86 protein-coding genes, 1 tRNA gene, 1 other RNA gene and 9 pseudogenes are annotated in these 105,453 nt (G+C 61.7%); 52 read left to right on the forward strand and 45 right to left on the reverse strand.

The annotated features are described in order from the left end of the window. Both EEB11_RS14605 and gmd read left to right on the forward strand, forming a co-directional pair. Positions 1-736: class I SAM-dependent methyltransferase (locus EEB11_RS14605; RefSeq protein ID WP_135432547.1), on the forward strand; the 736-nt coding region annotated here is incomplete at its 5' end. Between the two features lie 25 nt (positions 737-761). Next, positions 762-1,886, forward strand: a complete 1,125-nt coding sequence (gmd, locus tag EEB11_RS14610) for a GDP-mannose 4,6-dehydratase (protein WP_135432549.1) — start codon at positions 762-764, stop codon at positions 1,884-1,886. A gap of 24 nt (positions 1,887-1,910) precedes the next feature. On the opposite strand, the gene EEB11_RS14615 is transcribed toward gmd, so the two are convergent. From EEB11_RS14615 to EEB11_RS14665, 11 genes are all read right to left on the reverse strand, one after another. After that, positions 1,911-2,837: a sulfotransferase family protein gene (locus EEB11_RS14615; protein ID WP_135432551.1), complete on the reverse strand. Its 927-nt coding sequence runs from the start codon at positions 2,835-2,837 to the stop codon at positions 1,911-1,913. Continuing rightward, positions 2,834-3,958 carry a hypothetical protein gene (locus tag EEB11_RS14620; protein WP_135432553.1) on the reverse strand — a complete coding sequence of 375 codons (1,125 nt, stop codon included), beginning with the start codon at positions 3,956-3,958 and terminating at the stop codon, positions 2,834-2,836. Before EEB11_RS14620 ends, EEB11_RS14615 begins: the two co-directional genes overlap by 4 nt. 150 nt (positions 3,959-4,108) lie before the next feature. Continuing rightward, on the reverse strand, positions 4,109-5,242 hold the full coding sequence (locus EEB11_RS14625) for a polysaccharide biosynthesis/export family protein (RefSeq protein WP_135432555.1): 1,134 nt from the start codon (positions 5,240-5,242) through the stop codon (positions 4,109-4,111). 196 nt (positions 5,243-5,438) lie between these two features. After that, positions 5,439-6,317: a glucose-1-phosphate thymidylyltransferase RfbA gene (rfbA, locus tag EEB11_RS14630; RefSeq protein WP_135432557.1), complete on the reverse strand. Its 879-nt coding sequence runs from the start codon at positions 6,315-6,317 to the stop codon at positions 5,439-5,441. After that, positions 6,314-7,168, reverse strand: a complete 855-nt coding sequence (rfbD, locus tag EEB11_RS14635; protein ID WP_135432559.1) for a dTDP-4-dehydrorhamnose reductase — start codon at positions 7,166-7,168, stop codon at positions 6,314-6,316. Before rfbD ends, rfbA begins: the two co-directional genes overlap by 4 nt. Continuing rightward, on the reverse strand, positions 7,165-8,205 hold the full coding sequence (gene rfbB / locus EEB11_RS14640) for a dTDP-glucose 4,6-dehydratase (protein WP_135432561.1): 1,041 nt from the start codon (positions 8,203-8,205) through the stop codon (positions 7,165-7,167). Before rfbB ends, rfbD begins: the two co-directional genes overlap by 4 nt. After that, a complete protein-coding gene (gene rfbC, locus EEB11_RS14645; protein WP_135432563.1) occupies positions 8,202-8,768 on the reverse strand; it encodes a dTDP-4-dehydrorhamnose 3,5-epimerase in 567 nt (188 codons plus the stop codon). Before rfbC ends, rfbB begins: the two co-directional genes overlap by 4 nt. Positions 8,769-9,050: 282 nt before the next feature. Beyond that, positions 9,051-10,436 (reverse strand): 30S ribosomal protein S12 methylthiotransferase RimO, encoded by a 1,386-nt coding sequence (gene rimO, locus EEB11_RS14650; protein WP_135432565.1) that lies wholly within the window; start codon positions 10,434-10,436, stop codon positions 9,051-9,053. Between the two features lie 164 nt (positions 10,437-10,600). Then, a complete protein-coding gene (locus EEB11_RS14655) occupies positions 10,601-11,251 on the reverse strand; it encodes a DUF1194 domain-containing protein (protein WP_135432567.1) in 651 nt (216 codons plus the stop codon). 71 nt (positions 11,252-11,322) lie between these two features. After that, positions 11,323-11,678: a transfer-messenger RNA gene (ssrA, locus tag EEB11_RS14660) on the reverse strand. 140 nt (positions 11,679-11,818) lie between these two features. After that, a complete protein-coding gene (locus EEB11_RS14665; protein ID WP_135432569.1) occupies positions 11,819-12,871 on the reverse strand; it encodes an extracellular solute-binding protein in 1,053 nt (350 codons plus the stop codon). Positions 12,872-13,181: 310 nt separating this feature from the next. Here EEB11_RS14665 and EEB11_RS14670 point away from each other — a divergent pair, with 310 nt between their 5' ends. The 6 genes from EEB11_RS14670 (at position 13,182) to EEB11_RS14695 (ending at position 20,010) form a co-directional block, all read left to right on the forward strand. Continuing rightward, entirely contained in the window at positions 13,182-14,156 is a 975-nt protein-coding gene (locus EEB11_RS14670) for an MDR family oxidoreductase (RefSeq protein ID WP_435531113.1), read from the forward strand. Between the two features lie 173 nt (positions 14,157-14,329). Further along, positions 14,330-15,556, forward strand: a complete 1,227-nt coding sequence (locus tag EEB11_RS14675; RefSeq protein ID WP_135432573.1) for an aminotransferase class V-fold PLP-dependent enzyme — start codon at positions 14,330-14,332, stop codon at positions 15,554-15,556. 170 nt (positions 15,557-15,726) lie between these two features. Beyond that, positions 15,727-17,139 (forward strand): cryptochrome/photolyase family protein, encoded by a 1,413-nt coding sequence (locus EEB11_RS14680; RefSeq protein ID WP_135432575.1) that lies wholly within the window; start codon positions 15,727-15,729, stop codon positions 17,137-17,139. A gap of 58 nt (positions 17,140-17,197) precedes the next feature. Continuing rightward, on the forward strand, positions 17,198-18,412 hold the full coding sequence (locus EEB11_RS14685; RefSeq protein ID WP_135432577.1) for an SAM-dependent methyltransferase: 1,215 nt from the start codon (positions 17,198-17,200) through the stop codon (positions 18,410-18,412). A gap of 25 nt (positions 18,413-18,437) precedes the next feature. After that, positions 18,438-18,884: a TrgA family protein gene (locus tag EEB11_RS14690; RefSeq protein WP_135432579.1), complete on the forward strand. Its 447-nt coding sequence runs from the start codon at positions 18,438-18,440 to the stop codon at positions 18,882-18,884. A 22-nt stretch (positions 18,885-18,906) separates the two neighbouring features. Then, the gene (locus EEB11_RS14695) at positions 18,907-20,010 is read left to right on the forward strand and encodes an NUDIX domain-containing protein (RefSeq protein ID WP_135432581.1); all 1,104 of its coding nucleotides are present in this window, start codon (positions 18,907-18,909) and stop codon (positions 20,008-20,010) included. A 65-nt stretch (positions 20,011-20,075) separates the two neighbouring features. Here EEB11_RS14695 and EEB11_RS14700 read toward each other — a convergent pair whose 3' ends face one another. The 3 genes from EEB11_RS14700 to EEB11_RS14710 all read right to left on the reverse strand — a co-directional run bounded on the left by EEB11_RS14700 (position 20,076) and on the right by EEB11_RS14710 (position 23,449). Next, complete coding sequence (locus EEB11_RS14700; RefSeq protein ID WP_245298926.1) at positions 20,076-21,245, reverse strand: Gfo/Idh/MocA family protein; 1,170 nt, start codon at positions 21,243-21,245, stop codon at positions 20,076-20,078. A 78-nt stretch (positions 21,246-21,323) separates the two neighbouring features. Continuing rightward, positions 21,324-22,379, reverse strand: a complete 1,056-nt coding sequence (locus EEB11_RS14705; protein WP_135432583.1) for a sugar phosphate isomerase/epimerase family protein — start codon at positions 22,377-22,379, stop codon at positions 21,324-21,326. Then, positions 22,376-23,449: a LacI family transcriptional regulator gene (locus tag EEB11_RS14710; RefSeq protein ID WP_135432585.1), complete on the reverse strand. Its 1,074-nt coding sequence runs from the start codon at positions 23,447-23,449 to the stop codon at positions 22,376-22,378. The genes EEB11_RS14705 and EEB11_RS14710 overlap by 4 nt, the downstream gene beginning before the upstream one ends. A 309-nt stretch (positions 23,450-23,758) precedes the next feature. Here EEB11_RS14710 and EEB11_RS14715 point away from each other — a divergent pair, with 309 nt between their 5' ends. From EEB11_RS14715 to EEB11_RS14790, 17 genes are all read left to right on the forward strand, one after another. Next, positions 23,759-24,991: an ABC transporter substrate-binding protein gene (locus EEB11_RS14715; RefSeq protein ID WP_135432587.1), complete on the forward strand. Its 1,233-nt coding sequence runs from the start codon at positions 23,759-23,761 to the stop codon at positions 24,989-24,991. Positions 24,992-25,063: 72 nt separating this feature from the next. After that, a complete protein-coding gene (locus EEB11_RS14720) occupies positions 25,064-25,954 on the forward strand; it encodes a carbohydrate ABC transporter permease (RefSeq protein ID WP_135432589.1) in 891 nt (296 codons plus the stop codon). Continuing rightward, positions 25,947-26,864 (forward strand): carbohydrate ABC transporter permease, encoded by a 918-nt coding sequence (locus EEB11_RS14725; RefSeq protein ID WP_135432591.1) that lies wholly within the window; start codon positions 25,947-25,949, stop codon positions 26,862-26,864. The genes EEB11_RS14720 and EEB11_RS14725 overlap by 8 nt, the downstream gene beginning before the upstream one ends. A gap of 7 nt (positions 26,865-26,871) precedes the next feature. Beyond that, positions 26,872-27,951 (forward strand): ABC transporter ATP-binding protein, encoded by a 1,080-nt coding sequence (locus tag EEB11_RS14730; protein WP_135432593.1) that lies wholly within the window; start codon positions 26,872-26,874, stop codon positions 27,949-27,951. A gap of 84 nt (positions 27,952-28,035) precedes the next feature. Next, complete coding sequence (locus EEB11_RS14735) at positions 28,036-28,785, forward strand: sugar phosphate isomerase/epimerase family protein (protein WP_135432595.1); 750 nt, start codon at positions 28,036-28,038, stop codon at positions 28,783-28,785. A gap of 3 nt (positions 28,786-28,788) precedes the next feature. Continuing rightward, entirely contained in the window at positions 28,789-29,001 is a 213-nt protein-coding gene (locus tag EEB11_RS20020) for a hypothetical protein (protein ID WP_245298927.1), read from the forward strand. Next, positions 28,938-29,924 (forward strand): Gfo/Idh/MocA family protein, encoded by a 987-nt coding sequence (locus tag EEB11_RS14740; protein WP_245298928.1) that lies wholly within the window; start codon positions 28,938-28,940, stop codon positions 29,922-29,924. Before EEB11_RS20020 ends, EEB11_RS14740 begins: the two co-directional genes overlap by 64 nt. Before the next feature lie 153 nt (positions 29,925-30,077). Continuing rightward, the gene (locus EEB11_RS14745) at positions 30,078-30,737 is read left to right on the forward strand and encodes a GntR family transcriptional regulator (protein WP_135432597.1); all 660 of its coding nucleotides are present in this window, start codon (positions 30,078-30,080) and stop codon (positions 30,735-30,737) included. 128 nt (positions 30,738-30,865) lie between these two features. Further along, positions 30,866-32,257 carry an aspartate aminotransferase family protein gene (locus EEB11_RS14750; RefSeq protein ID WP_135432598.1) on the forward strand — a complete coding sequence of 464 codons (1,392 nt, stop codon included), beginning with the start codon at positions 30,866-30,868 and terminating at the stop codon, positions 32,255-32,257. Positions 32,258-32,446: 189 nt separating this feature from the next. After that, positions 32,447-33,481, forward strand: coding sequence for a cysteine synthase A (locus tag EEB11_RS14755; protein ID WP_135432600.1), 1,035 nt, complete (start codon positions 32,447-32,449; stop codon positions 33,479-33,481). Next, positions 33,478-36,039, forward strand: coding sequence for a DUF3772 domain-containing protein (locus EEB11_RS14760; protein WP_210134431.1), 2,562 nt, complete (start codon positions 33,478-33,480; stop codon positions 36,037-36,039). The genes EEB11_RS14755 and EEB11_RS14760 overlap by 4 nt, the downstream gene beginning before the upstream one ends. Next, positions 36,036-36,755 carry an alanyl-tRNA editing protein gene (locus tag EEB11_RS14765; protein ID WP_135432602.1) on the forward strand — a complete coding sequence of 240 codons (720 nt, stop codon included), beginning with the start codon at positions 36,036-36,038 and terminating at the stop codon, positions 36,753-36,755. Before EEB11_RS14760 ends, EEB11_RS14765 begins: the two co-directional genes overlap by 4 nt. Positions 36,756-37,076: 321 nt before the next feature. Continuing rightward, entirely contained in the window at positions 37,077-37,385 is a 309-nt protein-coding gene (locus EEB11_RS14770; RefSeq protein ID WP_135432604.1) for a hypothetical protein, read from the forward strand. An 11-nt stretch (positions 37,386-37,396) separates the two neighbouring features. Next, positions 37,397-37,486, forward strand: a tRNA-Ser gene (locus EEB11_RS14775). Positions 37,487-37,568: 82 nt separating this feature from the next. Continuing rightward, positions 37,569-38,966 carry a tyrosine-type recombinase/integrase gene (locus EEB11_RS14780; protein ID WP_135432606.1) on the forward strand — a complete coding sequence of 466 codons (1,398 nt, stop codon included), beginning with the start codon at positions 37,569-37,571 and terminating at the stop codon, positions 38,964-38,966. Between the two features lie 65 nt (positions 38,967-39,031). Further along, positions 39,032-40,408: a hypothetical protein gene (locus EEB11_RS14785; RefSeq protein ID WP_135432608.1), complete on the forward strand. Its 1,377-nt coding sequence runs from the start codon at positions 39,032-39,034 to the stop codon at positions 40,406-40,408. 701 nt (positions 40,409-41,109) lie between these two features. Continuing rightward, positions 41,110-41,679, forward strand: a complete 570-nt coding sequence (locus EEB11_RS14790; RefSeq protein ID WP_135432610.1) for a recombinase family protein — start codon at positions 41,110-41,112, stop codon at positions 41,677-41,679. Between the two features lie 294 nt (positions 41,680-41,973). Here EEB11_RS14790 and EEB11_RS14795 read toward each other — a convergent pair whose 3' ends face one another. Next, positions 41,974-44,892 (reverse strand): class I SAM-dependent DNA methyltransferase, encoded by a 2,919-nt coding sequence (locus EEB11_RS14795; RefSeq protein ID WP_210134432.1) that lies wholly within the window; start codon positions 44,890-44,892, stop codon positions 41,974-41,976. 906 nt (positions 44,893-45,798) lie between these two features. Here EEB11_RS14795 and EEB11_RS14800 point away from each other — a divergent pair. Further along, positions 45,799-46,074 carry a hypothetical protein gene (locus tag EEB11_RS14800; protein WP_135432614.1) on the forward strand — a complete coding sequence of 92 codons (276 nt, stop codon included), beginning with the start codon at positions 45,799-45,801 and terminating at the stop codon, positions 46,072-46,074. Positions 46,075-46,144: 70 nt separating this feature from the next. Here the strand turns inward: EEB11_RS14800 and EEB11_RS14805 are convergent, their stop codons facing one another. Then, on the reverse strand, positions 46,145-46,999 hold the full coding sequence (locus EEB11_RS14805; protein WP_245298929.1) for an SOS response-associated peptidase: 855 nt from the start codon (positions 46,997-46,999) through the stop codon (positions 46,145-46,147). Positions 47,000-47,274: 275 nt separating this feature from the next. Here EEB11_RS14805 and EEB11_RS14810 point away from each other — a divergent pair, with 275 nt between their 5' ends. Further along, positions 47,275-48,084, forward strand: a complete 810-nt coding sequence (locus EEB11_RS14810) for a tetratricopeptide repeat protein (RefSeq protein ID WP_135432616.1) — start codon at positions 47,275-47,277, stop codon at positions 48,082-48,084. A 36-nt stretch (positions 48,085-48,120) separates the two neighbouring features. On the opposite strand, the gene EEB11_RS20345 is transcribed toward EEB11_RS14810, so the two are convergent. The 3 genes from EEB11_RS20345 to EEB11_RS14825 all read right to left on the reverse strand — a co-directional run bounded on the left by EEB11_RS20345 (position 48,121) and on the right by EEB11_RS14825 (position 50,356). Continuing rightward, positions 48,121-48,645 carry a helix-turn-helix transcriptional regulator gene (locus EEB11_RS20345; protein WP_135432701.1) on the reverse strand — a complete coding sequence of 175 codons (525 nt, stop codon included), beginning with the start codon at positions 48,643-48,645 and terminating at the stop codon, positions 48,121-48,123. A gap of 351 nt (positions 48,646-48,996) precedes the next feature. Next, positions 48,997-49,329, reverse strand: coding sequence for a hypothetical protein (locus EEB11_RS14820; RefSeq protein WP_135432618.1), 333 nt, complete (start codon positions 49,327-49,329; stop codon positions 48,997-48,999). After that, the gene (locus EEB11_RS14825) at positions 49,319-50,356 is read right to left on the reverse strand and encodes a DUF3987 domain-containing protein (RefSeq protein WP_135432620.1); all 1,038 of its coding nucleotides are present in this window, start codon (positions 50,354-50,356) and stop codon (positions 49,319-49,321) included. Before EEB11_RS14825 ends, EEB11_RS14820 begins: the two co-directional genes overlap by 11 nt. Before the next feature lie 61 nt (positions 50,357-50,417). Here EEB11_RS14825 and EEB11_RS14830 point away from each other — a divergent pair, with 61 nt between their 5' ends. From EEB11_RS14830 to EEB11_RS14840, 3 genes and pseudogenes are all read left to right on the forward strand, one after another. After that, the gene (locus tag EEB11_RS14830; RefSeq protein WP_245298930.1) at positions 50,418-51,047 is read left to right on the forward strand and encodes an ABC transporter permease; all 630 of its coding nucleotides are present in this window, start codon (positions 50,418-50,420) and stop codon (positions 51,045-51,047) included. Positions 51,048-51,064: 17 nt separating this feature from the next. Beyond that, complete coding sequence (locus EEB11_RS14835) at positions 51,065-51,823, forward strand: SDR family NAD(P)-dependent oxidoreductase (protein WP_135432622.1); 759 nt, start codon at positions 51,065-51,067, stop codon at positions 51,821-51,823. Positions 51,824-51,936: 113 nt separating this feature from the next. Beyond that, positions 51,937-53,376, forward strand: a pseudogene (locus tag EEB11_RS14840) (IS1182 family transposase). 295 nt (positions 53,377-53,671) lie between these two features. Here EEB11_RS14840 and EEB11_RS14845 read toward each other — a convergent pair. Continuing rightward, positions 53,672-53,951 (reverse strand): annotated as a pseudogene (locus EEB11_RS14845) (hypothetical protein); the annotation flags it as partial. Positions 53,952-54,107: 156 nt separating this feature from the next. Between EEB11_RS14845 and EEB11_RS14850 the strand changes: the two are divergent. The 3 genes from EEB11_RS14850 (at position 54,108) to EEB11_RS14860 (ending at position 58,833) form a co-directional block, all read left to right on the forward strand. Continuing rightward, positions 54,108-55,073, forward strand: coding sequence for an efflux RND transporter periplasmic adaptor subunit (locus tag EEB11_RS14850; protein WP_135432624.1), 966 nt, complete (start codon positions 54,108-54,110; stop codon positions 55,071-55,073). Next, positions 55,070-58,258, forward strand: a complete 3,189-nt coding sequence (locus EEB11_RS14855) for an efflux RND transporter permease subunit (RefSeq protein WP_135432626.1) — start codon at positions 55,070-55,072, stop codon at positions 58,256-58,258. Before EEB11_RS14850 ends, EEB11_RS14855 begins: the two co-directional genes overlap by 4 nt. A 128-nt stretch (positions 58,259-58,386) precedes the next feature. Further along, positions 58,387-58,833: an FCD domain-containing protein gene (locus EEB11_RS14860; RefSeq protein ID WP_135432628.1), complete on the forward strand. Its 447-nt coding sequence runs from the start codon at positions 58,387-58,389 to the stop codon at positions 58,831-58,833. On the opposite strand, the gene EEB11_RS14865 is transcribed toward EEB11_RS14860, so the two are convergent. Beyond that, on the reverse strand, positions 58,808-59,245 hold the full coding sequence (locus EEB11_RS14865; protein WP_135432630.1) for a DUF302 domain-containing protein: 438 nt from the start codon (positions 59,243-59,245) through the stop codon (positions 58,808-58,810). The genes EEB11_RS14860 and EEB11_RS14865 overlap by 26 nt on opposite strands. Positions 59,246-59,666: 421 nt before the next feature. Between EEB11_RS14865 and EEB11_RS14870 the strand changes: the two genes are divergently transcribed. The 4 genes from EEB11_RS14870 to EEB11_RS14885 all read left to right on the forward strand — a co-directional run bounded on the left by EEB11_RS14870 (position 59,667) and on the right by EEB11_RS14885 (position 64,105). Beyond that, on the forward strand, positions 59,667-60,854 hold the full coding sequence (locus tag EEB11_RS14870; RefSeq protein WP_135432632.1) for a hydantoinase/carbamoylase family amidase: 1,188 nt from the start codon (positions 59,667-59,669) through the stop codon (positions 60,852-60,854). Between the two features lie 186 nt (positions 60,855-61,040). Further along, on the forward strand, positions 61,041-61,631 hold the full coding sequence (locus EEB11_RS14875; RefSeq protein ID WP_135432634.1) for a rhodanese-like domain-containing protein: 591 nt from the start codon (positions 61,041-61,043) through the stop codon (positions 61,629-61,631). 61 nt (positions 61,632-61,692) lie between these two features. Then, positions 61,693-62,802, forward strand: a complete 1,110-nt coding sequence (locus tag EEB11_RS14880) for a flavin monoamine oxidase family protein (protein ID WP_135432636.1) — start codon at positions 61,693-61,695, stop codon at positions 62,800-62,802. Between the two features lie 304 nt (positions 62,803-63,106). Continuing rightward, the gene (locus EEB11_RS14885) at positions 63,107-64,105 is read left to right on the forward strand and encodes a 2-hydroxyacid dehydrogenase (RefSeq protein WP_135432638.1); all 999 of its coding nucleotides are present in this window, start codon (positions 63,107-63,109) and stop codon (positions 64,103-64,105) included. Positions 64,106-64,250: 145 nt separating this feature from the next. Here EEB11_RS14885 and EEB11_RS14890 read toward each other — a convergent pair. The 15 genes and pseudogenes from EEB11_RS14890 to EEB11_RS14960 all read right to left on the reverse strand — a co-directional run. Next, positions 64,251-64,451, reverse strand: a pseudogene (locus EEB11_RS14890) (integrase core domain-containing protein); the annotation flags it as partial. 127 nt (positions 64,452-64,578) lie between these two features. Next, positions 64,579-65,607: pseudogene (locus tag EEB11_RS14895) on the reverse strand (IS110 family RNA-guided transposase). Positions 65,608-65,745: 138 nt separating this feature from the next. Further along, positions 65,746-67,170: a mechanosensitive ion channel family protein gene (locus tag EEB11_RS14900; protein ID WP_135432640.1), complete on the reverse strand. Its 1,425-nt coding sequence runs from the start codon at positions 67,168-67,170 to the stop codon at positions 65,746-65,748. A gap of 262 nt (positions 67,171-67,432) precedes the next feature. Further along, positions 67,433-67,552: a hypothetical protein gene (locus tag EEB11_RS20350; RefSeq protein ID WP_167852759.1), complete on the reverse strand. Its 120-nt coding sequence runs from the start codon at positions 67,550-67,552 to the stop codon at positions 67,433-67,435. A gap of 42 nt (positions 67,553-67,594) precedes the next feature. Next, positions 67,595-68,026, reverse strand: a complete 432-nt coding sequence (locus EEB11_RS20355; RefSeq protein ID WP_135432705.1) for a DUF4114 domain-containing protein — start codon at positions 68,024-68,026, stop codon at positions 67,595-67,597. Continuing rightward, the gene (locus tag EEB11_RS14915) at positions 68,027-68,374 is read right to left on the reverse strand and encodes a hypothetical protein (RefSeq protein WP_135432642.1); all 348 of its coding nucleotides are present in this window, start codon (positions 68,372-68,374) and stop codon (positions 68,027-68,029) included. It lies immediately after the preceding gene. Between the two features lie 103 nt (positions 68,375-68,477). Beyond that, positions 68,478-68,891, reverse strand: a complete 414-nt coding sequence (locus tag EEB11_RS14920) for a phosphomannose isomerase type II C-terminal cupin domain (protein WP_135432644.1) — start codon at positions 68,889-68,891, stop codon at positions 68,478-68,480. A 28-nt stretch (positions 68,892-68,919) separates the two neighbouring features. Then, positions 68,920-70,308, reverse strand: coding sequence for a nucleotide sugar dehydrogenase (locus EEB11_RS14925; RefSeq protein WP_135432646.1), 1,389 nt, complete (start codon positions 70,306-70,308; stop codon positions 68,920-68,922). Positions 70,309-70,475: 167 nt separating this feature from the next. Continuing rightward, positions 70,476-70,952: an NUDIX hydrolase gene (locus EEB11_RS14930; protein WP_135432648.1), complete on the reverse strand. Its 477-nt coding sequence runs from the start codon at positions 70,950-70,952 to the stop codon at positions 70,476-70,478. Positions 70,953-71,269: 317 nt separating this feature from the next. After that, a complete protein-coding gene (locus EEB11_RS14935; RefSeq protein ID WP_135432650.1) occupies positions 71,270-71,563 on the reverse strand; it encodes a hypothetical protein in 294 nt (97 codons plus the stop codon). 37 nt (positions 71,564-71,600) lie between these two features. Further along, positions 71,601-72,215 carry a response regulator transcription factor gene (locus tag EEB11_RS14940; RefSeq protein ID WP_135432652.1) on the reverse strand — a complete coding sequence of 205 codons (615 nt, stop codon included), beginning with the start codon at positions 72,213-72,215 and terminating at the stop codon, positions 71,601-71,603. A 4-nt stretch (positions 72,216-72,219) separates the two neighbouring features. Next, on the reverse strand, positions 72,220-76,179 hold the full coding sequence (locus EEB11_RS14945) for a PAS domain S-box protein (protein ID WP_135432654.1): 3,960 nt from the start codon (positions 76,177-76,179) through the stop codon (positions 72,220-72,222). Then, positions 76,176-76,727 carry a heme NO-binding domain-containing protein gene (locus tag EEB11_RS14950; RefSeq protein WP_135432656.1) on the reverse strand — a complete coding sequence of 184 codons (552 nt, stop codon included), beginning with the start codon at positions 76,725-76,727 and terminating at the stop codon, positions 76,176-76,178. Before EEB11_RS14950 ends, EEB11_RS14945 begins: the two co-directional genes overlap by 4 nt. Beyond that, complete coding sequence (locus EEB11_RS14955) at positions 76,724-77,914, reverse strand: FIST signal transduction protein (protein WP_135432658.1); 1,191 nt, start codon at positions 77,912-77,914, stop codon at positions 76,724-76,726. The genes EEB11_RS14950 and EEB11_RS14955 overlap by 4 nt, the downstream gene beginning before the upstream one ends. A gap of 121 nt (positions 77,915-78,035) precedes the next feature. Next, on the reverse strand, positions 78,036-79,184 hold the full coding sequence (locus EEB11_RS14960) for a mannose-1-phosphate guanylyltransferase (RefSeq protein WP_135432659.1): 1,149 nt from the start codon (positions 79,182-79,184) through the stop codon (positions 78,036-78,038). A gap of 235 nt (positions 79,185-79,419) precedes the next feature. On the opposite strand from EEB11_RS14960, the gene EEB11_RS14965 reads away from it, so the two are divergent. From EEB11_RS14965 to EEB11_RS14980, 4 genes are all read left to right on the forward strand, one after another. Continuing rightward, positions 79,420-80,823, forward strand: coding sequence for a phosphohexomutase domain-containing protein (locus EEB11_RS14965; RefSeq protein ID WP_135432661.1), 1,404 nt, complete (start codon positions 79,420-79,422; stop codon positions 80,821-80,823). After that, positions 80,823-81,746, forward strand: coding sequence for a tetratricopeptide repeat protein (locus tag EEB11_RS14970; protein WP_210134434.1), 924 nt, complete (start codon positions 80,823-80,825; stop codon positions 81,744-81,746). Before EEB11_RS14965 ends, EEB11_RS14970 begins: the two co-directional genes overlap by 1 nt. A gap of 230 nt (positions 81,747-81,976) precedes the next feature. Continuing rightward, complete coding sequence (locus EEB11_RS14975; RefSeq protein ID WP_135432665.1) at positions 81,977-83,260, forward strand: HlyD family secretion protein; 1,284 nt, start codon at positions 81,977-81,979, stop codon at positions 83,258-83,260. Position 83,261: 1 nt separating this feature from the next. After that, on the forward strand, positions 83,262-84,833 hold the full coding sequence (locus EEB11_RS14980) for a glycosyltransferase (protein WP_135432667.1): 1,572 nt from the start codon (positions 83,262-83,264) through the stop codon (positions 84,831-84,833). A 513-nt stretch (positions 84,834-85,346) separates the two neighbouring features. Here the strand turns inward: EEB11_RS14980 and EEB11_RS14990 are convergent. The 3 genes and pseudogenes from EEB11_RS14990 to EEB11_RS20475 form a co-directional block, all read right to left on the reverse strand. Further along, complete coding sequence (locus tag EEB11_RS14990) at positions 85,347-86,378, reverse strand: IS110 family RNA-guided transposase (RefSeq protein WP_135432669.1); 1,032 nt, start codon at positions 86,376-86,378, stop codon at positions 85,347-85,349. 112 nt (positions 86,379-86,490) lie between these two features. Then, positions 86,491-86,949, reverse strand: a pseudogene (locus EEB11_RS20470) (IS5 family transposase); the annotation flags it as partial. Beyond that, positions 86,936-87,284: pseudogene (locus tag EEB11_RS20475) on the reverse strand (transposase); the annotation flags it as partial. The pseudogenes EEB11_RS20475 and EEB11_RS20470, both read right to left, overlap by 14 nt. 168 nt (positions 87,285-87,452) lie before the next feature. On the opposite strand from EEB11_RS20475, the gene EEB11_RS15005 reads away from it, so the two are divergent. Beyond that, the gene (locus tag EEB11_RS15005) at positions 87,453-87,866 is read left to right on the forward strand and encodes a hypothetical protein (protein ID WP_135432671.1); all 414 of its coding nucleotides are present in this window, start codon (positions 87,453-87,455) and stop codon (positions 87,864-87,866) included. Positions 87,867-88,072: 206 nt separating this feature from the next. Here EEB11_RS15005 and EEB11_RS15010 read toward each other — a convergent pair. Beyond that, positions 88,073-89,102, reverse strand: a pseudogene (locus EEB11_RS15010) (IS110 family RNA-guided transposase). A 123-nt stretch (positions 89,103-89,225) separates the two neighbouring features. Further along, positions 89,226-89,576, reverse strand: a pseudogene (locus EEB11_RS19795) (IS66 family transposase). A 157-nt stretch (positions 89,577-89,733) separates the two neighbouring features. Here EEB11_RS19795 and EEB11_RS15020 point away from each other — a divergent pair. After that, complete coding sequence (locus EEB11_RS15020) at positions 89,734-90,723, forward strand: LacI family DNA-binding transcriptional regulator (RefSeq protein WP_135432673.1); 990 nt, start codon at positions 89,734-89,736, stop codon at positions 90,721-90,723. Here EEB11_RS15020 and EEB11_RS15025 read toward each other — a convergent pair. From EEB11_RS15025 to EEB11_RS15035, 3 genes are read right to left on the reverse strand one after another with little or no spacing between them, the layout of a single operon-like run. After that, positions 90,720-91,853: a Gfo/Idh/MocA family protein gene (locus EEB11_RS15025; protein ID WP_135432681.1), complete on the reverse strand. Its 1,134-nt coding sequence runs from the start codon at positions 91,851-91,853 to the stop codon at positions 90,720-90,722. The two genes, EEB11_RS15020 and EEB11_RS15025, sit on opposite strands and share 4 nt — an antisense overlap. Before the next feature lie 12 nt (positions 91,854-91,865). Beyond that, positions 91,866-92,759 (reverse strand): TIM barrel protein, encoded by an 894-nt coding sequence (locus EEB11_RS15030; protein WP_135432682.1) that lies wholly within the window; start codon positions 92,757-92,759, stop codon positions 91,866-91,868. Between the two features lie 9 nt (positions 92,760-92,768). Further along, positions 92,769-93,884, reverse strand: a complete 1,116-nt coding sequence (locus tag EEB11_RS15035; RefSeq protein ID WP_135432683.1) for a Gfo/Idh/MocA family protein — start codon at positions 93,882-93,884, stop codon at positions 92,769-92,771. Positions 93,885-93,993: 109 nt separating this feature from the next. On the opposite strand from EEB11_RS15035, the gene iolD reads away from it, so the two are divergent. The 4 genes from iolD to EEB11_RS15055 are packed head-to-tail and all read left to right on the forward strand — an operon-like array spanning position 93,994 to position 98,543. Continuing rightward, positions 93,994-95,865, forward strand: a complete 1,872-nt coding sequence (gene iolD, locus EEB11_RS15040; RefSeq protein ID WP_135432708.1) for a 3D-(3,5/4)-trihydroxycyclohexane-1,2-dione acylhydrolase (decyclizing) — start codon at positions 93,994-93,996, stop codon at positions 95,863-95,865. Beyond that, positions 95,865-96,857, forward strand: a complete 993-nt coding sequence (iolC, locus tag EEB11_RS15045) for a 5-dehydro-2-deoxygluconokinase (RefSeq protein ID WP_135432684.1) — start codon at positions 95,865-95,867, stop codon at positions 96,855-96,857. The genes iolD and iolC overlap by 1 nt, the downstream gene beginning before the upstream one ends. A 10-nt stretch (positions 96,858-96,867) precedes the next feature. Further along, positions 96,868-97,707 carry a 5-deoxy-glucuronate isomerase gene (locus EEB11_RS15050; protein WP_135432685.1) on the forward strand — a complete coding sequence of 280 codons (840 nt, stop codon included), beginning with the start codon at positions 96,868-96,870 and terminating at the stop codon, positions 97,705-97,707. After that, on the forward strand, positions 97,704-98,543 hold the full coding sequence (locus EEB11_RS15055) for a class II fructose-bisphosphate aldolase (RefSeq protein WP_135432687.1): 840 nt from the start codon (positions 97,704-97,706) through the stop codon (positions 98,541-98,543). The genes EEB11_RS15050 and EEB11_RS15055 overlap by 4 nt, the downstream gene beginning before the upstream one ends. 91 nt (positions 98,544-98,634) lie before the next feature. Here EEB11_RS15055 and EEB11_RS20040 read toward each other — a convergent pair whose 3' ends face one another. Beyond that, the gene (locus EEB11_RS20040; RefSeq protein ID WP_280950282.1) at positions 98,635-98,856 is read right to left on the reverse strand and encodes a heme-binding protein; all 222 of its coding nucleotides are present in this window, start codon (positions 98,854-98,856) and stop codon (positions 98,635-98,637) included. 8 nt (positions 98,857-98,864) lie between these two features. Between EEB11_RS20040 and EEB11_RS15065 the strand changes: the two are divergent. From EEB11_RS15065 to EEB11_RS15085, 5 genes and pseudogenes are all read left to right on the forward strand, one after another. Continuing rightward, a pseudogene (locus EEB11_RS15065) lies at positions 98,865-99,792 on the forward strand (IS3 family transposase); the annotation flags it as partial. Positions 99,793-100,296: 504 nt separating this feature from the next. Then, on the forward strand, positions 100,297-101,313 hold the full coding sequence (locus tag EEB11_RS15070; RefSeq protein ID WP_210134437.1) for an ABC transporter substrate-binding protein: 1,017 nt from the start codon (positions 100,297-100,299) through the stop codon (positions 101,311-101,313). An 11-nt stretch (positions 101,314-101,324) separates the two neighbouring features. Further along, the gene (locus EEB11_RS15075) at positions 101,325-103,475 is read left to right on the forward strand and encodes an ABC transporter permease (RefSeq protein ID WP_245298934.1); all 2,151 of its coding nucleotides are present in this window, start codon (positions 101,325-101,327) and stop codon (positions 103,473-103,475) included. A gap of 8 nt (positions 103,476-103,483) precedes the next feature. Then, positions 103,484-104,497, forward strand: a complete 1,014-nt coding sequence (locus EEB11_RS15080) for an ABC transporter ATP-binding protein (protein WP_135432693.1) — start codon at positions 103,484-103,486, stop codon at positions 104,495-104,497. A gap of 9 nt (positions 104,498-104,506) precedes the next feature. Then, positions 104,507-105,322, forward strand: coding sequence for an inositol monophosphatase family protein (locus EEB11_RS15085; RefSeq protein WP_135432695.1), 816 nt, complete (start codon positions 104,507-104,509; stop codon positions 105,320-105,322). The last annotated feature ends 131 nt before the right edge of the window (positions 105,323-105,453 follow it).

Genomic DNA, 105,453 nt, shown 5'->3' on the forward strand with positions numbered 1-105,453 from the left:
AATCACGCCGCAATCGCAAGATCAATGGGTCCTGACCCTAGACTCCTACGCAAATGACGGTTTCAAAAAGGTCGAAGGCTGGGTTGACGCCCGTCTTCTCCCGATCCTGAAACTGCTGCATCAAACGCAGACCGAAATGGCGGTGCAGGGTGGTGTGCTGGAAATTGGGGTGCATCACGGACGTTTCTTTCTGCCTTTGAATGCCATGGTGGAGCCGGCGGAGGGACCGTCCTTTGCGATCGATCTGTTTGAGGATCAGGCGCTGAACATCGACCGCAGCGGTCATGGCAGCAGCGGCAAGTTCGCGGAAAGCCTGCGCCTGTTTGACCGTCACGGTGGCGCGAATGTTCACACGATTGCCGGGGATTCCACCCGCCTGCGCCATGGCGACCCCACCCGGTTCCGCGCCACCCCGCCCAAGGTGATTTCGGTCGACGGCGGCCATACGGTGGAACACACCCTCAGCGACCTGCAGTTCGCCGAAGCCATCCTGCACGACAGGGGGGCGGTCTTTCTGGACGATATCCTGAACGCGCATTGGGTTGGCGTGTTCGAAGGTGCGGTGACCTATCTGCAGCGGCGGCCCACGCTCTGGCCCGTCTTCATTGGCTACAACAAACTGATCCTTGTGCCGATGTCGGTGCACGGCAGCTATCTGGCGTCGCTGCGCAAACACCTTCCCGGTGGCAAGCTGGTGGCCTTGTGCGGCTATTCCTTGCTGGCCCCTGCGGCCTGACCTGCAACCCAAGACGGGAAAGATCATGACCAAACGCGCGCTTATCACCGGTATCACGGGCCAGGACGGCTCGTATCTGGCCGAATTTCTGCTGGACAAAGGCTATGAGGTCCATGGCATCAAGCGGCGCGCGTCGCAGTTCAACACCCAGCGGATCGATCATATCTATCAGGACCCTCATCTCGATAACGCCCGGCTGCGCCTGCATTATGGCGATCTGTCAGACACGTCGAATCTGACCCGTATTCTGGCCGAGGTGCAGCCGGATGAGGTGTATAATCTGGGCGCGCAAAGCCATGTTGCCGTCAGCTTCGAGGCCCCGGAATACACCGCCGATGTCGATGCGACCGGCACCCTGCGTCTGCTGGAGGCGATCCGTTTTCTGGGCCTGGACCAGAAAACCCGGTTCTATCAGGCCTCGACCTCGGAGCTTTACGGGTTGGTGCAGGAAACCCCGCAGCGCGAAACGACGCCGTTCCACCCCCGCAGCCCCTATGCGGTGGCCAAGCTCTATGCCTACTGGATCACGGTGAATTACCGTGAGGCTTATGGCATGTTTGCCTGCAACGGCATTCTGTTCAACCACGAAAGCCCCCGCCGGGGAGAAACATTCGTGACCCGCAAGATCACCCGGGGGCTGGCCAACATCGCGCAGGGATTGGAGCACTGCCTGTTCATGGGCAACATCGACTCGCTGCGCGACTGGGGCCACGCCAAAGACTACGTCCGCATGCAGTGGATGATGCTGCAGCAAGACAGCGCCGAAGACTATGTGATTGCCACCGGCAAGCAATATTCCGTGCGCGATTTCATCACCTGGTCCGCCGCCGAACTTGGCCTGCGGCTCAGCTTTCAGGGTGAAGGTGTGGATGAAACCGCAACTGTGGTGGATGTTCAGGGCGACAAGGCCCCGGCGGTCCGCCCCGGCCATGTGGTGCTCCGCATCGACCCGCGCTACTTCCGCCCCGCCGAGGTTGAAACCCTGCTGGGTGATCCGACAAAGGCGCGGGAGAAGCTGGGCTGGACGCCCGAGATCACCGCGCAAGAGATGTGTGCTGAAATGGTCGCGCATGACCTGAACGCCGCCCGGCGTCACGCGCTGCTCAAGGCCCATGGCCACGACCTGCCGGTCAGCCGGGAAGACAGCTGAGCCAGAAATGAAAGCCTTTGTCGGCTAAGGATCGTAGCCAAGCTGCGCGCACAGCTGGGTATAGCGCGAGTCGCCGCGCTGCGCCTCGATCTGGGGGGGAACCGTACGCCGGGGGCGGGGGGCGATGCCGTTGCCTGACCGCCCGCTGTCGCCGCTGATTTGAATGGCGCCGTTCAGATCAATCGATAGGGGTTCAAAGGGCAGATCCAGATGATCACAGATCCGCGCCAACCCCGCCTGCGGATCAGCGACAAAATCTTCGTAGCGCAGCACCGGCAGGCTGGCATGCCGGGCCAGAAAGGTCAGATAGCGCAGGCTGTAGTTTTCCAGAGTGAAGGGCAAAAAATGCCGCCACCCCAGCGTGTCGAGCGAGACAAAACTGTCCAGCGGGTGGCGCACGGTAACCAAGGCCCTGAGCATGCCACACTGGGCCAGCATCTCCTGCACGGCGGGGCGCGAGGCCGGATCCACATCCGTGCAGAACTGCGAATGCGGATGGTCGCGCAGCACCACCCGCTGACCCCGCCGGGCCAGACCCGCAACGGTCGCCGCGATAGCCGCCTGAAACGCCGCAACAATCACGGCCTGGTCCACGCGGTGGTCAGCGCGCAGCAAGGGCAGCAGCACATCATTGGGCGCAAATTCGGTCTTTGAATACTTCGGACCCAGCTTGATCCGGCTGAGTGGGTCAATTTCGCTCATCAGCACCGTGTTGGGCAGCGCCGCCACGCAGCGTGACAGCAAGGTGCCCCCGGTGCAGGCAAAATGGTGGATGCTGCGGACGGATTCCGGGTCTGCAAATCCGTCACACATTGCCACGCATTGCGCCAGCAGGCTGGGCAGAGGCTCTGCCGCGTCACCGTGATCCCCGGGGCCGCGATACCCGGCCAGCAGGCCAAGCGCGTCGTCCAGATCGGCGGCAAGGCGGCGGGCGCTTGGGGGCGCGGTCATCGCTCCGGCCCCGGCTTGGTCTTGCGGCGCTTTTTGTCCTTTGGGGGACCGGGCAGCTTGGCGGGCTTTGCCTGCGCCACGTCCTTGCCGATTGGCTCCGCTGGCGCATCGTTCTCGCCAATGTGCAACGCGTGCAGATGCGCCGCCGCCTGTGCCAGTCTGGGGGTCAGCTTGCGTAACAGGTCTTCCTGCCGCTGACGCTCGCGCGTGCTGTGGTCCAGCTGCGTGCGCAGATCGCGCAGGTCAAGCGCTTGCATCGCCTGCATCCGCGCGGCAAGGGCCAGTTCCGCCAGAGACGCGTCGCGTTTGAGGATCGCGTCGGCTGCGGCGGTCTGCTGGGCGGCAAGGGACTGGCGTATCGCGTCGTGTTCGGCCCGAGTGGCGGCGAGCGACTGGTCAGCTGCATCCTTCGCCTCTTGGAGGGACCGGCTCTGGACCAGCAGCTCCGCCGCGCGCGCCTCTGCCCCGGCCTGCGCGGCCAGAGTGGTGGCGAGGGACGCTGACAGCTCATTCACCCGCGCCACCAGCGCAGTGATCTGTCTGGCCTTCAGATCGGGCTGAAAGCAGATCACGGGCCAATCCGGATCGGTTCTGTCATGTCCGGTCTGTTCATAGGATCGCGCCCGCAGCATCTGCTCGATCTCGGCCCGCCCCTTGGAACCTTTGAAAAATGCCGCCTCGCCGCAGTGCAGGGTGATCCGGGTGATCCGGTCCGGTCCAAGGCACTGCCAAAGCGCGTCCATAACCTCTGCCTCGGCACCCGGACAATTGACATGCACGGTGATATCGACACCGGTGGGCAGCAACGCGACCAGATCCTTTGGCCCCAGCCGCTGCACCGGCCTTCGCCCCGTCTCCTTCAGCCCCGGCAGCAGGTCAAGCAGGTCTGCCGTCGGGTCTGCAAGGCTTGCCAACCCAGGCATGTTGTACCGCAACACCTCACACTCCACTGTCACAGGGCCGGGAATCGCGGCGATATGGTGCAAACCGGGCGGCACCTGCGTCATGCTGTCAGATCCGGCCTCTGGCCCGTCCGGCGAAAACACCACGGTCTGCGGGCTAGGGTGCCCTGCCACCGGGCCCGTCGCAAGCGCGGCACCATCAAGGCAAATCATCAGCAAAGCAGGTTCTGGCAGCGGGGGCCCCTTGGCACAGCTTTGGCTTTCCGACATCGCACCCCCTACCATCACCTGCTGCTCACACCGCCAAACCGATGGTTGAACGCGGGGCAACCTTGGTGCGGCAATCCTTGCCCACGTGCGGGCCGCCGGTCAGTCCGAGGTCGCAACATTGCGCAACCCGAACGCACTGCCAAACAGCCCCATGATTGACGTCGCGGCCACCATCGGCGATTCCGTTACCAGAATTGTGTCCTTGGGGTTGATCTCGAACGCGCGTGCCGCGAACAGGCCCGCCGCGCTGGTTAGATCAATCGTGAACACCACCTGCGTCTTGCCCGGCCCAGACCCGTCCGCGCGCAGGTCTTTGGCCGCATAGTTGCGCAGAACCAGAATGCCCTTCGGGTCTGCCCGCGCATCTGCCAAACCGCCGACGCGCGACAAAGCTTCCATCGCGCTGACAGCCTCGCGGTCGAAATAGATGAGCTCTTCCCGCCCGGTTGCCCCCATGGCGGTGAAATAGCGGCGGTCTTCTTCGACAAACACCTTGTCGCCGCCCTTCAGCAGCACATTCTTTGACCCGTCCGAAAACAGGCTTTCCGCCCGGATCTCATAGGTCCGCCCGTCACGGATCAACCGCACCAGCGGATTGCGCAGGGTCGAGGCGATGCCCCCGGCCTGGGCGATCAGTGACAGGATCGTGGTGTTGCGGTCCATCAGCGGATAGGGCCCGGCACGGCCGACGCCGGTGACAATATCGACCGAGTTCAACCGACCCACATCCACCGTCAGTTGCACCTGCGCCGAGGGCACGGTGGGGGCCAGGGCGGTCTCAATCTCTTGCCGCACTTGCGACGGGGTTTTGCCGCGCACCATGATGTCGCCCACATAGGGCACGAACAGGGTTCCTTCGGGCGAGACCATCAGGTTGGGCAGCGCCACCGACCGCTCACCCGCGGTGGCGATCAGCGAATTGCTTTGCGGGTCCCAGATCACCAGCGAAATCCGGTCGCCAGGCGCGATCAGCGGGCTGTTCACGCCAGACGCGTTGGGCAGCCAGTGATACGATCCGGCCCAACCGGTCCGGGGCCACTGCGCCACCTGATCGACCGAAGCACGCGTGACCTCAACCACCTGAAATTCAGCGTTTTCGCTGGACTGGCCGCGCAACACCTTACTTTGCAGCGCGGCACCCCGGGGGGTGGAACAGCCTGCCAGAACGGACAGGAGCAGAAAGGCGACTGCCAGCCGAATAACGGGTCCGGCCAGTTTCTTTTGCTTGCCCATTCCTGTCACTTCTCAAGAACCATCTTCCTGTTGTCCTGACGGACGGAACAGCAAGATCCCCCCCTGTCCACCGGTGTTTCGTGATACGACAACCCACGCTGGCACATCCCCCACAAGGGACTGCGTGCAGCATAATGGTTAACAAATCGTTTCTAAGGCCCGCCAAACTTTAAGGAGCACGCGACCCGCCCAAGGCCTAGCCTTGCTGCGCAACCGTCAGCAAATACTTGCCGTAGTCGTTCTTGCGGAAGACTCCCGCCCGCCGCATCAGATCATCCGCCGTGATCCACCCCAGGACATAGGCAATTTCATCGGGGCAGCCAACCTGCAGCCCCTGTCGACCGGTCAGAGTGCGCACGAAATTGCCGGCATCCAGCAGGCTTTCATGCGTTCCGGTGTCCAGCCACGCATACCCGCGCCCCATCTGCTGCACCTGCAGACTGCCTTCGGTCAGGTAGACGGCCAACAGATCCACAATCTCCAGCTCTCCCCTTGGCGAAGGTTTGATCTGCCGGGCAAGTTCCGGCGCGCGGCCATCCAGGAAATACAGCCCCGTCACCGCGTAATTCGACGGCGGCACGGCAGGCTTTTCAATGATCTCCTTCACCGTTCCGTTGCTGTCAAAGGCCACCACGCCATAGCGTTCGGGGTCTGTGACGCGATAGCCGAAGACCGTGCCGCCGGTGTCGCAGCTGTCTGCAGCTTTCAACAGCTCCGGCAGACCATGACCAAAGAAGATGTTGTCACCCAGCACCATGGCCGAAGGCGCGCCGTCCAGAAACGCCTCGGCCAGCAGATAGGCCTGCGCCAGCCCGTCGGGCGTGGGCTGGACGATCCATTCAAACCGCAGGCCCCATTGCGACCCATCGCCCATCAGGCGTTTAAATTGCTCCTGATCTTCGGGGGTGGTGATAATCGCAATCTCGCGGATGCCGGCCAGCATAAGCGTCGACAGCGGATAATAGATCATCGGCTTGTCATAGACCGGCAACAGCTGCTTTGACACGCCCATGGTGATGGGCCACAGCCTTGTGCCCGATCCGCCTGCCAGAATGATCCCTTTGCGTTGTGTCATGCCAAAACCTTCAAATCTGTAAGAACATCACGCAGACCTGCCTGCCAGTCTGGCCGGGCAAGTCCGAAAGCGGTCAGGGTGGTGGTACAGTCCAGCCGTGAATTCAGCGGTCGCTGTGCCGGGGTGGGATAGTCGGCGGTGGGGATGTCCACCACATCGACCTTGCGCCCCGACAGGGCAAAGATGGCGCGGGCAAAATCGGCCCAGGTCGTGTCCTGCGCACCGGAAAAGTGGTAGCTGCCCGACAGCGCAGGATCAGTGCGCAGCCCATGCGCAATCGTCACGCAGGCCTGCGCAATCGCCGCTGCCGGGGTCGGGCCGCCCACCTGATCGCCCACCACCGTCAGCCGGTCGCGGGTATCAGGCAGGCGCAGCATGGTTTTCACGAAATTGGCCCCATCTGCCGAAAACACCCAACTGGTGCGCAGGATGCCATGCACCGCCCCGGTCGCGCGCAACAGCGCCTCGCCTTCGGCTTTGGTCCGGCCATAGGCCCCCAGTGGGGCGACCGGGTCGTCGGGCAGGAACGCGGCCGTGCCCGCACCGTCAAAGACATAATCGGTCGAGATCTGGACCAGCGGCACCTGCAGATCTGCACAGGCCCGGCCCATCGCCTCGGGGGCCAGCGCATTGACCGCCCGGGCCACCGATTCTTCGCTCTCGGCCTTGTCCACCGCCGTATAGGCAGCAGCATTGATCACCGCATCGGGGCGGGCTTGCGCAATCGCGCGGGCGCAGGTGGCAGGATCGGTCAGATCGGCGCGGTCGCGGCCCAGAAACGTGGCCTCCGGCACCAGCCGTGCCAACGCTTGCGCCACCTGTCCGGTTTGCCCGAAGACCAGCAGCTTCATGGCGCGGTCCCCAGTCGCTGCCCCACGCCCTGTCGGTCCAGCAGCGGCCGCCACCAGCTTTCGTTGTCCAGATACCACCGCACGGTGCGGCGCAAGCCTTCCTCGACCGTGACTGATGGTGACCATCCAAGCTCTTCGCGCATCCGGCTGGGGTCGATGGCATAGCGGGCGTCATGGCCGGGGCGGTCGGTCACAAAGCTGATCAGCCGGTCATGTGGCGCGCCAGCGGGGCGCATCTCATCGAGCAATTCGCAGATCGTGCGCACCAGTTCGATGTTGCGGCGCTCGTTTTCGCCGCCGATGGCATAGCTGCGCCCCGGCACGCCCTTTTCCAATGCGATCAGCAGGGCGGTCGCATGGTCTTCGACATAAAGCCAGTCGCGCACATTTTCGCCCTTGCCGTACACCGGGATCGGGCGGCCATGCAGCGCGTTCAGGATGACGACCGGGATCAGCTTTTCGGGAAAGTGGAAGGGCCCGTAATTGTTGGAACAATTGGTCAACACCACCGGCAGGCCATAGGTTTCGTGCCAGGCGCGCACCAGATGGTCGCTGGCCGCCTTGGACGCGGAATAGGGGCTGCGCGGGTCGTAGGGAGTGGACTCGTCGAACTGACCGGTGGGGCCAAGGCTGCCGAAGACCTCATCGGTTGAGATGTGGTGAAAGCGGAATGTGTCGGGACGACCCATGGCCTGCCAATGGGCGCGGGCGGCTTCCAGCATGTTGAAGGTGCCGGTGATATTGGTGTCGATGAAATCGCCCGGACCGTCGATTGACCGGTCGACATGGCTTTCGGCGGCCAGATGCATCACGGCATCGGGCGCATGGGTGCTGAAAATTCGGGTCAGCGCCGCCCGGTCGCGGATATCGGCCTGCTCAAACTGATACAGCGGCGAATTGCCAACCGATGCCACATTGTCCAGATTGGCCGCATAGGTCAGCGCATCCAGATTGACCACGTGATGCCCGCGCGCCACCGCCTGCCGCACCACGGCCGACCCGATGAACCCCGCGCCGCCGGTGATCAGAATTTTCATGCGTATGTTCCTGTAACAAAAGGAGAGTCGAACTCGGTAAAAGGCTGCGCCGCGCGGTCCTTGTCGGACAACACTGGCTGCGCGACCGGCAGGGGCCAGTCGATACCACAGCTGTCCCACAGCACCGCACCGTCGCAATCGGGCGCATAGCCGTCGGTGCATTTGTACTGCACCTCGGTATCGGCCACCAGCGTGACAAAGCCGTGCAGAAAGCCCCGTGGCACCAGAAGCTGGTGGCCGTTATCGGCGGTCAGTTCCGCCCCGGTCCACTGGCCATAGGTTGCTGATCCCTGCCGCACATCGACCGCCACATCAAAGATCGCGCCGCGCGTGCAGCGCACCAGCTTGTCCTGCGCCCGGGGCGGTTTTTGGTAATGCAGTCCGCGCAGGGTGCCCGGTTCGGCGGAAAACGAATGGTTGTCCTGCACAAAACCAAGGTCCAGCCCGGCTGCCGCCATCCGCTCGGCATTCCAGCTTTCGGTGAACCAGCCACGGGCATCGCCAAAGCGTCGGGGCGTCAGCAGCATGACCCCCGGCAATGAGGTGGGATTGACATCAAGCATGAAGAGTATTGCCTCGGTGGGTCATGGCCGCAGATCCCGGAATGCGGGCCGCTGCCTGGGTGCAGATTTGGCGGGGGCAAGGCCGCTTACGCCCGATATCAACATGGTCACTCATAGTGTGGGTCACTTTACCTGGTCAGACGTCGAAATCGTGAAGAATTGGCGAAAATATGCTGAAAATGCGGTGGATTGTGATTTTGGTGCCGGGAGTGATCAAAAAAGGGACAGGCGGTGGCGTCAAGACAGGCACAGCCGGACGCTTTGCCCGCTGCTGGCGGCGGGTCACCTCACCAACCGCCCCCAAAGATCATACTCCCCCGCCTCGTCAACCGTGACGGCGACAATGTCACCGGGGGCCAGACCTTCAAAGCCTTCGTCGATGAACAGGTTGCCGTCGATTTCCGGCGCATCGGCCATGGTGCGACACGTGGCACCGTCGGCGTCCACCTCATCGACGATCACCTGCAGGGTGCGACCCACCTTGGCGGCCAGTTTTGCTTCGGAAATGGCTTGCGCCTTTTCCATGAAGCGGTCCCAGCGATTCTGCTTTTCTTCGGCAGGCACGTGGTCCGGCAGGTCATTGCTACGGGCACCGGCGACGTTTTCGTATTGAAAACAACCCACACGGTCCAACTGCGCTTCGTCCAGCCAGTCCAGCAGGGTCTGGAATTCGGCTTCCGTCTCGCCAGGATAGCCGACGATGAAGGTGGACCGCAGGGTGATATCGGGGCAGGCGGCGCGCCAGGCTGCGATCTCGTCCAACGTTTTTGCCGCCGCCGCGGGCCGCGCCATGCGGCGCAGCACCTCCGGGTGGGCGTGCTGGAACGGGATGTCGAGATAAGGCAGGATCAACCCTTCGGCCATCAGCGGGATCAGGTCGCGCACATGCGGGTAGGGGTATACGTAATGCAGCCGCACCCAAGCCCCCAGCTTGCCCATCTCGCGCGCAAGGTCAGTGATATGCGCCCGCACCTCGCCACCCTTCCAGGGCGACAGATCATGCTTGCGGTCGACGCCATAGGCAGACGTGTCCTGGCTGATCACCAGCAGTTCGCGCACCCCGGCTTCGACCAGCTTTTCCGCCTCACGCAAAACCGCATGGGCCGGGCGGCTGACCAGACGGCCGCGCATGTCGGGGATGATGCAGAACTTGCACTTGTGGTTACAGCCCTCTGAAATCTTGAGATAACTGTAATGGCGTGGTGTCAGGCTGACACTGCGGGCGGGCAGCAGGTCGATGAACGGATCGGGGATCGGCGGCACCGCGCCGTGCACCGCGTCCAGCACCGCCTCATACTGATGAGGGCCGGTTACAGCCAGCACCTTCGGATGCGCGCCGGTGATGTATTCGGGTTCCGCGCCCAGACAGCCGGTAACGATCACCCGGCCGTTTTCGGCCAGCGCTTCGCCAATGGCATCAAGGCTTTCGGCCTTGGCACTGTCGAGAAACCCGCAGGTGTTGACGATCACCGCATCCGCGCCCTTGTAATCGGGGCTGATCGCGTAGCCTTCGGCGCGCAGCCGGGTCAGGATGCGTTCGGAATCGACCAGCGCCTTGGGGCAACCAAGGCTGACCATGCCGATGGTGGGCTGGCCGGGGCGGGGGGCCTCGGAGAACGTGGCGCGCGGGGCCAGATCGGGGCGAAGGTTGGGCGGGTTGTGCGACATAGCGCGGTCTATACCTTTGTTTTGCGCAGGCGGATAGGGGGGTAAGGCCCGCCTCAGGCGCCACCGCCCTCGGCGGGTCTTGGGGCATGGGTCTTTGGCCGGTGCGGCCTGTGGCAGGCTACAGAAGCGCTCCGCGCGGGGGACTTTGCGAAAGGTGCAAGGCTTTAGGATGCAGGCTTTTCCAATTCGCGCAGCAGCTTTTGCCGGATGGCCTGCGGATAGGCAGCCAGGCCGCGCGAGGTCAGCACAAAGCCGCCTTGGGTGATCACCCAGGTCTGGTAGAACCGGGTGATGGCGGTGGATTGGCCCACATCCTCGATCGCTATGGCATTGATCGCGACCCCGGCGGCACCGGCGCGGCTGCGGGCGGCGCGGGCGGTGTTGCCGCTGTTTTCCGGGCCGTCGCCCGAGATGTCGATGATTTTTCGTTTGCAATCTGGTACTTGCGTAAACAGCGACAGGCTTTCGTCAATCGCCTGACCCACCGCCGTATCGGATCCGGCGAAGGCGCGGGGGGTGGTGCGGATGTGGGTGGCGGCGTCGGCGATGTGCTGTGCCGACAGCATCCGTGTCCATGGCAGCACCACTGCCTGCTGGCCAAGGCCGGACCAGTGCAGAACGCTGAGCGCGACCTGTCCGGCCAGCAGCGCCTCGGCCACGGCGGGGTCTTGCAACGCGTCGGCGGTGCCGGTGGACTGGATGCGGTATTCGCCCGCGTCAATGGACCCGGAGACGTCGATGGCCAGCACCAGCGCCACGTCGCAGGCTGGGGCAGGGGCAGGCAGCAAAGAGAAGCAGAGGGCCAATGCACGCATCCGCAAAGCGTGGCGTGTGCCGCAGATTTGCGCAAGTCACGATGCGGCGACAGCGGGCAAGGCAATGAAAAGGTGCAGGTTTCTGTTGCCAGGTACCTGCGAACCCCGCCTTACGCGGCTAAGCGCAAGGGCTTAAGTTTCGATAGTTCCGACTGCTTACGCAGCCATCGCCATCGGAGCACGGTTGTCGTTTGCAACTGTACTTTTGGACCGATAACGGTGGTACCTCACCGAGTAAAAGCTGGCCTCTTTGAACGTTCGTCGATCCTATTTCGACCCCGAACCCCTGAAACGAACAGGTGGAATGGTGGAGTCGCCGGGTACCGCCCCCGGGTCCGAGCCGTCTATTACAGGTGCGTTTATCACCATAGTCCGGGTTGCCCCGCACAGGGCTAATATAGGCGGGGCGGGGGGCGGTCACAAGACGGTATCGGCAGGGTTTTCGGGTATGGCGCGCGTCTGATCGACGTATGGCTTACGTATGGCAAGCGTAGGGCCGCTTGTGCGCCCGGCAAAGCGACGCCCGGCCGGAGGGTCCGGCCGGGCGCGAAGGGCCAGAGGGCCGGATCAGAAGCCGGACTTGATCAGCTCGAACTCGTTGATCATCTTCTCACGGAAATCGGCCGACACCGGGGTTTGTGCCAGCAGGGTGGTGGTGACCGGATCGACGAAGGCCGCCTTCAGCGCGTCTTCGGGGATGGTCTTCATCGCTTCGGTGTTGGAATGGGCGTAGCCCAGTTCGTCCAGCAGGGCCTGCGCCGAGCCATGCGCCAGCAGCGAGTTGATGAAGTCATAGGCCTTGTCTTCCGAACCGGGCTGATTGGCCATGTTCACAAAACCGCAGAACCATGTCGCCACGCCCTCGGCGGGGCTGCGTTCGAACCCGATGGGGAAGCCTTCGGCCGACAGCAGGGCGACGCCGTCATTCCACGACCATGCCACCAGCACTTCGCCCGTCGCCATCAGCTGCGACATCTCGGACGGGTCGGACCAATAGGCGCGCACGTTCTTGTGCGCCTCGCGCAGCCAGTCGGCGGCGGCGGTGAACTGCTCGTCGGTCACATTGTCCCAGTCTGTCACGCCGGTCGCCAGAAAGGCCAGCGACCAGACATCATCCGAGCTGTCGGGCAGCGAGATGCGGCCAGCATATTTCGGATCGGTGAACACGTTCAGCGTGGCCACATCGGTGGCAGGCACTTGCTCGGTGTTGTAGGCGGTGGCGGTGTAGGCGTAATCGGTCGGGATGAACCAGACGCCTTCGGCATCCTGAATCAGCTCGGACTCGAGCAACTGAGGTGCCAGATTGGCGAATTCCGGAATTCGCGAGACATCCCATGGTTCGATCAGACCGGCATCGCGGTAGCGCGGCAAGGACGCGACGCAAGGGTGTGCCATATCGGCACGGAAGCCGGACGACACTTTCTGAAACGCCTCATCATCATCGCCGAAAAAGCTGTAGGTCGGTTTTTGCCCATGTTTGGCGACGTAATCGGTCAGCACACCGTCAATTTCCCAGCCGGCCCAGTCAAACACCAGCAGCTCCGGGTCGGCGGCACGGGCGGCGGAGGACAGGGCGAGGACGGAAGCGGCACAGGCGAGCAGAAGTTTCTTGTGGTTCATTGCAGTTCCTCTGTTTTGGATATGGCCCGCGCATCCCCGCGCCACGGACCTTGGGGTGAGAGTTAATAAACGTTTTCGCCACTCACAAGCGCAGATCGGGCACAAGCGCAGATCGGGCCCACGCGAAGCCCCGTGCGTCAACACAATGTGAGAGCGGCAGGGTCATGCGGCAAGGGACAGGCCGCCCCACCACCCGGGTGGGCTTGACCTTCGCCCGCGTCTGTTGCCTGCTTGAGGGCAGACCGGCGGCGCAGTGGCGCAGTCTTGGGCACGACAGAAAAGCAGGGAGAGAGTCATGCGGGCAGTTCTGATGGAAAAGGGCGAAGACGGGCAGGCAGTGGCACGGCTTGCCGAGCTGCCTGATGATGCGCTGCCTGCGGGCGATGTGACGGTGCGGGTGGAATATTCGACGCTGAACTACAAGGACGGGCTGTGCCTGTCTGCCACGGGCGGCGGTCTGGTGCGGACCTATCCGCATGTACCGGGAATCGACTTTGCCGGGGTGGTCGAGGCGTCGGATGATGCGCGCTATGCCCCCGGTGACAGGGTGGTGCTGACCGGCTGGCGCGTGGGCGAGGCGCATTGGGGCGGCTTTGCCACACGCGCCCGGGTCAAGGCCGACTGGCTGGTGCCCCTGCCCGAGGGGTTGAGCACCCGGCAGGCGATGGCGGTGGGCACGGCCGGTTTCACGGCCATGCTGGCCGTGATGGCGCTGGAGGAACACGGGCTGGTGCCTGAGGCTGGCGAGGTGCTGGTGACCGGGGCCGCCGGGGGGGTTGGGTCGGTCGCGGTGGCTGTGCTGGCGCGGCTGGGATATTCGGTGGCGGCCGTGACGGGGCGGCCCGAGACGGAGCCCTATTTGCGCGATCTGGGGGCCAGCCGCCTTGTGCCCCGCGCCGATCTGGCCGAGGCGATCAAGCGCCCGATGGAATCGGAGGTCTGGGCGGGGTGTGTCGATGCGGTGGGCGGGCAGATGCTTGCGCGCGTGCTGGGGCAGCTGAAGGCGGGCGGATCGGTGGCGGCGGTGGGCAATGCGGGTGGGTTGGTGGTGCCGGCCAATATCATCCCCTTCCTGCTGCGTGGGATCAACCTGTTGGGGATCAATTCGGTGACCGTGCCCTATGCCCGCCGGGTGCAGGCCTGGGACCGGATCGGCGCCGACCTGCCGATGGAAAAGCTCGACGCGATGATCCGGCCTGCCACGCTGGCGCAGGTGCCCGAACTGGGGGCGGCGATCCTGCGCGGCGAGGTGCAGGGGCGGGTTGTGGTGGATGTGCAGGGCTAGGGCGCCCGGCAGAGCACAGGCGGCGCCGTCGCAGGGGGGCCAGCCCCCCGTCGCTTCGCGCCTCCCCCCGGGATATTTGGGAACAGATGAAATCAGAGGCGGGACGGGCGGGGGCGGCTTGTCTTTCCGTCCTGACCCCGTCAACCATGGCGCAAGCTTAGCGGAGGGGCAGCATGGCGCTTGATCTTGAGTTTGTTCGGTCGCAGTTTCCGGCCTTTGACAGCCCGGTGCTGTCGACCCATGCGTTTTTTGAAAACGCCGGGGGCAGCTATCCGTGCCGTCAGGTCATCGACCGGCTGACGCGGTTCTACACCCATCGCAAGGTGCAGCCCTATGCGCCCTATCCGGCATCGGAGCTGGCGGGGGAGGAGATGGACGAGGCGCGCAGGCGTCTGGCCGCGATGATGAACGTGGCGGGGCCGGAGGTGTCGTTCGGGCCGTCGACCAGCGCCAATACCTATGTGCTGGCGCAGGCGGTGCGGGGCTGGCTGAAGGGCAAGACCGCGGCGATTGTGGTGACCAATCAGGACCATGAGGCCAATTCCGGCGTCTGGCGGCGGTTGGCCGACGACGGGATCGAGGTGCGCGAATGGCAGATCGACCCGCAGACCGGCAGCCTTGATCCGGCGGATCTGGCGCGGCTGCTGGACGATGGCCGGGTGCGGCTGGTGGCGTTTCCGCATTGTTCCAACGTGGTGGCCGAGATCAACGATGTGGCAATGATTGCCGCCATGGCGCGGGCGGCGGGGGCGCGCACGGTGGTGGACGGGGTCAGCTATGCGCCGCATGGCTTTCCTGATGTGGCGGCCCTGGGCTGCGACGCGTATCTCTTTTCCGCCTACAAGACCTTTGGCCCGCATCAGGGCATCATGGTCTTGCGGCAGGAGTTCGGGATGGAGTTGCCTGGGCAGGCGCATTTCTTCAACCAGGCGGTGCTGTACAAGCGCCACACCCCGGCGGGGCCCGACCATGCGCAGATCGCGGCCTGTGCCGGGATGGCGGATTATGTCGATGCCTTTGCCGCCGCGCATGGCATTTCCGGTGATGCGGCGGCGCGGGGCCGGGGGGTGCACGATATGATGCGCGCGGCCGAGGTGGCGGTGATTGCGCCCTTGCTGGACTATCTGGCCGGGCGCAATGATCTGCGGCTGATCGGGCCGCGCCACGCCGGCGCGCGTGCGCCCACCGTGGCGGTGGCGCTGGACCGGCCTGCGCTGCCGGTGGCCGAGGCGCTGGGCCGCGATGGGATCGCCTGCGGGGGTGGCGATTTCTATGCCGTCCGCCCCTTGGCCGCTTTGGGGGTGGACGGGGCGAAGGGGGTGTTGCGGATGAGTGCGGCGCATTACACCAGCGCAGACGAGGTGGCCCGGCTGATCGCGGCGCTGGACCGGGCGCTGTAGCCGCGCGCAGGACGCGCGCCCGGTTCCGGCACAATTATCCATTGCCGGAACCGGTTTGCCCGCTACCTTTTGCTAATCCGCCGCATTTTGTTAATATTCAGACAGGCGGATGATCCGAAAGCGGATCTTCGCCGTAGTCGTAAGACGGAACCAGAAAGCGCGCCCGAGTTATGACTGATGCCCCCCTGATCCTCTGGCTGCGCCGGGACTTGCGTCTGATGGATTCCCCCCTGCTGACCGAAGCGGTGCGGAGCGGTCGTCCGCTGATCCCGCTGGTCATTCTGGACCCGGAGACCGAGGCCTTGGGCGCGGCGCCGAAATGGCGGCTGGGGCTGGGGTTTGCCGAATTTGCCAAGGCGCTGGGCGATATCGGATCGCGCCTGACCTTCCGGCGCGGCCCGGCGCTGGAGGTGTTGCAGGGGCTGATCGCCGAGACCGGGGCGCAGGGGGTCTGGTGGCACCGGTTGTATGACCCGGCGTCCGTGGCACGCGATACCGGCGTCAAGGCAACCCTGAAGGGGCAGGGCATCGACGCGCGCAGCTTTGCCGGGCATCTGCTGTTCGAGCCCTGGGAGGTGGAGACCGGCACGGGTGGCTTTTACAAGGTCTACACCCCGTTCTGGAAAGCCGTGCGGAACCGGCCTGTGCCTGCGCCCTTGCCTGCACCACAGGCCTTGCCTGCGCCCGCAGACTGGCCTGACAGTGACGATCTGGACGCTTGGCAGATGGGGGCTGCGATGCGGCGCGGGGCCGGTGTGGTGGGCTATCACCTGCAGGTGGGCGAGGCGATGGCGCAGGAGCGGCTGGATTTCTTTGTCGCCAACCGGCTTGACACTTACGCCACCGACCGCGATCTGCCGGCGACCGACGGCACCTCGGGCCTGTCGGAAAACCTGACCTATGGCGAGATCAGCCCGGCCCGGATCTGGGCGGCCGGGTGGCGGGCGATGCAGGGCGGGGCGCGGGGGGCGGAGACGTTTCTGAAAGAACTGGTCTGGCGCGAATTCGCCTATCACCTGATGCACCACACCCCGCACATCACCCATGCCAACTGGAAGCCCGAATGGGATGCCTTCCCGTGGCGCGAGGACAACAAGGATGCCGAATATTGGCGGCGCGGCCTGACCGGCGAGCCGTTTGTCGATGCCGCGATGCGTGAGATGTATGTGACCGGCCGCATGCACAACCGCGCCCGGATGATTGTGGCAAGCTACCTGACCAAGCATCTGATGACGCATTGGAAAGTGGGGCTTGACTGGTTCGCCGACTGCCTGATCGACTGGGACCCGGCCTCGAACGCGATGGGGTGGCAATGGGCGTCCGGCTCGGGCCCGGATTCGGCGCCGTTCTTTCGCATCTTCAACCCGGCGACGCAGGTGGAAAAATTCGACCCCAAGGCCGATTACCGCCACCGGTTCATTGCCGAAATCGCGCGCGATCCAAGCCCGATGGCGCTGTCTTACTTTGACGCGGTGCCGCAGGCGTGGCGGCTTGACCCCAAACGCCCCTATCCTGAACCGCTGGTCGATCTGGGCGAAGGGCGCAAACGCGCCCTTGCGGCATATGGGGCGCGAAACTCTTGAGCGCCTGGCCCGTATCTGAAACTGTACACAAAAGAAGACAATTCCCCGGGGAGGGAAGATGGAATTTCTGACGACGACCAAAGGCCAGACCGGCCTGCCGCGCTATTTCACGCAGGCCTTTGCGGTGGCCAACCGCCTGGGCGAAGGCCGGCTGGATTTCGTGCTGCCCGACGGGCGCCGCTTCCGGCTGGAGGGCGCCAAGCCGGGGCCGGTGGCAGAAATTGTCATTCACAACAATGATCTGTTTGCCCGCATGATCCGCGAAGGCGATCTGGGGTTTTGCGATGCCTATCTGGATGGCTGGTGGTCCAGCCCCGATCTGCAGGCGTTTCTGGATCTGGTGCAGATGCAGACCAACAATCCGGTGCAGGACGGCTATCCCGGCATGGGGCTGCTCCGCGCCTTTGAAAAGATGCGCTTCTGGTTGCACTCGAACTCGCGCAAACAGGCGAAAAAGAACATCCACGCGCATTACGATCTGGGCAATGATTTTTACCGGCTGTGGCTGGATGACAGCATGACCTATTCCAGCGGGCTGTTCCAATCGGGGCAGGAGAGTCTGGAAAAGGCGCAGGAGCAGAAATACGCGTCGATGGTCGACCAGATGGGCGCGCAACCGGGCGAGCATGTGCTGGAAATCGGCTGCGGCTGGGGCGGCTTTGCCGAATATGCTGCGGCCAAACGCGGGTTGCGGGTGACGGCGCTGACCATTTCGCAGGCGCAATACGATTACGCGGTGGACCGCATGGCCCGTGCGGGCCTGTCGGACCGGGTGGAAATCAAGCTGCTGGATTACCGCGATGAGCGCGGCCATTACGACGGCATCGCCAGCATCGAGATGTTTGAGGCGGTGGGCGAGCGCTATTGGCCGACCTATTTCAACACCTTGCGCGACCGGCTGAAACCCGGGCGCCATGCCACGCTGCAGATCATCACCGTGCCCGATCACCGCTGGCCGGTCTACAAGCGCGGCGTTGATTTCATTCAGAAATACATCTTCCCGGGCGGTATGTTGCCCGCCCCCTTCCGCCTGAAGGAAGAGGTGGAAAAGGCGGGGCTCAGCCTGAAAGGGTCAATCGAGTTCGGCGAAAGCTACAGCCAGACCCTGCGGCGCTGGCACGAGGTGTTCAACGCCCGCTGGGACGACATCGCGCGGCAGGGCTTTGACGAGCGGTTCCGCCGGATGTGGAACTTCTACCTTGCCTCTTGCGCCGGAGCCTTCCGCGGCGGAAACTGCGATGTGACACAGATTACCGTGACACGCCCGGCCTGACGGTACGCGGCGGAAAGGGAGCAGGATGCCAACCGCCGCCAAACTGTTTGCCGCTATCGCCTTTGCCCTTGTCGCTGCCGTTGCCGCCCATTTCTATGCGCTGGATCTGCCCGAAGGCCGCAGCGCGGGGCTGCTGCGCGAGGTGAGCGCGCTGGTTGGCGCGGCCTGTGGCTGGGTGATCATGGGCAGGGCCGCGCACCGCAGCCGCAGCCGGGTTGATGCCATGGGCACCGGCATCCGCACCTCGCTGACCATTGTGGTGGTGGTGATGGTGATCTTTGCCATCGTCGATGTGCTGGGCCGCGCGATGAAGGGGCGGTACAAAACCCCGCTGGATGCCATTCTGGGGGTGTTTGAACAGGCGATGGTGCTGGCCCCGCCGCTGGCGCAGCCAGATGTCCTTGGGGTTCTGCTGCTGGGCGGGCTGATTGGCGGGGCGGTGGCACATTGGGCGGGCAAGCGGTGGAACTGACGCGCCAAGAAAGTTTTCACGGATGACCCTGATTTTTCTTTGCGGCCCGCTGTGCCACCGCCCGCTGCTGGATGTGATCCTTGGGGGCGATTTTGCGCTGTCGCCGGCCTTTGTTGGCGGTCGCGACGGCAGGCTGGTGGACGCGCCCGGCCATTTTGCGCTTGCGCCGCACCGGGGCGCCAAGGTGGAAGGCGCGGTGCTGGAGGCGCCAGCGCCACAGGCGGCGCGGCTGGCGTTTTATGCCAAGGCCACCGGGCTTGGGGCGCGGCAGGTGCGCCTGACCTCGGCCATGGGCACGGCACCGGCGATCACCTATGCGCTGACTGCCGGTCCGGCAGACATTGGCCCGTGGGACGCCGCGCTTTGGTTGGCCGATCACGCGGCGCTGGCGGTGGAAACCGCCGTGGAGGTGATGGCACGGTTCGGCCAGACCCCGCCCGCCCGCCTGCGTGCCCGGCTTGGGCCCATCAGGGTGCGCGCGGCCAGCCGGTTGCGGGCGCGGTCCGAACAGACCCCGAACGCGGTCCGCTCTGCGCCGGGGGACGTTGCGCTGCAGGCCGCGCGCCAGCCCTATGCCCATTTCTTCGCGGTCGAGGAATATGACCTGACCTTCCGCCGCTTTGACGGCACGACCAGCCCGCCGATCAACCGCGCGGTCTTTATCTCGGGCGATGCTGTCACCGTACTGCCCTATGATCCGGCCCGCGATCGGGTGCTGCTGGTGGAACAGGTGCGCGCGGGCCCTTTGGGGCGGGGCGACCCGAACCCCTGGCAGTTGGAGGCCATCGCGGGCCGCATCGACCCGGGGGAGACCCCGGAAGACGCCGCCCGGCGCGAAGCGGTGGAAGAGGCGGGCCTGACCCTTGGCCCCTTGCTGCCGGTGGCCAGCTATTACCCGTCACCGGGGGCCAAGACCGAGTTTCTTTATTCCTATGTCGCGATCACCCAACTGCCCGACGGGGCCGCAGGCGTCTTTGGCGTGGAGGATGAGGCTGAAGACATCCGCGGCCATCTGATCAGCTTTGATCAGGCCATGGCGCTGGTTGCGAGCGGAGAGGTGCAGAACGCGCCCTTGCTGCTGACGCTGCTGTGGTTGCAGCGCGAACGCGGGCGGTTGCGGGCCTGATACGGGATTGCCGGGGGCGCTGTCGGGCGCCTCCGGCGGGCGTATTTCAGCAAAGGTGCAATGCCTCAGAGGTTCAGCTTGACCCAGGCCGCGTTGCGGGCCGAGGACCGCACGCAGGCATCGACAAAGGCCACGCCCTCCAGCCCCTCTTTCAGGCCGGGGAAGGTGACGGCGGGGTCAAGCGTGCTGCCATCGCGCCGCGCGATGATGGCGCGGGCGGCTTCGGCGTAGATGTTGGCGAAGCCTTCCAGATAGCCTTCGGGGTGGCCAGAGGGGATGCGGGTCACGCGGCCGGCTTCGGGGCCGGACCCCGGCCCGCCCCGCGTCAGCCGGTATTTCGGCTGGCCCAGCGGGCCGACCCACAGGTAATTGGGGTTTTCCTGTTCCCATTCGATGCCTGCCTTGGTGCCATAGATCCGCAGCCGCAGCCCGTTTTCCTGCCCCGCCGCGACCTGGCTGCACCACAGCATCCCTCGCGCGCCGCCTGCATAGCGCAGCAGCACATGGGCGTTGTCATCCACCCGGCGGCCCGGCACGAAGGCCTGCAGATCGGCGGCCAGTTCTTCCACGCTCAGGCCAGAGACGAAATTCGCCAGATTGAACGCATGGGTGCCGATATCGCCGGTGCTGCCCCCGGCACCTGAGCGCGCAGGGTCGGTGCGCCAGCCGGCCTGTTTCTGGCCGGTCTCTTCCACCGGTTCGGCCAGCCAGTCCTGCGCATATTCCACCTGCACCAGCCGGATCTGCCCCAACGCGCCCGCCTTGACCATGGCGGCGGCCTGTCGGATCATCGGGTAGCCGGTGTAATTATGCGTCAGCGCAAAGACCACGCCCGAGGCCTCTGCCGCCTTTGCCAGTTTCTTCGCCTCTGCCAGAGTATGGGTCAGCGGCTTGTCGCAGATCACATGGATGCCGCGTTTGAGGAACTGCAGCGCCACCGGCGCGTGCATGTGGTTCGGCGTCACGATGGCCACCGCCTCGATCCCGTCGCGGCGCCGCGCCTCCTTTGAGGCCATTTCGGTAAAGTCGGCATAGGCCCGCGCCACGCCGAGATCGGCGGCAGAGGCGAGCGACTTTTCGGCATCTGATGAAAAGCACCCCGCCACCAGTTCGTACTGATCATCGATCCGCGCCGCAATCCGGTGCACCGCGCCGATAAAGGCATCGCGCCCGCCGCCGACCATTCCCAACCGGATGCGCGGTGCCCGCGCCACATGTGCCGCTGTGATGGCCATGTAAAAGCCCTCCTGATTTCATCTGTTCATAAATATCCCACGGGGGTGCGGGGGTGTGAAACCCCCGCGGCGCAACGGTCAGTCCAGCCCCAGCATCCGCCGGTTCGCGGCCCGGTCCGTCCCGGCCCCTGCGAAATCGTCAAACGCCTTTTCGGTCACCCGGATCATATGCGCACGCACGAAATCGGCCCCTTCGCGCGCACCGTCTTCGGGGTGTTTCAGGCAGCATTCCCATTCCACCACCGCCCAGCCGTCAAAGCCGTATTGCGTGAGTTTCGAGAAGATGCCGCCGAAATCGACCTGCCCGTCGCCAAGCGAGCGGAACCGCCCGGCCCGGTTTACCCAGGACTGGAAGCCGCCGTACACGCCCTGCCGCCCCGTCGGGTTCAGCTCGGCGTCCTTGACGTGGAACATGCGGATGCGGTCGTGGTAGATGTCGATATGGTCCAGATAATCTAGGTGTTGCAGCACATAATGGCTGGGGTCGTACAGCATGTTGGCGCGGGGGTGGTTGTTCACCCGGTCCAGAAACATCTCATAGCTGATGCCGTCATGCAGGTCTTCGCCGGGGTGGATTTCATAGCAGATGTCGACGCCACAGTCTTCGGCATGGTCCAGAATCGGCCGCCAACGGCGCGCCAGTTCATCAAAGGCTTCCTCGACCAGACCCGCCGGGCGCTGCGGCCACGGGTAGATGTAGGGCCATGCCAGCGCGCCGGAAAAGGTGGCATGCGCGGTCAGGCCAAGGTGTTTCGAGGCGGTCAGCGCCTTGCGGACCTGATCCACCGCCCATTCCTGCCGGGCCGCAGGCTTGCCGCGCACCGCCTCGGCCGCAAAGCCGTCAAAGGCAGAGTCATAGGCCGGATGCACCGCGACCAGCTGGCCCTGCAGATGGGTCGACAGTTCGGTGATGGCGATGCCATTGGCCGCGGCCACGCCCTTGATCTCGTCGCAATAGCCCTGTGACGCGGCGGCCTTGTCCAGATCGAACAGCCGCCCGTCCCAGCTGGGGATCTGCACGCCGATATAGCCGCAACCCGCCGCCCATTTGGTGATGCTGTCCCATGAGTTGAACGGGGCTTCGTCGCCCGCGAATTGCGCCAGAAACAGCGCCGGTCCCTTGATCGCCTTCATTGTCGTCCTCCCTTGTCATCGGTGCAGCGTTCCACCCGACCGGGCCGCTCCACTCCTTGTTTGGCCGGGGTGTCCCGGTGTTCGACGGCGGCGACCACGGCGCGCGCCAGAAACCCGCCCGCTTCGCGCACATCTTCATGCACGACCATGATCTCGCGGCGGAAGCGGTGCAGAAAGCGCAGCGCCTCTTTCGCCACCAGATCGAAGTCGCGGCCCAGCACCAGCCCCAGCGCTTCGGCCGCGTTCACCGCCGACATGGCGGCGGTGGTCGAGCCGCACAGCAACCCGTCGGGGCGCGGGGTGGCGCTGGCCAGATGCGCGCGCACCGCGTCTTCGATCACGGCGCTGCCGGAATCGGAATTGGCCGTCGTCAGCACCTCGAACGACAGCCCGTGCTGGCCTGCCGCCTGCACAAAGCCGGTGGTCATGTGGCGGGCATAGTTCTGGGTGCGCGGGGGGGGCACCAGCAGCAGGTGCTTGCGCCCGGCCTTTGCCAGTGCGGCAACCGCGATGGCGGCAAAGGTTTCGTTGTCGAAATCGTAATAGCTGTGCTCGATCTCCATCGTGGTGCGGCCATGGGTGGCAAAGGGAAAGTGACGCTCGGCCATATAGCGCACGCGCGGATCGTCGGGCTTGGTCTGGTTCAGGATGATGGCATCGGCACTTTCGGTTTCCACCAGATAGCGGATCGGGTCCATCGGGTCTTGATCGGCGAAATAGGGCGTGACGATCAGGTGATAGGCCGTGCCGCGCAGCGCGTTGGCGATGGAATAGATCAGCTGCGAGGTGTGGGTCATGCCATCGGATTCGGTGGACAGCACCAGCGCGATTACGTTGGTCTTTCCGGTGCGCAGGCGCACACCGGCGCGGTTGGGGCGGTAGCCCAGCCGCTTCGCCGCCTCGCGCACGCGGCGCTTGGTCGCCTCGCCGATGTCGGGGGCGTCCTTCAGCGCACGGCTGACCGTGGCCACCGCCAGCCCGGTTTCGGCGGCGATGGTTTTGAGCGTCGGGCGTTCATGCTCCGAATCAGGCAGGGCAGGGGGCAGGGGGGGGACGAGGCCGCCGGTCATGGGTTTGCTCCGCTGATGCGGCAGACAAGCTGGCCAGGCCGGAATGAGTCGGTGCAGTCCCCCCATGCTGCGCCTGCACGATGCTCCCCGGCACCGCAGGGCCTAAGCGCCTTGCGGTATGCGGAAAAACAGGGGGTGCGGCGCTGCGGCATGGGACAGTCTTTTCAGGTCAGGCGGGGCCGGGCAAGGCCGGAATTCCCCCTATTCAACGCCATGTAAGAACCGGTTCACAAGCGAAAAGAATGCTTGATCGGGAAAACTATAACGTTATAGAAATTACTATAACGATTTAGAAACCGGGAGGACTGCATGAAACCCTTTAAACTGGCGACGGCGCTGGTTGCGTCGGTGACGCTGCCTGCGGCGGCTTTCGCGACCGAACTTGATGTCACGCATTGGTGGACCAGCGGCGGGGAGGCCGCTGCTGTTGCCGAGATGGCCACGGCCTTTGATGCCAGCGGCAACAAATGGGTCGACGCGGCCATTGCCGGGGGCGGCAGCACCGCACGCCCGATCATTGTCAGCCGCATCCTCGGGGGGGACCCGATGGGGGCCTTCCAGTTCAATCACGGTCGTCAGGCCGAAGAACTGATCGAGGCGGGTCTGTTGCGTGACATCACCGCAGTGGCAGAGGCCGAAGGGTGGAAAGACCTGATCAACCCACCGTCGCTGCTGGATGCCTGCACCCTGGATGGCAAGATTTACTGTGCGCCAGTGAACATCCATTCCTGGCAGTGGCTGTGGCTGTCGAACGCGGCCTTTGAAAAGGCGGGCGTGCCTGTGCCGGCGAACTGGGAAGATTATGTCGCCTCGGCGCCAAAGCTGCGTGAAGCCGGTATCCTGCCACTCGCCCTTGGCGGCCAGGCCTGGCAAAGCGCCGGTCTTTTCAATGTGCTGATGGCCACGATCGCCGGACCGGACGTGCTGGCGAAGATCTATGGCGAAGGGGATGCCGAACTGGCCGCCGGAGAGGATATGGCGCGCGTCTTTGTCGCTGCCGCCAGTGCCCGCGACATGTCCAGGGGATCGAACATACAGGACTGGAACCTGGCCACCAACATGGTGATCACCGGTCAGGCCGGCGGGCAGATCATGGGCGACTGGGCGCAGGGCGAATTCGCGGTGGCCAATCTGGTGGCCGGAGAGGATTACACCTGCCTTCCCGGCCTTGGCGTGCGGTCGGTCATCTCGACCGGGGGTGACGCCTTCTACTTCCCGGTGATCGACGATCCGGCGATCACGGCGGCACAGGATGTGCTTGCGGCGACCCTTCTGAAGCCCGAAACGCAGGTGGCCTTCAACCTCAAGAAAGGCTCGCTGCCGGTGCGTGGCGACGTCAATCTGGAAGCGGCCAATGACTGCATGAAAAAGGGGCTCGAAATCCTTGCGGCAGGTGACACCATGCCTGATGTGAACATGCTCAACACCGAAGACACGAACAACCAGCTCAACGATCTGTTCGTGCAGTTCTTCCAGGATGGATCGATCACCCCCGAAGCCGCTCAGGCGAGCTTTGTGCGGATCGTCGAAACCAAGGACTGACATCGGGAACCGGCCCGCCCCCTTCGGCGGGCCGGTTCTTGCTTGTCACGATCCGCTGTCCGGAGAACGCCCATGGCTTTGCGCCGCCCCAATCCCTTGTTCCGAAATCTGGCCGCCAAGGCTGCCGCCGTTCCCATGATTCTGGCGACGCTTGTTGTCTTTCTGGGGGGCACAATCTGGACCGTGGTCCACAGCTTCACCAATTCCCGGCTGCTGCCCCGGTTCAACTGGGTCGGCTTTGACCAGTACGACCGGTTGTGGGAGTCGACGCGCTGGATCGTGTCGATCCAGAACCTGATGATCTACGGGTCGCTCAGCCTTGTGTTTTCCGTGGGCATCGGCCTGCTGCTGGCCATTCTGATGGATCAGAAGATCCGCTATGAAGATACCTTCCGCACCATCATGCTGTACCCGTTCGCGCTGTCGTTCATCGTGACGGGACTGGTCTGGCAATGGATTCTGAACCCCGATTTTGGCATCCAGTCCATTGTGCGCGGGCTGGGCTGGGAAAGCTTTACCTTCAATCCGCTGCACGATCCGCAACTGGTGCTGTACGGGTTGCTGATTGCCGGGCTGTGGCAGGGCACCGGGTTTGTGATGTGCCTGATGCTGGCGGGTCTGCGCGGCATTGACGAGGATATCTGGAAAGCCTCACGCGTGGACGGCATTCCGGCGTGGAAGACCTATCTGCTGATTGTGCTGCCGATGATGCGCCCGGTGTTCATCACCACGCTGGTCATCGTCGCCGCCGGGATCATCAAGCTGTATGATCTGGTCGTCGCCCAGACCTCTGGCGGGCCGGGAAATGCCAGTCAGGTGCCTGCGATGTATGTCTATGACTACATGTTTCAGGCGCAAAATCTGGGTCAGGGCTTTGCCGCCTCGACCATGATGCTGCTTTCTGTGCTGATCGTGCTGATCCCATGGGCTTACCTTGAATTCGGAGGCCGCAAACATGGCTGACGCCACCCTGAACACGCCCGCCCGCAGCATCACAGAGGCGCGCGGCACCAAGCCCAAGCGCGCGCTGTCGGGCCGCAACATCATGATCTATGGCACGCTGATCGTGTTCAGCCTGTATTACCTGTTGCCCCTGTGGGTGATGGTGATGACCAGCCTGAAGGGCATGCCCGAGATTCGCATGGGCAACATCTTTGCCCCGCCGGTGGAGATCACCTTTGAGCCTTGGGTGAAGGCATGGTCACAGGCCTGCACCGGGCTGAACTGCGATGGGTTGTCGCGCGGGTTCTGGAACTCGGTCCAGATTTTGATCCCGTCGGTGATCCTGTCGATCGTGGTGGCGAGCGTGAACGGCTACGCGCTGACCTTCTGGAAGTTCAAGGGATCGGACATCTTCTTTACCATCCTGATCTTCGGTGCCTTCATCCCCTATCAGGTGATGCTGTATCCCATCGTGATCCTGCTGCGTGAGATGGGGCTTTATGGTTCGCTTTGGGGTCTGGTGCTGGTGCACACGATCTTTGGCATGCCGATCCTGACCCTGCTGTTTCGCAACTACTTCTCCACCATCCCCGAGGAATTGTTCAAGGCCGCCCGTGTTGACGGGGCCGGGTTCTGGGCGATCTATGCCAAGATCCTGATGCCGATGAGCCTGCCGATCTTTGTCGTGGCCATCATCCTGCAAGTTACTGGTATCTGGAACGATTTTTTGTTCGGCGTGGTCTATACCCGGCCCGATCTGTACCCGATGACCGTGCAGTTGAACAACATCGTCAACTCGGTGCAGGGGGTCAAGGAATACAATGTCAACATGGCCGCCACCCTGCTGACCGGGCTGGTGCCGCTGTTCATCTACTTTGTCTCCGGCAAACTTTTCGTTCGCGGCATCGCCGCCGGTGCCGTGAAAGGCTGACCTGCACATGACCAATTCTATCGAAGTCAAAGACCTGACGCTGAACTTCGGCGCGGTGTCGGTGTTGAAAAACATGAACCTGAACGTCGCGGAAGGCGAATTCGTGGTGCTGCTGGGGCCATCGGGCTGTGGCAAATCCACGCTGCTGAACTGCCTTGCAGGGCTGTTGGAGATCACCGATGGCCAGATCTTCATCAAGGGCAAGAATGTGACATGGGCAGAACCAAGCGCGCGCGGCATCGGCATGGTGTTCCAGTCATACGCGCTTTATCCGCAGATGACCGTGCGCGGCAACCTGAGCTTCGGGCTGAAGAACGCGCGTGTGCCGCGCGACCAGATCGAGGCGAAGGTGGCCCGTGCCGCCGAGATCCTGCAGATCGGCCCGCTTCTTCACCGCAAGCCCGCCGCCCTGTCGGGCGGGCAGCGCCAGAGGGTGGCCATTGGCCGCGCTTTGGTGCGCGATGTCGATGTGTTCCTGTTTGATGAACCGCTGTCGAACCTTGATGCCAAGTTGCGATCCGAACTGCGGGTGGAGATCAAGCGCCTGCACGCGAAGCTGGGCAACACCATGGTCTATGTCACCCATGATCAGATCGAGGCGCTGACGCTGGCCGACCGCATCGCCGTGATGCGCGGCGGCATCATCCAGCAACTGGCCGCGCCGCAGGAAATCTACAACCGCCCCGCCAACCTGTTCGTGGCGGGGTTCATCGGCAGCCCGTCGATGAACTTTCTGCACGGGGCCACGGTGGATGGCGGGCAGGCGTTCCGTCTGGGCGATCTGCACCTGTCGCTGGCAGGGTATGAGGGCGGGATGATCGGCACCCGCGACAAGGTTATCCTTGGCCTGCGCCCTGAACATCTGGTGGTGCAGGATCAGGCCGAACCGGGGGTGACCATCCCGGCAGTGGTCGAACTCGATGAACCGATGGGCGCGGATTCGCTGGTCTGGCTGCAGGCCGCAGGCACGCAGATGTCGGTGCGCGTGCCGGTTGAGCGGCGCATGGCCCCGGGCACGCCGGTGCATCTGCGGGTCGATATGGCCAAGGCCAGCCTGTTTGACGCCGCCACCGAGGCCCGGGTCTGAACGCCATGATCCCGCCGCGCCCCCCGTGACCGCAGGCTCTGCCGTCGCCGTACACGCCAGAAATACCCCCCGAAAGGACACGATATGTTCTCCTACCAGCTCTACTCTTCCCGCAACTTCCCGCCGATGTCGGCCACGTTTCAGATGCTGGCCGAGGCGGGATATACCGCCGTCGAAGGCTATGGTGCGCTTTACGCCGATGACGCGGCGGTCGAGGCGACCAAGGCCGGGTTGGCCGCGACCGGCCTGACCATGCCGACCGGGCATTTCAGCCTGACCATGCTGGAGAACGAGGCGCCAAAGGTGTTGGCCATTGCCAAGTCGCTGAAGATGCAGAAACTCTATTGCCCCCATATCGGGCCGGATGACCGCCCGACCACCGGCAAGGGTTGGCATGATTTCGGTGCGCGGCTGGAAAAGGCGGCGCAGGTCTACCGGGCCGAAGGCTATGGTTTTGGCTGGCACAACCATGATTTCGAATTCCGCCCCACCGCCGATGGCGCGGTGCCGCAGGAAGAAATGTTCGATGGCGGCCCGCATCTGGAATGGGAGATCGACGTGGCATGGGTCATCCGGGGCGGGGCGGACCCGCTGGTATGGATCGACCGCTACAAGGACCGGATCACCGCCGCCCATGTCAAGGACATCGCCCCGCAGGGCGACAACGCGGATGAGGATGGCTGGGCCGATGTCGGCCATGGCACTGTGGATTGGCCCGCCATCATGGCCGCCCTGCGCGCGATCGGCGTGCGGCATTTCGTGATGGAACATGACAATCCATCCGACGCCACGCGCTTTGCCACCCGCGCCATCACCGCTGCCAAGGGGTTTTGAACCATGACGAATATGGGTCTGGGCATCATCGGATGCGGCAATATCTCAACCAGCTACCTGCGGCTGGCCCCCCTGTTCAAGGGGCTGGAGGTGCGGGCGGTGGCCGATGTGACTATGGATGCCGCGCGCGCGCGCGCGCGGGCGAATTCAACGTGGCGGCGCAGTCGGTGGATGCGTTGCTGGCAAACCCCGATGTCGATGTGGTCATCAACCTGACCGTGCCCGACGCGCATTTCAGCGTGACCAAACGGATACTGGAGGCGGGCAAGCACGCCTATTCCGAAAAACCGCTGGTGCTGACGCTGGCCGAAGGTGAGATTTTGCGCGCTCTGGCTGCCGAAAAGGGTCTGGCTGTGGGTTGCGCGCCCGACACCTTTCTGGGCGGCGCGCACCAACAGGCCCGCGCGCTGCTGGATGAGGGCAAAGTGGGTGAAATTACAGCCGGTTGCGCGGCGGTGTTGAACCATGGGATGGAACATTGGCACCCCAACCCCGATTTCTTCTTTTTGCCGGGGGCGGGGCCGATGCTGGACCTTGGCCCCTATTACATCGCCAACCTGATCAACCTGCTGGGCCCGGTGCAGCGGGTGGGTGCGCTGACCAGTTCGGCGCAAGGTGCGCGCACCATCGCCAACGGGCCGCGCATGGGGGAGTCTGTGCCGGTCAGGACGCCCACCAACATCCACGCGCTCTTGCAGTTTCACAACGGGGCGACGGTCAATCTGTCCACCAGCTGGGATGTCTGGCACCACAAACGCAACCATTTTGAACTCTATGGCACGGAAGGCACGCTCTATATCCCCGACCCGAATTTCTTTGGCGGCACGGTCGAGATCGGGCACAAGGATGGCACGCTGGAACAGGTGGTGCCGTGGGAGCATCCATTTGGCGTGCCCAATCAGGACCATCCGAAACAGGGCGCGCTGGCCAATTACCGCACCGCCGGGCTGGCCGATATGGTGCAGGCCCTGATGGCGGGCCGCGACGCGCGCTGTTCGCTGGACCGGACCCTGCACGGAGTCGAGGTGATGACCGCCTGCCTGCAATCGGGCGAGAGCGGCGGGTTTGTCACCCTGACCACCACCTGCACCCGGCCAGAGGCGCTGGGTATTGACGACGCCCGCGCGCTGCTGGTGTGATCTTGCGGGTCGGGGGCATTCACCGAATGCCCCCGGTTCTGCGACGGGTTGCGACACTGGGAGCGCCGCGCCCGATTATCGGGGCCGCATTTGATCACAACTTGATTGCTGCGCCGAACCCGTCATAACAGGACAAAATGCCGGGGGGGCCTGATGGACGCGGACAGCCGCAAGATACCGACGCACGAGGTCACCTACGCGCTGCTGCGTGACATGATCCTGTTCGGCCATCTGGAACCCGGTGCGGCGGTGACCATTCAGGGTCTGATCGCCGATCTTGGGGCCGGCATGACCCCGGTGCGTGAGGCCATCCGCCGCCTGACGGCCGAGGGCGCGCTGGAACCGCAGGGCAACCGCCGGGTGGCCGTGCCCGGCATGACCGGTGGCGTGCTCGATCAGGTCGCCTTCGCCCGGCTGACCATCGAACCCAAGCTGGCCGAGATGGCCGCATCCCACCTGACCCCCGCCCTGATCGGCCAGTTGCAGGCCATCGACAACACCGTCGACCGCGCGATCCGCATGGGCGACATTCCCGGCTATCTGCAATCCAACCACGCCTTCCATTTCTGCCTGTACGAGGCGTCGGATGCGCCGGTGCTGGTCGACATGGCCCGGTCGATGTGGCTGCGCTTTGGCCCGTCTTTGCGCGTCGTCTGCGCCCGCTTTGGCAGTGACGCCCTGCCGGACCGCCATTCAGAAGCTCTGGCTGCGATGCGGGCGGGCGACGCAACCGGCCTGCGCGACGCGATAGAGCGTGACATCGCCCAGGGCGTCGATCAGGTCCGGCTGGCGCTGTCGCAAGGCGGGATCTGACGACGACGCCCCCGCCCGCGCGTCCGGCCCCCATAATTTGATCAAATTTCTTGAACCGCGCCGCGTTTGTCCCTATCCTTGGGGCAAGCCGGGGCCCGTTGCCCTGCTGATTCCGAAGGGGCATGGCCATGAACATGATCACAAATCACCTGCCGACCGCCGAGCTTCAGGCTCTGGACGCCGCGCATCACATGCATCCGTTCACCGATGCGAATGGTCTGGCGGCCAAGGGCGCGCGGATCATTACGCGCGGCAAGGGCGTCTGGCTGACCGACAGCGAAGGCAACCGGATCATCGATGGCATGGCCGGTCTGTGGTGTGTGAACATCGGGTATGGCCGCAAGGAACTGGCCGAGGTGGCAGCGCGCCAGATGGAAGAGCTGGCCTATTACAACACGTTTTTCCAGACCACCCATGTGCCCGCAATCGCCTTGGCCGCCAAGATTGCAGAACTGGCGCCGGGCGATCTGAACCATGTGTTCTTTGCAGGATCGGGGTCCGAGGCGAATGACACCAATATCCGCCTTGTGCGGCGCTATTGGGATGTGAAGGGCCAGCCGGAGCGGCGCATCATCATCGGGCGCAAGAACGGCTATCATGGCTCGACCATGGGCGGCGGCAGCCTTGGCGGCATGGCCCCGATCCATTCGCATGGCGGCATGATCGACGGCATCGTGCACATCGACCAGCCCTATTGGTGGGGCGAAGGCGGCGATATGGACGAGGCGGCCTTTGGTCTGGAGCGCGCGCAGCAGCTTGAGGCCAAGATCCTGGAACTGGGGGCCGACAAGGTTGCGGCCTTCATCGGCGAGGCGGTGCAGGGTGCCGGCGGCGTGATCATCCCGCCCGCCACCTATTGGCCGGAAATCCAGCGGATCTGTGACAAATACGGCATCCTGCTGATTGTGGACGAGGTCATCACCGGCTTTGGCCGCACCGGCAACTGGTTCGGCAGCCAGACCTTCGGCATCAAGCCGCATATCATGACCATCGCCAAGGGTCTGTCCTCGGGCTATCAGCCGATTGGCGGGTCGATTGTCTGTGACGAGGTGGCGGCAACCATTGCCGAGGGCGGCGAGTTCTTCCACGGCTATACCTATAGCGGCCACCCGGTGGCGGCGGCGGTGGCGTTGGAAAACCTGCGCATCTTGCAGGATGAAAACATCGTCGACCATGTGCGCAACGTGGCGCACCCCTACCTGAAGGCGCGCTGGGATGCGCTGGCCGACCACCCGCTGGTGGGCGAGGCCAAGCTGGTCGGGCTGATGGGGTCCATCGCGCTGACGCCGGACAAGGCATCCCGTGCCAAGTTCCCCGGCGAGCAGGGCACCGTGGGCTTCCGCTGCCGCGAGCGGTGTTTTGCCAACAACCTGATCATGCGCCATGTCGGCGACCGGATGATCATCTCGCCGCCGCTGGTGATCACCACGGATGAGATCGACATTCTGATCGACCGCGCAACCACCAGTCTTGATGAATGCTATGCGGGTCTGAAGGCCGACGGACTGATGACGGCCTGACGGTCACAAGCCGCACGCTCTTTGCAGTGCACCTTTCTGAAATACTCCCGCCGGAGGTTCCCCGGCCTGCACAGCGCGCGTCCCTTACGGGTCGCGCGCTGTTCTCTTTCGCGTGCGCAGACGTGCGGCGCTGCTTGAGGTTGGTGCGCGCATTGCCTACACATAAGGCAATGGACAAGAGGGCCGCTCATGCGCATTCATTCCGATCTTGCTGACACCATCGGCAACACCCCGCTGCTCAAGCTGAAACGTGCGTCCGAGATGACGGGCTGCACCATCCTGGGCAAATGCGAGTTTCTGAACCCCGGTCAGTCGGTCAAGGACCGCGCCGCGCTGTATATCATCCGTGATGCGGTGGCGCGCGGCGATCTGAAGCCGGGCGGCACCATTGTCGAAGGCACAGCGGGCAACACCGGGATCGGGCTGGCGCTGGTGGGGGCCTCGATGGGGTTCAAGACGGTGATCGTCATTCCTGAAACGCAATCTCAGGAAAAGAAAGACATGCTGCGGCTGGCGGGGGCAGAACTGGTGCAGGTGCCGGCGGCCCCGTACCGCAACCCCAACAATTATGTGCGCTATTCGGGCCGTCTGGCCGAGGCGCTGGCACGGACCGAACCCAATGGCGCGATCTGGGCCAACCAGTTCGACAATGTGGCCAACCGTCTGGCGCATATTGAAACGACGGGGCCGGAGGTCTGGGAGCAGACCGGTGGCCGCGTCGATGGCTTCATCTGCGCGGTGGGGTCGGGGGGCACGCTGGCGGGTGTGGGTATGGCCTTGCAGCCGAAGGGTGTGAAGATCGGGCTGGCCGACCCCGAAGGGGCGGCGCTGCATGCGTTCTACACCACGGGCAAGCTGGAAAGCCCCGGATCGTCGATCACCGAAGGCATCGGGCAAGGGCGGATCACCGCCAACCTTGAAGGCTTCACCCCCGATTTCAGCTATCGCATTCCGGACGCCGAGGCGTTGCCGCTGGTGTTCGACATGCTGGTGGAGGAAGGGATCTGTCTGGGCGGGTCATCGGGCATCAACATCGCGGGCGCGATCCGCATGGCGCGCGAAATGGGGCCGGGCCACACCATCGTGACCATCCTGTGCGATTATGGCAACCGCTATCAGTCCAAGCTGTATAACCCTGCCTTCCTGAAGGAAAAAGGCCTGCCGGTTCCGGTCTGGCTGGATCAGGCCCCCAAGGCCTTGCCCAGCGTGTTTGAGGACGCATGACCCTGCCACGGTGTTCTGGTCTGGCACGGGCGCTTTTTCTGGCGCTTGTTCTGGCTGTTTTGCCTGTCGTCGGTCTGGCCCAGTCCACCGGGCAAACCGGGGTTCCGCCCCGGGGGCAATCCGGCGAGGTCCAGCCGCAGGCAGCGGCGGTTCCGGCAGAGCCGGAGCTGGACTATGCGGCCTGGGAGGCGGTTGCCGAACAGGCCGAAACCGCGTTGGAGGACAGTGCTTCCTCTGCCGCCGTTCTGGACGCGCTGCGCGTGCAACTTGTGGAGTGGCGGTCATCCCTTCTGGCCGCGCAGGGCACCAATTCGGCGCGGATTGCCATCCTGCGGCAGCAGATCACAGCCCTTGGGGCCCTGCCGGCAGAGGGCGAAACCGAAGCGGAAGAGATTGCCGCGCGGCGGGCCGAACTGAACGGGCAACTGGTCCGGCTGCAGGCACCGGGTCTTGCGGCGGAAGAGGCCTACCTTCGGGCTGACGGGTTGATTGCAGAAATCGACCGGACGCTGCGTGAGCGGCAGGCCGATGAACTGCTGCAACTGTTCCCCAGCCCGCTGAATCCGGCCAACTGGCCCGAGGCGGCCCGTGTGCTGACCAGAGAAGTAACAGGCATCTGGGCCGAGGCACGGCAGCGATGGGCAGCACCCGCGGCAAGTGAAACGCTGGTCAACAATCTGCCTGCCATCGTTCCGCTGCTGGTGTTCAGTCTTGTGATGATCTGGCGGGGCAGGCCACTGGTTGAACGGCTGGTGGCGCGGATCAACAAGCGCTGGTCGGCGCGGGGCGTGCGGGTTGCAACGCTGGTGTTGTCATTGGGGCAGATCGTGGCACCGAGCGCGGGCGTGATTGCGCTGTCGCATGCGCTGCGTCTGTCGGGGATGTTCGGGATCAGGGGCACCCTGTTGCTGGAAGCGCTGCCTGCCGCCGGGATCGTGCTGTTTACCGCCGTCTGGCTGGGGTCGCAGCTGTTTCCGCGTGACCATGATTTCCTGCCGATCCGTCTGAGCGATGAGGGCCGGACCGAGGGGCGGTTGATGACGGCGCTTTACGGCGTGTTGCTGGCGGTCAATGCCCTGCGTCTGGCGTTGATCGATCATCAGCCCCTGTCCGAAGCGGTGCGCGGCATTCTCGCTTTTCCGACCATTATCGTCGCGGCGGTTTTGCTGGTGCGGATCGGGCAACTGATCCGCCGGTCCGTTGGCCCGGACCATACCGGCGATGACGAGGTCGGGTTCCGCAACCGCATCGTGTCGCTTCTGGGGCGCGGCGCGGTGTTGATAGGGGGTGTCTCGCCGCTGCTGGCGGCAATTGGCTATATACCCGCGGCCGAGGCTTTGGTGTTTCCAGCGGCCACCTCGCTGGGGTTGCTGGGGCTGCTGTACATTCTGCAGATCCTGGCAAGCGATATCTATGCCGTGATCACCCGCAACGAAGACGGCGCGCGCAACGCGCTGGTGCCGGTGCTGGTGGGCTTCGGGCTGGTTCTGGCGGCCATGCCGGTGTTCGCGCTGATCTGGGGGGCGCGGCTGGCGGATCTGACCGAGATGTGGACGCGGCTGCGCGAGGGGTTCACGCTGGGCGAAACCCGGATTTCTCCCACGGATTTCCTGTTGTTTGCGGTGCTGTTCGGCATCGGCATCATGGTCACCCGGTTGTTTCAGGGGGCTTTGCGCGGGTCGATCCTGCCGCGCACCAGTCTGGATCAGGGCGCGCGCAACGCGCTGATTTCCGGCGTGGGCTATGTGGGCATCTTTCTGGCCGGGCTGATTGCGATCAATTCCGCCGGGATCGATCTTTCGGGGCTGGCCATCGTGGCCGGGGCCCTGTCGGTCGGCATCGGCTTTGGCTTGCAGAACATCGTGTCGAACTTCGTGTCGGGCATCATCCTGCTGATCGAACGCCCGGTCAGCGAGGGCGACTGGATCGAGGTTGGCGGAGTGCAGGGCAAGGTCAAGTCGATCTCGGTCCGCTCGACCCGGATCGAGACCTTTGACCGGACCGATGTGATTGTGCCCAATACCGATCTGGTGGCGGGGCAGGTCACGAACTGGACCCGGTTCAGCCTGTCGGGGCGGTTGATCGTGCCGGTGGGGGTGGCCTATGGGTCGGATACCCGCAAGGTGACACGGGTGTTGCAAGAGATTGCCGAAGCGCAGCCTCTGGCCATTCTGAACCCGCCGCCACTGGTCGTGTTCATGGCCTTCGGGGCGGATTCGATGGATTTCGAGATCCGGCTGATCCTGCGCGACGTGAACTTTTCCCTGTCCGTCCGCAGCGAGATCAACCACCAGATCGCACAGCGCTTTGCCGAAGAAGGTATCGAGATTCCCTTTGCGCAATCGGATGTCACCATCCGCAACGCCGCCGAGGTGGCCGAGCTGCTGCGCATGTTGCCGGGTCTGTCGGGGGCCGCCTTGCAAGTCCCAGCGGCAGAGGCCGCTGCGCCTGCGCCCAAAGAGGCCGCGCCTGAGGCCAAACCAGCAGGACCGCTGCCCCGCGACCAGTCACCGGGCGAGGGTCTTGGCGATGCTGACAGCGGAGGCGGAAGAGCATGACAGAATTGGTGTTCCGCGACGATGCCTATTGCCAGCAGATCATCTCGTGCGTGACCGGCCATACGCCCGAGGGCGGCATCCTGATCGACCGGTCGGTGTTCTACCCCACGGGGGGCGGGCAGCCCGGCGATTCCGGCTGGGTGGCTTGGCAGGGCGGGCGGCTGACCATTGCAACGGCCGTCAAGGTGGAAGGCGGGCAGGTCGCGCTGGTGCCCTCCGAGCCGCTGGCCCTGCCGCCGGTCGGCACGGTGCTGACCCAGCGGCTGGACTGGACCCGCAGGCACCGGCACATGCGAATGCACACCGCGCTGCACCTGCTGTCGGTGGTGATCCCCCTGCCGGTGACCGGGGGGCAGATCGGGGCAGAGCGCGGCCGGCTGGATTTCGACATGCCCGATCCGCCGGCGGATAGCGCCATGCTGACGGAGGCGCTGTCTGCTCTGGTCGACCGCGATCTGCCGGTCACCGATGAGTGGATCACGGATGAGGCCTTGCTGGCCAATCCGGGGCTGGTCAAGACCATGTCGGTGATGCCGCCGATGGGGCAGGGCCGGGTGCGGCTGGTGCGGATCGGGCAGGGGGCTGTGCCGGTGGACCTGCAGCCCTGCGGTGGCACGCATGTGGCCCGTACCGGTGAAGTTGGCCGCGTCGAGATCAGCAAGATCGAAAAGAAGGGGCGTCAGAACCGCCGCGTGACCCTGACGCTGGGGATATGAGAGCGGGGGGCAGCCTGTTGCGGTTGGCACGGCACGGCTAGGGCAGGGTGTTGCAAAAGCGTCAGGCAAGATCCGCGCCTTAGGGCATTGGGCTTTCTGGGGCGGGTTGCGCCAGCCCTTCTGGCTTGGGTTGCAGCGTCCCGATCAATCGGTGATGCATGGCTAAGCATCTGGGACATAACACCATCACCGGCCCATCTGGCTGATGCCGATCAGCATCAATGCGGACGCAGAACACGGAACCTTGACCATTTTTCCTTGCGCCCGGATTAGCGAGAGTCGACATCAAGGTGGCGCGCGCTTGGCCATGGAGACCGTTTGATGAGGATGCAAGGGGTGGTGATCTGGTATTGCCGCCGGGAGTTCCGCGCGATCATCTGGTGCGAGGATTCAAAGGAACTCGGCATTGCGACCGGGGCCACCGCCTGGGGCAATCCCATGCTCGACGTTCAGGTTGGTGACGTCGTGGCCTTCCGGGCAGAGCAGCGCGGCACCGACAGGCTGTGCCGCGATCTGCATGTGGTACAAAGACAGGCCGCACCGTCATTGCCGGCCACAATGATGGCGAATGCACAAACCCGACCGATTTCCGGAAATCCGCTCTTGCATCTTTGTTCCAGTCGCGATTAAGACACCGCCACGGACAGTTGGCCGAGTGGTCGAAGGCGCACGCCTGGAAAGTGTGTAGGCGGGGAACCGTCTCGAGGGTTCGAATCCCTCACTGTCCGCCACCACCCCCTGATTTAGTTATAAAGATCAGATACTTAGGCCGGAAATTGGGCTGCCTCAGGTTACACAAGAGGTAGCACAAGCGTGGTCGTCATCATCCGATCGGGGGCCTTCAAGGTCATGTGTCAGCACATCGAACTGAAGAAGAACACATACTACTATCGCCGACGCATACCCAACTTTGCTCAATCGCTTTACCGGAATGCCCTAACTGCGAAGATCTCTTCCCAGATCTACTTCAGTCTAAAGACCAGTGATATGGTGGTGGCTTGCAAGGCGGCAGATGCCGAGACACGCAGGTTAGACGTCCTGTGGAAGGCAATGCAGAGTCGACCGGAGGGGGCAAGCGCCTCGGTGTCCTTAGCAATCCTTGAGGCACACGGACTTAAACCGGGTGACGGCATTCATCATCCAGAAGTGCCTGCAATCTCGGAGTTTGTTGACAACCTGCTTGGGCGCTACGAGCCCTCGGAACTACCACCGAAGGCGTCACCTCAAAACAAGCTTACAGTCGGTATTCTGTTCGGAGCACCAATCCCCCGCACCCTTTCAGATGCTAAACAGAAGCACTTTGATTTGGGAAAGGGGCCAAAAGGCAAGATTGCTGAAGGTCAATTCAATCGTGCATGGCAATGCTTGATGGGCATCACAGCCGACATTCCACTTGATCAACTTCATCGAGAACACGCTAACAGCTTTGTATCTGAACTTCTTAAAACAGGGGTGTCGGGTGAGACAATTAGGAAGTATCTTGCACAGATTAGGCCTGTCATTGGGACGGCGATTCTGGAATTTGAACTTAATCTGACTAATCACTTCGAGCGCGTTACAATTCCTAATATGATGGATGGGCCTAGCAAGCCCCGGCATCCGTATTTGAACAGCGAGATTCGAGCAATACAAAAGAAATGCATTGAGGTTGATGATGAAAGGCGTTGGGCAATTTCGATGTTGTCCGATTCAATGTGCCGTTTGTCAGAAGTGATCGGACTTCGAAAGGATGAAGTATTCTTAGAAGCAGAAATTCCTTATATTCGTCTCAAGCCAAATGATGTAAGGCGACTGAAGACTCGGACTTCAGACCGCATTGTGCCTCTTGTTGGTGAAGCGTTATGGGGGGCAAAGCGAGCAATGCGGACAGAGGGAGAATATCTCTTTCCGATCTTTCTTATCAATTGGACCGGTAAAGACTTTTCCTCTGGCTCTGCATCGGCAGCCTTGGGTAAATGGCTCAAGGAAAACAAGTTGTCGAAAGATGGCCAAGGCCTGCACAGCTTCCGGCATACCATGAGAGACAGGCTGCGGAATGTGGAGACACCCGCTGACCTGATAGACCGTATTGGTGGGTGGAAGTCGCAAGGCATCGGCGAAACCTACGGCAAAGGACACAAGCCGCAGCTCATGCAAAGATTCATGCTAGCCGCGATGGAGGACCTTAAGTGTCATGAGGAGAGCCTGCTCGCCGATCCTGTTTTGGACTGATTCAATGTAGCGCTGCACCACCTTGCCCAACCGCGCTGGGCCACACTATGGGAGGCACTAGGCCAATGGATACCGACGATGCCGAAGCCGACCACACCGTCACCTCTGACGGCTATCGTAAAGCTTCCTTGGAGGCGGCGAGAATGGCGGAGTTCGTGTTTGCCACCAAGTCAGATGATGCCTGTGCCTTCGTAACGGCTTTGACCGACCTGACAAAGCAGCATGAGGCTGAGCGGTCGCCTAGGGACCGCGCACGGACTCAGAGAGCAGAAGGAACGTTCCGGGTCTCTCTCGGAGCTTTTGCGGCTGACCTCATATTCCATAGCAAGAATGCAGAGGCAGAAGGCTTCACGTATCGGTCAGTGGATAAGGAAGCCATGGGGCAAACCCTTGTAACGGTATGTTCGTTTGAAAAGGCGCGTCATCTATGGAAAAGCTTGGGTTTATTAGAGACTACAAGCTTTTTCCGGGCGAAGGACGCATGGGAGGACGGTGACCCACTCAGGGCATACTTTGGGCGTACTGGTCGATACAGGGCTACACCTGCCCTTCTGGCTCTTGCCGCACGCTTCCACATTGAGCCGAATAATCTGAAGGAACACTTTCAAAAAGAACTTGGTAGAATCGCATCAGTTCAAGTGAAGGGTGAGCAAACCTCCAAAAATGGTATGAAAGCACAGCCTATCACTATTAAGAAAAAGGGGCCTCGATTTGATCTAGAGATTAAAAGGGTCGACGAAATAAATCATTATCTCGCTGCAGGAGAGTTTGACCTATCCGATGTGCCAGTGGTGAATCGTTCCTTCAGTCGGGGAAATTTGTCCATATTCAACTTTGATCAAGGCGGAAGACTGTACTGTCGGTCGGACGACAATTGGCAGAGTATGCCCGGAGACCGTAGATCGAGAATACGATGTGGCGGTGAGCCAACTGTCGAGCTAGATGTTCGGGCAAGTCACATGTTCATCCTCTACGCACTTCACCCTAATTTTAATGTGCCATCCGGTGACCCATATTTCGTTGAAGGCATTGAACGAAATGTGGTGAAGGGGCTAGTTACAGCAGTATTCGGAATTGGGGGATTTCCAAAGACCTGGCCCAAGGGCTTCAACAGAAAGAACGAGCTTGGGGATAAAGGTCCGGTAGGCAAGGTTAAATTATCACGTGTCCTTGATCTGATATGTTCCAAGCACCCGGTCCTTCACAAAGTCAAAGTCGGAGTGATGGACTGGGGGCGATTGCAATATGAGGAATCCGAATGCTTCGTTGAAGCCAGCTTGGACCTAGGGCGCAACCATAAAATAGCGGCCCTCCCTGTACATGACAGCTTGATCGTGGCCGTCAGTCACACTGAGGCTACAAGAACTGCAATGCTTGCAGCTTACCAAGGGCGATTTGGTAGAACCCCTGAGATAAAGGTAAGCAAGGCTGTCATTTCTTAGGCCAATAGGTGATCACTGAAGTCTCCAAGTTGCCCTGTACTCTACTTCCTAAATAGTATGATCTATCTCAAAAATAGCTACTGATAGGTTACCCCCATCCTGCCCACAGTGGTAACTTTTACCTCCTATAGCATTACTTGGAAGCGTAAGCTCCAACTTGGATGTTACTGCTCTTATACATTCGTATAACAACAATAATAATGCCACTAAAGCCCCAGTTTTTGAAGTCGTCAAACTTTAGCCCCCACCCCCTTCGCTGGTGGCCTGAAGGCGCTTCCCAAGATAAGCCCGAAGGCTGCCAGCGAGCCACAGAGGCTACCTTATCGACCCTTGCACTGGGTGGCCCGTCATAAAGGTGTAAGCGCCCTGTTGGCGCACTCCTAGCCCGCTAGGGGGCATGGCCCGCAGATCGGCCCAGCCTTCGGCCTCAGGGGCGGTCACTATAGGCCACATTGGTCATCGAGCCCCTCAGGGCAGGAGTTTCAACCGATGCGCCTCTGGTGGCCCTCTCCGGGGCCGTGCGGGGCTACCCTGTGCCTCAGTTGCCTCAACTTGCCGGACAGGGGGTGTCTGCCAATAGGGCTTGGCCATGTGTCAGGGGCGGAGGGAAGCGCGATGGCCTGCCATTGGAGTGGGTATTCGCTTTTGGCAGACACCCTGCCGCCACTCCTAAGACCTCATTGGCAGACAGGAGAGCCACAATGCTGATTGGATATGCGAGAACGTCCACCCTTGACCAGAAGGCGGGGCTAGAGGCTCAGATAGAGGCGCTGAAGGCCCTCAGCTGCGAGCGCCTGTACTCTGAGCAAGTCAGCTCAGTTGCTGTCAGGGACGCCCTCAGGGAAGCCCTGGCCTTCTGTCGGGAGGGGGACACCCTTGTGGTCACCAAGCTTGACCGACTGGCCCGGTCAGTCCGACACCTTGGGGATATTGTTGAAGACCTTGAACGCAGAAAGGTCGGCCTGAGAGTGCTTGACCTCGGGTTGGACACAGGCAACGCCACAGGCAAGCTGATGTTGAACGTCTTGGGATCGGTGGCCCAGTTCGAGAGGGAGATGATGTTGGAAAGGCAGAAGGAAGGGATCGCCAAGGCCAAGCGGGAGGGCAAGTATCATGGCAGGAAACCGACTGCCCCTGACATGATTGCCCAAGTGAAGACCCTTCTGACCGAGGGGGTTCCCAAACGGAGAATATCGCAAATCACCGGGCTATCTGAACGCACTGTGTATCGCATGGTCAATGATGACACACCGTTGCAAAAGGTAAGCTAGGTTCAGCTAACCAAGGATGCCCCGGATTGACTGATACAGGACGGGTCATCCTTACCTTGCCATTTGACCAATCTCAGGGTCCAGTCAACAACGTTGTGGCAAGGCGTGTACTTCGGAAAAGTGCACCTAAGAACACCTCTTAGTTTCCTTCGGCATGGTATCCAAGACCATGCAATGTGACCAATCGTATGGCAAAGGCAGCGCTCCACCAGCACCCGATTCTTGCAAGTTGCCGTAATGATAGACACTGATGGGTTAGCCTTCCACGCCACCCCAAACCAAAATTTATCAGTGTTACACCTTTTGCGATTTCTTCTGCTTGGCAGATTTGGTGCTATCCAGCGGGGCGGCAACCTTCTCGAACAACTCAAATAAGTGCTCAACCCGTTCACGCTCAAATCTAAAGACCTCTTTGCGATACAATTTGTCGACCGCTTTATCCAAGGCCTGATGCGCCTTTCGTAGCACAACAGGCATAGCATCAGGATCATACAAATCTTCGAGGGTCTGACCCGCGACCAAGTGAGGTTGGCGGGAATCCAAGACCCCCTGCCCGAGCGCCTCAATCTTTGACTGCTGTGCTGCCGTTAGGTTTGGCCAAGGAAAGCTATTGTAAACCGCCGGAGCATAGCTAAACCGGCTTTCAAGTCGCCCTGCGACGGTCCTCATCCACGCCATATGCATGGATGAAGTTAGCACAGCGAAGTAGAGCAATGGCGCACCAACGATAATTTGTAGTTTATTAGACGCTATAACATCTGGGGGGAGGACGGCCATGGGAATGTACTCCCGATGTTCTGAAGAAACCTCAGGGATTCCTAGATATTCGCGGCTAGGTTGGCGATCTTGGGTAAACAGCCATGGGTACTTGGCAAATTCTCTGACGCTATCAGTGGGGCTTAGGTTCCGCCCTACTCTCACTCGATCAAGTCTTTCTTGGATCGCGGCAGAAGCACGGAGCTGAGAAGGGTTCACATCCTTCAGCCAAAGGCACCAGCGCCATTTTCCCGAGATCAGTTCATCACCGCCAACGTAAGGCCTAAGCCATTTTGCTGCTCCTGGTTCACGTGCCAGAAGTTCCGCACGCTGAGTATCATTTAGAATCAGATTACTCTTTGTGGTGTACCCTCCACCCGGCTTCTTTAGCCTTGCTCCATCTGTAGGCTGGCTTCCTTTGTTCATCTTTAGCCGTCCGGCAGGTGGTTTCGAGCGAGCAGGAACTGAGTACTGTGGTCCGTCAATAAGATAGCCATTGATCCTTTTGCACGACGATGCGTGCGGGTTTCCGCGTATGTGATCATATTCAAAGATGGTCGACTTCCTGCCCTCACGTTGCGTCATCCCAACGATGACACAATGTACGGCTGCCTTGCCTCTCGCTTCGCTGTTCCACTGAAATGACCGGTGAGCGAAATGGATATGGATTCCTTTGCTAAAAATCCAAGGCCAAAGAATACCGCACTGCTCCCCTTGCGTGATCGAATTGGTAGAAACCAAAGCGATGTCGATTTCTCTATTCGAAGCAGCATACTCCACTGCCTTGCGGAACCAACATGCAACATAGTCGAGCCGATTATACTGACCAGACGTGCCCCAAACTCTTGCCATATCTGCTTGCTGATCCAGTGAACGAAACTGGTGACCACGAAAGGGTGGATTGCCCAAAACATAACTGCACTTGGCCGGGGCTAGGAGCTTCGTCCAGTCTTCCGTCAGTGCGTTACCTTGGAGAATGTGTGGCGACTTTCGAAGTGGAATCCGGCTATAATATGGGCCAAACTCTAGGCTTAGACGGTTATTCATAATGTGGTCCATCATCCACATTGCTGTCTCGGCAATTCTAGCGGCAAACTCTACTAGCTCAATTCCGTAGAATTGATCCACATTAACAATTGAAAGACTGGATACGTCCAGCGGCGCAGAAAATTGGCCAAAGGAATCTCTGTCATAATTCACTAACTCTCGAACTACCTCAATCTCTAAGGTGCGAAGCTCACGATAAGAAATGACAAGAAAGTTCCCACAGCCACAAGCTGGATCAAGGAAATTCAGTTCTCCTAGGCGGACTTGGAATCGTTGAAGTTCTGCTTTACGCCCTCGCTTACTTCCCTTTATCCTCTCAAACTCAGCCCAGAGTTCATCCATAAAGAGCGGCCGGATGACTTTGACTATATTTGTTTCATTAGTGTAGTGAGCACCTTGATTACGGCGCTCCTCTCGGTTCATGACTGACTGGAAGAGTGATCCAAAAATTGCAGGGGAGATATTGGACCAATTGAATCTTGCTGCTGCGATCAATCTCTCTCTCATGGCCGAGTTAAATGCGGGCATTCGCAAGTTACTCTGAAATAGCGAGCCATTCACATATGGGAACTGTGCAAGGTCCTCATCTAGGGTCGAGGGGCGTTTTGTTGTTTCCGTGTCCAGCGTCTGGAATAGCATTGTGAGCCATCCGCCAAGGTCTGAGCCGTCGACGTTCGTTCGACGTTCTACAAGGTCTTCGAAGATGCCACGTGGTTCAAATATGCCAGTATCATCAGCGAACAGGCAAAAGACTATGCGCACTAGAAATCGTTCAAGGTCATGACCGTTGTAGCCTGAGTCCTCCAGCGCATCATGGAGCGCCCCAACAAGTTCCGACGCCTTTATATTTACCGGGTCTTGATCTTTAAATGTTTTCTTTTCACGCCCAGTGATGAAGCCAAACTTGTCGACATGTTTGGGTAGATCAGCGAGGGGAAACGCAACCTCTTCGTCATTCTCTAGATCATAGAGTTCGAACGACTGAAAATCGCTCAGCAGAACAAAGCGGGGTAGTTCATTGTCTTTAAGGCCAGGGAAATACTCTAATGCCTGCTTACGAGCCTTTACAAGATCAAGACCAATGCTTTTTTGCTCAACTAAGAGAACACCTTTCCAGAACAAGTCGATGAAGCCTCGCTTTTCACCGAGCCCTTTCACAGGTTGCTCAAATGTCGCAACTCTGCGCACTGGCACACCAAACACATCAAAGAACTCCCGGTAGAAGAGCTGTGTTTCGCCCTTTTCGTAGCCATGCCCAGCCCACTCCCGTGCAAAACCTGCAGCTCGTGAGCGGATTTCATTTTGTGACAGAGACATTTGCGTCCTTAATAGGTTATGCGGTGGGCTGGCCTCACCTAGTGCTCGGTGTTTCAGGCCTAGCAGCACTAGCTGATCGGTGCAAACATCCATTTAGGCAATCCTGTCCTAGTATTTTGCCCGCCCCCCCCCCCCAGCGCCGCCTGTCGAGAGTTTCAGCCTAATGTGGTCCCTTGCCTAACAAATTGGCTTAAGCCCGTTCCAGCCCCGCCCGGGTGTAGCTAGGTTCTAGCCAAGGGTTCACCTCAGTCTCCCCATCGCCACCAATGTCGACGTTCTCTGAGGATCCTTTAGGGCTTCCGCCTGGGCGGCTGACTTGGCTGGTTTGAAGGCTTGAGGTGAGCCAGTGCAAGGAGAGAGCCATCACCGGTGGAGACCTACCCCTCTCAGATGGTCGAGGTGGTAGTCAGTTCATCGAAGCTCAAGCTATGCTCAAGTTACCCGGAGGGAGGTTACACAAACTCAGCACGCGAGCTACACACACCAAATGGACGCATTGTAAGTTTCTGTTTTCATTGGTACATTTCAGGGTCAGAAACGTCCTGTCGCTCTCACTGTCCGCCAGATGCCCCCGGTAAGCTATTGATGCTAAATAGAAAATCGCGGAGCCTTTGTTTTTCATCCCCCACCATGTCCCCCACTTGGGTTTGGCATGGCGCGGAATGTGGTGGAACGCTTTGGATGCTTTTCTGCAAAGCCCTGATTTGTGGATGTGCGTTTTTTGCGTCCCATGCCGGTCCCATACGGGCCTAGGCCCACAGAAGCGACCCCCCCCCCCACGCTGTTCCCGCTGCCGGGGAAGGCTTGTCCAAACCTTTTTTGTGGCGGTTTATGATCGAACGGTAATCAGCGCCGGTCCTTGTCCGGGCAGGGCCAAAGATTAGGCCCCCCCCCCCCCGAGCGGGTCGCTGGTGGCTCAGTTTGAATTTTAGTGGGGTTGACGTGGGTATCGCTTGTCCGCACTTCCTGTAGGCTAAGTGGTGTGCATAGGAGGCTGATGTGTCCATAAATGACTATGTTGACGATCTGGAAGGCGCGGCACGTTTCGCCGCCGCAAAGGCGGGCGCTATTGAGATATGCGCCGCCCATAGTGACGTGACAATTCGAGTGGGAGACGCAGATGCAGAACGCCACGCCTACGCACTTGCCACCACAATTCTTAAAAGAGACGGCACAGCTTGGATGAGGGAAGATCTGATGCCTGCCATTGCCGACCTGTTGGATATGGCAGCAGATGGTGAGTGTCCGCAGTGTGCCTACATCCGGAGTGAGTGAGGCTTAAAGGCCTCAAAGGAGAAAAAAGCCCGCCGATGCGGGCCAAGACCCACGTGGCGCATTCTACACCTTAGATCGGCTCATCCAGCAACTGTAATGCACCATCGGGCAAGGGGCGCTGAAGTTTCGCGGCAATCTCAAAGGGTGCTGACAGCCATGTCTCCCATTCATCAGGCTCGGTCAGGATGGCGGGCATTGCCTTGGGATGCACCGCGCCCACCTCGGCATTTGGCGTGCAAGTCAGAAAGGCGAAAAGGTCATCTGTTGTAGGCCCGTCCTTCACCTTGCGCAGTGATTGCCAGCCGCGAACCTCGATACCCGCGAAGAACATGGGCTTGCCCGGTTCGGCAGGACCGAACCATTGATTGCCGCCCTTCTTTGGCTCGGCAAAAGAAGTCACTGGCACAAGGCAACGGTGTGCTGGGCCAAGCCAGCGCCGCCAGTGCGGGGATGCCAGATTGCGGACATTTGCCACGCCGGGGTCACGCTCAGTTTTGAGGACAGATGCCGGTGAGGGCATACCCCAGCGAGCGCGCACCAGTTCCAGCCCATTGCTAGAGTGGCGCACAATCGGCGCAAGCCGGTCTGGATAGATCGAGCCAGGTTCAAGGTTTCCTGCACCATCTGACCATTCCAGCCCGACGAAAAGGCGGCGCACCGCCTCTTGGGCGGTTGTCTGACTGTAAAGATTGCACATCGCTGCCTCATCATCGGTCACCACATTCCCATGCGGCGCATTGGGGGAATAGTATCCGGGCAAGATGGTTCCGTCCGCCACTTCCAGATTGGGGAAGGCATCGGCAAAGGCAGACGCATCATGCGGACAGCGAAAATAGAGGGCGATGCGGTCGCGCCCGCCATTTCCGCCGCCACCATGCAGCGCATAGCTCGCCTTCCCGATGTGGCGATCAAGCCACTTATACATTGGCATCATAGCGCGACCGAACCCGTTCGGGGGAACGTAGAACCAGATGCGCACCGGAAACGCACGTTCATCAGCCTTGGATTGTAGTTCGGTTCGTCTTGTCATCGGTAAGAACAAACACGGAGCAATCTTGGGTGCAAGGCTGACCTTCGTCGGGTTGGGGCGACGGGTTCCTGATCGAGAGCACCAGAGCTGTGGGCGCGCTAGATCAGGGAAGAGATTGACGCTTGTCGAAGGGTATTGTTTGTTTGAAATGCAGCATTGGAAGGGCTTTGATGACTGGATTCTTCAAGAGAATTGTTCTGGCGCTTGCGCTTGTAGCGCCACCGGCAGCCGCACAGAACTTTGATGCAGGGCTGGCTGCTGCGCAGGCCGGAGATTTTACCACAGCGATCCGAGAATGGACGCCTCTGGCCGAGATGGGCAACGCGATTGCGCAAGGCAACCTCGGTCTAATTTACGAAAACGGCCACGGTGTTCCGCAGGACTATGCACAAGCTGCGAAATGGTACCTATTGGCCGCAGAGCAAGGCAATGCATGGGGGCAAAACAAACTCGGTGACCTGTACGAAAACGGTCAAGGTGTTCCACAGGACTATGCCGAAGCTGCAAAATGGTACCGACTGGCCGCAGAGCAAGGTAATGCATGGGCGCAAACCAATCTCGGTAACCTGTACGGCAACGGCCACGGTGTTCCAAAAGACGATGCCGAAGCCGCAAAATGGTACCAACTGGCCGCAGAGCAAAACAGTGCTTACGCACAGGCTAACCTAGGGTACCTGTACATGAACGGCCAAGGTGTTTCACAAGACTATATCGAGGCCGCAAAATGGAACCGACTAGCCGCAAAGAAAGGCCATGCAGTGGCACAGCATAACCTTGCGCTAATGTTCGAACACGGCAATGGCGTGCCGCAAGACTTTGTGACAGCGCATATGTGGTACAATCTCGGCGCGGCGCAGAATGTCAATGACGCAGCACAGTTTCGAGACGAGCTCGCGAAGCGAATGAGCCCTGAAGATGTCTCGGAGGCACAGAAACGTGCGCGGGCTTGCCTCGCATCAAACTATCTGGACTGCGATTGAGCCTGCTGCATACCTACCCCTTGATCGGCTTTGCGTTCATTGGAGACCATTAGCGCGCCACGCCGCCCAGCGCCGCCGCTGGGCCCCAGCAATCCTCTCCTTGCCGTCGGGAGTCCGAGCCCCGGTTGACTTGCCACCATGAAACTTGCAACGCCTGCGGCCCGCCTCTGACTTATTTCGGCACTCGCCGCCCTTGCGCGTCTTTGCCCCGCACACCACGCGGCAGCGAGCCTTGCGCTGGGCTTCCCGTTCACGCCACAGCACCATCTGAGCCTCAACCCAAGCGTCGATTCGGGCGCGTTCATCCCTTTTCTGTGTATCACCCCATCCCCCCGCGCGCGCATTATGGGGGATTAAATCCGCCAAGGTGGGAAGTTCCAGCACCTTGGCAAAGGATCGAGGCGCGCCCCATTTAAGCGGGACGGTGTTCTTTGCCTCCCAATACTGGACGGCCTCCCGCGAGACGCCCGAAAGCTGCGCAAGGGCACGCTGGGTCAGGCCAGCGGCCTTTCGGCTGGCCTTCAGAGCCGCCCCAGTCGTGGCAATTCGTGCCGCACGCATGGTCACGTCTCAAAGGGGCGCTGTGCCCCCGTCGCGGCCCTTCTGGCGCGTGCAGCGCGCTTCCTGCACCCTTCGCGGCAGAAGGCCGCATCGGCACGGCGCGTGAAGGGCACGGGGTCGCCACATTCCCGGCACGACCATTCGCCGCCGCCCCGTCTAGCGTTTAGCATGATGCGCTGTGCGCGGGCTTTTCGGTGCCGTTTGTTCCCACATGGCCAAGTGTAGAACAGCACGTTTTGCGGCCAGCTTTCGCCGGGTTCGACGCCGCCTGGATCGGGTTCTGCCATGATGGTCCTTTGATTAAATCGGGGGCCAGAGACGGGTTAAGCCCTTGGGGTTGCACAATCGAATTCAACTAACTGGTGACGCCGAAATGCGGCCATCGCGCGCCACATGGATGCGGCCCTCCGCCTGCATCGTGTCCAGAAGCTGATAGGTTTGGGTCACCCCCAGCCGGGTTGCCGTAGCGATTGCGCCGGGTCGATGTCGCCCAGCGCGGATTGCGGCAAAGATTGCCCCTTCATCATCCAATTTCGGGGCAGGGGGTGCCGCTACTTCCGCTACTTCCGCTACTTCCGCTACTTCCGCTACTTCCGCTACTTTTGCCGGGGGTGCAGCAACGGGCGAGGGGTGAGCCTCGCCCGCCGTGACAGCTTGCAGCGCCGCCGCAACATCAAACCACATCGCGCGGCCTCACGATCCGATACGCCACTTTCCGCGATACGCCGCCGATGATTTCACCCTCTGGCAATGCCGCCAGCCATCCGCTATCGGCCAAGGTTGCCATCAGCTTTCGTGCGGTCTTTGCCTCGCGCAAAGCGTTCGGCCCGTATTGCATCGCATCCTTTGGGGTGATTGTCGCCGGGTCGCGGTCCAAGCGGTGCGCCTGTTCTGGCCAGCGGTCCAAGATCCACAGCCGCAAGCCTTCGGCCTGTGCCGTTTCCGCCGATACAAGCGCCGTGTCCGCCAGCCGCACCGCCTCTGACAGATAGAATTGCGCCAGAGCGATGCCCCAAGCCATTGCCTGCGCCGTGATAGCGGGGGCCATCAGATCGCCCCACAGCGCCAGCACAGCCGCAATGCGCACCGCCTGTTCTGCCGCCTTGGATGCAAAGCCCGTCACATGCGCAAGGCTTGCCCCGGTGCGCTGTTCCTGTTCGATGGTATCGGCAAAGGCCACCAGCAATGCCCGCGCATCTGGTGACAGGCAAAGGGCGCGCGGTTGCAGTTCGCGGGTTTCCGGGTCCATCGACATCGGCGTTTCAAGGATGGTGCGCAAGCGTTCGCTGAAACGGCCCAAGGCCCCATCATCGCGCCGGGTCAGCGATGACAGGCGGGTGCCGATGGTGCTTGGCGGTTCGGTGATAAGGAAGCGTGGCAGAAAGCCTGTGCCGGTCGCTGTGCCATCGGCCAGAAGGCCCCGCGCGACCTCGGGCTGTATCATCAGATGCACTGCCAGCCGCCGCCCAAACAAAGTATAGGCCCCATCCCCCGCACGAGTGCGCCTAATCGGGTTGCCCTGCCACAGATCGTTTAGGGCGGTCAGGGTCTTTAGGCGGTTTTCGCTGTTCATCGCATGGCCCCCGATGAATTGCCCGCCTTCATCGGCAAAGATGCCAAGTGACGGTTGCCCTTCCGCGAACAGTTTGGTCAGCCCTTCAAAGGTCGGTTCCGTAACCGTGCGGTCCGCAGACGGGGGCGCAATCGGTATGGCAAGGCGCTGTCAAATCCTTTCGTGATGGACGCCTTCAAGACAAGCCTGACGGTTGCGCTTGCCTCGGCGGTGCTGGCCACGCTGTTCGGCACCATGGGCGCTGGCCCTGCAATCGGTCAGGGGACGCCTGCGGCTGGCCTTCGATGCGTTGATCTACATAGCGGTGATGGTACCAGGCATTGTGATCGGCATTGCCACGCTGATTGCCCTTGTCACCCTGTTCGGCTGGCTAAACCCGCTTCTGGCCGCGATCTGGCCCTTTGCTGCCAAGGCACCGCAGCTTTCTCTCGGCTATGGCTCGCTGATCGCGGCGCATGGGTTGTTCACCATGGCATTGGTCATCATCATTGTCCGCGCCCGCATGGCCGGCATGGACCGCAGCCTGATCGATGCCTCGGCCGACCTTGGGGCAACGCCTTGGGGCACCTTCCGGCAGGTGACGTTGCCGCAAATCTTCCCTGGCATCCTTGCGGGGTTCCTGCTGGCCTTCACCTTCAGCTTTGATGACTTCATCATCGCCTTCTTCGTCGCTGGGTCGCAGACGACCCTGCCAGTCTACGTATTTTCCTCCATCCGCCGTGGCGTCACGCCCGAGATCAATGCCATCGGAACGATGGTGCTTGCCGTTTCGCTTGTGCTTTTGATCGCGGCGCAAGCCATTCTGCAGCGCGGACGCAAGGCGGGGTGATGCCAAGGGATTCTCAGATGTTGTTGAAAGCGCGTGTGGCCTTCGTGACCGGGGCAGGATCGGGCATTGGCCGGGCCGGAGCCCTTGCCATGGCCGCCGAGGGCGCGCTTGTGGTCGTAACCGACCGCGACGGCGACCGGGCGCAGGCCGTCTGCGACGAAATTGCGCAAACTGGTGCGAGGGCCGAAGCGCGCGGCCTTGACGTAAGCGACGACAGCGCCCTGACCGCCGAGATCAGCGCTGCCGCATCCCGGCACGGGCGGCTGGACATCCTGCACTCCCATGCCGGGATCCAGATACCCGGCAAACTGGAAGAGGTCTCGCCCGACCAGATGGACACGTCGTGGCGATTGAACGTCCGATCGCATTTCGTGGCGGCGCGGGCGGCGATGCCGGTGATGACGGCGCAAGGCAAGGGCTCGATCATCATCACTGCGTCAAACTCTGGCGTGCAGTATGACCGCGAGATGATCGCCTATGCCACGACCAAACACGCGGTCATCGCGATGACGCGGCAGATGGCGGTGGACTACGCGAGCCACAACGTGCGCTGCAACGCGCTTTGCCCGGGATTCGTGGACACGCCCTTCAACAACGGGTTCGAACGCCAGATGGGCGGCCGCCGCGCGCTGGAGGCGTATATCGCCCAAAGCATCCCGATGGGCCGCTGGGGCACACCTGAGGAAATCGCCCAAGGCATCGTCTTTCTGGCCTCTGACCAATCAGCCTTCATGACCGGTCATGCGCTGGTGATCGACGGAGCCGAGTGCATCTGAGGCGAAAGTGTCCTTTCCACCCCTCGCGCTGGGGGCGCTATATCGGCGGAATCGGCCGAGGCTGTGTGGAAACTGGCTTTTGTGGTAACTTCTGCAGGGCATCGGGGGTGCGCATGGCAGAATTTATCGAGGGTGTTGACCGAGGTCAGACGATGCTTTTCCGGACCGGTTGGAGGACTGGGGAGGCGAGGACAGTTTGGTCCGCGTCGTTGATCTTTTCTTCGCTGAACTGGATCTGCCGGGGCTTGGGTTCGTTCGGGCAGCGCCAGCGCGGACAGGGCGGCCCGGCTATCATCCGGCGGTGCTGCTTAAATTGTTTATCTATGGTATCTGAACCCTATCCCGTCCAATCGCAGGCTGGAGCGTGAAGCAGGACGCAACGTCGAGGTGATGTGGCTGACTGTAAGGCTGGTTCCGGATCACAAGACGATTGCCGACCTTCGACGCGATAGCGGCCCGGCCATCCGCAAGACCTGCGCACAATTTGTCGAACTGTGCCGCCGGATCGGCACGCTGAAGGGCAATTGCGTTGCCATTGACGGCGAGCCAAGTTCAAGGCGGTCAACAACCGCGACCGCAATTTCACCAAAGGCAAGATTGCCAGCCGACTGGCCCACCTGGAGGCCGATGTTGATCGCTACATCAACGAGATGGTGCGCATCGACCGGCAGGAAGAAGGCGAGGCACGGGCCGAGAAGGTGGCCCATCTTGCACGCCGCTATGGCCGCATCCGGCAAGAGATAGCACGGTTGAAGGCGATGGACGAAGCGTTGGCCGACGCACCTGATGGCCAGATTTCCCTGACCGATCCCGACGCCCGTGCGATGGCAACCAGCGCCCGGCACAGTGGGATGGTCGGCTACAACGTCCAAAGCGTCGTCGATACAGAGACGCACATCATCGTCACGCATGAGGTCACCAATCAGGGCTTCGACCGTGACCAGCTCAGCCCGATGTCAATCGCGGCTAAGGATGCTCTTGGCCGCAATGACCTGCATGCCATTGCCGACAAGGGCTATTTCAGCGGCCCCGAGATCCTGGCCTGCCATGAGGCGGGTATCACCACGACGGTGCCACGCCCGGCCACCTCGGGCAACGCGGCCAAGGGCATGTATTTAAAGGCCGACTTCACCTATGACGCCGGGCGCGATGTCTATGTTTGCCCGGCGGGCGAGGACTTGACCTACCGCTACACAACCGAGGAGCGCGGCGTTCAGCTCCGGCGTTACTGGATCAACGCTTGCCAGACTTGTCCGCTCCAGAGCAAATGCACCACCGGCACGGAACGGCGGATCACTCGATGGGAGCACGAACAACTGGTTGACGATATGGGCAACCGGCTGGGCCGTGACCCCGATGCAATGACCCTGCGTCGTTGCACGGTAGAACACCCGTTCGGCACGATCAAAGCCTGGATGGGCCACACCCATTTCCTGACCCGGAGGCTGAAGAATGTGCGCAGCGAGATGGCGCTAAACGTGCTAGCCTACAACATCAAGCGGATGGTCGCCCTGATCGGCATCCGTCGGCTCATGCAGGTGATCCCGGGCTAATATTTGGCGCTCAGTAGCCGAAAGCGTCGCCGGAAATAGACTTCGATGCCTCTCACCCTCGGTCACAGACCGAATGGTGCCGAACTGACGGCGTTGTCGACCACCACACCAAAATTACACAGCGACCTGCCAAGTCGCCGAGTTTCCACACAGCCTCGGCCGAGTGCTGCCGTTGACGTGCGGCGCGGTGGTTTCCCAGAATTGGACATTACGGACTCCCGATCCCGTCTCACGACGATTGCGCCAAACTGCTCCTTGCCATCTTTCGCTCCGACGTCCTCGCGACCCTGACGGCTTACGCCGCCATGGCCGAAGCCTTGTAGACCCGACCTCGGGCCATCAAAGCCCAGACGATCCGCGCCATTCACTGCCTGGCAGCACATGCCTGCATGTGCGAGAGGGTTGTTGGCCAGCGCCACCCGCAACAGCATCGGCGGCTTGCGTGTCAGCATCCCACCCAGCCAGGTGCCGGGCTTGGCCGCAGCATGGACATGCCGCTTGATGATGACGCTGTTGGCCCCAATGATGAGCAACTGCCTCAGGGATCGCTCGCCCATCCTGGTCGTGGCCCCGACCCACCTTGGCACACAGATGCTGTCGGGGGGCGGTTACACCATCAGAGCCTCCAAGATCAGTGATCGACCGGTGCCCATTGTCTTGTTCTGTGATATTCACCGTTTGGAATGTGAAGTTGACCCTGATCGGGCCGCGATTTTTGGATGGAGGCACAAATGAAAACGCAACTGGTAGGCCTGATCGGGCTTTTGGCCACAACACCCGTAGCTTCGGCCGATTCCCTGACCCTTGCATTGCAGCCCGTGACGGACTGGAAAGCAGTCTATGGCCAGATCGAGCCGCAGACCCGTTTGCCCGCCCGTGCGCGTCTGGGCGGCACCTTGGTCACTCTTGACGTGGCCGAAGGGGATCGGGTCGAGGCGGGGCAGGTTCTGGCCCGCGTGGTCGATGAAAAGCTGGATCTGCGCCTGCGCTCCATTGACGCACAGGAGCAATCGTTGCAATCGCAACTGGTCAATGCACAAAGCGAGCTGGAACGCGGCGAGGCGTTGCTGCAACGGGGTGTGACCACCGTGCAGCGTCTGGATGCGCTGCGGACGCAAGTGGATGTGCTTGGCGGGCAGATCGAGTCCAACCGGGCCGAGCGTTCGGTCGTAGAGCAACAGGCAAGCGAGGGCGATGTCCTGGCCCCGATCACAGGACTGGTGCTGACTGTCCCCGCCGCAGCCGGCGCAGTGGTGATGCCAGGCGAGTCGGTGGCAACGCTGGCCGGCGGTGGGTTCTTCCTGCGCCTTGCCATTCCGGAACGCCACGCCCGCGCATTGGCCGAGGGTGACGAGATCGCGATTGATGGCGCGGGCGACAGCGCGACAGGCCGCATCGCCCGCATCTATCCGCAGATCGAAAATGGCCGTGTCAGTGCCGATGTATCAGTCGAAGGCTTGAGCGATGCTTTCGTTGCCGCGCGTGTTCTGGTGCGCCTTGCCGTGGGCAGCCGTACCGCACTTCTTGTGCCGCAAAACGCCATCACCACTCGGGCCGGGCTGGACTTCGTGACCTTAAACGCTCCGCAACAAGGTGAACGCGTTGTGATGTTGGGGCAGCGGCACGAATTGGACGGCAACGTCCTGCGCGAGGTGCTGTCAGGTCTGAGCGATGGTGACACGGTAGTGCTGAAATGAGCGCCCACCCCCAATCGCTAGGCATTGCGGGAAACCTGACAAAAGGTTTCATCCGCTCGCCCCTGACACCTCTAATTATGCTGGCAGCCCTTGCGCTGGGAATCATCGCGTTGCTGGTCATTCCGCGTGAGGAAGAGCCGCAGATCTCGGTTCCGATGGTGAACATCCTAATGCAGGCACCCGGTCTGCGGGCCGAGGATGCCGTCAGGCTGGTGTCCGAACCGATGGAAACCATCATCCAGGCGATCAACGATGTCGAACATGTCTACTCCCAGACAATGGATGACGGCGCGATGATCACCGCGCGGTTCAAGGTGGGCACCTCATCCGATGCCGCTATTTTGCGGGTGCATGAAAAAATCCGTGCAAATATGGACCGCATTCCGGTGGGCATTCCGGAGCCGCTGATTATCGGGCGCGGGATTGACGATGTGGCCATCGTCACTTTGACCCTGACGGCTCTGGCCGGGGCCGAGGTCAGCGCCAATGACCTGACGCGACTGGCGCGCGAAATGCGCGCAGATCTGTCCAAGGTCGCAGATGTCGGCCTGAGCTACATCGTCGGCGAGGCGTCCGAGGCGATCCGCATCGCACCCGATCCCGAACGCATGGCGCTTTATGGCGTTACGCTGCAACAACTGGCGGGCAAGGTGCAATCGGCCAACCGCACCATGAATGCGGGCAGCCTGCGCGATGGCGGCCAACAGATAGGGCTTGTCGCGGGCCAAAGTCTTACGGCACCTGCCGAAATTGCAGGTCTGCTGCTGACCACCCGTGACAACCGCCCTGTCTATGTGGGCGATGTGGCGACAATCGCATTCGTGCCGGATATGTCCGACCGGATCGTGGCCCATGTGGGTCGCGCCGCAGATGGCACGGTGACACGCAGCCCTGCTGTTACGCTGGCCTTCGCCAAACGCGCAGGCGCGAATGCTGTCGTTGTGGCCGATCAGATCCTGTCCCGCACGGCCACTCTGCAGGACACACTCATCCCCGACAGCGTCTCGGTCGAGATCACTCGCAACTACGGCGAGACCGCGCAGGAGAAAGCCGACACGCTTCTGGTCAAACTGTTTCTGGCCACACTTTCGATCATCCTGTTGACGCTGGTGGCGATTGGCTGGCGCGAAAGCATCGTTGTGGCTGTGGTTATTCCGGTGACAATCCTGCTGACACTCTTTGGTGCGTGGATCATGGGTTACACGCTCAACCGTGTGTCGCTGTTCGCGCTGATCTTCTCTATCGGTATCCTTGTCGATGATGCCATCGTGGTGATCGAGAATATCGCCCGCCATTGGGGTATGAAGGACGGACGTGACCGCGTGACCCGCGCCATTGATGCCGTGGCCGAGGTGGGCAACCCCACCATTGTGGCGACGCTCACGGTCGTCGCGGCGCTGTTGCCGATGCTGTTCGTCTCCGGCCTGATGGGGCCGTATATGAGCCCGATCCCGGCTGTGGCCTCCGCGGCGATGATCATCTCGTTCTTTATCGCGGTGATGGTCACCCCTTGGCTGATGGTCAAGATCGCGGGCAGTGCGCTGATGCATGGCCATGACGCAAGCGATGGCGGCTTTCTCGGCCGAACCTTCACCCGAGTGGCGAGACCCATTCTGGCCACCAAAGCGCGCAGCTTGAGCTTTCTGCTGATTACTGCCGGGCTGTCATTCGGTTCGCTCGGGCTGCTCTATACCCAGCACGTGACGGTCAAACTGCTTCCTTTCGACAACAAGCAGGAACTGGCTGTTGTTATCGATATGCCCGAAGGCACCGCGGTTGAAACCACGGACGGCGTGGCGCAATCGGTGGCTGAAATCGCCATGGGTCTGCCTGAAGTGCTCAGCGTGCAGACCTATGCAGGCACCGCAGCACCTTTCAATTTCAATGGGCTGGTGCGCCATTATTTTCTGCGGGCTGACTCGCATATGGGCGATGTTCAGATCAACCTTTCCAAGGAGTCTGACCGCGCCAGCCATGACATCGCGCTGGACCTGCGCGCCAAGCTTGGCGCGCTGGACCTGCCCAACGGGGCCAGCCTAAAGACGGTCGAGCCGCCCCCCGGCCCCCCCGTGATGGCAACCCTGCTAGCCGAGGTCTACGGTCCCACACCCGAAGTGCGGCGCGATACGGCCCGCAAGCTGCGCGAGGCCTTCGAGAGCGTCGATTTCATCGTTGATGTGGATGACAGCTTCGGCACCCCGCCACGCCGCATGCGGGCGCTGATCTCGCCCGATGATCTGGAGTTTTTCTCGGTGCAGGAAACCGATGTGTTCGACACGATCGGTATCCTGAACGGCGAAACCGTGGTGGGCTATTCCCACCGCGAGGATGGCCGCCGTCCGACACCGATCACAGTGGCGCGCGCCCTTTCTGACAGGGTGTTGGACGAGCGGTTTCTCTCCACACCGATCCCTGCCAATGTCCTGCCCGGTGCGCGCGGCGTGGTAGAGCTGGGTGATGTGGTCCGCCTCGAGGAGGAGAACATGTCCTATCCGGTGTTCCGCCGCAACGGACGCCCTGCCGAAATGGTTATGGCCGAACTTGCTGGCCGCTTCGAGGCGCCCTTGTATGGTATCGTCGAAGTGGGCAAAGCACTGGATTCGATGGACTGGGCCGAGGGCGAGAAACCTCTGATCTTGCTGAACGGCCAACCCATTGACGACAGCCGCCCCACGATCCTGTGGGATGGTGAATGGGAGGTGACATGGGTCACATTCCGCGACATGGGGGCGGCCTTCGGCGTGGCGTTGCTGGGCATCTATGTGCTGGTCGTGGCGCAGTTCGGATCATTCCGGGTGCCGCTGGTGGTGCTGACACCTGTGCCGCTCACCTTTCTGGGGATCATGTTCGGCCATTGGCTTTGGGGCGCGCCGTTTTCGGCCACGTCGATGATCGGGTTCATCGCACTGGCGGGAATCATCGTGCGGAACTCGATCCTGCTGGTGGATTTCATCCGTCACACCGACCCTGCAGGTAGGGACCCGGTGGATATTCTACTGGAGGCGGGTGCGATCCGGTTCAAGCCGATCCTGCTTACGGCGCTGGCCGCGATGTTCGGGGCTACGGTAATCCTTGCCGATCCGATCTTTCAGGGCTTGGCTTTGTCCCTGCTGTTCGGCCTGCTCACCTCGACCCTGCTGACAGTGCTCGTGATCCCGGCTATCTACCGTGTGTTCAAGACGTAAAGGGCAGGCTGGGTGGCGCGCCCCCCAGCCCCCTATCAAGATCTGAGCGCCCAGTTCCATCGTTTGATATGGCATCAGAGCGGCAATGCAATCTTTACCGACTTGGTGAATATTGATGCGCGAAAGCGATGGTTAGTCCCACCTTCAACAATTGGACGCAAGAGGAACTTATTCGTAGCAATAGGCAACATGAGGATGTTGTGTCTGCATTTGAGGCCCAAGATAAGGAATGGGCGGAGGCCGCGATGCGCGCACATCTGGCCGGGCTAATCTGGGTCGGCGTCGGACGCGGGCTTTGGCCGTTGAACATGATGGCGCAGACGCTGACGGCGCGGCCTGCCACCGATCTCTGCCCGATGCTCGACGCGCGGGTGCCGCGTGAAATCCGCCCGATGTCGGTCGCCCTGAATGGCCTGTTTCGCCGCTTGTCAGACGCCCGCGCGCATGAGCGGGACTTTACCGCATTTGCGGCGCGTGCGCTGAAAACACCCTTGGCCGACCTGAAGACGCAGGCCCAGATCGCCGCCATGGAGGGGACTGGACGCAAGCCTATTCGCCGGCCAGTGCAGCCCTGACGATCCCCGTCAGCAGGTCGTTCACCGGGGCCATCGTGCCGTCATAGGCGCGGTGGCCGACGGTGATGGAGCCAGGCGCGTCGAGGGTTTCGTAGACAAAAATGCCGTAGGGGCAATGCTGAACATTGGAGATATCGGCTTCCATCACCTGACGGCTGACAGTCGCCGAGCAAAACGTAAATATGTTGGCTTCGGTAAAGAGCGGAATGTCCGATCCGATGTCGGCACGAGTTCGCTCAAGCATGGCACCGACGTGGCTGACATGATCGATCACCAGACCCGCGTCGACGATGGCAGATTCAACGGCGAAGGTGACGTTTTCGAACGAGTCGTCGACCACATATGTGAGCGGTGCCGTGTCGGCCGCAACTGGAAGGGCGAAAACAGCGGTGAGAGCAGCAATGCGTAGCATGATGTGTTCCTCCTGAAGGTGAGCATGACCCATAAACTTTCGCTTGTGAATTTCTGTTTGGGGCGACCGTCCCCTTTCATCAGTGATGGATTTGGGGAATGGCGCGATTATCTGGTGCGTGAATTGGTCGGACGGGATGCCACGGCCAGTATGGCTGAACCTTCAACAACGCATTGCCTTCCCCTGAGCCAGACATTCTGCAACACGCGGTGCAGTTGGCCGGCACCCCCAAGCTCGGCCCAGAATGCGCACTCTGGAGCCCATGGCCGCGCACCTGCTGTCAAGCGGCATCGACTAAGGGGTGGATCTTCAAGAGGCGATCGGCCAAGGTGTTTATAACTTGCACCAGGCAGGCAGTGGCACAGGGGCGGGCGGGCACTTCCGCGCACGCCGGTGCAGCTGTAAGCAATTTTAGGCTACCATGCTCAATACATCCCGCTTCCTGTCCGACCTCCACCACCTGCGCAGCTACGGCGCGCAGGGCAAGGGCGTGATCCGACCGGCGTATTCCGCGCCGGATATCGCTGCGAGAGACTGGCTGGCGGGGCGAATGGCCGAGGCTGGATTGGCCGTGCGATTTGACGCGATGGGCAATCTGTTTGGCCTCGCAGCGGGTCCGTCGCTGTTGTTGGGGTCGCATTCCGACACGCAGCCAACGGGCGGCTGGCTGGACGGCGCGCTGGGGGTGATTGCGGCGATTGAAGTGGCGCGGGCGTCGCGGGAGGTGGGCGGACCTGCGATTTCCGTGGTTTCGTTTCAGGATGAAGAGGGGCGGTTTGGCGGAACGACGGGCTCGGCGGTGTGGTCGGGTCTGCTTCCCTTGGCCGAGGCAGACGTCGTTATGGATACCGACGGCGTGGTGCTGGCCGAGGCACGGCGGGCGTTGGGGAACCGAGTGGGCAGCGATGTGGACCCTGCGCAGTTTACTGGGTTTATCGAGTTGCACATCGAACAGGGGCCGGCGCTGGACACGGCGGGTGAACAGATCGGCGTGGTCACCGACATTGTCGGCTACCGCGAGCTGATGGTGACACTGTCCGGGCAGCAGAACCACGCGGGCACCACGCCGATGGCGCTGCGGCGAGATGCGTTTCAAGGGTTGTCGGCGTTCAATGTCCGCCTGAACGACCGTTTGCGCAACGTGGTCACACCGCAGTCGGTGTGGACGATTGGCCATGTGGCGGTGACCCCCAACGCGTCGTCCATCGTGCCGGGCCTGGTAAGGTTTTCGATGCAGTGGCGCGACTGCGACGGGGACCGGCTGGCGCGGATACAGGCGGTGATCGAGGCAACGCTGGCCGAGGTGGCCTCTGAGATGGGTCTTGGCCTCGACATAGGGCCGCTGCTGGGTCTGGAACCGGTGGCGATGGATCCGGTCTTGCGCGCCCGACTGCAGTCTGCGGCCGAGGTGGTGGCACCGGGGCGTTGGCGGCAGATGCCGTCGGGCGCGCTGCATGACGCGACGAACGTGGCGCGCCTGATGCCGGTGGCGATGCTCTTTGTGCCTTCAATCGGCGGGATCAGCCATGCGTTCGAGGAGGACACGGCTGAGGCAGATCTGGTCGCTGGCCTGCGTGTTCTGGGCCGAGCCGCAGGCGTTCAGCCTTAGTCGGCTAGGGGATCTTGCGATGTGCGGCGTCCAGGATGCGGCGTGTCGGGCTGTGAAGTGCCCAAGCCAGCCGCAGCCCGGAACGCGGTGTGGACAGTCGTCGCGGAAAGTGCGTTGATCGCATCTTGGGAGTCGCAAAGCGTACGAGGCATGGAGCCATTCAGGCCGAATTGAGAGGACAGCGCCATGAAGACACTTGCTTTTGCAATCGTTCTTGCTTTTCTGGCGCACACGGCAATGGCGCAGACCGAGGTGGGTATCACCAAAGATCTGTCCTCAGTCACCTTGCAGACCGAGAACGGTCCCGTGACCATCGACAGGATTAAGAACACAAAGAATGAAATCACCGGTGAATGGGCGTTGACCTCCCGGCCTTGTCCAGATTTCTGCATCCAACCCCACACCGCTGCGGAAGATGTGACGACGATCGGAGAACTGGAACTGATCGAAATGCTACAGTCTCCGGATGCCGTGGTCGTGGACAGTCGCACTCGCGACTGGTTCGAGGGCGGAACGATCCCCGGCGCAATCAACATCCCCTACACCTACGTCGTGGACGAGTTGGGCCAACTGGGGTGTGAGCCGGATTTCGACGGCTGGGACTGCAAAACGGCAAAACCAGTAGCCTTGTTCTGCAACGGCGTCTGGTGCGGTCAGTCTCCGACGGCGATCCGCAACATGATCAAGGCCGGATACCCCGCGGACCGGATTTTCTATTACAGAGGTGGCATGCAGGTCTGGCGTCTTGTCGGACTGACTGTCACTGGGGAAGAATGACCTTGCCCGGATCAGCTGTGCGCTCCTGCCGGACTGATCCGTAGGGAAGCCGGGAAAAGCCGTGAAGACAACTAAAGTTGCCATTCTGGGCGGTGGACTCGCGGGAATGAACACAGCGCGCCTGCTGCATCGCGCCGGAATCCCGTTCCAGTTGTTCGAGGCGAGGGATCGCCTCGGCGGGCGCATCCTGACCGTGGACGGAACCGGAGAGCCTGACACCGACGGCTTTGACCTTGGCCCGTCGTGGTTCTGGCCCGGCCTGCAGCCACAACTGGCCGCCCTCGTTTCCGAACTGGGCCTGCCGGTTTACGCGCAGTACACGGCCGGGGATATGCTGTTCGAACGCAGTCTGCGCGCACCGCCGCAGAGGGTAGGGGGTGCCGGACCGGATCAGGGCTCAATGCGGCTGGCAGGCGGCATGGGCGCACTGGTGTGGGCGCTGGCGAAGGATCTGCCCGCAGATTGCATGCGTCTGAATGCGCCGGTCACTAATCTACGGCTGGTCGCAGATGGGATCTTGCTGACCATCGTCGGCGACGGCCAGTCTGTCGACACTCTGGTGGCGCGCCATGTGATCTCGACCCTGCCGCCACGTTTGATGGCCGAGGCTATTTGCCTCGACCCAGTGATGGATGCCGCAACAGTCAGCCACTGGCGAAAAACGCCGACATGGATGGCCCAGCAAGCAAAGTTCTTCGCCGTCTACGACTGTCCTTTCTGGCGGAAGGATGGTCTGTCCGGCACGGCACAAAGCCTCGCTGGCCCCTTGGCCGAAGTGCATGACGCCACCACGGCCTCTGGCGATGCAGCGCTGTTTGGCTTTGTCGGCCTGCCCGCTGCAGCCCGCGCGGACCTTTCGCGGGACGGCTTGATTTGCGCCGCGATCCATCAACTGACACGCCTGTTCGGCCATCAGGCCTCAGCGCGCCGTGCAACCTTTCTGAAAGACTGGGCGACGGACCCGTTCACGGCGACTAAAGCCGACCGCGCTGCATCCGGGCACCCGACCGCCATCCGCGCGCCCATGGTTACCGGAGCTTGGACGAACTTGCTGACCTTTGCTGGCAGCGAAACCAGCACGACCGAGCCCGGCTACCTCGCCGGAGCAGTCGAAGCCTCGAGCAGGATGACACTGGCATATCTCAAAAGCCGATCTATTTCAACGGGTTGAGGAAGCGGGGCGGCATAGAACCGATTGGCAAGTTTCTTCTCTCACGCATCTGAACTGTTCGCCACCACGGCCTGCTTCTCGTCCCGCGCTCCCAATAGTGCAGAGTATCATGTTCGGCCCATGGCCGCCGGTCGCCCCCCGGTGATCCGGTTCTTCAAAACAGTCACTTCAGGAGGACGCAGCAATAAGGGCGCACAGCCCTAACGTTGGCCGCTCTGCACATTAGGTTAACGCTCCGCGCGAAAAAGTCTGCTAAAGCATCCCGACAGAGTATCGAGATCTCTGAAACACACAGAGGTTACCCATGCGTGTCGATGTGTTCAGTGCCAAGCCCCATGACCGGTTGTTCCTGAGCCTCGCAGCCAAGGATCATGGGCTGGAGTTGCACTTTCATGAAGTGCGCCTGAGCGCCGGCACCACCCGGTTGGCAGAAGGTGCGCAGGTGATATGTGCCTTTGTCAATGACGATCTCGGGGCCGAGGTGATTGCCGACCTTGCAGCAAAGGGTGTGCGGATGATCGCGCTGCGATCGGCGGGGTTCAACCATGTCGATCTGACCGCCGCGCGCGCGGCCGGAATTGCTGTGGCTCGTGTGCCCGCCTATTCTCCACATGCCGTAGCCGAGCATACGGTCGCCCTGATCCTTGCGTTGAACCGCAAAACACATCGCGCCTACAACCGGGTGCGCGAGGGGAATTTCGCGCTCGACGGGCTGATGGGCTTTGACATGCACGGCAAAGTCGCCGGCATCGTGGGTACGGGGCTGATCGGTACGGTTCTGGCGAGGATCCTGTGCGGCTTTGGTTGCGAGGTTCTGGCCTTCGACCCCCTGCCCAGTGCTGAATGCGAGGCTATGGGTGTGGCCTACGTCCCGATGGACGAAATTCTGCAGCGGTCGGACATTGTCACCCTTCAATGCCCGCTTACCTCTGGAACACATCATCTGATCGATGACACGGCCATCGCCGCGATGAAGCCGGGGGTCATGCTGATCAACACCTCGCGCGGCGCGGTGATCGACACGCGCGCTGTGATCCGGGCGCTGAAATCGGGGCAGATCAGCGCCCTCGGGCTCGATGTGTATGAAGAGGAGGGGGATCTGTTCTTCGAGGATCTCTCCGAAAGCTACATTCCGGATGATGTGTTTGCGCGGCTCCTGACCTTTCCCAATGTGCTGATCACCGGGCATCAGGGCTTTTTCACACTGGAGGCAATCGAGGCGATCGCGTCAACGACCATCGCCAATGTGATCGCCTTCCGGCAGGACGGGGTGCCGCTGCATCCCGTTGCCCGGCCGGATTGAGATGCCGGCCGCGCTGGCCGCCCTGCCGATCCTTGTTGTGATGCTGGCGATGGCCAATCTGAGCTGGCGCGCTTGTCCATCGTCGAATGATTTGGAACAGGTAGCCTGATTTTGGAGCGGAAGGTTTTGGCTCATCGGGTTCAGATTATGCTGCTTGACCGTGGTGGTTCAAGCGGCGGTTTTGGATGGTCTGCTGTTTGATGCGCCTCCTTTCAGCCAGGATGGTTTCACCGCGACCGAAGGAGACGTCAGCCGGGGTGAGGTTGCCGATGCTTTCGTGGTAACGGCGGTTGTTGTAGTGGTCGATGAAGGCGGCGATGGCGGCCTCAAGTTCCCCCTCGAAGTGTCCGCTCTACGGGCTCGAGGCCCAGTGAGCCGGATGCGTTTCCAGAACCGTTGTTACCGATCTTTGTCCTTACTGTCCTGAGACCTCCTCACACGCCGACGCCCCGCCGCTGGCTGTCTGACAGTCTTCAGACGGTGGCCAGTTGCGGATCTCTGTAGATTTCTTTCCTCGTCTCTACGGCCCAAAGGATGCGGGCCATCTTGTTGGCGAGTGCAATGGCGACAACCATGCGGGGCTTGCGCAACAGCATGGCATGAAGCCAGGAGCCCGGGGCTGCGCCCTTTCGGCTGGCCTAACGAATGACCGACATTGCGCCTATAATCAAAAGCCGCCGGATATCACGCTGGCCCATTTTGGAGGTGCGCCCCAAAACCTGTTTCCCTCCGCTGGCATGTTGGCGCGGCACAAGCCCCAGCCAGGCGGCAAAATCCCGGCTTTTCCGGAACACCGTCAACGCGGGGGCAAAGGCTTCGATGGCCATGGCAGTGATTGGCCCAAGGCCAGGCATCGTCATCATCCGCGATGACGCATCAGACTGTGCGGCTTCTTTCTTCAAGACTGCCTCCAGTGAGGTGATCTGAGCCGACAAGGTCGTGATCTGCGCAAGATAGAGCCGCGACATCTCGATCACCAATGGCTCGATATCATCACCAGCCTCATTGATCAGCCGCTGAATGCCCGGAAGGTTCCAAACACCTTGTGGGACAACAATTCCATGCTCCGCGAGATGAGCGCGCAATGCGTTGATCGATTGCGTCCGCTGGCGCACAAACAAATCACGGGTGCGAAACACCATCGCGCGTGCCTGCTGCCTGGGTGTCTCTGGTTCAACAAACCGCATCGTCGGACAGCTGGCAGCCTCAGCTATGGCTTCGGCGTCGGCAGCGTCATTCTTTTGCCGCTTAACGAACGGCTTCACGTATGCGGGAGGCACCAAACGGACCTCGTGGCCAAGTACGCTGATCTCACGAGCCCAGAAATGGGCCGTCGCACAGGCTTCCATTGCGACCACACATGGGGGAAGTTGCTCAAAGAAAGCCCTGATCTGACCCCGGGACAGCTTCTTGCGACACACAACGCGCCCGTCCGAAGTCGCGCCATGAACCTGAAAAACCCGCTTTGCCAGATCCAGCCCGACGATGCTAACATCTTCCATGGATACTCCCTCCTTCCAGTGATGTTACCCAACATCACCTTGGCACATTGCGATGCCGTCGGGAGGGGGTATCCACCCCATCACTTCTGGGTGAAAATCAACAAAACGGGTGGCATTTTGTTGCAACGTTGATGTCTGTTACGACTGGGCTGATGCCCCGACCTCCGGGTTGAGAAGGTTGTCTTCGGCTTCTGGAAGGTCGCACGCCTTGGCTTGACGCTTCAACTCGGCTTGTTCCGACTTGAGGTTACCCTCGCCAGTGGAAACCGTCGCTGTTTCGGCAGCTCTGATAAGAGCAAGGGGGCGGGGCACCTCACCGGCGGGTTCCTGTACCACGGGATGTTGGTGAAATGACGTTCCTTCGGGGAAGACCACTTCTTGAGCGGGAGCGGGTGTCGAGATTCCTTCATCCTGAAGCGCACGCTTCACCTGACGCATCAGAGACGAACGCACCTTGAAGAGCGAATAGGATTTTCCATCAAACCAGAACTGCACCTTGATGTTTACGGTCGATGGGCCCAGCTCGTCTACAATGGCAGCCGGCTCGGGGTCATCGAGAACGGCAGGATGTGCCCGCAGTGCTTGGACGATCAGTTCCTGCGCCAAAGCAATCGAATTGGCGTATCCAATACCCACATGGAATTCTGCCCGCCGGTTGGGGTTGGCCGAGAAGTTTGTGATGACGCTTTTGAATACGAGCGAATTCGGGATCTGGACGTGGTTGCCATCCAGGGTCATCAGTATGGTGGTGCGCATGTTCAGATTCTGTACAATTCCCTGGTACTCGCCCAGTTGGATCCAGTCTCCGGTCCGAAACGGGTTGCGAACACTCAGTAGAATACTGGCCAGCGCGTTTTCTGCGATATCGCGAAAGGCGAGACCCAGCACAATTCCGACAAGGCCAGTACCACCCAAAACCGTGACCGCGAGACGCGTGAGGCCCGCAATTTGAAGCACGAGATAGATGCCGATGAGGATCACCGGCAAGGCCAATGCGCGCGCCGCAATATCCACCAGCAAGGGCGATGACAGCCGCTGCCGCAGCGAGACCCGCGCCAACTTGGTCACCCCGCGCGACACCAGCCAGAAAACCAGCAGGATGATCAGAGACACAACCGTCAGCGGAACGAACCACTGTGCGCGGTTCACCAGCCGTTCCATTTCCCTCCATGTCGGGGTCAGATCCCAGCTGATCGCGCGTTGTACCTCGATCCGGTTTACCACGGCGACGACATCCTGCGTGCGCAACGCCAGTTGTTGCGCCCAGTCACGCCGCTCGTCTGTCTCGGTTTGCCCATCAAGAAAAACGATACCTTCGCGCACGGATACTGAGAAAGGGGAGAACCAGTTGCTTGCGGTCAGAATGCGCCTGAGGCGGTCCGCTATCTGCGTGTCGCGTGCGCCAGGTGCGACCGCGATTTCAGTGGTAGAGCCGGGGGCTACTGTTTCCTCTACTACGGGAGAAGTCTGCGCTTGCACTGGTGCTGTCGCAACAGTGAACAAGAACGTGGTTAGGATTGCAAATCGTCCGAAGAGGGACTCAAGGCGTCTTAAAAAGATCATTCCCACTCCATTTCGGGCGCGCACAATTGCAGCGAAACGCTCGCTCCCCTTGCAAATTATCGCATCGGCCAATGAAGCGATACCCGGTCAGACGATCTGGAACAGTGAATTGACCTCGGGGATTCTTTAAAAGTGTTGTAACTGCGACGACGGCACTGAGAAGCACTCAGACTGAGAACCCCAAGCTATTGGGAATGGTTCCAAAATGCGGGCCAGTGTCACCTCGGAAGGCTTGCGACCGTCCATAATCGCCTCGACAATGTTAGGTGCGAGCAGCGTGAGGCGCATGACCCGTGTCATGTAGGAGGGCGCGATTGAACCCGCCATTGATGACATCATCCCCCGAGCCGCCAAAGATCGTGTCGTTCTCGGGTGCGATAATCCTGCCATCGAGAGTGGTGCGGTTGCCATTGCCGTCCCAAACTCAGGTATTACCTTCGCCGCCTTCGCCGTAGGCCAGGTTCGGGTACAGCACGCGGGCGTTCGATTGACCGACGTCGAACCGAAAGATTATATCGTCAAAGTCTCGGTCGCCGCCGTTCCAGAGATCCTCAAAACCCAGAACGATCGTCCCGGCCTCGGCCTCGATCCGGCCAACCGTATGGCCGAAGTTGTCCGCATTCAGCGCATAGGGGTTGTCCGGGTTGGCCGCCGAATGGAAGGTATTCGCGCCATACTGAGTCTGGATTGCGGTCGCGGTGCCGTTTTGCGCGACATGAAACAGGGTCAGGTTGCCGGTGTCGTTATTACTGGCAATCTCACCCGCTGCGTTTCGCAGCTCGAAAGTGGCGTTCGGATCGGTTAGCAGAGGTGCCGTAGGACGACCGGATGCGTTGGACGCGTTCAGGAAGCCGATCTAATCGGCTGCGTTCAATTCAACCTGGACCGAAGACTGCCCCGAAAACAGCGTGCCGTCCGACCCTTGGGCCGAAGCGTTGGCAAAGACCACCTCGACCTCGCCAATCGTGCCGTCTTCGGCCACTTTGTATATGACGAGCGCGTTCTTGAATCCTGCCCCTTCGCTTGTGAACGTGACAGTGCCGGTGTAATCCTCGGTCATCGTCAGTTGCGTCATGTCCAAGAGGGCCGGGCCGCCACCGCCGTGGGCAAGATCATTGCCGCCGTGGGCGTTGATCGTGTCATCGCCCTGGCGGCCCGAGATCGCGTCGGAGGTGGCCCGCCGTTCTACGTGTCGTTTGCGCACGTCCCGAGGACGGGGGTGATTGCATTGGTCATGATGATTCCTTGATGCCAGAAGAATGGGCCTTCGGGGGGCAGTCGGGGGCATTGCCTGCCCCCCTCCGGCCTCAGGCCCGGGCTTCGCGCTTGGGCCGGTTGTAGGCGTCATCGAGGCGGACGATGTCGTCTTCGCCCAGATAATCGCCCATCTGCACCTCGATGATTTCCACCGGGGTTTTCGTCAGGTTTTCCAGCCGGTGCACGGCCCCTTTCGGGATCATCACCACGCCTCCGGGCTGCACCTTCATCACGGCGTCATCGACGGTGATTGTCGCGGTGCCTTCGATCACGACCCAGCGCTCGGCCCGGTGGTAGTGGTATTGCAGCGACAGGCGGCCCTTTGGGTTCACGCGGATGCGCTTGACCTGATGGGCAGCGCCACGGTCCAGGCTCCAGAATGCGCCCCAGGGGCGTTCTTCGTACAGGGGCGCGTCAGCAGGAACAGCAGAGACGGCGGGCGTGATGGTCGAATGGATGGACATGATGATCTCCTAAAGGGTGTGAGGGGGGTTACCAGCCGATGCCGCATAGGGTGGCGGGTTGGTCGGCGCGGGATTTGTAAAGGCGGGCGACATCGATCACCGGCTTGGTTGATGCAGCGGCCAGAGCGCGATAGGTCGGGTGGGCATGGGTGACGATCACCGCATCGGCCTGCGCCACCGCCTCGGCTGCACTGGTCGCCAGCATGCCGCGCAGGCCGGTCGCCAGTTGACCAAGCCCTTTGGACGCATGAGCGACATAGGCCAGTTGCGACTCGATCCGGGTGTCGGCGTTGATTGCCGGGTCGTGGGCGACAATCTCGATCCCCTGATCCAGTAGATCCGCCATCACTTCGAGGATCGGGCTTTCGCGCAGATCATCGGTGCCGGGCTTGAAGGCAAGGCCAAGCACGGCCACCTTGCGCGCGCCGGTTGCCTTCACCATCCGCGCCGCTTCGGCAATATGGGTGGCGTTTGAGCGGTCGAGCGAGGCGATCAACGGCAAATCAAGGCCCAGTTTGCCCGCGATATGGGTAACGGCGCGGACTTCCTTGGGCAGGCACGATCCGCCATAGGCAAAGCCGGGCTTCAGGTAATAAGGCGACAGGTTCAGCTTGGTGTCGCGGACGAAGATGTCCATCACTTCGTGACTGTCCACGCCCAAAGGCTTGCACAGACGTCCGACCTCGTTGGCGAAGGTCACCTTGGTCGCGTGCCAGACGTTGTCGACGTACTTCACCATCTCGGCTACTTCGATCGACGTGATCAGTGGGTTCGCATCCACGTCGGCATAAAGCCGCGACATGAGGTCGGCGGTGGCCGCGTCGGTGACACCGATCACGGTTTTCGGGGGCGCGTGGAAATCGGCGACCGCCACACCTTCGCGCAGGAATTCCGGGTTGAAGCACACACCGAAATCGACACCTGCCTTCAGGCCCGAAGTCGCCTCAATTTCCGGCACCATCACTCCCAGCGTCGATCCCGGCGGGATCGAGCAGCGCATGACGACCACATGGAACGATCCCTTGAGGCGCAGCCCCTCGCCGATGGACCGGGCAGCCGCCACGATGTAGCGGTGATCGCAGCCACCATCGGCTGCGGTGGGTGTGCCGACCGAAACAAAGGTCACATCAGTACCAATAACCGCCTGCACAAGATCGTCGGTGGCCGTTATCAGACCAGCCGCAACGCCCTCGCTCAGCAAGCGACCAAGGTCCGCCTCGTGGATCGGCGAGCGGCCTTCGGCGATGGCCTGCACCTTGACAGCATCGACATCGACCCCGATGACGCGGTGGCCAAGACCCGCGAGGCAAGCGGTAGAAACGGCGCCGACATAGCCCAGACCCACGACCGAAACGGCAGGGCGTGGGGCGATTTTCAGGGCCGGGTGAAAAGCGTTTTCGGCGGGTTGGTGCAGCATGGCAGGTCTCCTTTGCGTTGAAGACCTTATTGCAAAGCATTTGAATCAAATCCCGCGCGCCCCGGGATGGGCCGCAGGCACAAGGGGTTGGCCCCTTTGCCCACCGGGCCATCTTGCGTCCCGGATGTGGGGGCAGGGCACCCCATACGGATAGGTGAACTAGCCTGTCACGCCTGCGCAAATGCGGGATGGCGGCGGGCAAGGCACCAGCCTGCGACCTGATGGATCACGCCGAACGCGCCCCGGTCCAATGCCGCAGCGATGTCCCGCATGCTCAGCGCGGCAAGCGCTGCTGTTTCTGCCGCATCGTCGAGACGGCCAGGTGACGGTTCGCAGCCTGCGGCAAGAAAGTAGTGCCCATGTCCGCCGCGCTGATTGCCATTGTCAACAAAATCCCTCAGCGCAATCAGGCGCGCAGGCACAAGCCCCGCTTCCTCGGCCAATTCCCGCAAAGCCGCCACCTTGGGCGTCTCACCGGTGTCCAGAAACCCGACGGGAAAGCCAAGGCAATCGCGGCGTGGTCCGTGGCGATAGCCGGTCATGGTCAGAACGCGGCCATCAGGAAGGACTGGCACGATCACGGCAAAGTCCCGCAGTTCGGGGATGACATGGCCGGGTGCGACCTCGACCTGTTCGCGGAACACGCGAAGGTAGGGAGCAGCATCGAAGGCAAGGGTTCAGGTGAGGGTTTTCCATGGGGGCATGGGGGAAGTGTACTTTAAAACGCGCGATTTATCGAGTCACGGTCATGGGTGGTCTGTACCTCGTCACAACAATCCCAGATTCGAATTCAGCGAGGATCATGTGGATGGCGGCAATGAATTTAATGGTGCTGAAACGCGCAGTTTCCAGTTCATGGATGTACCGCCATTGAACAAACGCATGCCTTGCACTGTCGAGAAGATCTTCAAATCTACACTGCATCATCAGCCCAGCTGGATTGGGATACGCACACTCCCGTTCATACCCCGCCCGCGATCAACCGCCGTTGCGTGGCTGTCGATGTCTTGCGGAACAGGGCCAGCAAATCATGCGACTTTGGAACGGACTTCATGGTCTGATCCCTTGTGATCCAAGCTTTCATTGCCAGTTCCATCGACAGCACCAAAAGCATCGGGGCAATACCCATCTTCCCCTTCATAAGGCTGTCGCCGCAAAATTCATCTAATCGCAAAGTGGTATCGAAGCCCACCGTACGGTCGACATGCAGAAGGATAGCTTTTGATTCCGCGGCGATCTCGATGGCCTTTGACAAGGGGCTCTTCGCTATCGATATTTCCGGAATTCCGCCCTCAGAATAACCCCGCCTCCTTAGCGGTCATGGCGGCCTGCGTGCGGTTGTGGGCGCCGATCTTGCGGTAGAGGGTCTTCATGTGCAGCTTGACCGTCGGTTCCTGAATGCCAAGGTCGCGGGCGATTTCCTTGTTGGCCTTGCCCTCGCACAGGCCCTGAAGCACCTGCAATTCGCGGGGTGAGAGTTTTTCGGCCAGCGCGTTGACGGGCGTTACCTCTGGCGCTGCGGTCATGAAGTCGATGGGGGCGTATTGTTCTCCCATCGCCATGAAGCGTACGGCGTTGACCAACGATTTTGCGGGCAATGTCTTGGGCAGAAAGCCTGCCGCCCCCATGTCCAACGCCTGCTCGGCGACTTCGCGTGGGGCTGTCCCCGACATCAGGGCTACGCGGGCACCCTTGCCGTCGGTCAGCGCGATCTTCAGGCCGTCAAGCCCGTTCATGCCCGGCATGCCGTAATCCAGCAGGATCAGATCGAACGGTTCGGCAGCGGCCACTGCCGTCATCGCCGAAGGGAGGTCACGCACAGGGGTAACGTCGATCTTTTCCTGCCGGAACCACAATTCGAGCGTGTCACGTAAAAGATCATGGTCGTCGGCAATCAATACGCGCATGGCACTACACCTTGTATTTTGAACGCAGTATGGCCGTTTCCGCCGCCATAACAAGCGCCGTGCGATCCACGGGTTTTGCCAGAACGGCATCGAACTGCGCACCGGCACGGCCAGCAACCCCTGCAAGGGCAGTCACAAGGATCACGGGCACATGGGGGGCAAGGGCGCGAACTCTGTCAGCAAGCGCGGCCCCGTTCATGCCCGGCATATCGAAATCGGTGATGACCAGGTCCCAAGCGGCGGGATCGCCTTCTATTGCCGCAAGGATGTCGCCTGGTTCGGTCGAGGGCGCGACCTCGGCACCTGCTGCTTCCAACAAGGCTGTCAGCACGTCCAGCAGGTCTTTCTGGTCGTCCACCACAAGGATCGTCCGCCCATCAAGTCTGCCGGTCAATCCTTCGACAGGCGCGCAGGCGGTCGCAGGCGCATCCTGACTAATCGGCCAAAGAACGACAAATCGTGTGCCATTGCCCGGCTTGGTTTCCAGACGAACCGCGCCACCATTCGTCGTGACCACCGACGAGACGATGGCAAGTCCCAGCCCGGTGCCCTTGTCGCCTTTGGTCGAGACATAGGGCTGGAACACACGGGCCGCGAGGTCGGGTTCCATTCCCGGGCCGGTATCTTCGATGCTGAGGCAGACATGGGGCCGCCCGGCATCAATCATCCCCACCGCAAACGGACCGACAAGATCAGGTGCCATGGCATTGTTCAGCGTGACCGCGATTTCGCCAGACCGGGTTCCCATGGCATCGCGGGCGTTGATCACAAGGTTCAGAACGACTTGCAGGATGTCTGTCGGGTCAACCGTGATTTCGATCGGCTCGGGCGGCAGTGACAGCGTCAGGCGGTGAGGCGCCTTCAGGCTGGCGCGTGCAAGATCGGCCGCCTCGCGAACGGGCTGGCGCAGGTCAAGCGCCTTGCGGTCGGCAGGGCGGGCACCCATCGCCAGCAGGCGTTTGACCAGACCGGCGGCCTGATTGGTAGCGGCCTCGATCCGGCCAGCACCTGCGGCCGCCAGACTGCCGGGTTCGGCGGCGGCCTCGATCAGCGACGCGCTGCCCGCAATGGTGGCAAGCAAGTTGTTGAAATCATGTGCGAGGCCCGCTGCCATCTGGCCCACGGCCTCGCGTCGCTGGGCAAGGTGCAGTTCATCGCGCAGCCGTTCGCGTTCGGAGTTTTCCCTGCGACGAGCACTGACGTCGCGGGAGATGCACAAAATGCCGCCGTCCTCTTTAAGGGTCAGCGACACATCCTGATCAACCGGCTGTCCATCTCTGGTCCGGCCCAGAATCTCGCCCGTCCATCGCCCTTCGGCAAACAGGCGCGGCATGGCGTTGGCCTGCATCCATGCCGCCTCGTCCGGCCCGTAGACCACCGACCACGGCTTGCCGATTACCTCTGCCTCGGTCGCGAACCCGAACATCGCCAGATGCGCGCGATTCATGTAAAGGTAGGTCCCTTGCGCGTCAGTGATGGCGATGCCGTCCTGACTGGCCTCCATCGCCGCCGAGCGGTCGCCCAGCGCGCGTTGTTCGGCCAGTTTCAGCGCTGTTATATCGACGCGCAGACCCACACGGCCGCCATCGGGTGTGGCCTTTTCGAAAAAGCGCAGCCAAGTACCATTGCTTAACTGCTGCTCGAATTCGCTATAGGGCGCGCGGTGGCGTTCGATGCGGTCGGAAAGCCAGGCCTCTTCTTGCCCAAGGGCATCAGAATATTCGCCGCCGGCCAAACCCGCACGCAGAATGTCCTCATAGGTTGCGCCGGGTGTGATGGCTGCGGCAGAGCGCGGATAAATCTCGCGATAGCGGTCGTTGCAGATGACCAGCCGGTCATCCGCGTCAAACAGGACAAAGCCGTCCTGCAAGGCACTCACGGCGGCTTCCAGCGTCGCGCGGGCAAGGGCTGCGGCGTTTGCCGACCGCTGCAAGGCTTCGGCCTGTATCCGCCGCTCGGTCACGTCGGTTTCCACCGCCATGAAACCCCGCAACTGGCCGGAAATGTCGTGCAGGGGCTGAACATCCAGCGCCACCCAGTACTGCTGCCCTGCGCGTGTCTGGTTCAGGATCTCGGTCTGTACGGCTTGTCCCTTGTCCAAAGCGGCGCGCAGGCGTGCAACGGTTTCGGGATCGGTCTGATCGCACTGCAGGAAGCTTCCTGCGTTCCGCCCCTCTATCTCATCCAGCCGCCATCCCGTGGTCCGCTCAAAGGCTTCATTCACCCATTCGATGCGCCGCGCGGCGTCAGTCACCACAACAAGGTTTGTGGTGCGTCGGGCAATCTCCGAAAGGCGCTCGATCTCGGCGGTTTGTTCGCGCGCAAGGGTGACGTCACGCAGAACGAAAAGGTAGCCTTGGTCCCCCATGGCCGCAGCGGACAGTTGCCACCAGCGTTCCAATTCCGCTGTCAGCGCGAAGGGGAAGCTGCGCGCCTCCGGCCTGCGACCTGCATCAATCTCGGAAATAACCTTTCGCGCCTCTGCGGCGAGGTCAGGCGGCAAAACTTCTTCGAGTGAGCACCCAGCAAAGGTTTCGCCAAGTGCGTCGGGCACAATGATGGCACCGGAATGCCAAGTGACAAACCGACCTGCGCAATCAAGTTCAACGACCAGATCGGGCATGGCCGAAAGCACTGACGACAGTTGCGCGCGCTGGGCGGCCGTTTCGGCATGGGCCGCGACCAGTGCCGCCTCGGCAGCGCGCCGTCCCAGAACCGATGCGATAACCTTGGCGACCGAACGGACAAGATGCACCTCTCCGGGCAGGAAGCTGCGCTTGGCGCGCACGGCATCATAACCGACAAAGCCGCGGAAGATGCCATCCTGCATCATGGGAACCGCCAGAAGCGAACGGATACCCTGCTCCAGCAGGATGGCTTTCTCGGGTGCCGTGTCGGGCAGCGCGAGCACATCGGGAATAAGCACCTCGCGGCCTGCATCGAACTCCGCGCGCCAGTGGTCGATCATCTCTGCGGGGATGTCCTGCAGCATCTCCCGTGCGGGCTCGATGCCCGGGGCGCACCATTCGTGGGTGTTGTCGATGAGCGCCTTTGCGGTGCGCAGGCGAAAGACATAAACTCGGTCGGTCCGGGTCAGCGTGCCCATCCTCGCCAGTGCTGCATCGATCGCAGTATCGGCGTCGGCCAAGGGTGCCCCAAGCAGGTTGTCAAGGATGCCGACAACCTCGCCCTGCATGTCGGTCAGTCGGGAAAACGCGCGGTGCACGGCCTCCAGCGGGGCATCAAGAACGCCGGTCTGGGCTTCGTCGACATTGCCCCCCTCGATCAACGAAACCAGAAGCGCATTGCGTCGCGCCTCACGCAAAGCGATCAGGCTTTGGACAGCAAAAGTTGCGACACGTTCGAGGAGACGAAGGTCAGCCGCCGAAAAGCGCCCAGCCTTCTGACACCCCAGCAGCAGCGCACTTGTGCCTTCGCCGGGCATCAGGAACGGCGCAAGAATGACAGAGGCATATTTGCCCGTCTGCCCAGGCAACGCCTTACCGTCTGCTAGAGATGCAAAGCCCGAAAGACGGCGCGGGCGGGCCAGCAGGCTTGCCTTAACCGGCAGCAAAAGATCAGCGTGTTCGGTCTTCGCCGCCGCAGCGATCCGGACCTCGCTGCCCGCGGCCTGGACAAAACAGGCGTCAAAGATCGCAAACTCGCGCTGCAGAACGTCCAGCAACGCCTGCATCGCCTCGGTTGCACCCGACTTGCCTGACAGTGCGGCCAGTGCCTCGGACAGAATGGATCGTTCGCGCAGGGCCGCAGCCTCGCGGACGCGCACGGCCTCGGTTTCAGACAACGCAGCGCGGACCGCTTCGGTTTCAAGGATCAGACGCTGGTTTGCTTCATAAAGTTCGCGGCTTTTGGTTTCCAGAAGGGCTTCGGCTTCGGTTCTGGCCAGCTTTTCTCGCTCATATCGCGCCCGGGCAACAGGCTTTTCGCCTTGCCCTTCCATCATGTCTTGGCGCCGATGCGGATGTTGAAATCGGCTTCGTTTCTTCCCCCGGTCACGCGGTCATTGCGTTCAATCACGGCGGTTTCGCCGAAATGGGTCACACATCCCTCGATCAGCCCGTGGCAGAAATCGGCCAGCGGGCGCGGAGAGCGATAGGTCATCTGCATCGTTTCGTCGTCCGCACGCACAACATCAAAGTGCGGCAGGTCGGCGTCGGGATAAAGCTTGCGGACCTCGACGTGTATTTCATTCTCGATCGCGGCCAGCATATCGAGGCTGCCACTCCGCCCGACAAAGAAATCCGGGTAATGCTTTACAAAGCTGTTCATCATCCAATGGCCAAACAGGCGCTGCAATGCAGGTCCGGGTATGCCGCTGTGCTGAGAAAAGCCGCAAACAAGGGTCATCAACTCGTCGCAGGGGTAATTGCCGACGGCAGTGTAGGCCCCGCCCGATGGGAGGTTGGCGCGATCAATGACCATATCGATGACGTCTTCGCCAAAGGCGTCCTCGGCCATGGCCACCAATTCGACAAAGACGAGGCCCTTCATGACCCAAGCCCGAATACAGTGCACGAAATCATGAGGTTTCCATGTTTTGCGACGCCTCCCGCAGGAATGCCTTGTTCTCCGAACGTGAATACCCCAAGCCACGGCGCATCGCCAAGTGCAGTGTTTATTCCTTGCTGTACCTCATCCATGCGATCACGCACTGCCAGCATGCAGCCCCCGCAATAGACGACCAACGCACCGGCAATGCCACCGGCGGCATCATCACGCGCCTGCCGTGCCACCCGTCCTGCCCGCGCGACCAGGCTGTCAGCAGACCCCTGCATTTGCCAAAGTCGATCCCCCAGCGCCACATCGGCGAAAAGATCGAGCGAGCCGTCGGGATTGGCTACGGCGGGATGTGCAAGCAGATGAAAGGGCACGCCAGCGATTTGCCGCTCTACCCGGCCAAGTGGCCACAGCGTTGCGGCGGCAAGGATCGACAGGGGCGCTTTGCCCGCTACCGGCACCGCATTGCCGGTCCAGCCGTGATAGACCGATGCTGCGGGTTCGCCGTCGATCTCGAACAGGCGGCGTCCGTCAACTCGCGTCACGACGCCGCTGTCGCCTGTCGGAGCATAGCCGCTTTGATAGGCCGACGCGATCCTCGTTGACGGAAAGAGGACGGACACAACGACCCCGTCGCTGTGGCACTGAATTGGCCCGAACTGCGCCCAGTTTCCGCTGACATCATTGTCAGCCGAACTGCCGCCGACGATTGGGGTCTCGTTGCCGATCACCGCGCGAATGCCATCGAGGACCTGTTCCTCGCGTCCGGGCGCGACTGTCAGCCAGATCAGATCAGGGATCTCTCCCTGGCGTCCGGCGCTGGCAAGGGCGGCCTGTGTTGCCCGCTGCGCCGCATCGCCCGCGTCAGTGCCAAGGTCGCAGGACCCGGTGCCGTAACTGCCCGCCGCATCCCAGATTGCCAAGGCCCCCAGCCCTGCGCCGCTGGCGATGTTCACGCCGTCTTGCGTCATGATGCCAAGACAGGAAGACCCGCCATGCAGGGCCACAGTTCCAAAACGCGCAACCGCCGCGGCGTGAAGTCCCGCGGGAGCCGTGCCGACACCGAAATGAAGCGCCACGAAGTCGGGCATTCCACGGGCGACGATTGCCAGTGATCCGGCCAGATCGTTAACCGCGCTGACAAGGTCGCTGGCGCGGGATTGTGCTGTTGCAATGAGCATTGATGCCTCCACATGGTTGAGACTAGCACAATGAAAAGACTGGCCACAGCGCGCAGCCGGAGTGTCCCCCTACCCGATTGGATAGGGGGAGCGGAAACTGCATCCGGGCCGTCCTTGCCGATCACTCGGCAGCGAAAAGATAGGGTCCGCGGTAAGCATCTTGTGCGGTTGCTATCGGGGCGAACCCTTCGGCCTGCACTGCGCTGCGGGCTTTCAGCCTCGCAACCGCCTCTTTCACCTCCTGCACCCGGCTTTTGTGCGCGACAAGGATCGCGTCGCCCATTGCTACCACGATCATGTCGGTCAATCCGATGCCGACCAGTTCCACGCCCGGGGTGTCGGACCTGAGCAGACTGTCCTCGCAGCCGATGGCGGTCACGTCCCCAGTCGTGATCATGCCATCCGCCTCTGTCGCGGTTTCGCGCCAGATTGCGTCCCAATCGCCCAGGTCCGACCAGCCAGCGGCGAAGGGGACGACACAAAGGTTCGTCGCCCGCTCCATCACCGCGAAGTCGACCGAGATGTCTTCGGCCCGGTTCCATGCCTCTGCCGCGAGATGCACGATATTCTGATCTTTCATTGCATCAAGAACCGCAGCCTGCACCGGGAGCAGCAGGTGGCCCGCATGGGCGCGGAACGCATCAACAAGCGTCCTTGCGGTGGCCAGAAAGATGCCCGCGTTCCACAGATAGGTTCCGGCAGCCAGCATTGCGTGAGCCTGCGCTGCCTTGGGCTTTTCGACAAAGCGCTTCAGGGCAAGCGGACGTGGCCGGAAATCGCCGGGAGCCTCGCCCAGTTCAAGCCAGCCATAGCCGGTTTCCGCGCGTGTCGGGTGAATCCCGAAGGTCACGATCCTGCCCTCAAGTGCTGCCGCCGTTCCCGCAGAAACTGCGGCGCGAAAGGCGTCGGCATCCGGGATGGCGTGATCGGACGGGGCGACCAGCATCAATGCCTGCGGATCCTTTTCGAGCAGATGCAGGGCGGCGGCCAGGATGGCGGGGGCGGTGTTCCGCGCCGAAGGCTCTACCATCAGGCAGGCAGGGGCCACACCCACAGACCGCGCCTGATCCCGCGCCATCTCCAGATAGGCATCGGCGGTCACGACGACCGGGGCAGCCCAGCCGAACCCCGACAGCCGCGTCAGGGCTGACTGGTACAGCGTTTCATCGCCAAGAAGGCGGCTGAATTGCTTTGGCATCGACTTGCGGGACATCGGCCACAGGCGGGTGCCGGAGCCGCCGCAGAGCAGAACGGGATTAATCGGGGTCATGGCGATGGTCCTTCCAGGCGGGTCAACTGTTGCCAGCCTTTTGCCATGCTGTGGTGCCTGTCGGCTACAACGCGGCGGGATGCCGGAACCGGACCTTTGCGCAAGAGGTCAATCCGAACGGATAGGAGGTATCTCCATCCGCGCAGCCGACGCTTCTGATGCTCGGCTGCAATCACTGAAGGGCTTTTGCTATTTCATGGTCCCAGACTCATGCCCACCGCAAAGGATAGTTGACATGACCACCCATCGCCCGCTGCCACATCCCTCAATGACCTGCTTCAAGGCCTACGACATCCGGGGCCTTCTTGGGGCCGAACTGAATGCCGACATCGCTTGCCGGATTGGCCGGGCTTTCGCTGAAACGCTGGGCGCACGCCGTGTGGTGGTGGGGCGCGACTGCCGCGCATCGTCGGAAACGCTGATGGCTGCGGTGATTGACGGGCTGCTGGGGGCGGGGGTTGAGGTCTGCGACCTTGGCCTTTGCGGCACTGAAGAGATGTATTTTGCCACCACGCATCTTGATGCCTGTGGTGGGATCGAGGTGACGGCATCGCACAACCCGATGGATTACAACGGGATGAAGATGGTTGGCCGTGGCTCGGCCCCGCTTGACCCGGCCACCGACATGGTGGCGGTCCGTGCTTTGGCTGAAAGCGGGGCTTTTGCCCCGCGCCGGGCGGGTGGTGTTGTGGTCGACGCAAGCCGCGCGCGCGCGGCTTATGTTGAACGTGTCGTGTCCTTCGTCGACGCTTCGACGCTGCGGCCGATGACGATCCTGGTCAACGCAGGCAATGGCGCGGCGGGGCCGACCTTTGACGCCATCGCCAAGGCGCTTGTCGCGCGCGGCGCACCCTTGCGGTTTGTCCGCATGCATCATGCGCCGGATGGCAGCTTTCCGAATGGTATCCCGAACCCGCTGCTACCCGAAAACCAACCGATGACCGCAGAAGCGGTCGTGGCCGCAGGTGCGGATCTGGGCGTGGCATGGGACGGCGACTTTGACCGCTGCTTTTTCTTTGACCACCTGGGCCAGTTTGTACCCGGTGAATATGTCGTGGGTCTCTTGGCACAGGTATTCCTCGCGAAAGAGCCTGGCGCGACCATTGTCCATGACCCGCGTGTGGTCTGGAATACCGAAGCCATCGTCGCAGCGGCAGGCGGGCGGGCGCAGCCTTCGCGTACCGGACATGCGTTCCTCAAGCAGGCGCTGCGCGACACCGGTGCCGTCTATGGCGGCGAGATGTCGGCCCATCACTATTTCCGCGACTTCATGGCCTGTGACAGCGGCATGATCCCTTGGCTCTTGATTGCCGAACTGATGGGCCGCAGCGGATTGCGCCTTGCTGAATTGGTTGCCGGTGCCCGCACGGCCTTCCCGTCCTCGGGCGAGATCAACTTTCGTGTGGCAGAGACCGATGCGGCCGTTGCCCGTGTCGAGGCCGCGTTTGGCCACCTCGCTTTGGATACGAACCGGCTCGACGGGTTGTCGATGCAATTTGCCGACTGGCGACTGAATCTACGGGCGTCCAACACTGAACCGCTTTTGCGGCTTAATGTGGAAACGCGTGGAAACCCCGACGCTTTGGCCGTGCACACGGCCCGCGTCGCCGCCGTGATCCAAAACAGGGAAGCGAAATGATGTTCCGGTCCAGCTCTTCCACTCTGGTTTTCTCCGTAATTCTTTCTGCAATTGCGGCAACTGCTCCGGCAATCGCTGAAACGCGTGCCGGTTCCGCCGTTGCGGTTGTGGCTGAGGCGGAGTCTGATCTGGCTCGCCGTGCCGACGCCAGTGATTTGCGCGCACAACTGTCGCTTGCGCGCATGCTGGCGCAAGACAACAGATTTGGACTGTCAGTGCAGCATTGGCAGCTGGCCGAGGCACAAGGCCATCCGCGCGCGCGCTATCAATTGGCGGGTGCCCTGATGCGCGTTGAAGGCGTGGCTGCCGATCCGGTCGAGGGCGTCCGGCTGTTGCGCCTCGGGGCCGAAGCCGGGCACATCTCGTCCATCGCATCTCTGGCCCGCGCGTTGGAAACAGGGCTTGGTGCTGAACCTGATTTGTCCGAAGCCGTGCGCCTGTACGAGATCGCTGCAGCCGATGGGCACGCATATGCCCGCTTTCGCCGGGCACTGGCATTGAGCGATAAACCGTCTCCAGCAACCGACCCGACAAGAGGCGCAACCCTCCTGTTCGACCTTGTGGAAGAGGGATACCGCCCGGCTTTCTTTGCGATGGCAGAGTCACTGATGATGGGGCGACCGCTTGATTCGCAGCGCGAACGCGCGCGGGACTTGAGGCGCGCCGAAGCGCTGGCCGGAAACGACCAGGCACTTGCCCGGTTGGCCTGGGCTTACCCTAATGATTACATCATGATAGTGCAGGCGGCATTGTGCGACACGGGTCATTCTGGCGGACAGATCAATGGCAGTCTGACTGCACGGACGATTGGCGCGATTACCCGGTTTTGCCTGGAGACCGGCATCAACGATGTTTGCCGCCATGGTCCCATGCGGTCAGACGCGGCTCGCAGTAACGGGCGCAACTTGTTCCTCACGACCTGAGCCCCCTATCCATCCGGGTAGGGGCGATCACCATCCGCACGTTAAGCCAATCCCCCTGCGGCCATGCTTTCGTAGCGGGTCACGGGTATTCAAGGAGCATCGGAAAAAGGGGCTTTGACGTGAAAAGAGAGACCACATCGACAGTCAGAACGCAGGCAGCTGGCGCTGTTCCGGGTTCGTCTGGTGTGCGGATCGACCACGAGCGCCCCGCCCCCGATACAGAAGCCCACGTGATTGCACCGCTCATCCTGACATTGCCTGACGGTCGACGGCTGACGGCACGCAAATGGTCGCTCTCTGGAATCCGCGACGCGATTCTGACCGGCGAAGACCTGACCGACGCCCGGCTGATGATCCCGTTCCAGGGGATCGAAGTCGGATTTCCCGTCCTGTTGAACCCATCTGCGGACGGCACGTTCTGGGCCTTTGAGGGCCTAACGGGCCGCCAGCGTGAAGCACTCGGCTTGTTCTACCGCAACCTGATGACCGGCAAGATGGCCGCGACGGATGAGGTGATCACAGCTCTTGATACGCCCGTGGATCTGGTCCCGATGGGCGAAACCGACGAGGAAAAGGCCGTCGGTATGGCAAAGGTCAAGCCGCGCGCGCTGCGGGTGGTCTGGAACCTTGTCTACTATACCCTGCTGCTGGCCGTAGTTGGTGGCTACCTTGGTTCTCTGGTCTGGAAACGGCTTGACCATGTACCTTTGTCAAACGCGCGATACGTCGCCCCCTATGTCGAATTGGCAGCCCCCAATGCAGGCTTTGTTGCCCAGATCGTGGCGGCCGATCAGACGGCAGTGACGGCAGGTGCGCTTTTGATCCTCATGACCGATCCCGAGGCGGATGCGGGACTGGCCGATGTCCGTGGTCTGATCACGCAGGCAGAACGGCGGCTTGCCGATGTCGAAGCCCGTCAGAACGCTCATCTGGCGGGGCGGGCAGCCGCCCGGGCCGCGGCGGCTGATCCGGATCAATTCGATGCAGGCGTCTCGGTTTTGCCTGGCGACTTTCACGACATTCGGCAGCGACTTGAACAGGACGCGCGCATGATCGCACTGGAACTGCGCGCCCTGCGTGCCGAGCGCGGGCGTCTGCGCGACAGGGCCCGTGCTCTTGAAGTGCTTGCCCCCGCATCGGGGCGCGTCGATCGGGTTCTGGTGGCACAAGCGGCATATCAGCGTGTTGGCACGCCGCTCTTGGTATTCGAGACGGATGCCCCGCGCCGTGTCCTCGGCTGGCTTGACGCGTCAGAGGCGGCCCATGTCTGGCAGGGCATGCGCGCAAGCGTCCGCTACTCGGTGTCGGGCGAGACACGCACTGCTGCTGCGACCGTGACCGCAATAGAGGCCGGGACCGACCCGATGCGCCCAGATGCTTACGGTCTGGTTGTTCATCTGGAGTTGGCGGGTCTGACCTTGGCCGACACCCGGGCGCTTTTGCCCCACAATGCCGCAGTCGAGGTCCGTCTGCACCGCGATCTTGCGCAGCGTTGGTTCGGGATCGGGGATTGAGATGGAGGCCCCGCATGGCGACTACGCCTTTTCAAAGCACCTGAATGCTTGGCTATCAGAACTGCGCCGCCCGGCCCCTCGCGGTCTGGCCAAATGGACGCCGCGCTTCCTTGTCCATTTTGCAGCACTTTGGGCTGTCATCGCGACCCTTGCGACCCTCACCCCGAACCGCTTCTTTGATCCCGACCTGCGCCATATCACGATTGCCCTTGGCGTTCTTGGCACCTGGCGCTTTGGCTGGTGGTTCACCCACGCGATGCGCGCAGAGTATTACCGCCGCCTTAAATGGCCGCCGATGCGGCGGGCAGCTTCTGCGCTTTGGGCAGCAGGCTGGCGTCCACGCCGTGTGCATATCCAGATGACCACCTACTACGAAGAACCGGCAATCACCCGCGCGGTCATCGGCTCGATTCTGCAACAGGTCCGGCGCGAGGGAATCCCGGTCTCGCTCTGGATCGGCACCGGTTCCTCCTATGACGAACTTATCATCCGCGAATATGTGGAAATGCACGGCGCCGACCTGCCCGCAGGCCTGATGGATCTGACCTTTGTCCGCCAGAACCAGCCCGGCAAGCGCATGGCCATTGGTTTGATTCTGCGCGGCATGGCGCGACGGGGCGTGGACCCTGACGATCTTGTGATCTTCATGGATGGGGACGCGGTCTATGGCGGCGACGTCATGGAAAAGACCCTGTCGATGTTTGGCGCGGACCCTGAGTTGCAGGCCCTGACCACGGATGAAGAGGTCATGTGCTATGGCCCGCGCTGGATCGGCGCATGGCTGGAGATGCGGTTTGCCCAGCGGAGGCTCGCCATGCAATCCCACGCAGTCTCAGATCGCGTGCTGACCCTAACCGGCCGCATGAGCATGTTTCGCGCCCGCTACATCGTGGACCCGAAGTTCATCCGCACCATTGAGGCCGACCACCTGGACCACTGGCTTTGGGGCCGGTTCCGGTTCCTGTCTGGCGATGACAAGTCGACCTGGTACCATCTGCTGTCGAAGAAGGCGAAGATGATCTATGTCCCGGATGCCACGGTTTACACGATCGAGGTCATCAAGGGTTCTGGCATGGACCGAATGGTGCAGAACTTTCGCCGCTGGTCGGGCAATATGCTGCGCAACGGTGCCCGAGCCATCGCCCTTGGTCCGCGCGCCATGCCGTTCTTCATCTGGTGGTGCATCGTGGACCAGCGCATTGCGATGTGGACGATGATGGTCAGCCCGGTCATGGCGATCTTTGCCACAATCATCGACCCGATCTACATCTGGAATGTGTTGATTTGGCTGGTGGCGTCGCGACTTGTCCTTTCGACCTTCCTGTTCACCTACGCCCGAAAGCCCGATCTGTCCTGGCCGTTTATCCTGTATTTCAACCAGTTCATCAACGCGGGCGTGAAGATCTACATGATCTTTCATTTGTCCAAACAGAAATGGTCGAACCGTGGCAATCAAAGTGCTGGCGAGGGCAAGGGAATGCGCGAGCGTATTGCCCTTGTGCAACTGGGCGCCACATTCATGGCATTCGTGACGGGCCTTGCCGTCTACGCGGGTGTACTGCCCTCACCGTGATCTGGATTGAGCTGCCTGCGACAATCGCGGCACGATGGCCTTGACGGTCAGTAGAAACCCACGTCCTGGACGTCGATCCGGGCGTCGTGGTCCCGGCCGTAGGCAACGACGGCGACCGAGGCCACGCTGCCCGGCCGGGGTACATTACGCAAGAGCGCGCCGGAGGCGGAGAAGGTGTCTAGGTTCCAGACTTCGGTAATGGGGCCGTACCAGTCAAGTGGTTTTGCGCACGCGAGATCGGCCGCAGGGGTGCGGTTTTGACATCGGATCGTTGTGGCCGCCCTGCCATCACTGCCGCCTTCGTGTGAGATCATCCCGGGTGCATGCTTCGGTCCGTGGTCGGCGCGATGGCCGCCAACATGATGCTGGTTCAATGCAATTCCGATGTGCCCATCTCATAGGCGTGCTCGAAGGTGATCGGCCACAGTCTGGACCACGGCATCATCGGAACCGCGTCCCTGGGGGACCTCGAAGGCCTGCGCTCAGACAGGCAGCGGTTGGGAACCTGGGTCGTCAGGCCGCATGAGGCACGACCAGGTCCGACCGGAACGCGGTATCATCCATCCACATCCGGTGAAGGATCACCCCGATGCGCCGCGCCAAGGCGACCATGGCGCGTTTCGCACCGCGACGGCGAGCGATCTGGGCTACCCATGTTCTCAGCCAAGTCGAACGTCCACGATGCATCATGACGGTCGCGGCCTGGCAGAGCGCACGGCGCAGGCTGACATCGCCCGCCTTGGTGATCCCGCCCGAGACGTCGCGCTCCCCAGACTGGTTTCGCGAGGGCGTCAGGCCAACCCATGGCCCCTCCTTCTTCGAGGACGTGAACCTGGAGGGATCGTCGACGGCTGATCGGTAGGTCAGAGCGACAACCGCGCCGACCCCCGGCATCGACATCAGCCGATGGCAAACGGGATCATCCTGGGCCAGTTGGCGAACACGGCGCTCCAGTCCCGCCAGTTCCTGCCGTAAAAAGGACCGCGCGCGGAGCAGCGGTCCCGTCGCTGCCAACAGCATGGGATTGCCTGCTACCAGTTCACGGATGCGCTGCTCGAACCGCCCCCGAGAGATGGCATCGACCTTGAGCCCAAAGTTTCGCAAGAGCCCGCGCAGAGACATTTCCAAGGCAATAAAGCCTTGTTGCACGGCCTTGCGGGCACCAAGCACGGCGCGAACTTCTTGCGCCGAGACGGACTTGCAGTGGACCGGCCGGAACCAGCCGAGGTGAAGCAGGCGCGCAATACCCTCGGCGTCCCGACGATCGGTCTTGATCGGCATGGCTTTCAGCGCCCCCTTCACCTGCCGGGTCTCCATCAGCACGACGTCCAGTCCCGCTTCGGTCAGCCCGCGGTGCAACCATTGCGACAGGGGGCCGGCTTCAAGACCGATAGCGGCGATGGTGCCGTCCAGCTCCCTCATCCACCGTGTCAGCGCTTCCGGCTCGCTGGCCGCCTGCGCCTCCCTCACGATCTTCCCATGCTCGTTGATCACGCAGATCGCGGTCTTCTCCAGCGACACGTCCAGTCCGACAAACAGTTTCATCCCGCAGTCCTCCCGATGGATCCAATACGGGAATGGCGCCAGCTTGCCGTCGGTTTGGCAACAGTAACGGACGAATCGCGACGCAGGCCCCGTTACAGCATCTCATTGATTGTCAAAGCCAGAACATGACGGTTGCGGCGAGTGCGACGGCGGAGAGGAAGGTCTTCGCACATCTGTCGTATCGTGTAGCGACGCGGCGTCAGTCCTTGAGCCTGCCGAACATGATCTCGAGGCGATTGCGCCGTTTGTAGCGGCGCTTGTCGTAACGGATAGCTTTGCTGCGCGACTTCCGGCCTGGGATGCATGGCTTTATCCCCTTGTCTTTCAACGCTTCCCGGAACCAGTCCGCGTCGTATCTCCGATCTGCGATCAGCCATTCGGCGGCGGGCAGGCTGCCCAGCAGAGCCGCCGCGCCGGTGTAGTCGCTGACCTGGCCCGCCGTAATGAAGAACCGCAGCGGACGACCCTTCGCGTCGGTGACGGCGTGCAGCTTGGTGTTCAACCCGCCTTTCGTGCGCCCGATCTGACGCCCGCGCTGATCGTCAGGCCCCCCTTTTTCGCCCGCAAGCGCGAGATGCCATGCCGCTGCAGGCAGCGGTGCAGCGCAGATCGCGTCAGGTGGGGGATGGACGGCTGCAGGGCGTAAAGGCAATCGTCCAATGGCAGCAGCGTATGGTGCCGGAATGCTACGACCATCGCCTCCTCCGCCTCGGTCAGAACGGTGGATCGTGGCTCCGAAGGACCAGTCTCCATATCCTCGACCGTCGCGCGCTTGCGCCACTTCGCCACGGTCTTGGGATTAATGCCCAACTCCCGGCTCAGTTGCGCGAGCGAAGCTTGCGATCGCTGTATTGCTGCTCTGACGGCGTGCGTGGTCGTGGCGCTGCCGTGACGAACTTGTCCCATAGGGCATCCTTCCATTCCAAAGAAAGGATCGCACCATTAAACCGTGGGATCAAACACCTAGCTACACGGCAAAGCTTTTCAATTGCGGTGCAGAGCCCATCGTAGCCGTTGCGCTTCGCCGATGCTGCTCCTTCCGGCAAGTGTCTTCGGCCCGGTGGGTGTACTGCCATGCAAGCGGCATTCAAGGGCTTGTCCGAACCGCAAAAGGCCAAAGTTGCCAAGGTGGCCGCGAAGTCGCGCGCGCGCGCGAATGGGCCGGAAATGGACGTTGAATTCAAAGATGGTGCGGTGGTTATCCGATACAGCCGCGAAGAACCGGACCTAGCTGCAATTCTCTTGATGGTCGATATGGCAACCTGTGACCCGCATTTTTTCGCCGGGGTGACGGGCCAGATTGCGACCATCGGGGCGCAGGGCCGCAAGACCGACCAAGGCGCAAGCAACTTCCTGCTGTCGGTTGTCCGGGCGGTGCAGCCCCGCGACGAACTGGAAAGCCTGTTGGCGGTGCAGATGGGGGCAATTCACAGCGAAACCATGATGATGGCGCGGCGGCTCAAGTGTAAAGTGCAGATGGGTTCGTAGTCGGATGCTGTCATCTGTCCGGCCTGTGATTGCGGCGTTATGGCCGCTGGCCTGCATGGGAGTTCGCGGATCGAAGCCAGATCAGGTTTTGCGTGCTCGTGGCACATTGCAAGATTCTGGTTTGTTCGACCCCGTCTCGCCGACTGTTGTGCCCCGCTTTCCTTCGACCTCCTACGTCCCCGACAGCCTCTGGCGCAGTTTTAGCGTTATGCCGCCGCTGCCACCGGAGCCCTAAGTCCTCCTTCTTCATCAACACCGCCCATACGATCCGAGCTGTCTTGTTGGCTTGCGCGACGATGACCAGCATGCGTGCCTTGCGCGCGAGCATGCGGTCCAACCAAGAGCTGGAGGCTGCACCTCGGCGGTTAGCACGCAGCACGACGGCGCTGCTGCCGATTATGAGCAGCCGTCGTAATGTCCGCTCGCCCATTTTGGAGATAGAGCCCAGTTTCTGCTTGCCACCAGTCGACATTTGCCGCGGTGTAAGCCCCAGCCAGGCCGCAAAATCCCGCGCGCGCTTGAAGTGCTCGGGCAGAGGCGCCAAGGCAGCGATGGCTGTCGCCGCAATCGGCCCGATGCCTGGGATCGTCATGAGCCGCCGCGCAACTTCGTCTTCACGTGCGCGCTTCTTGGTCTCGTGATCCAACGCGTCGATCTGCTGATCAAGATGACCAAGTGTCGTCAACATAACCTTGAACATCGCGAGTGCTTCCTCAGGCAGCGACCGCCCCATCTCGTCTTCGAAATGATCGGCAAGGATGGCGACATGCCCGCGGCCTTGTGGTGCCACCCAGCCATACTCAGTCAGGTGACCTTGCAGCGCGTTGATTAGCTGGCTGCGCTGGCGGACCAGTAGATCCCTGGTGCGGAAGATCATGGCTGAGGCCTGCTGTTGCTCGTCTTAACTGCTACAAAGCGCATACTAGGCCGTTGTGCTGCCTCACAAATCGCTTCGGCGTCAGCGGCATCGTGCTTCTGCCGCTTCACGAACGGCTTCACGTAAGCCGGCGGAATCAACCGAACGTCATGGCCCCGCTGCGTAAGCTGACGGGCCCAATGGTGCGCGCCGCCACAGCCTTCCAGTGCAACCATACATGGCGGCTGCGAGGCAAAGAACTCCAGCAGCTTCGCACGCCGGATCTTCCGACTGAAGACCATGCGGCCATCAGCGTCAGCTCCGTGCGCGTGGAAAACATGCTTCGCGATGTCCAGTCCAATTGTGATAATTTCCTTCACGGACGCCTCCCTTAGGTGATGTTCAACGACTCACTTTGGCACAAATATGCCGTTTGGGGGCGTCCACCCCATCGGGTCTGCAGGAGGGTGGCGAGCATGGCCCAGTTTTCGGCGCCAGTTTCGTTACCTGCAAAGAGCGTTTTTGTTTGTTAGGGCAACTGGACGGATCTGTTTCTCGACCGGGTTGGTGTCCAGTTCCAGCATGCCGTCATCGAGGAAGCGGGTCAGGCCTGGCCAGTGTGCCAGGGTGTTGCGGATATCCTCGGCGAGCAGGGATTTCTGCGGGATGCGCGAGAGCTGTGCTTCCAGCCACGGTTTGAGCGCGGCGATGATCTGGGCCGCATGTTCACGCCGGGCGGCAAGGCGCGAGACCGCCTCTTTGCCCCACACGGACTAGTCGATCTGGTAAAGGAATACGATCTGACGCAGCATCTCTTCGGCTCTTGGGGAGACATCGCTCTCGAAGCGTTTCATGAAGCGGCGGCGGACATGCGTCCAGCAATAGACCACCACGCCTTGTCAACGATAACGAAGCATAGCGCAACCAATGCAAATAGTTTCGTCCTCGGCTCTTTATTGCCGGATATTCTGTGTATAGTTCCGGGGGCGAAGGTAAATTGGCGAGCATTGCGTGGCAGTTACACTTAAAGATGTGGCCGTACTTGCGGGAGTGTCGACATCCGCGGTATCGCGCACGTTTACCGATGGCGCGTCAGTGTCGCCGAAGACCCGCATCAAGGTCGAAGCGGCGGCAAATACTCTCGGTTATGCACCTAATGCGCTGGCGTCCAGCCTTACCACCGGGCGCACCAAGTTGATCGGGTTGATCGTGAACAACTTTCAAAATCCGCTGATCCTTGAGGTCTTTGACCTTTTCACCCGTGGCCTGCAAGATCGAGGCTTGCGGCCGCTACTTGTAAATCTCAGCGATGCAACCTCTGCTGCCGCCTCCTTGCGGATGTTGCGGCAATATTCGGTCGATGGCGTGATCGTGGCCTCCTCCACCTTGCCATCCAGCTTTGCCGCATCTTTCAAGAGCGCCGGGCTACCGGTTGTGCATGCCTTCGGGCGCTGCTCGGCATCGCCCGATGTGAACGTGGTTGGCATTGACAACATAGCCTGTGGCCGGATGGCGGCAGAGGCGCTGATGCAGCGTGGTTACCATCATGTGGCATTTCTAGGCGGACCGGAAGCCGCTACCTCGACGCAAGACCGCGCCATGGGGTTTCTGGGCGCGTTGGCAGCGCATCCCGACGTCTCGGCAAGCACCAGCTATGCCAGCGCATACACGTTCGATGCAGGCCGTGCCGAGATGGAGCGTTTGCTGGCTTCTCCGCCTGCTGAGGCGTATTTTTGCGGAGATGATCTCTTGGCCGTCGGTGCGCTGAGCGCCTTGCAGGACGCGGGCCAGTCGGTGCCCGGCGATGTCGGCCTGATCGGACTGAACGATATGGAAATGGCGCGCTGGCAGAATATCGGGCTGACCACGATCCGCCAGCCAGTCGCGCAGATCATCGAAGCAGCCATTGATTTGGTGGTGATGACGATCGAGGAGCCCGACCGTCATCCCGAAAACCGTATTTTCCCCTGCCGCGTGATCGAGCGGCACACGCTTCGTTAGCGGAACATCGGCGGGCGGGCATCCATCCATGCGCCTCCCGCTTTGGCCGAGGCCACCGCAGTGTGCACCGCTGCCATAGACCGCACGCCACTGGATGCGCTCGGCAACCCATCGCGCTCCGTGCCGCGGATAACATCGGCAAGGTCACAGTAAATGTTGGCCACCGCGAGGGGGAAGCCTTCGGGGTGCGCAATCGCCACCCGTGACAAGCGCTTGGCGTCATCATAAAGCCCGCCTTCGCCCTTCTCGATGATCTGGGTGCGGCCTCCGACCGGCGTGTAGATCAACTGATTTGGTTGTTCCGATGCCCAGCGAAAACCGCCGGTTTCGCCAAACACCTGAATGTCAAAGCCATGTTGCCGCCCGATCGCGACCGACGACGTCCACAACCGTCCCACGGTGCCGCCCGCCATGCGAAAATTAACCATGGCGTCATCCTCGAGCACTCGGCCTGAGACAGTCGATGCGAAATCGGCTGACAGCTTTTCCACCTCGTCGTCACAGATAAAGCAAGCCATGTGCAGCGCATGGATGCCGCAATCGGCAAACTGGCCCGAAACACCCGCCATCGCCGGATCATAGCGCCAGCGCACCCGCGGATTGTCGGCATCCGCCGCGTCACCGTGATGGCCGTGGCTGAAGTTGGTCACGACCAGCCGGACCTTTCCGATATCGCCCGCCCGCACCATCGCCCGGGCCTGGCGCACCATCGGATAGGCGGAGTAACAATAGTTCACCGCGCAGATCTTGCCGGTTCTCGCCGCGATGCGGACAATCTCTTCGCCCTCTTCCACGGTCACCGTCATCGGCTTTTCGCACAGCACGTTGAACCCGGCCTCAAGGAACGCCTTGGTGATCTCGAAATGCGTCGAGTTGGGTGTGGCGACGGTGACAAGCTCCACTCGGTCGGCGCGGTTCCGTTCTCCGGCCAGCATCTCCTGCCAGTCGCCGTAGGCGCGGTCAGGCGCAACCCCCAGCCGCATCGCGTAGTCACGGCCTACCTCAGCCCGATGGTCCAGCGCTCCCGCAGCAAGGATGAAATGCCCGTCTGCCAGCGCGCCAAGGCGGTGGGCCGGGCCGATCTGGCTGCCCTCGCCGCCGCCGATCATGCCCCAGTTCAATTTTGCCATGATTTTGGTTCCTCAGTTGAAGCCGATGGATTCAAGATATTCCCGGTTCACCCGGGCATCGTCGATAGGCCTGACATCCAGCGTGGGGTCGCAATCCTGCTCCACCGTGCACCAGCCCTGATAGCCCGCATCCAGCAAAATCTGGCGAACCGACGGAAAATCCACGTCGCCCTTGCCAAGGTTGCAAAAAATGCCCTGCCCGCAGGCGTCATAGAACCCGGTGCTTTTGGTGATGGCGGCGGCCTTCACCACCGGATCGATGTCCTTGAAATGCATATAGGAAATGCGACCGATGTGGCGGCGCATGAAGCTAACGGGATCATAGCCCGCATAGGAATGGTGGCCTGTGTCGAAGCAGATCTTCAGAATGCTTTCGTCGACCTCGTCCAGCAGACGCTCCAGTTCCGGCTCAAAGTCGATGAAGCCTGCAGCATGGGCGTGGATGCCGACGGTCAGGCCATAGTCCTCGGCCCCCAGTCTGGCCACGGCGGCAATGCGGTCTCTAAAGGCGGCCCATTCGGCGGCGTCCATCTGCTCGGCCGCATTCGCGCGGCCTGCAGTGGGCGCACGGCGTGGCGATATGCTGTCGATCAGCACAAGATGCCTTGCACCATGTGCCGTCAGCGCCTTGCAGGTGCGGATCGAGGCATCCCACACCTCTTCCCACTTAGCCGGATCATGGAACGGGCGGAACACCACGCCGCCGATCAACTCCAGCCCGTTGGTCTCCAGCGCTTCGCCAAGGATAGCAGGATTTTCGGGCATGAAGCCGATGGGGCCGAGTTCGATCCCTGTGTAGCCAGCGGTTGCACAATCGGCCAGCACCTGACGCCAGGCCGGATTGCGGGGGTCATCTGCAAACTCCACCCCCCAGGAACAGGGGGCATTGCCGATACGGATGGTCATGGGTTGTCCTTATGTTTTGGGAACGGCGTGCCAGCGCCCGTCGGCGGCTGACCGGAAGGCGGTTTCGATGATCTGTGCCACGGCAAGTCCGTCGCGGAAGGTGGGCCAGACTGGTTTTCCGGTTGCGATTGCTGTCAGAAAATCGCGCGCCTCGATGATGATCTGATCCTGATATCCAGTGCCATGCCCCGGCCCCTGACAGAATGCGCCGTAGTCCGGATGCTCTGGACCCGTCAAAATGCGGGTAAAGCCGCGTGTGGCCTGCGGTCCCTCCGCCCGATACAGATGGATAGCGTTCTGATCTTCCTGATCAAAGCGGATCGCGCCCCTTGTGCCGTGTATTTCGTAGGCATAGCCCATCTTGCGGCCCGTTGCGGTGCGGCTGGCATACAGATGCCCCATAACGCCAGAGGCAAAGCGCAGCATCATCTGGGCGTGGTCGTCATTGGTAACGCTCACCGGGCCATCGGGGCCGGGCCGGGTAGCATGCACCGTTTCGATCCGCGCAGAAAGCTCTGCCACATCGCCCATCAGCGCCAGCGTCAGGTTGATCGGGTGCGGCGACAGATCGCCCATGGTGCCATTGGCCCGACCGGAGGTGCGCCATGTGGCGGGCTGGTCTGGGTCCGCCAGAAAATCCTCGGTATGTTCGGCGCGAAACCATGTGACGGTGCCGATGGCCCCTGTCGCCAGCAACTGGCGCACGAAGCGGGTGGCGGGCGTGCGCACATAGTTGAAACCGATCATGTTGGGCAGGCCCGACGCGTCGGCCGCCGCTGTCATGGCGATGGCATCCTCCAGCGAGGCCCCCAGCGGTTTTTCGCAAAACACAGGCTTTCCGGCCGCAAAGGCCGCGAGCGCAATCTCGCGATGGGTGGACTGGGGCGAGGCGATAACCACCGCCTGCACCTTCGGATCGGCGACAAGATCCTCCCAGCTGGTCGCTGCGCGGGCAAAGCCATAGGAGGCCCGGTAGTTTTCGGCGCTTTGCGGGTTGCTTGCAGCGATGACTTCCAGACTTGGCCTCAGCGCCGTGTCAAATACGCTGGCCACGGCAGAAAGGGCCACCGCATGCGCCTTGCCCATATAGCCGCCGCCGATCAACCCGATCCCGATTCCTGCCATTTTTGCCCTCCCAGACACGGTCACCGTTGCAACCGGTTGCAAAATATCTATCCTGAGATTATTGGCAACGCAAGCCCGGCTGGGGCGTAGCGGAACGGCAGGGGGAATGATGACACAAACCGGCAGCAGCGTCAGGCTCACCGTGGCGCAGGCCATCGTGCGGTATCTGAAGAACCAGTTCATCGAGATCGACGGTGTCGAGACCCGGATCTGCGGGGGCGGCTTTGGCATCTTTGGTCATGGCAATGTGCCCTGTCTGGGCGAAGCTCTGTATCCGGTGCAAAAGGACTTGCCGCTGTATCGCGGCCAGAACGAGCAGAGCATGGGCTTTGCCGCCGCGGCTTATGCAAAATACCAATTGCGCCGCCGCTTCATGTTCTGCACGGCCAGCGCGGGGCCCGGCACGGCCAACCTGCTTACGGCGGCGGCCCTTGCCCATGCCAACCGTCTGCCGATGCTGATGCTATGCGGCGATACCTTCCTGACCCGCCTGCCAGACCCGGTACTTCAACAACTGGAGCATTTCGGCAATCCGACCCTTGGAGTAAACGATGCATTCAAGGCCGTCAGTCGCTACTGGGATCGCATCACCCACCCGGCACAGATCCTGCAATCGCTACCTGCTGCGCTGGCGACAATGCTTGACCCTGCCGACTGTGGCCCGGCCTTCATCGGACTGCCGCAAGACGTGCAGGGCTGGGCCTGGGACTATCCGGCGGCGTTCTTTGCCAAGCGTGTCCACCGAATCCGCCGCCAGTCGCCCGACAGTCTGGAAATTGCCGAGGCCGCAAATCTGCTGCGCGGGGCCAAGCGCCCGGTCATCGTCGCGGGGGGCGGTGTGCAGTATTCAGGTGCAGCGGGCGAATTGACCGCCTTTGCCGAAACGCATGGCATTCCCGTTGTCGAAACCATCGCCGGGAGAGCCAATTTGTTGGCGACGCATCCGCTCAACATCGGCCCGATCGGCGTGACCGGATCGGACAGCGCCAACGCGATTGCGGGGGAGGCAGATGTGGTGCTGGCGGTGGGTACGCGGTTGCAGGATTTTACTACTGGATCGTGGACGGTCTTTGCGCCAGACGCCCGGCTGATTGGGCTGAACGCGGGGCGGCACGATGCCGCCAAACATCTGTCGCTGACGATTGTCGGTGATGCCAGGTCAGGCCTTTTGGCTCTGGATGCGGCTCTTGGCGATTGCGGCACAGACGAAAGTTGGACCGCACACGCACAGGCTGAACGCCGGATATGGGATGCCTACGTTGCCGACAATGTCGCGCATGGAAACCGACCAAACTCCTACGCGCAGGCTATCGGCGTTGTGAACGCGCTTTGCAGTCCGCGCGACAGGGTGGTGACGGCGGCAGGCGGCCTGCCTGCTGAGGTTACGGCCAACTGGCGCACCCTTGGTATCGGCACCGTGGATGTGGAATTCGGCTTTTCCTGCATGGGCTATGAGATTGCTGGTGGTTGGGGTGCCCGCATAGCACAGATGGAAGCCGAACCCGACCACGACACCATCGTTTTTGTCGGCGACGGCAGCTATCTGCTGATGAACTCCGACATCTATTCTTCGGTTTTGACAGACAAAAAGCTGATTGTGCTTGTGCTCGACAATGGTGGCTTTGCCGTTATCAACAAGTTGCAGAACAACACCGGGCAGGACAGCTTCAACAATCTGATCGCAGATTGCCCGACTATCGCTGCCCCTTTCACCGTTGATTTCGAGGCACATGCCCGCGCCATGGGGGCGATAGCGGAAACCGTCACCAACCCCGCCGCACTGGGCGAGGCGTTTTTGCGCGCCAAGGCCGCCCACAAGACGTCGGTGATCGTCATGCAAGTCGACCCTTACGACGGCTGGACCACCCAAGGCCATGCCTGGTGGGAAATCGGCACCGCAACCGTAACCGACTCGCCGGACGTGCGCGCCAGACATGCCGAAGTCGAGGCCGGACGTGCCCGGCAAAGGCAGGGCGTGTGATGGCTGACCTTTCCCGAGTGTCTGGCGGGCGCTTTCTGGTGATTGGCCGGGCGGGCATGGATCTTTACGCCGATCCCCCCGGCACCAGAACAGAAGAGGCCACCCGCTTTAGCGCCGCCTTGGGCGGGTCCTCCGCCAATATTGCTGTGGCATTGACCCGGCAGGGGTGTCGTGCGGCGCTGCTGACATGCGTGTCAGACGATGCTGTCGGACGCTTTTGCCTGAACCAGCTTGATTACTACGGCGTTGATCGCCGCCATGTACGCAGCACGGGGGGCGAGGCGCGCAATTCTCTGGCCGTTGTGGAAACACGGATCGAGAACTGCCAGTCCGTCATCTACCGCAATGGTGCCGCCGATTTTGAGATGACGGTCGCGGATGTCGAGGCAGTGGATTACACAGCCTACTCCGCCCTGATCACCACCGGCACCGTGCTGGCATCCGAGCCGTCGCGCAGCGCGGCATTTCGCGCCTTTGATCTTGCCCGCGCTGCGAGTCTTCCCCTGATCTTTGATATAGATTACCGCCCCTATTCCTGGCCATCGGCAGGGGTCGCGTCAGAGGTCTATTCTCGCGCAGGGGCGATGTGCGATGTGATTGTGGGCAATGATGTGGAATTCGGCTTCATGGCGGGCGACTATTCCCACGGGCTGGACTGCGCGCGCAATCTGGCAAAATCGGCGCAGATCGTGGTTTACAAACGCGGCGAACATGGGGCGATCACCCTGACCGCCGATGGCGAATTCGCCTCTGGCATCTATCCGACACATGCCCTGAAACCCACCGGCGCGGGCGACAGCTTCCTCGGGGCATTTGTCGCGGCGTTGTCTGCGCGCAGGCCCTTGCTGGATTGCATCCAGCGAGGTTCGGCGGCCGCCGCCATGGTGGTGTCCCGGGTCGGATGCGCCTCGGCTATGCCGACCATCGCAGAACTGGACACGTTCATTGCCACCCACCCCGGTCCCACCCTTACTTCCGATTCCTCTCTCTGAAAGACCTGCCATGCATATAGCGCCCCATGACAACCAGAACCGCGCCATCGTCGACATGGAAGACGCTCAGGTCCCGCTGGTGTATTTCAACATCATCCGCCTGAAGGCGGGCGAAACCTTTGATTACCGCACCCCCGGCTATGAAACATGCGTGGTGCCCGCAACCGGCACTGTCACAGTTGAAACACACGGAGAAACCTTTGCTTCCATCGGCAACCGGGGCGTGGATGTCTGGGATGGCGAGCCCGAGGGTGTCTATGTACCCAGCGACGTGGGCGCGCGCATCACCGCGCTGACAGATACAGAAACCTTTGTCGCCGGCGCGAGATTTGGCGAGACGCTGCGTCCGTTCGCGATTCGGGCGGCTGATATCGACAAGATTCAGTACGGGTCCGATGACACCAAGACCCATCGCAAGATCAAGCATATCCTAGGCGCGGGCTATCACGACCGGGTCGGCCGCCTGCTCGTGTCAGAGCTCTACACCGTGGGCGCAGGCGGCTGGTCGGGATTTCCCAGCCACAAGCACGACACCGACCGATTGCCGGACGAGACGCGGCATGATGAGTGCTACAATTTCCGCTTCCGGCCCGACTACGGCTCGGGTCTGCAAATGTTGCAACGGGTCGATAACGAGCCGGGAGACGCCTATCACATCATGAACCGGTCCACCGTGCTGATTGACAAGGGCTACCACCCCTGCTGTGTGCTGCCGGGGTATGAGATGTATTACTTCACCATTCTGGGCGGTCAAAGCCAGCGCAGCCTGAAGCAGTATTTCCAACCCACCCACGCCGCGCAACTGCACACAATTCCCGGCATCATGGACATGGTGGCTAAGTTCAAATGACGATCGCAACGCTGGCCGATGTGATGCAACCGGCGCTTCGGGGTGGATACGCGGTACCCGGCCTTGTGTGTCTGGGATGGGAAGACACCCGCGCCTATGTGATGGCCGCACAGGCCGAATGCGCGCCGGTGATCCTTCAGGCCGGGCCAGGGTGTCGCGCCCACACGCCTTTACCGGTATTGGCTGCAATGTTCCGGCATCTTGCCGCCAGCGTCGATGTGCCGGTGGTTGTGCATCTTGACCATGGCTACACTCTGGATGAGTGCAAGGCGGCGCTCGATGCGGGGTTTACGTCAGTGATGTTCGACGGGTCAAAATTGCCGCTGGATGAGAACATCGCGCAGACGGCCGCAGTGGTGGCCCTCGCCGATGCGGCGGGTGCATCTTGCGAGGGCGAGATCGGCTATGTCGGTTATGCTGGCGGCGCTGGGTCTGCCGGGACGGACCCCGGGCAGGCGGCGCGATTTGCGCAAGAAACCGGGGTCGATGCGATGGCGATTTCCGTGGGCAACGTGCATTTGCAGCAGGGGCCCGGCACCGGGCTCGACCTGGCCCGCATCCGAGCGATCGAGGCGCTAACAGATGCTCCTTTGGTCATTCACGGCGGCTCGGGGGTGCCCCGTGGACAGCGCGCCGAGCTGGCGGTGCATACGCGAATCTGCAAATTCAACATCGGAACCGAGCTGCGCATGGTCTTTGGAACAGCCCTGCGCTTTGCCGTCAATATAGACCCCAGCCGCTTCGACCGACTGGCGATCCTGCAGGATACCCATGAACCTGTCTTTGAGGCCGCCAGGACAATATTTTTGGGTCTTGGTGCGTCAGGCCGATCATAGCTCGGATTGATCGCAGCACCCCAGGATTACAAACAACTGACGAACAGCGGCTCTCCAGCGGCCCGCCGGACTGGCTGCCGGGACGTTTGCGTTACTCTGCCCCGATCCGGTCCAATTCCGCCGTGAGTGCGGCGACAACCATCGCGTGATCATCGGCCTGGGGCAGGCCGGACACCGTGACGGCCGCCACCACACGCCCGCCGCGTAGCCGCACCGGAACGCTGCCGCCATGGGTCGCAAAATCGGTCACCGGCAGGCCTTGTTCTGCGCCGGGTGTCGTTATATTTTTGGCCTTGAACTTCAGCCCTACCACATCCCACAAAAAGCCACCCAGTTCTTCGCGAGCCAAAAGCCGTGAGGTTTCGGTTTGTCGAGGAACAGCGCGGGGCTTTCCCGGTTGATCGGCTGTGCCGGGTGATGAATGTCAGCCCGCGTGGCCTGCGGGCCTTCCGAAGCCGTCCGGCCAGCCGCAGGCAGCACATGGACATGGTCGTTCTGGCGCACAACAAGCAGATGGCGCGCCTGAGCCTGGGCAGTTATGGCCGCCCGAGGATGACCGAAGAGTTAAAGGAAGTCGGCGTCGATGTCAGGCATCGCAGGGTCAGGCGGCTCAAACGCGAGAACGGGATTGTGGTTGAAAGAACACGCAGATTCAAAGCAACAACCGACAGCGACCACACGTTCAACATCGCCCCGAACCTGCTGGATCGCGACTTCAGTGCGGCCGGGCCGAACCAAAAATGGGCGGGCGATATCAGCTACATCTGGACCCGCGAAGGCTGGCTGTGTCTGGCGGTGATCCTGGGCCTGCACTCCCGGCGCGTGATCGGTTGGGCCGTGAGCAACCGTGTGAAACGCGATCTGGCGATCCGGGCCTTGAAGACGGCCATCGCCCTGCGATCCCCGCCTCGGGGCTGCATCTTCCACAGCGACCGCCCCTCTCACGGTTTGCAAGCAAACCGTTGCCGGGCAACGGGCAGCCAATACTGTTCGCATGACTACCAGAAGATCCTGCACGAGCAGGGGTTCAGGGAGTCGATGAGCGGCAAGGGCAATTGCTACGATAACGCTGCCGTCGAGACCTTCTTCCAGACCATCAAGGTAGAGTTGATCTGGCGGCGCACCTGGGAAACCCGCCGACAGGCTGAGACAGCCATCTTCCAATACATCAACGGCTTCTATAACCCACGCCGTCGGCACTCAGCATTGGGGAAAAAGCCCCTTGGCCTTCGAACGCCAAGTGGCCTAAATGAGCACTGGGGGCGGCGCAAATACGCGACAGGTCCAGATGGCCGTTCNGCAAATACGCGACAGGTCCAGATGGCCGTTCCGGTAGGTCTGGCGGTCCTCGCCGCGTTCTTAGCGGCCAGTGTCGATCATCCCTTCAACGTCATGCTCCATCAAAGTCTGAAGCACGGCCTTCGGTCACGGCGCGCAGAAAATCGCCCTGATCATGCTTTCGCAAAAGCTCGATCAGGGGCATGTTGGTCTCGATAATTGGTGTTCTCCTCGGTCCGTGCAGGCACAATACGTTGGTCGGCCCGTTCGTTGTGCGACTGTCACATTTTGCCGTTACTCGACATTTGTGTAGACTGAAAGACCAACATGCTTAGGAGTGTTAACACAGCTCATCTCCGGTCATCCTGTCACAGTTGTGACCGAAGGATTGTCGCGATGAGCTTTGGCCATAGTCCTTAGCGCGTAAGCTAATAATGTTGCCCTGCCGATGTGGGGCCCAAACGGGAGATTGACCATGATTAGACGCTTTACCCTCATCGGTGCCACGGCGCTTTCCTTGCAGCCGGCAAGCGCCTTTGCGCAGGCCAACGAGCTCGTGCTTTACTGTTCAGTCGGCGAAGAATGGTGCCGCGCGCAATCCGAAGCCTTTACCCGTGAAACCGGCATCAACGTCCTGATGACCCGCAAGTCCAGTGGCGAGACCTTTGCCCAGATCAAGGCCGAGGAAGGCCAGCCGCGCGGCGACGTGTGGTGGGGCGGCACCGGCGACCCGCACCTGCAGGCCGCTCAGGAGGGCCTGACCGAGGAATACCGCTCGCCCCTGCTGGCTGATCTGCAGCCTTGGGCCGTAGCGCAGGCCGAAACCTCGGGGTACAAGACCGTTGGCATCTATGCCGGCGCGCTCGGCTATGGCTACAACTCGACCATGGTTACCGAAAACCCGCCTGCCTGCTGGAGCGATCTGCTTGACGCGCGGTTTGTCGACGATATTCAGGTGGCCAATCCGAACTCGTCGGGCACGTCTTACACCATGCTGGCCACGATGGTGCAGCTGATGGGCGAGGATGAGGCCTTTGCCTATCTGGCCCAACTGCACGCCAACATCAGCCAGTACACCCAGTCGGGTGCCGCCCCGATCCGGGCCGCGGCGACCGGTGAAACCGCCGTGGGCATCGTGTTCATGCACGACGCCGTCGCCGAAGCCGTTGGCGGCGCGCCGATCGTGACCGTCGCCCCTTGCGAGGGCACGGGGTATGAGGTTGGATCGATGTCGCTGATCCTGGGCGGACCGAACCCCGATGCCGCCAAGATCTGGTACGACTGGGCGCTGTCGCCCGCAGCACAAGAGATTGGCGCAACCGCGAAGAGCTTCCAGGTGCCGTCGAACAGCAACGCGGCAACCCCGCCCGAAGCCCCGAAGCTGATCGATATCAAGTTGATCGACTACGATTTTGCCCGGTTCGGCTCGTCTGAAGTGCGCTCGGCGCTGCTGGCGCGTTGGGATGCAGAAATCGGCATTCTGCCCAAGTGATGACGGCAAGGATGGGTCGGGTTGGTCTTTTCTGGTCCGCCCTGTTGCTGGCCACTGTTCTGGCCCTGCCCTGGTTCAAGGGTGGGGCCATATTTTCATCGGCGCTGACTGAAGGTCTTGCGGGTCGGGTCTGGCTGTTGCCACTGGTGGCGGTGGCGCTGGGGCTGGCGGCCCTTGCGTTTGGAACGCGCGACTGGCGCGTGCATCCCGCCGGGGCGGTGCTGGTCGGGGTCGGGTTGGTTTGGTTGATCCTGCAGGGGTTTGGCATCGGGCTGCGCGGGCCTGCAATGCCCGGCATCGCAGTGTTGTTTCCGGCGGCGGCGAACGGGCAGCCGGGGTTCGGCTGGGGGGCGTGGGTGGCAGGCATCGCACTTGTCGGGGTGCTGGCCGAGGTGCTTGCCGCGCGTGGGTTCTGCCGGGGTGAACGGTTTGCCGCGTTCTCTATCGTCGGCATCGTGGCGGCGCTGACTCTTTTTGTGTTCTTTCCGATCCTTACGTTGATGTCTGCGGCGTTCATCGCACCAGACGGCACGCTGTCGGCGCTGCCTTTCCTGATTCGGATCACCGCGCCTGACCTCTGGTCGATCGGCTGTCTGACGGGCGGCGGGCGCTGCGGCGTGGTGGTCAATACAGTGGTTCTGGGCGTGCTGTCGGCCGCCTTTGCCGCAACACTGGGGCTGGCGCTGGCACTGCTGGTGGCGCGCACCGATTTCCGGATGAGGCGGTTCCTGCGGGCGATTGCCATTCTGCCGATCATCACGCCGCCTTTTGTGGTTGGCGTGGCGATCATCGTGCTGTTCGGGCGCACCGGGGTCGTGACGGTAGAGGTGGCGGAATGGTTCGGTATGCGCCCGTCGCGTTGGGTCTATGGGTTGCCCGGAATCCTGCTTGCGCAGGTTCTGGCCTTTACGCCGGTGACCTTTCTGGTGATCCTGTCGGCGCTGGAGGCGATCAACCCGACGCTGGAGGAAGCCTCGACCACACTCGGCGCCCGGCCCGTGACCACATTCCGCACGGTGACCTGGCCGCTTCTGCGCCCGGCGCTGGCGGCTGCGTTTCTGCTCGCGTTCATCGAAAGCCTTTCGGATTTTGGCAATCCCATCGTGCTGGGCGGCAGCTATGATGTGCTTTCGACCAAGATTTTCTTCGCGGTCGTCGGGGCGCAATACGACCTCAGCCAAGCCGCGACATTGTCGGTTTTGTTGCTGGGCCTGACGGTTGCCGCGTTCTGGCTACAGACGCGCTGGCTGGGCCGGTCCAGCTATGTCACCGTCACCGGCAAGTCGGACGCAGGCCTTGTGGCTCCGGTGCCGCCCTTGATCAAATGGGCAGCGGTGGCGGCGGTGCTGCCCTTTGTCCTCGTGACGGTCGGGGTCTATGTGATCATCCTGATCGGCGGCTTTGTCACCGACATCGCCCGGATGGAGATGTCTCCAACCTTCAGCCATCTCTGGACGGCATTTTCGTTCGAGCTGGGCGAGCGGGGTCTGCAACTGTTTGGATCAGCTTGGAATAGCATGATCACGACGCTTTGGGTATCAACCCTGTCGGCCCCGCTGACCATGGGCATCGGCATTTTGACTGCATGGCTGATTGCGCGGCAGGACTTTGTTGGCAAGCGGGCGTTCGAGTTCGGAACGCTTCTGTCCTTTGCCATTCCCGGCACGGTTGTCGGTGTCAGTTACATCGCCGCCTTTAACGTGCCGCCGATCGACATGACGGGCACGCTGTGGATTCTGGTGATCTGTTTCGTGTTCCGCAACCTGCCGGTCGGCATGCGGGCAGGCATCGCCGCACTGGCGCAGATCGACCGCAGCATGGAGGAGGCCAGCCAGACCATGGGCGCAGGCGGGGGCCGCGTGCTGCGCGACGTTGTTTTGCCGTTGATCCGACCTGCAATCTTTACTGCGCTGGTCTATTCCTTTGTTACCGCCATGACGGCGGTTTCGGCAGTGATCTTTCTTGTCTCTGCTCGGCACAATATGGCGACAGCCTACATTATGGGTCGTGTCGGAAACGGCGAATATGCGCTTGCCATGGCCTACTCAACCGTTCTGATGCTGGTGATGGTGGCCTGTGTCGCGCTGATGAACCTTGTCGTGGGGCGCGCCCGGCTGGGACGACGCAGCGCGGTCACCAGCAGCGCGCCGCCGACGGAATGAGGGATGACATGACCGAGATAGCCATTGATTTCAGGGGCGTGGTGAAACGCTATGGCGACGCCGTTGCCGTGGCGGGGATCGACCTGTCAATCGCCAAGGGCGAACTGGTGACATTCCTCGGTCCCTCGGGCTGCGGGAAGACAACGTCTTTGCGCCTGATTGCGGGACTGGAACTGCCGACCGAGGGGCAGGTTTTCATCGCCGGGCGCGATGTCAGCCGCGACCCTGCCTCGGCCCGCAATGTGGGCATGGTGTTTCAATCCTACGCGCTGTTTCCGCACATGACCGTGCTCGACAACGTGGCCTATGGCCCCTCGATCCGGGGCACGCCAAAGGCGCAAGCGCAGGCCCGAGCCCGCGAAATCCTCGATCAGGTCGGGCTGGTGGGGCTGGAGGCGCGGCTTCCGGCGGAACTCTCGGGCGGTCAGCAGCAGCGGGTGGCCGTCGCCCGCGCCATCGTGCAGCAACCCGATGTGATCCTGTTCGACGAGCCTCTGTCCAACGTCGATGCGAAACTGCGCCGCAAGGTGCGCGAGGAGATCCGCAGCCTGCAGCGCCGCTTTGGCCTGACGGCGGTCTATGTGACCCATGATCAGGAAGAGGCGCTGGCGGTATCCGACCGGATCGTGGTGATGGACCGGGGCCGCATCGCGCAGATCGGCACACCGTCCGATCTCTATGAACGCCCGGCGACCCCCTTCATCGCCGATTTCATCGGGGACGCCAACCTGATCCGGGGCACGGTGGCGCAGGGCCATTTCACCGCCCCCGGCCTGTCCCTGCCCGTGATCGGCCCCGATGGCCCGGCCACCCTGTCGATCCGCCCGGAACGCATCACCCTGGCCCCCGGCGGGCCTGACCGCGTGGTGACGGCCACCTATCTGGGCAGCCGGATGGAATATGCCGTGGCCGCCGGGGTCGGCGAGATGCTGGTCTCGCGCCCGATCTTCGAGCCGCGACTGGAAGCAGGGCAGGCCGTGTCGCTGCACATCACCCATACCGACGTTTTCCGCGTTGCCTGAGGACACACCATGACCGATGCAATCCATGCCCGATTTGACCTTGCGCAGCGCCTTGCCACGGCGGGCGGGGCGCTTGCGCTCAGCCATTTCCAGAACCGCGACCGGCTGGTGATCGAGGCCAAGGCCAGCCCGCAGGACATCGTCAGCCGGGCCGACCGCGAGGTGGAAGACCTGATCTGCGAAGGGCTGCTGGCGGCCTTTCCGCAGGATGCCATTCTGGGCGAAGAAGGCGGCGCGCAGGCGGGAAGCAGCGGCTTTATGTGGGTGATTGATCCGATTGACGGCACCTCGCCGTTTCTTGCAGGGCTGCCGCATTGGTGTGTGGTGATCGCGCTGGTGAAGGGCGGCGACACCGTGGCCGCTGTCACAGCACATCCGTTGTCGGGCGAGGTCTTCACGGCTGTCCGGGGAGGTGGGGCCCATCTGAACGCGGCACCGCTGCGTTGTGACCCGGCACATCGCATTGACAATAGTCTGGTCGCCATAGGCGCGAGCCACCGGACCGATCCCGACCATGTGGCGGGCGTGATCGGCGGGCTGATGCGGGCAGGGGGCATTTTCTACCGCAACGGATCAGGTGCCCTGATGTTGGCGCAGGTTGCGGCAGGACGGTTGGGTGGATATTATGAGCCGCATATGAACCCGTGGGATTGTCTGGCAGGTGTGCTCATGATCACCGAGGCTGGCGGTCAAGCGCGCCCCGTCAGTTCCGACGCGCAGGGCGGGGTGGTCCTTGCCGCGGCCACTCAAGTCTATCAGACCTTGTGCGACATCGTGAGCGCGGCCCCCCCGGACCGAGGTTGCCTTGGGAAGGTCTCTGGCTGACTTTATTTGTCGAAGCGCTGTCACTCTGCGATTTCGGTCGCAACCGCCGCTTTGCACCAGTCCGAGACCGTGACCGCATCGGCAGGCAGAGGAACCGCATCCCCGAGGCGGTGCGCGATCAGATCATGACC

Source organism: Pseudotabrizicola sediminis, from assembly GCF_004745575.1.
GTDB lineage: Bacteria > Pseudomonadota > Alphaproteobacteria > Rhodobacterales > Rhodobacteraceae > Pseudotabrizicola > Pseudotabrizicola sediminis.

Bases quoted from the DNA above. Each gene is read 5' to 3' on its own strand.
- gmd (WP_135432549.1), top strand. From the start codon at position 762: ATGACCAAACGCGCGCTTATCACCGGTATCACGGGCCAGGACGGCTCG.
- EEB11_RS14615 (WP_135432551.1), bottom strand. From the start codon at position 2,837: ATGACCGCGCCCCCAAGCGCCCGCCGCCTTGCCGCCGATCTGGACGAC.
- EEB11_RS14625 (WP_135432555.1), bottom strand. From the start codon at position 5,242: ATGGGCAAGCAAAAGAAACTGGCCGGACCCGTTATTCGGCTGGCAGTC.
- rfbA (WP_135432557.1), bottom strand. From the start codon at position 6,317: ATGACACAACGCAAAGGGATCATTCTGGCAGGCGGATCGGGCACAAGG.
- rfbD (WP_135432559.1), bottom strand. From the start codon at position 7,168: ATGAAGCTGCTGGTCTTCGGGCAAACCGGACAGGTGGCGCAAGCGTTG.
- rfbB (WP_135432561.1), bottom strand. From the start codon at position 8,205: ATGAAAATTCTGATCACCGGCGGCGCGGGGTTCATCGGGTCGGCCGTG.
- rfbC (WP_135432563.1), bottom strand. From the start codon at position 8,768: ATGCTTGATGTCAATCCCACCTCATTGCCGGGGGTCATGCTGCTGACG.
- rimO (WP_135432565.1), bottom strand. From the start codon at position 10,436: ATGTCGCACAACCCGCCCAACCTTCGCCCCGATCTGGCCCCGCGCGCC.
- EEB11_RS14655 (WP_135432567.1), bottom strand. From the start codon at position 11,251: ATGCGTGCATTGGCCCTCTGCTTCTCTTTGCTGCCTGCCCCTGCCCCA.
- EEB11_RS14665 (WP_135432569.1), bottom strand. From the start codon at position 12,871: ATGAACCACAAGAAACTTCTGCTCGCCTGTGCCGCTTCCGTCCTCGCC.
- EEB11_RS14670 (WP_435531113.1), top strand. From the start codon at position 13,182: ATGGAAAAGGGCGAAGACGGGCAGGCAGTGGCACGGCTTGCCGAGCTG.
- EEB11_RS14675 (WP_135432573.1), top strand. From the start codon at position 14,330: ATGGCGCTTGATCTTGAGTTTGTTCGGTCGCAGTTTCCGGCCTTTGAC.
- EEB11_RS14680 (WP_135432575.1), top strand. From the start codon at position 15,727: ATGACTGATGCCCCCCTGATCCTCTGGCTGCGCCGGGACTTGCGTCTG.
- EEB11_RS14685 (WP_135432577.1), top strand. From the start codon at position 17,198: ATGGAATTTCTGACGACGACCAAAGGCCAGACCGGCCTGCCGCGCTAT.
- EEB11_RS14690 (WP_135432579.1), top strand. From the start codon at position 18,438: ATGCCAACCGCCGCCAAACTGTTTGCCGCTATCGCCTTTGCCCTTGTC.
- EEB11_RS14695 (WP_135432581.1), top strand. From the start codon at position 18,907: ATGACCCTGATTTTTCTTTGCGGCCCGCTGTGCCACCGCCCGCTGCTG.
- EEB11_RS14700 (WP_245298926.1), bottom strand. From the start codon at position 21,245: ATGGCCATCACAGCGGCACATGTGGCGCGGGCACCGCGCATCCGGTTG.
- EEB11_RS14705 (WP_135432583.1), bottom strand. From the start codon at position 22,379: ATGAAGGCGATCAAGGGACCGGCGCTGTTTCTGGCGCAATTCGCGGGC.
- EEB11_RS14710 (WP_135432585.1), bottom strand. From the start codon at position 23,449: ATGACCGGCGGCCTCGTCCCCCCCCTGCCCCCTGCCCTGCCTGATTCG.
- EEB11_RS14715 (WP_135432587.1), top strand. From the start codon at position 23,759: ATGAAACCCTTTAAACTGGCGACGGCGCTGGTTGCGTCGGTGACGCTG.
- EEB11_RS14720 (WP_135432589.1), top strand. From the start codon at position 25,064: ATGGCTTTGCGCCGCCCCAATCCCTTGTTCCGAAATCTGGCCGCCAAG.
- EEB11_RS14725 (WP_135432591.1), top strand. From the start codon at position 25,947: ATGGCTGACGCCACCCTGAACACGCCCGCCCGCAGCATCACAGAGGCG.
- EEB11_RS14730 (WP_135432593.1), top strand. From the start codon at position 26,872: ATGACCAATTCTATCGAAGTCAAAGACCTGACGCTGAACTTCGGCGCG.
- EEB11_RS14735 (WP_135432595.1), top strand. From the start codon at position 28,036: ATGTTCTCCTACCAGCTCTACTCTTCCCGCAACTTCCCGCCGATGTCG.
- EEB11_RS20020 (WP_245298927.1), top strand. From the start codon at position 28,789: ATGACGAATATGGGTCTGGGCATCATCGGATGCGGCAATATCTCAACC.
- EEB11_RS14745 (WP_135432597.1), top strand. From the start codon at position 30,078: ATGGACGCGGACAGCCGCAAGATACCGACGCACGAGGTCACCTACGCG.
- EEB11_RS14750 (WP_135432598.1), top strand. From the start codon at position 30,866: ATGAACATGATCACAAATCACCTGCCGACCGCCGAGCTTCAGGCTCTG.
- EEB11_RS14755 (WP_135432600.1), top strand. From the start codon at position 32,447: ATGCGCATTCATTCCGATCTTGCTGACACCATCGGCAACACCCCGCTG.
- EEB11_RS14760 (WP_210134431.1), top strand. From the start codon at position 33,478: ATGACCCTGCCACGGTGTTCTGGTCTGGCACGGGCGCTTTTTCTGGCG.
- EEB11_RS14765 (WP_135432602.1), top strand. From the start codon at position 36,036: ATGACAGAATTGGTGTTCCGCGACGATGCCTATTGCCAGCAGATCATC.
- EEB11_RS14770 (WP_135432604.1), top strand. From the start codon at position 37,077: ATGAGGATGCAAGGGGTGGTGATCTGGTATTGCCGCCGGGAGTTCCGC.
- EEB11_RS14785 (WP_135432608.1), top strand. From the start codon at position 39,032: ATGGATACCGACGATGCCGAAGCCGACCACACCGTCACCTCTGACGGC.
- EEB11_RS14790 (WP_135432610.1), top strand. From the start codon at position 41,110: ATGCTGATTGGATATGCGAGAACGTCCACCCTTGACCAGAAGGCGGGG.
- EEB11_RS14795 (WP_210134432.1), bottom strand. From the start codon at position 44,892: ATGGATGTTTGCACCGATCAGCTAGTGCTGCTAGGCCTGAAACACCGA.
- EEB11_RS14805 (WP_245298929.1), bottom strand. From the start codon at position 46,999: ATGTATAAGTGGCTTGATCGCCACATCGGGAAGGCGAGCTATGCGCTG.
- EEB11_RS14810 (WP_135432616.1), top strand. From the start codon at position 47,275: ATGACTGGATTCTTCAAGAGAATTGTTCTGGCGCTTGCGCTTGTAGCG.
- EEB11_RS20345 (WP_135432701.1), bottom strand. From the start codon at position 48,645: ATGCGTGCGGCACGAATTGCCACGACTGGGGCGGCTCTGAAGGCCAGC.
- EEB11_RS14820 (WP_135432618.1), bottom strand. From the start codon at position 49,329: ATGTGGTTTGATGTTGCGGCGGCGCTGCAAGCTGTCACGGCGGGCGAG.
- EEB11_RS14835 (WP_135432622.1), top strand. From the start codon at position 51,065: ATGTTGTTGAAAGCGCGTGTGGCCTTCGTGACCGGGGCAGGATCGGGC.
- EEB11_RS14850 (WP_135432624.1), top strand. From the start codon at position 54,108: ATGAAAACGCAACTGGTAGGCCTGATCGGGCTTTTGGCCACAACACCC.
- EEB11_RS14855 (WP_135432626.1), top strand. From the start codon at position 55,070: ATGAGCGCCCACCCCCAATCGCTAGGCATTGCGGGAAACCTGACAAAA.
- EEB11_RS14860 (WP_135432628.1), top strand. From the start codon at position 58,387: ATGGTTAGTCCCACCTTCAACAATTGGACGCAAGAGGAACTTATTCGT.
- EEB11_RS14865 (WP_135432630.1), bottom strand. From the start codon at position 59,245: ATGCTACGCATTGCTGCTCTCACCGCTGTTTTCGCCCTTCCAGTTGCG.
- EEB11_RS14870 (WP_135432632.1), top strand. From the start codon at position 59,667: ATGCTCAATACATCCCGCTTCCTGTCCGACCTCCACCACCTGCGCAGC.
- EEB11_RS14875 (WP_135432634.1), top strand. From the start codon at position 61,041: ATGAAGACACTTGCTTTTGCAATCGTTCTTGCTTTTCTGGCGCACACG.
- EEB11_RS14885 (WP_135432638.1), top strand. From the start codon at position 63,107: ATGCGTGTCGATGTGTTCAGTGCCAAGCCCCATGACCGGTTGTTCCTG.
- EEB11_RS14900 (WP_135432640.1), bottom strand. From the start codon at position 67,170: ATGATCTTTTTAAGACGCCTTGAGTCCCTCTTCGGACGATTTGCAATC.
- EEB11_RS14920 (WP_135432644.1), bottom strand. From the start codon at position 68,891: ATGTCCATCCATTCGACCATCACGCCCGCCGTCTCTGCTGTTCCTGCT.
- EEB11_RS14925 (WP_135432646.1), bottom strand. From the start codon at position 70,308: ATGCTGCACCAACCCGCCGAAAACGCTTTTCACCCGGCCCTGAAAATC.
- EEB11_RS14940 (WP_135432652.1), bottom strand. From the start codon at position 72,215: ATGCGCGTATTGATTGCCGACGACCATGATCTTTTACGTGACACGCTC.
- EEB11_RS14945 (WP_135432654.1), bottom strand. From the start codon at position 76,179: ATGATGGAAGGGCAAGGCGAAAAGCCTGTTGCCCGGGCGCGATATGAG.
- EEB11_RS14950 (WP_135432656.1), bottom strand. From the start codon at position 76,727: ATGAAGGGCCTCGTCTTTGTCGAATTGGTGGCCATGGCCGAGGACGCC.
- EEB11_RS14955 (WP_135432658.1), bottom strand. From the start codon at position 77,914: ATGCTCATTGCAACAGCACAATCCCGCGCCAGCGACCTTGTCAGCGCG.
- EEB11_RS14960 (WP_135432659.1), bottom strand. From the start codon at position 79,184: ATGACCCCGATTAATCCCGTTCTGCTCTGCGGCGGCTCCGGCACCCGC.
- EEB11_RS14965 (WP_135432661.1), top strand. From the start codon at position 79,420: ATGACCACCCATCGCCCGCTGCCACATCCCTCAATGACCTGCTTCAAG.
- EEB11_RS14970 (WP_210134434.1), top strand. From the start codon at position 80,823: ATGTTCCGGTCCAGCTCTTCCACTCTGGTTTTCTCCGTAATTCTTTCT.
- EEB11_RS14980 (WP_135432667.1), top strand. From the start codon at position 83,262: ATGGAGGCCCCGCATGGCGACTACGCCTTTTCAAAGCACCTGAATGCT.
- EEB11_RS14990 (WP_135432669.1), bottom strand. From the start codon at position 86,378: ATGAAACTGTTTGTCGGACTGGACGTGTCGCTGGAGAAGACCGCGATC.
- EEB11_RS15005 (WP_135432671.1), top strand. From the start codon at position 87,453: ATGCAAGCGGCATTCAAGGGCTTGTCCGAACCGCAAAAGGCCAAAGTT.
- EEB11_RS15025 (WP_135432681.1), bottom strand. From the start codon at position 91,853: ATGGCAAAATTGAACTGGGGCATGATCGGCGGCGGCGAGGGCAGCCAG.
- EEB11_RS15030 (WP_135432682.1), bottom strand. From the start codon at position 92,759: ATGACCATCCGTATCGGCAATGCCCCCTGTTCCTGGGGGGTGGAGTTT.
- EEB11_RS15035 (WP_135432683.1), bottom strand. From the start codon at position 93,884: ATGGCAGGAATCGGGATCGGGTTGATCGGCGGCGGCTATATGGGCAAG.
- iolD (WP_135432708.1), top strand. From the start codon at position 93,994: ATGACACAAACCGGCAGCAGCGTCAGGCTCACCGTGGCGCAGGCCATC.
- iolC (WP_135432684.1), top strand. From the start codon at position 95,865: ATGGCTGACCTTTCCCGAGTGTCTGGCGGGCGCTTTCTGGTGATTGGC.
- EEB11_RS15050 (WP_135432685.1), top strand. From the start codon at position 96,868: ATGCATATAGCGCCCCATGACAACCAGAACCGCGCCATCGTCGACATG.
- EEB11_RS15055 (WP_135432687.1), top strand. From the start codon at position 97,704: ATGACGATCGCAACGCTGGCCGATGTGATGCAACCGGCGCTTCGGGGT.
- EEB11_RS15070 (WP_210134437.1), top strand. From the start codon at position 100,297: ATGATTAGACGCTTTACCCTCATCGGTGCCACGGCGCTTTCCTTGCAG.
- EEB11_RS15075 (WP_245298934.1), top strand. From the start codon at position 101,325: ATGGGTCGGGTTGGTCTTTTCTGGTCCGCCCTGTTGCTGGCCACTGTT.
- EEB11_RS15080 (WP_135432693.1), top strand. From the start codon at position 103,484: ATGACCGAGATAGCCATTGATTTCAGGGGCGTGGTGAAACGCTATGGC.
- EEB11_RS15085 (WP_135432695.1), top strand. From the start codon at position 104,507: ATGACCGATGCAATCCATGCCCGATTTGACCTTGCGCAGCGCCTTGCC.